This is a genomic window from Streptomyces sp. NPDC087859 (assembly GCF_044742595.1).
GTDB lineage: Bacteria > Actinomycetota > Actinomycetes > Streptomycetales > Streptomycetaceae > Streptomyces > Streptomyces canus_F.
The window spans coordinates 56,760-172,102 of sequence record NZ_JBIUUU010000021.1 but is presented as its reverse complement, the minus strand read 5'-3'; the positions used below and the strand labels follow the sequence as shown (position 1 = coordinate 172,102).

Annotated in this window: 93 protein-coding genes and 1 riboswitch (2 of these 94 cut by a window edge); of the genes, 27 read left to right on the top strand and 66 right to left on the bottom strand. The window is 70.5% G+C overall.

Annotation, left to right across the window (positions count from 1 at the left end):
• From ACIOHP_RS40410 to ACIOHP_RS40395, 4 genes are all read right to left on the bottom strand, one after another.
• A protein-coding gene (locus ACIOHP_RS40410; RefSeq protein WP_401895279.1) for a hypothetical protein crosses the window boundary here: on the bottom strand, positions 1 to 22 show its 5' end (the start). 1,121 nt of this gene lie to the left of the window's left edge; 22 of the gene's 1,143 nt are visible here — the first part of the coding sequence; its start codon is at positions 20 to 22; the stop codon falls past the left edge of the window.
• A gap of 103 nt (positions 23 to 125) precedes the next feature.
• Positions 126 to 1,592 carry a WGR domain-containing protein gene (locus ACIOHP_RS40405; protein ID WP_401895277.1) on the bottom strand — a complete coding sequence of 489 codons (1,467 nt, stop codon included), beginning with the start codon at positions 1,590 to 1,592 and terminating at the stop codon, positions 126 to 128.
• 127 nt (positions 1,593 to 1,719) lie between these two features.
• Positions 1,720 to 3,048, bottom strand: a complete 1,329-nt coding sequence (locus tag ACIOHP_RS40400) for a class I SAM-dependent RNA methyltransferase (protein ID WP_361549176.1) — start codon at positions 3,046 to 3,048, stop codon at positions 1,720 to 1,722.
• A gap of 81 nt (positions 3,049 to 3,129) precedes the next feature.
• Positions 3,130 to 5,178, bottom strand: coding sequence for an APC family permease (locus ACIOHP_RS40395; protein ID WP_361549178.1), 2,049 nt, complete (start codon positions 5,176 to 5,178; stop codon positions 3,130 to 3,132).
• Between the two features lie 404 nt (positions 5,179 to 5,582).
• On the opposite strand from ACIOHP_RS40395, the gene ACIOHP_RS40390 reads away from it, so the two are divergent.
• Both ACIOHP_RS40390 and ACIOHP_RS40385 read left to right on the top strand, forming a co-directional pair.
• Positions 5,583 to 6,254, top strand: coding sequence for a TrkA family potassium uptake protein (locus tag ACIOHP_RS40390; RefSeq protein ID WP_046257105.1), 672 nt, complete (start codon positions 5,583 to 5,585; stop codon positions 6,252 to 6,254).
• Positions 6,254 to 6,931, top strand: a complete 678-nt coding sequence (locus ACIOHP_RS40385; protein WP_401895272.1) for a potassium channel family protein — start codon at positions 6,254 to 6,256, stop codon at positions 6,929 to 6,931. Before ACIOHP_RS40390 ends, ACIOHP_RS40385 begins: the two co-directional genes overlap by 1 nt.
• A gap of 80 nt (positions 6,932 to 7,011) precedes the next feature.
• Here ACIOHP_RS40385 and ACIOHP_RS40380 read toward each other — a convergent pair whose 3' ends face one another.
• The 9 genes from ACIOHP_RS40380 to ACIOHP_RS40340 all read right to left on the bottom strand — a co-directional run bounded on the left by ACIOHP_RS40380 (position 7,012) and on the right by ACIOHP_RS40340 (position 15,687).
• Complete coding sequence (locus ACIOHP_RS40380; protein ID WP_307024903.1) at positions 7,012 to 7,773, bottom strand: DUF3159 domain-containing protein; 762 nt, start codon at positions 7,771 to 7,773, stop codon at positions 7,012 to 7,014.
• Between the two features lie 3 nt (positions 7,774 to 7,776).
• Positions 7,777 to 8,175: an OB-fold nucleic acid binding domain-containing protein gene (locus ACIOHP_RS40375; RefSeq protein WP_046257102.1), complete on the bottom strand. Its 399-nt coding sequence runs from the start codon at positions 8,173 to 8,175 to the stop codon at positions 7,777 to 7,779.
• Between the two features lie 140 nt (positions 8,176 to 8,315).
• Positions 8,316 to 9,002, bottom strand: a complete 687-nt coding sequence (locus ACIOHP_RS40370; RefSeq protein WP_307024906.1) for a response regulator — start codon at positions 9,000 to 9,002, stop codon at positions 8,316 to 8,318.
• The gene (locus tag ACIOHP_RS40365; RefSeq protein WP_401895269.1) at positions 8,999 to 11,542 is read right to left on the bottom strand and encodes an ATP-binding protein; all 2,544 of its coding nucleotides are present in this window, start codon (positions 11,540 to 11,542) and stop codon (positions 8,999 to 9,001) included. The genes ACIOHP_RS40370 and ACIOHP_RS40365 overlap by 4 nt, the downstream gene beginning before the upstream one ends.
• A 153-nt stretch (positions 11,543 to 11,695) precedes the next feature.
• Positions 11,696 to 12,388 carry an ABC transporter ATP-binding protein gene (locus tag ACIOHP_RS40360; protein ID WP_046257099.1) on the bottom strand — a complete coding sequence of 231 codons (693 nt, stop codon included), beginning with the start codon at positions 12,386 to 12,388 and terminating at the stop codon, positions 11,696 to 11,698.
• Positions 12,389 to 12,458: 70 nt separating this feature from the next.
• Positions 12,459 to 13,625: an alginate lyase family protein gene (locus tag ACIOHP_RS40355; protein ID WP_401895266.1), complete on the bottom strand. Its 1,167-nt coding sequence runs from the start codon at positions 13,623 to 13,625 to the stop codon at positions 12,459 to 12,461.
• A gap of 160 nt (positions 13,626 to 13,785) precedes the next feature.
• Positions 13,786 to 14,553 carry a DUF3710 domain-containing protein gene (locus ACIOHP_RS40350; protein ID WP_046257097.1) on the bottom strand — a complete coding sequence of 256 codons (768 nt, stop codon included), beginning with the start codon at positions 14,551 to 14,553 and terminating at the stop codon, positions 13,786 to 13,788.
• Position 14,554: 1 nt separating this feature from the next.
• Complete coding sequence (dut, locus tag ACIOHP_RS40345; protein WP_361549189.1) at positions 14,555 to 15,106, bottom strand: dUTP diphosphatase; 552 nt, start codon at positions 15,104 to 15,106, stop codon at positions 14,555 to 14,557.
• Positions 15,103 to 15,687 (bottom strand): PaaI family thioesterase, encoded by a 585-nt coding sequence (locus ACIOHP_RS40340; RefSeq protein ID WP_401895263.1) that lies wholly within the window; start codon positions 15,685 to 15,687, stop codon positions 15,103 to 15,105. Before ACIOHP_RS40340 ends, dut begins: the two co-directional genes overlap by 4 nt.
• A gap of 58 nt (positions 15,688 to 15,745) precedes the next feature.
• On the opposite strand from ACIOHP_RS40340, the gene ACIOHP_RS40335 reads away from it, so the two are divergent.
• The gene (locus ACIOHP_RS40335; protein ID WP_401895261.1) at positions 15,746 to 16,207 is read left to right on the top strand and encodes a DUF3093 domain-containing protein; all 462 of its coding nucleotides are present in this window, start codon (positions 15,746 to 15,748) and stop codon (positions 16,205 to 16,207) included.
• 68 nt (positions 16,208 to 16,275) lie between these two features.
• Here ACIOHP_RS40335 and ACIOHP_RS40330 read toward each other — a convergent pair whose 3' ends face one another.
• From ACIOHP_RS40330 to ACIOHP_RS40315, 4 genes are all read right to left on the bottom strand, one after another.
• Positions 16,276 to 17,211 (bottom strand): hypothetical protein, encoded by a 936-nt coding sequence (locus tag ACIOHP_RS40330; RefSeq protein ID WP_401895259.1) that lies wholly within the window; start codon positions 17,209 to 17,211, stop codon positions 16,276 to 16,278.
• A 13-nt stretch (positions 17,212 to 17,224) separates the two neighbouring features.
• The gene (locus ACIOHP_RS40325) at positions 17,225 to 17,521 is read right to left on the bottom strand and encodes a DUF4193 domain-containing protein (protein WP_005481602.1); all 297 of its coding nucleotides are present in this window, start codon (positions 17,519 to 17,521) and stop codon (positions 17,225 to 17,227) included.
• A 393-nt stretch (positions 17,522 to 17,914) separates the two neighbouring features.
• Positions 17,915 to 19,153, bottom strand: coding sequence for a HAMP domain-containing sensor histidine kinase (locus ACIOHP_RS40320; RefSeq protein ID WP_361549195.1), 1,239 nt, complete (start codon positions 19,151 to 19,153; stop codon positions 17,915 to 17,917).
• Between the two features lie 6 nt (positions 19,154 to 19,159).
• Entirely contained in the window at positions 19,160 to 19,813 is a 654-nt protein-coding gene (locus ACIOHP_RS40315; protein ID WP_046257092.1) for a response regulator transcription factor, read from the bottom strand.
• Between the two features lie 438 nt (positions 19,814 to 20,251).
• On the opposite strand from ACIOHP_RS40315, the gene ACIOHP_RS40310 reads away from it, so the two are divergent.
• Positions 20,252 to 20,416 (top strand): hypothetical protein, encoded by a 165-nt coding sequence (locus ACIOHP_RS40310; protein WP_199924513.1) that lies wholly within the window; start codon positions 20,252 to 20,254, stop codon positions 20,414 to 20,416.
• Positions 20,417 to 20,498: 82 nt separating this feature from the next.
• Here the strand turns inward: ACIOHP_RS40310 and ACIOHP_RS40305 are convergent, their stop codons facing one another.
• Together ACIOHP_RS40305 and ACIOHP_RS40300 are read right to left on the bottom strand one after the other, a co-directional pair.
• Positions 20,499 to 21,314, bottom strand: coding sequence for an inositol monophosphatase family protein (locus ACIOHP_RS40305; protein WP_361549200.1), 816 nt, complete (start codon positions 21,312 to 21,314; stop codon positions 20,499 to 20,501).
• Between the two features lie 8 nt (positions 21,315 to 21,322).
• The gene (locus ACIOHP_RS40300; protein WP_401895255.1) at positions 21,323 to 22,450 is read right to left on the bottom strand and encodes a ferrochelatase; all 1,128 of its coding nucleotides are present in this window, start codon (positions 22,448 to 22,450) and stop codon (positions 21,323 to 21,325) included.
• A 176-nt stretch (positions 22,451 to 22,626) separates the two neighbouring features.
• Between ACIOHP_RS40300 and ACIOHP_RS40295 the strand changes: the two genes are divergently transcribed.
• From ACIOHP_RS40295 to sepH, 3 genes are all read left to right on the top strand, one after another.
• Positions 22,627 to 23,868, top strand: coding sequence for an MFS transporter (locus ACIOHP_RS40295; RefSeq protein ID WP_401895252.1), 1,242 nt, complete (start codon positions 22,627 to 22,629; stop codon positions 23,866 to 23,868).
• Positions 23,828 to 25,147 carry a D-arabinono-1,4-lactone oxidase gene (locus ACIOHP_RS40290; RefSeq protein ID WP_361549206.1) on the top strand — a complete coding sequence of 440 codons (1,320 nt, stop codon included), beginning with the start codon at positions 23,828 to 23,830 and terminating at the stop codon, positions 25,145 to 25,147. Before ACIOHP_RS40295 ends, ACIOHP_RS40290 begins: the two co-directional genes overlap by 41 nt.
• Positions 25,148 to 25,691: 544 nt before the next feature.
• Complete coding sequence (gene sepH / locus ACIOHP_RS40285) at positions 25,692 to 26,729, top strand: septation protein SepH (protein ID WP_307024931.1); 1,038 nt, start codon at positions 25,692 to 25,694, stop codon at positions 26,727 to 26,729.
• 206 nt (positions 26,730 to 26,935) lie between these two features.
• On the opposite strand, the gene ACIOHP_RS40280 is transcribed toward sepH, so the two are convergent.
• Positions 26,936 to 27,793 carry a sulfurtransferase gene (locus tag ACIOHP_RS40280; protein WP_401895249.1) on the bottom strand — a complete coding sequence of 286 codons (858 nt, stop codon included), beginning with the start codon at positions 27,791 to 27,793 and terminating at the stop codon, positions 26,936 to 26,938.
• Positions 27,794 to 28,089: 296 nt separating this feature from the next.
• On the opposite strand from ACIOHP_RS40280, the gene ACIOHP_RS40275 reads away from it, so the two are divergent.
• Positions 28,090 to 28,857: a VOC family protein gene (locus ACIOHP_RS40275; RefSeq protein ID WP_401895247.1), complete on the top strand. Its 768-nt coding sequence runs from the start codon at positions 28,090 to 28,092 to the stop codon at positions 28,855 to 28,857.
• Positions 28,858 to 28,913: 56 nt separating this feature from the next.
• Here ACIOHP_RS40275 and ACIOHP_RS40270 read toward each other — a convergent pair whose 3' ends face one another.
• The 8 genes from ACIOHP_RS40270 to ACIOHP_RS40235 form a co-directional block, all read right to left on the bottom strand.
• Entirely contained in the window at positions 28,914 to 30,164 is a 1,251-nt protein-coding gene (locus ACIOHP_RS40270) for an MFS transporter (protein ID WP_401895246.1), read from the bottom strand.
• Positions 30,122 to 31,369 carry an aKG-HExxH-type peptide beta-hydroxylase gene (locus tag ACIOHP_RS40265; protein WP_401895244.1) on the bottom strand — a complete coding sequence of 416 codons (1,248 nt, stop codon included), beginning with the start codon at positions 31,367 to 31,369 and terminating at the stop codon, positions 30,122 to 30,124. Before ACIOHP_RS40265 ends, ACIOHP_RS40270 begins: the two co-directional genes overlap by 43 nt.
• Positions 31,366 to 33,453: a M3 family metallopeptidase gene (locus ACIOHP_RS40260; protein ID WP_401895242.1), complete on the bottom strand. Its 2,088-nt coding sequence runs from the start codon at positions 33,451 to 33,453 to the stop codon at positions 31,366 to 31,368. Before ACIOHP_RS40260 ends, ACIOHP_RS40265 begins: the two co-directional genes overlap by 4 nt.
• Complete coding sequence (locus ACIOHP_RS40255) at positions 33,450 to 34,763, bottom strand: tetratricopeptide repeat protein (protein WP_401895240.1); 1,314 nt, start codon at positions 34,761 to 34,763, stop codon at positions 33,450 to 33,452. The genes ACIOHP_RS40260 and ACIOHP_RS40255 overlap by 4 nt, the downstream gene beginning before the upstream one ends.
• 442 nt (positions 34,764 to 35,205) lie before the next feature.
• Entirely contained in the window at positions 35,206 to 35,853 is a 648-nt protein-coding gene (locus ACIOHP_RS40250) for a thymidine kinase (RefSeq protein ID WP_361482970.1), read from the bottom strand.
• Positions 35,854 to 35,899: 46 nt separating this feature from the next.
• Positions 35,900 to 37,093: an alkaline phosphatase family protein gene (locus ACIOHP_RS40245; protein ID WP_401895238.1), complete on the bottom strand. Its 1,194-nt coding sequence runs from the start codon at positions 37,091 to 37,093 to the stop codon at positions 35,900 to 35,902.
• Complete coding sequence (locus ACIOHP_RS40240) at positions 37,093 to 37,680, bottom strand: DUF5998 family protein (protein ID WP_327719804.1); 588 nt, start codon at positions 37,678 to 37,680, stop codon at positions 37,093 to 37,095. The genes ACIOHP_RS40245 and ACIOHP_RS40240 overlap by 1 nt, the downstream gene beginning before the upstream one ends.
• A 52-nt stretch (positions 37,681 to 37,732) precedes the next feature.
• Positions 37,733 to 40,549 carry a GNAT family N-acetyltransferase gene (locus ACIOHP_RS40235; protein ID WP_401895236.1) on the bottom strand — a complete coding sequence of 939 codons (2,817 nt, stop codon included), beginning with the start codon at positions 40,547 to 40,549 and terminating at the stop codon, positions 37,733 to 37,735.
• 197 nt (positions 40,550 to 40,746) lie between these two features.
• Here ACIOHP_RS40235 and ACIOHP_RS40230 point away from each other — a divergent pair, with 197 nt between their 5' ends.
• The gene (locus ACIOHP_RS40230) at positions 40,747 to 41,028 is read left to right on the top strand and encodes an HPr family phosphocarrier protein (RefSeq protein WP_059198592.1); all 282 of its coding nucleotides are present in this window, start codon (positions 40,747 to 40,749) and stop codon (positions 41,026 to 41,028) included.
• Between the two features lie 137 nt (positions 41,029 to 41,165).
• Here the strand turns inward: ACIOHP_RS40230 and ACIOHP_RS40225 are convergent, their stop codons facing one another.
• The 4 genes from ACIOHP_RS40225 to ACIOHP_RS40210 form a co-directional block, all read right to left on the bottom strand.
• Positions 41,166 to 41,861: a GntR family transcriptional regulator gene (locus ACIOHP_RS40225; RefSeq protein WP_401895234.1), complete on the bottom strand. Its 696-nt coding sequence runs from the start codon at positions 41,859 to 41,861 to the stop codon at positions 41,166 to 41,168.
• Between the two features lie 187 nt (positions 41,862 to 42,048).
• Positions 42,049 to 42,825, bottom strand: coding sequence for a M23 family metallopeptidase (locus ACIOHP_RS40220; protein ID WP_361549228.1), 777 nt, complete (start codon positions 42,823 to 42,825; stop codon positions 42,049 to 42,051).
• A 13-nt stretch (positions 42,826 to 42,838) separates the two neighbouring features.
• A riboswitch (cyclic di-AMP (ydaO/yuaA leader) is annotated at positions 42,839 to 43,007 on the bottom strand.
• 191 nt (positions 43,008 to 43,198) lie between these two features.
• A complete protein-coding gene (locus ACIOHP_RS40215; RefSeq protein ID WP_401895232.1) occupies positions 43,199 to 44,587 on the bottom strand; it encodes a M16 family metallopeptidase in 1,389 nt (462 codons plus the stop codon).
• Entirely contained in the window at positions 44,584 to 45,978 is a 1,395-nt protein-coding gene (locus tag ACIOHP_RS40210) for a pitrilysin family protein (protein WP_361549232.1), read from the bottom strand. Before ACIOHP_RS40210 ends, ACIOHP_RS40215 begins: the two co-directional genes overlap by 4 nt.
• A 315-nt stretch (positions 45,979 to 46,293) precedes the next feature.
• On the opposite strand from ACIOHP_RS40210, the gene ACIOHP_RS40205 reads away from it, so the two are divergent.
• Positions 46,294 to 48,753, top strand: a complete 2,460-nt coding sequence (locus ACIOHP_RS40205; RefSeq protein ID WP_401895229.1) for a DNA topoisomerase (ATP-hydrolyzing) subunit A — start codon at positions 46,294 to 46,296, stop codon at positions 48,751 to 48,753.
• Here ACIOHP_RS40205 and ACIOHP_RS40200 read toward each other — a convergent pair.
• Positions 48,750 to 49,820 (bottom strand): CobW family GTP-binding protein, encoded by a 1,071-nt coding sequence (locus ACIOHP_RS40200; protein ID WP_401895227.1) that lies wholly within the window; start codon positions 49,818 to 49,820, stop codon positions 48,750 to 48,752. The genes ACIOHP_RS40205 and ACIOHP_RS40200 overlap by 4 nt on opposite strands.
• 322 nt (positions 49,821 to 50,142) lie before the next feature.
• Between ACIOHP_RS40200 and ACIOHP_RS40195 the strand changes: the two genes are divergently transcribed.
• Entirely contained in the window at positions 50,143 to 50,688 is a 546-nt protein-coding gene (locus ACIOHP_RS40195) for a DUF6082 family protein (RefSeq protein WP_401895226.1), read from the top strand.
• A gap of 143 nt (positions 50,689 to 50,831) precedes the next feature.
• Positions 50,832 to 51,068: a hypothetical protein gene (locus ACIOHP_RS40190; protein WP_307024969.1), complete on the top strand. Its 237-nt coding sequence runs from the start codon at positions 50,832 to 50,834 to the stop codon at positions 51,066 to 51,068.
• Positions 51,069 to 51,339: 271 nt separating this feature from the next.
• Here the strand turns inward: ACIOHP_RS40190 and ACIOHP_RS40185 are convergent, their stop codons facing one another.
• The 4 genes from ACIOHP_RS40185 to ACIOHP_RS40170 form a co-directional block, all read right to left on the bottom strand.
• Positions 51,340 to 51,807, bottom strand: a complete 468-nt coding sequence (locus ACIOHP_RS40185; RefSeq protein WP_361549240.1) for a MarR family winged helix-turn-helix transcriptional regulator — start codon at positions 51,805 to 51,807, stop codon at positions 51,340 to 51,342.
• A 98-nt stretch (positions 51,808 to 51,905) separates the two neighbouring features.
• Positions 51,906 to 53,558 carry an NAD-dependent malic enzyme gene (locus ACIOHP_RS40180; protein WP_401895223.1) on the bottom strand — a complete coding sequence of 551 codons (1,653 nt, stop codon included), beginning with the start codon at positions 53,556 to 53,558 and terminating at the stop codon, positions 51,906 to 51,908.
• A 32-nt stretch (positions 53,559 to 53,590) separates the two neighbouring features.
• Positions 53,591 to 55,330, bottom strand: coding sequence for a pyruvate dehydrogenase (locus tag ACIOHP_RS40175; RefSeq protein WP_401895221.1), 1,740 nt, complete (start codon positions 55,328 to 55,330; stop codon positions 53,591 to 53,593).
• Positions 55,331 to 55,393: 63 nt separating this feature from the next.
• Positions 55,394 to 55,678: a hypothetical protein gene (locus tag ACIOHP_RS40170; RefSeq protein WP_401895219.1), complete on the bottom strand. Its 285-nt coding sequence runs from the start codon at positions 55,676 to 55,678 to the stop codon at positions 55,394 to 55,396.
• 164 nt (positions 55,679 to 55,842) lie between these two features.
• On the opposite strand from ACIOHP_RS40170, the gene ACIOHP_RS40165 reads away from it, so the two are divergent.
• Both ACIOHP_RS40165 and ACIOHP_RS40160 read left to right on the top strand, forming a co-directional pair.
• Positions 55,843 to 56,874, top strand: coding sequence for an LLM class flavin-dependent oxidoreductase (locus tag ACIOHP_RS40165; RefSeq protein ID WP_361549248.1), 1,032 nt, complete (start codon positions 55,843 to 55,845; stop codon positions 56,872 to 56,874).
• A gap of 19 nt (positions 56,875 to 56,893) precedes the next feature.
• Positions 56,894 to 57,610 carry an NADPH-dependent F420 reductase gene (locus tag ACIOHP_RS40160; protein WP_401895218.1) on the top strand — a complete coding sequence of 239 codons (717 nt, stop codon included), beginning with the start codon at positions 56,894 to 56,896 and terminating at the stop codon, positions 57,608 to 57,610.
• A 217-nt stretch (positions 57,611 to 57,827) separates the two neighbouring features.
• Here ACIOHP_RS40160 and ACIOHP_RS40155 read toward each other — a convergent pair whose 3' ends face one another.
• The gene (locus tag ACIOHP_RS40155) at positions 57,828 to 58,817 is read right to left on the bottom strand and encodes a pirin family protein (RefSeq protein WP_401895216.1); all 990 of its coding nucleotides are present in this window, start codon (positions 58,815 to 58,817) and stop codon (positions 57,828 to 57,830) included.
• Between the two features lie 188 nt (positions 58,818 to 59,005).
• Between ACIOHP_RS40155 and ACIOHP_RS40150 the strand changes: the two genes are divergently transcribed.
• The 5 genes from ACIOHP_RS40150 (at position 59,006) to ACIOHP_RS40130 (ending at position 65,082) form a co-directional block, all read left to right on the top strand.
• A complete protein-coding gene (locus ACIOHP_RS40150) occupies positions 59,006 to 60,172 on the top strand; it encodes a citrate synthase (RefSeq protein ID WP_401895214.1) in 1,167 nt (388 codons plus the stop codon).
• A gap of 203 nt (positions 60,173 to 60,375) precedes the next feature.
• Complete coding sequence (locus ACIOHP_RS40145; protein ID WP_401895213.1) at positions 60,376 to 61,629, top strand: citrate synthase; 1,254 nt, start codon at positions 60,376 to 60,378, stop codon at positions 61,627 to 61,629.
• 57 nt (positions 61,630 to 61,686) lie between these two features.
• The gene (locus tag ACIOHP_RS40140; protein WP_401895212.1) at positions 61,687 to 62,628 is read left to right on the top strand and encodes a sucrase ferredoxin; all 942 of its coding nucleotides are present in this window, start codon (positions 61,687 to 61,689) and stop codon (positions 62,626 to 62,628) included.
• 112 nt (positions 62,629 to 62,740) lie between these two features.
• Positions 62,741 to 64,402: an ATP-binding protein gene (locus ACIOHP_RS40135; protein WP_401895211.1), complete on the top strand. Its 1,662-nt coding sequence runs from the start codon at positions 62,741 to 62,743 to the stop codon at positions 64,400 to 64,402.
• Entirely contained in the window at positions 64,402 to 65,082 is a 681-nt protein-coding gene (locus ACIOHP_RS40130; protein WP_046257064.1) for a response regulator, read from the top strand. Before ACIOHP_RS40135 ends, ACIOHP_RS40130 begins: the two co-directional genes overlap by 1 nt.
• Positions 65,083 to 65,161: 79 nt before the next feature.
• On the opposite strand, the gene ACIOHP_RS40125 is transcribed toward ACIOHP_RS40130, so the two are convergent.
• The 6 genes from ACIOHP_RS40125 to ACIOHP_RS40100 all read right to left on the bottom strand — a co-directional run bounded on the left by ACIOHP_RS40125 (position 65,162) and on the right by ACIOHP_RS40100 (position 72,272).
• Positions 65,162 to 66,754, bottom strand: a complete 1,593-nt coding sequence (locus tag ACIOHP_RS40125) for a cation acetate symporter (RefSeq protein ID WP_361549263.1) — start codon at positions 66,752 to 66,754, stop codon at positions 65,162 to 65,164.
• On the bottom strand, positions 66,751 to 67,308 hold the full coding sequence (locus ACIOHP_RS40120; protein ID WP_401895209.1) for a DUF485 domain-containing protein: 558 nt from the start codon (positions 67,306 to 67,308) through the stop codon (positions 66,751 to 66,753). The genes ACIOHP_RS40125 and ACIOHP_RS40120 overlap by 4 nt, the downstream gene beginning before the upstream one ends.
• Before the next feature lie 69 nt (positions 67,309 to 67,377).
• Positions 67,378 to 68,061: a response regulator transcription factor gene (locus ACIOHP_RS40115; RefSeq protein WP_362392359.1), complete on the bottom strand. Its 684-nt coding sequence runs from the start codon at positions 68,059 to 68,061 to the stop codon at positions 67,378 to 67,380.
• Positions 68,058 to 69,209, bottom strand: coding sequence for a histidine kinase (locus ACIOHP_RS40110; RefSeq protein WP_401895207.1), 1,152 nt, complete (start codon positions 69,207 to 69,209; stop codon positions 68,058 to 68,060). The genes ACIOHP_RS40115 and ACIOHP_RS40110 overlap by 4 nt, the downstream gene beginning before the upstream one ends.
• Positions 69,206 to 69,730: a DUF1453 domain-containing protein gene (locus tag ACIOHP_RS40105; protein ID WP_401895206.1), complete on the bottom strand. Its 525-nt coding sequence runs from the start codon at positions 69,728 to 69,730 to the stop codon at positions 69,206 to 69,208. The genes ACIOHP_RS40110 and ACIOHP_RS40105 overlap by 4 nt, the downstream gene beginning before the upstream one ends.
• Positions 69,731 to 70,151: 421 nt before the next feature.
• Positions 70,152 to 72,272, bottom strand: coding sequence for a type IIA DNA topoisomerase subunit B (locus ACIOHP_RS40100; RefSeq protein ID WP_401895204.1), 2,121 nt, complete (start codon positions 72,270 to 72,272; stop codon positions 70,152 to 70,154).
• Between the two features lie 440 nt (positions 72,273 to 72,712).
• Between ACIOHP_RS40100 and ACIOHP_RS40095 the strand changes: the two genes are divergently transcribed.
• A complete protein-coding gene (locus tag ACIOHP_RS40095; protein ID WP_046257057.1) occupies positions 72,713 to 72,943 on the top strand; it encodes a hypothetical protein in 231 nt (76 codons plus the stop codon).
• A 111-nt stretch (positions 72,944 to 73,054) separates the two neighbouring features.
• On the opposite strand, the gene ACIOHP_RS40090 is transcribed toward ACIOHP_RS40095, so the two are convergent.
• The 7 genes from ACIOHP_RS40090 to ACIOHP_RS40060 all read right to left on the bottom strand — a co-directional run bounded on the left by ACIOHP_RS40090 (position 73,055) and on the right by ACIOHP_RS40060 (position 84,915).
• The gene (locus ACIOHP_RS40090) at positions 73,055 to 73,912 is read right to left on the bottom strand and encodes a serine protease (protein WP_401895201.1); all 858 of its coding nucleotides are present in this window, start codon (positions 73,910 to 73,912) and stop codon (positions 73,055 to 73,057) included.
• Between the two features lie 130 nt (positions 73,913 to 74,042).
• Positions 74,043 to 75,578, bottom strand: coding sequence for an RNA polymerase sigma factor (locus ACIOHP_RS40085; protein WP_361549277.1), 1,536 nt, complete (start codon positions 75,576 to 75,578; stop codon positions 74,043 to 74,045).
• A gap of 418 nt (positions 75,579 to 75,996) precedes the next feature.
• On the bottom strand, positions 75,997 to 76,881 hold the full coding sequence (locus ACIOHP_RS40080; protein WP_361549279.1) for a FadR/GntR family transcriptional regulator: 885 nt from the start codon (positions 76,879 to 76,881) through the stop codon (positions 75,997 to 75,999).
• Between the two features lie 162 nt (positions 76,882 to 77,043).
• Positions 77,044 to 79,263: an ATP-binding cassette domain-containing protein gene (locus ACIOHP_RS40075; protein WP_401895198.1), complete on the bottom strand. Its 2,220-nt coding sequence runs from the start codon at positions 79,261 to 79,263 to the stop codon at positions 77,044 to 77,046.
• A gap of 174 nt (positions 79,264 to 79,437) precedes the next feature.
• Positions 79,438 to 80,196: an NUDIX domain-containing protein gene (locus ACIOHP_RS40070; RefSeq protein ID WP_401895197.1), complete on the bottom strand. Its 759-nt coding sequence runs from the start codon at positions 80,194 to 80,196 to the stop codon at positions 79,438 to 79,440.
• A 127-nt stretch (positions 80,197 to 80,323) separates the two neighbouring features.
• A complete protein-coding gene (locus ACIOHP_RS40065) occupies positions 80,324 to 82,240 on the bottom strand; it encodes a glycogen debranching N-terminal domain-containing protein (protein WP_401895329.1) in 1,917 nt (638 codons plus the stop codon).
• Between the two features lie 1,151 nt (positions 82,241 to 83,391).
• Positions 83,392 to 84,915 (bottom strand): DUF4192 domain-containing protein, encoded by a 1,524-nt coding sequence (locus ACIOHP_RS40060; protein WP_401895194.1) that lies wholly within the window; start codon positions 84,913 to 84,915, stop codon positions 83,392 to 83,394.
• A gap of 173 nt (positions 84,916 to 85,088) precedes the next feature.
• Between ACIOHP_RS40060 and ACIOHP_RS40055 the strand changes: the two genes are divergently transcribed.
• Both ACIOHP_RS40055 and ACIOHP_RS40050 read left to right on the top strand, forming a co-directional pair.
• Entirely contained in the window at positions 85,089 to 87,254 is a 2,166-nt protein-coding gene (locus ACIOHP_RS40055; protein WP_401895193.1) for a RecQ family ATP-dependent DNA helicase, read from the top strand.
• A gap of 313 nt (positions 87,255 to 87,567) precedes the next feature.
• A complete protein-coding gene (locus ACIOHP_RS40050; RefSeq protein ID WP_361549289.1) occupies positions 87,568 to 88,203 on the top strand; it encodes a hypothetical protein in 636 nt (211 codons plus the stop codon).
• A gap of 461 nt (positions 88,204 to 88,664) precedes the next feature.
• On the opposite strand, the gene ACIOHP_RS40045 is transcribed toward ACIOHP_RS40050, so the two are convergent.
• The 3 genes from ACIOHP_RS40045 to ACIOHP_RS40035 form a co-directional block, all read right to left on the bottom strand.
• Positions 88,665 to 89,303, bottom strand: coding sequence for a hypothetical protein (locus ACIOHP_RS40045; RefSeq protein ID WP_361549291.1), 639 nt, complete (start codon positions 89,301 to 89,303; stop codon positions 88,665 to 88,667).
• Between the two features lie 67 nt (positions 89,304 to 89,370).
• Positions 89,371 to 90,072, bottom strand: a complete 702-nt coding sequence (locus ACIOHP_RS40040) for a ribonuclease HII (protein ID WP_401895191.1) — start codon at positions 90,070 to 90,072, stop codon at positions 89,371 to 89,373.
• 82 nt (positions 90,073 to 90,154) lie between these two features.
• Positions 90,155 to 90,778, bottom strand: coding sequence for a TetR/AcrR family transcriptional regulator (locus ACIOHP_RS40035; RefSeq protein ID WP_401895189.1), 624 nt, complete (start codon positions 90,776 to 90,778; stop codon positions 90,155 to 90,157).
• Positions 90,779 to 90,964: 186 nt separating this feature from the next.
• On the opposite strand from ACIOHP_RS40035, the gene ACIOHP_RS40030 reads away from it, so the two are divergent.
• Positions 90,965 to 92,512, top strand: a complete 1,548-nt coding sequence (locus tag ACIOHP_RS40030) for an MFS transporter (protein ID WP_361483067.1) — start codon at positions 90,965 to 90,967, stop codon at positions 92,510 to 92,512.
• Positions 92,513 to 92,854: 342 nt separating this feature from the next.
• Here ACIOHP_RS40030 and ACIOHP_RS40025 read toward each other — a convergent pair whose 3' ends face one another.
• From ACIOHP_RS40025 to ACIOHP_RS40015, 3 genes are all read right to left on the bottom strand, one after another.
• Positions 92,855 to 93,760, bottom strand: coding sequence for an ADP-ribosylglycohydrolase family protein (locus ACIOHP_RS40025; RefSeq protein WP_361549297.1), 906 nt, complete (start codon positions 93,758 to 93,760; stop codon positions 92,855 to 92,857).
• Positions 93,761 to 93,772: 12 nt separating this feature from the next.
• Positions 93,773 to 94,432 carry a histidine phosphatase family protein gene (locus tag ACIOHP_RS40020; RefSeq protein WP_361483073.1) on the bottom strand — a complete coding sequence of 220 codons (660 nt, stop codon included), beginning with the start codon at positions 94,430 to 94,432 and terminating at the stop codon, positions 93,773 to 93,775.
• Between the two features lie 118 nt (positions 94,433 to 94,550).
• A complete protein-coding gene (locus ACIOHP_RS40015) occupies positions 94,551 to 95,156 on the bottom strand; it encodes a YdbC family protein (RefSeq protein WP_327719767.1) in 606 nt (201 codons plus the stop codon).
• 146 nt (positions 95,157 to 95,302) lie between these two features.
• Between ACIOHP_RS40015 and ACIOHP_RS40010 the strand changes: the two genes are divergently transcribed.
• Positions 95,303 to 95,836, top strand: a complete 534-nt coding sequence (locus ACIOHP_RS40010) for a TerD family protein (protein WP_327719766.1) — start codon at positions 95,303 to 95,305, stop codon at positions 95,834 to 95,836.
• Between the two features lie 118 nt (positions 95,837 to 95,954).
• Here the strand turns inward: ACIOHP_RS40010 and ACIOHP_RS40005 are convergent, their stop codons facing one another.
• The 3 genes from ACIOHP_RS40005 to nrdR all read right to left on the bottom strand — a co-directional run bounded on the left by ACIOHP_RS40005 (position 95,955) and on the right by nrdR (position 100,592).
• Positions 95,955 to 96,377, bottom strand: coding sequence for a hypothetical protein (locus tag ACIOHP_RS40005; RefSeq protein ID WP_401895187.1), 423 nt, complete (start codon positions 96,375 to 96,377; stop codon positions 95,955 to 95,957).
• Positions 96,378 to 96,974: 597 nt separating this feature from the next.
• Positions 96,975 to 99,869, bottom strand: a complete 2,895-nt coding sequence (locus ACIOHP_RS40000; RefSeq protein WP_361549307.1) for a vitamin B12-dependent ribonucleotide reductase — start codon at positions 99,867 to 99,869, stop codon at positions 96,975 to 96,977.
• Positions 99,870 to 100,031: 162 nt separating this feature from the next.
• On the bottom strand, positions 100,032 to 100,592 hold the full coding sequence (gene nrdR, locus ACIOHP_RS39995; protein ID WP_361549309.1) for a transcriptional regulator NrdR: 561 nt from the start codon (positions 100,590 to 100,592) through the stop codon (positions 100,032 to 100,034).
• A 564-nt stretch (positions 100,593 to 101,156) separates the two neighbouring features.
• On the opposite strand from nrdR, the gene lexA reads away from it, so the two are divergent.
• On the top strand, positions 101,157 to 101,936 hold the full coding sequence (gene lexA / locus ACIOHP_RS39990; protein WP_046257039.1) for a transcriptional repressor LexA: 780 nt from the start codon (positions 101,157 to 101,159) through the stop codon (positions 101,934 to 101,936).
• Positions 101,937 to 102,107: 171 nt separating this feature from the next.
• On the opposite strand, the gene ACIOHP_RS39985 is transcribed toward lexA, so the two are convergent.
• The 4 genes from ACIOHP_RS39985 to ACIOHP_RS39970 all read right to left on the bottom strand — a co-directional run bounded on the left by ACIOHP_RS39985 (position 102,108) and on the right by ACIOHP_RS39970 (position 109,350).
• Positions 102,108 to 104,084: an ATP-dependent DNA helicase gene (locus tag ACIOHP_RS39985; protein ID WP_401895184.1), complete on the bottom strand. Its 1,977-nt coding sequence runs from the start codon at positions 104,082 to 104,084 to the stop codon at positions 102,108 to 102,110.
• A gap of 500 nt (positions 104,085 to 104,584) precedes the next feature.
• Positions 104,585 to 105,460 carry a GNAT family N-acetyltransferase gene (locus tag ACIOHP_RS39980; protein WP_401895181.1) on the bottom strand — a complete coding sequence of 292 codons (876 nt, stop codon included), beginning with the start codon at positions 105,458 to 105,460 and terminating at the stop codon, positions 104,585 to 104,587.
• A 65-nt stretch (positions 105,461 to 105,525) separates the two neighbouring features.
• Positions 105,526 to 107,688, bottom strand: a complete 2,163-nt coding sequence (locus ACIOHP_RS39975; protein WP_401895179.1) for an IucA/IucC family protein — start codon at positions 107,686 to 107,688, stop codon at positions 105,526 to 105,528.
• Between the two features lie 189 nt (positions 107,689 to 107,877).
• The gene (locus ACIOHP_RS39970; protein WP_401895177.1) at positions 107,878 to 109,350 is read right to left on the bottom strand and encodes an aminotransferase class III-fold pyridoxal phosphate-dependent enzyme; all 1,473 of its coding nucleotides are present in this window, start codon (positions 109,348 to 109,350) and stop codon (positions 107,878 to 107,880) included.
• Positions 109,351 to 109,678: 328 nt separating this feature from the next.
• Here ACIOHP_RS39970 and ACIOHP_RS39965 point away from each other — a divergent pair, with 328 nt between their 5' ends.
• Positions 109,679 to 110,899, top strand: a complete 1,221-nt coding sequence (locus ACIOHP_RS39965) for a trypsin-like serine peptidase (protein ID WP_401895175.1) — start codon at positions 109,679 to 109,681, stop codon at positions 110,897 to 110,899.
• A 208-nt stretch (positions 110,900 to 111,107) separates the two neighbouring features.
• Positions 111,108 to 112,310: a trypsin-like serine peptidase gene (locus ACIOHP_RS39960; RefSeq protein WP_401895173.1), complete on the top strand. Its 1,203-nt coding sequence runs from the start codon at positions 111,108 to 111,110 to the stop codon at positions 112,308 to 112,310.
• Positions 112,311 to 112,381: 71 nt separating this feature from the next.
• Here ACIOHP_RS39960 and hflX read toward each other — a convergent pair whose 3' ends face one another.
• Both hflX and ACIOHP_RS39950 read right to left on the bottom strand, forming a co-directional pair.
• The gene (gene hflX / locus ACIOHP_RS39955; RefSeq protein ID WP_327719759.1) at positions 112,382 to 113,881 is read right to left on the bottom strand and encodes a GTPase HflX; all 1,500 of its coding nucleotides are present in this window, start codon (positions 113,879 to 113,881) and stop codon (positions 112,382 to 112,384) included.
• A gap of 136 nt (positions 113,882 to 114,017) precedes the next feature.
• Positions 114,018 to 115,343, bottom strand: partial view of a M1 family metallopeptidase gene (locus tag ACIOHP_RS39950; protein WP_401895170.1) — the 3' portion only. Its footprint extends 168 nt past the window's final position; only the last 1,326 of its 1,494 coding nucleotides appear in the window; the start codon falls outside the window, past its right edge; the stop codon is at positions 114,018 to 114,020.

Sequence of the window (115,343 nt, the reverse complement as noted above, 5' to 3'; positions counted from 1 at the left end):
CCACGGTCACTACGTACGTCACAGGACCGAGCCTTACAGGAAAGAACCGTTCGCGCGACGCATTGGGCCTGTCCGCGAGGCGAACTCGGTCCGCGCGCCCGGCGAGGACCGCGACGCCCCGTCCGTCACACCAGACGCCTGATCTCTCCGCGCACCCGGTAGAAGCCGCCCGAGGAGGAGTGCAGCGCGTCCACCACATAGCGTGCGCCGGGCTGGCGTATCGCACGGGGGAACTGGACGTTCCAACTCGGCTCATAGCCCTCGGAGACCACATGCACCCGCACGCGGCCTCCGTGCTCGACGCACTCCACGACGACTCCGCTTCCCGCCGCGGGCACGGCGCTGACCGTGGCGACGGAGGCGGCGGTGGTCAGCGGCGCGTACGTCGGCAGGGCCGCCGCCAGTTTGACGTCCGCGGCGACCGGGACGGTGCCCGACTGGGCGGCGTTGATCGCGGCCTCGCTCGCGTCGATGCAGGCGAGCGAGCCGTCCGTGGAGACGATGTACAGCCGTTCGTCGTGGTACTGCATGGAGAGCGCCGAGCCACCACCCGTGCCGAGCTTCCACAGCCGGGCGCCGTCGGCGGTGAAGCAGTAGACGGAGGAGGCGGAGTCGCCCGCGAAGACGTACCGCCCGCCGGGGGAGGTGGCGCACGAGTACACCGCGGCATCGCACTGGTAGGTGGCCTCGACCCACCCGGAGGACTTCGCGAGCCGCTGCACGACCCGCCGCCCCGTCCCGGCGTACACCGCGTCCTCCTCCTGCCAGCCGAAGAGCACATTGCCGCTGGTCGCGGTGTGCCAGACCTGACCGGTGCCGTTCGCCGCGTAGGCCGTCACGCCGCCGCTGTGCCCGTGGTACACGGCGCGGTCGTCGGCCCGCACCATCCACCCCTGCTCACCGGAGGAGTTGCGCGACCACTGGAGCTCGTCCTCGTGGTCGATGACCGTCAGACCGCCGTTGCGGTCGGAGACGTTCAGCACGCCCGCGTGGATGTCCAGCCAGAAGATGTCCACCTCGGCCGCGATCTCGTAGGCGGCGAACGGCACCTTCGCCGAGAGGTCGTACACCCGGCCGTCGTCACAGCCCGCGTAGATCCAGAAGTCGTCCGCCACCAGGCACTTCACACCGTCGGGCAGGGAGTAGTGGGCCAGCACCTCGCCGTCATGGCTCAGGTTGTAGACGTCCCCGTGCTGGTTGCCGACCCAGCAGCGGTCCTCGTCCACATGGATTCCGAACGCCGACGCGCCCGTACGGAACCGCCACAGCACCGGGGCGGTCGCCCGCGCCGTGGACGGGGCGGACGTCACCTGACGGCGCGTCACGGGCCGGGCCGCACGCTGCCCTCGCACAGCCGGCGCGTACCCCTTGCGCACCTTCTCGGCGATCTTCTTCGCCGCCGCCGCGTTCGCCTTCTCCACCGTCGGGAACGCGGAGGTCTGACGCTGCCCGTCCACACCGATCCGCCCGTACCGCACGGAGACGGTGGCCCCCTCGACGGTCACCTCGTAGAACTTGTGGGCGCCGCCGCTCTCCTGAGACAGCTCCAGATACGTCGTGCTCCCCGACTGTCGTCCCTGCGCAGCGGACACAGCACACCCCTCCCCAAGACCCCGGTCGACCGCGACGGCCGATCCCCAGTGATTCCAAAGTAGTGGTCACCACTGACAACGCCGTGCGCGACCGGATCCGGGGAGGGGAGGACTTCCAGGGCTCGGTTCAGCGCCCCTTGGAGGCAGGCTCCAGAATCGCCACGCACTCCATGTGATGGGTCATCGGGAACAGATCGAACACCCGCAGCGACCGCACCCGGTATCCCCCGTCCCGGAAGTACCCCAGGTCCCGGGCCAGCGCGGCGGGATCGCACGCGACGTACGCGATCCGCCGCGCCCCCAGCGACGACATGTGCTCGACCGTCTTGCGCCCCGCCCCCGCGCGCGGCGGGTCCAGGACGATCAGGTCGACCTCGGTGATCCCGGTGCGCGGGAGGACGGACTCGACCTTGCCCTGTTCGATGCGGACGCGGTCGAAGGCGGCGAGGTTGTGCCGGGCGTCCTCCACCGCGCGCTTGCCGGACTCGATGCCGAGGACGGCGCCCTTGTCGCCGAGCCGGTCGGCGAGGGCGCCCGCGAACAGGCCGACGCCGCAGTACAGGTCCAGCGCCATGTCGCCCTTGCGCGGCAGCAGGCCCTGCATGACGGCCTTGACCAGCGTGTCGGCGGCCATCGGGTGGACCTGCCAGAAGCCGCCGCTGCCCACCCGGTGGGTCCGGCCGTCGGCCCGCTCCCGCACGAAGGCGCGGCCGTGCACCCGGTGGATGCCGCCGTCGTGCTCCTCGACGCGCATGACGGAGACGGGCTTGTCGAGCTCCACGAGGGGAAGGCGGGCGCCCGGGCGGGGCTCCAGGATCACCATGCGGTCCTGCGACCCCGTCGCGGCGATCGCCTCCACGGATGCCATCCCGGACCAGTCACGGTCCTCGATGCCCAGCTCGCTGACGCCCGGCGCCGCGATCATGCAGTGCTCGACCGGCTCGACCTCGTGCGAGCGGTGGCGGCGGAGACCCGCGTTGCCGTCGGCGTCCACCGCGTACTGCACCCGGGTGCGCCACTGCGGCACCTGGCCGGCCGGGAGCTTGTCGCCCTCGGCGGGCAGCACGGTGCCGTCCCAGCCGGCCTCCTCGGGCGTGAGCCCCGCGAGCCGCTGCAACTGCTCGGCGACGACCTCGCCCTTGAGCCGGCGCTGGGCCCCCGGCTTGGCGTGCTGCCAGTCGCAGCCGCCGCAGCGGCCGGGCCCGGCGTAGGGACAGGGCGCCTCGATACGGTCCTTGGAGGCTTCCAGGACCTCGACGGCGTCCGCCCGCAGGAACCGGGCGCCCTCCTCGCCGTCGGTCACCCGGGCCACGACCCGCTCACCGGGAAGGGTGTGCCGGACGAACAGCACCTGGCCGTCGGACGTACGGGCGATGCAGTGCCCGCCGTGCGCGACGGGGCCCACCTCGACCTCGTAGTCGACCCCCACCAGTGATTTCTTCGGTTCTGCCTGCATGGCGGGGAGACTCCACAACGATCGAGTGAGGGATGGACCACGGGACCGGCCCACGGGATGGGCCGACAACAACCCACCACTCTACTTCGGCGTCGACGCCTCCTTCGCCCGCTCCTCCGCCGGCCCCCGCCGCACCGCACCCGGCGCGTTCCAGTCCTGCCGCCTGCGGGCCCGCTTCTTCGCCGCCTCCGACGACTGCAACTGGTACGGCACCGAGGTCACCATGACCCCCGGCGTGAACAGCAGCCGGCCCTTGAGCCGCAGCGCACTCTGGTTGTGCAGCAGATGCTCGTACCAGTGGCCGACCACGTACTCGGGAATGATCACGGACACCGCGTCGCGCGGCGACTCCTTGCGCAGACTCTTCACGTACTCGATGACCGGCCGCGTGATCTCGCGGTACGGCGAGTCCAGCACCTTCAGCGGTACGTCGATCCCGCGCCGCTCCCACTCCTCGCGCAGCGCCTTGGTCTCCGCCGGGTCGACGTTGACGCTCAGGGCTTCCAGCGTGTCCGAGCGCATCAGCTTGGCGTACGCCAGGGCCCGCAGCGTGGGGCGGTGGATCTTCGAGATGAGGACGACGGAGTGGACGCGGGACGGTCGTACGCTGTCGTCGCTCGGGCCCTCGGGGGCCGCGATCTCCTCGGCCACCCGGTCGTAGTGCTTACGGATCGCGGACATCGTCGCGTAGAAGATCACCATGCCGAGCAGGGCGACCCAGGCGCCGTGGGTGAACTTGGTGACCAGGACGACGATCAGCACCAGACCGGTGAAGAAGGCGCCGAACGTGTTGATGGCCCGGGAACGGACCATGTGGCGGCGCTTGGCCGGGTCCTTCTCGGTGGCCAGATGGCGGTTCCAGTGCCGGACCATGCCGGTCTGGCTCAGCGTGAAGGACACGAACACGCCGACGATGTAGAGCTGGATCAGCCGCGTCGAGTCGGCGCCGTAGATCCACACCAGCAGTCCGGCGGCGCCGGCGAGCAGCACGATGCCGTTGGAGAAGGCGAGCCGGTCGCCGCGGGTGTGCAGCTGGCGCGGGAGGTAGCGGTCCTGGGCGAGGATCGAGCCGAGCAGCGGGAAGCCGTTGTACGCCGTGTTCGCGGCGAGGAACAGCACCAGCGCGGTGGCCGCGGCCAGCACGATGAACAGGAAGCTGCCCTTGCCGAAGACAGCCTCGGCGACCTGGGAGATCACCGGGTTCTGGACGTAGTCGGAGCCGAGGGCGGCGCCGTCCTTCAGCAGGTCCACGGCCGGGTTCTCGGCCATGCGGACCTTGGTCACCATGGCCAGCGCGATGATGCCGCAGAACATGGTGACGGCGAGCAGACCCATCGCCGCGAGCGTGCTGGCGGCGTTCTTCGACTTGGGCTTGCGGAAGGCCGGGACGCCGTTGGAGATGGCCTCGACGCCGGTGAGGGCGGCACACCCGGAGGAGAAGGCGCGCAGCAGGAGGAAGACCAGGGCGAAGCCCGCCAGGCCCTGGTGTTCGGCCTTGATCTCGTACGACGCCGTCGGCGCCCGCATGGTCTGGTCGAGGACCAGTCCGCGGAACGCCCCCCACGCGATCATGATGAAGACGCCCACGACGAAGACGTACGTCGGGATCGCGAACAGCGAGCCGGACTCCTTCACGCCCCGCAGGTTCATCAGCGTGAGCAGCACGATCACGGCCGTCGCGCAGAGCACCTTGTGCTCGACGACGAAGGGCACCGCGGAGCCGAGGTTCTCGATGCCGGAGGAGATCGAGACGGCCACGGTCAGGACGTAGTCGACGAGCAGGGCGCTGGCGACGGTGAGGCCGGCCTTGGGGCCGAGGTTGGTGTTGGCGACCTCGTAGTCACCGCCCCCGCTCGGGTAGGCGTGGACGTTCTGTCGATAGGAGGCGACCACCGTGAACATCAGCACGACGACCGCCACGGCGATCCAGGGGCTGAAGTGGTAGGCCGACACACCCGCGATGGACAGGACCAGCAGCACCTCGCCGGGCGCGTACGCCACGGAGGACAGCGGGTCGGAGGCGAAGACGGGGAGGGCGATGCGCTTCGGCAGGAGCGTTTCCCCCAGCCGGTCACTGCGCAGTGCGCGCCCGATCAGAATCCGTTTGGGCACGTCGGTCAGTTTGGACACGACAGAACATCGTAGGCGTTCGAACGGGTGCCCAACCACCCGCCACCCCGCTTCTGCCCTCCGGGTGAAAACACGAGGCTCCCCGGCTGCGGATTCCGCAGGTGGCCGGATGCGCATGGCTATATGACAAAACCCGTCTGCCGCCCGGGCAGTTCCTGTCTCTCGCCGCCCCCTGGAGGTCCCATGCACGCCACCGCGGAGCTGATCGGTGCCGCCGGCACCCTCGTCGGCCTCGGAATCCTGACTTTGGTGAGTGTCCGCAGCATCAGCCGCCGCTGATCGTCCCGATCCCCGGGACAACCGTGCACAGGGGTGCCGCCGTCCTACCGTGCGTGTGTAGCTTGGGCGACGGTCTGAGACCCTGATGGGGCTGAGCAGTATCTCTTGACACCGGAAGGACGGTCGTGCACATCGTCATCATGGGCTGCGGCAGAGTGGGTTCCGCTCTCGCCCAGACCCTGGAGCAACAGGGGCACACGGTCGCCGTGATCGACCAGGACCCCACCGCCTTCCGACGACTGGGCTCCGGGTTCGGAGGCCGGCGTGTCACCGGAGTCGGCTTCGACCAGGACACCCTGCGCGAGGCCGGCATCGAGGAGGCCGGCGCCTTCGCCGCCGTCTCCAGCGGTGACAACTCCAACATCATCGCCGCCCGGGTGGCCCGCGAGATGTTCGGCATCGAGAACGTCGCGGCCCGGATCTACGACCCCCGCCGCGCGGAGGTCTACCAGCGTCTGGGCATCCCGACGGTGGCCACGGTCCGCTGGACGGCCGACCAGATGCTGCGCCGGCTGCTGCCCTCGGGTGCCGAGCCGCTGTGGCGCGACCCCACCGGTGGCGTCCAGCTGGCCGAGGTGCACACCTCCGCCTCCTGGGTGGGCCAGCGGATCAGCCGGCTCCAGGAGGAGACGGGCGTCCGCGTGGCGTTCCTGACCCGTCTCGGCGAGGCGATCCTGCCGAGCTCGCAGACGGTGTTGCAGGAGGGCGACCTGGTGCACGTGATGATGCGCACCGACGAGGTCGACAAGGTCGAGGCGTCCTTCGCCAAGGGTCCCGAGGAAGAAGGCGGTCACTGATGAGGGTCGCCATTGCCGGTGCCGGTGCGGTGGGCCGCTCGATCGCGGGCGAACTGCTGGAGAACGGCCACGAGGTCCTGCTCGTCGACAAGGCGCCGACCGCCATCTCGGTCGAGCGTGTTCCCCAGGCGGAGTGGCTGCTGGCCGACGCCTGCGAGATCACGTCCCTGGACGAGGCCGCGCTGCAGCGCTGCAACGTGGTGATCGCCGCGACGGGCGACGACAAGGTGAACCTGGTCGTCTCGCTGCTCGCGAAGACGGAGTACGGCGTCCCGCGCGTCGTCGCCCGGGTGAACAACCCGAAGAACGAGTGGCTCTTCAACGAGTCCTGGGGCGTGGACGTCGCCGTCTCCACCCCGCGTCTGATGTCGGCCCTGGTCGAGGAGGCGGTGAGCGTCGGCGATCTGGTCCGGCTGCTCCGCTTCAGTCACGGTGACGCCAACCTCGTCGAGCTGACCCTGCCCGAGGAGTCGGCCCTGGCCGGCACCCAGGTCGGCGACGTCGAGTGGCCGCAGGACACGTCCCTGGTGACGATCATCCGCGGCACCCGTGTCCTCACCCCGACCCGGGAAGACTCCCTGGAGGCCGGCGACGAGCTCCTCTTCGTGGCCGCCCCGGCCCGCGAGGAGCAGCTGGAGGACCTGCTGTCGGTGCGCCGCGAGGACACGACGGGCTGACGCCGTCAGGCGCTACGACGACGGTGGGCGCCCCGGGATTCCCGGGGCGCCCACCGTCGTCGTAGTGGAAGTGCTCGAACCTACGCGTCACGCCGGTGCCGGGCGGCGCCGGTCGTCTCGCCGCGCTCCTCGGCCAGTGCCGCCTTGCGCTCTTCCTCCGCCTTCTCGGCCGCCTCCATCTCCGCGAACACGTCGATGGGCGCCGGGGCCTTCGCCAGGAAGACCCAGGTCAGCCAGACGGCGAGCAGGAAGGGCGGGATCTTCAGCCCGACCAGCACCCAGCCCAGCTGTGCCGTGTCGGCCCACCAGTACAGCGGGAAGAGGATGGCGCACTTGGCGAGCAGGATCGCGCCCCACGCGTAACTGGCCTTGGCGTACGCCTTCTTGCGGCCCGGGTTGCGGGTGCGCCAGGAGAGGTTCTCCTTGAAGACCGGGCCGAGGATCAGACCGATCAGCGGGACCCCGCACAGCGTGGTGATGATGTAGGCCAGGCCCAGGCCCAGGGTGTAGAGCATGCCGGGCAGGTAGAAGTCCTTGGCGTTGCCGGTCATCATCGCGAAGACGACACCGAAGGCGACGCCGAAGACACCGCTGAAGGCGTGCTTGACGGTGTCCTTCGTCACCAGGCGGACCACGACCAGGATCAGCGACACCGCGAGCGCGGCGATCGCGGACATGTGCAGGTCCTTGTTGATCGTGTAGATCGTGACGAAGAGGAGGCCCGGCAGCACCGTCTCCACCATGCCCCGCAGGCCTCCGAAGGCCTCGAACAGTGCGGCCTCGGTCACCGCCCGGGCGTCGTGCTGCTCAGTGTCTTCGGTCGGCTTGTCGAGCGACGTCACCGGCTACTCCCTACCGAGGGGTCTCAGTTCGTATTTCGGGTTGAACAGCACCCGGCGGCCCCGGCTCATCGAGATCCGGCCCGATGCGATCAGCTTGCGCCCGGGTTCGATCCCCACGATGGAGCGCCTGCCGAGCCACACCACGTCCAGTGCGGCGGAGCCGTCGAACAGCTCGGCCTCCAGCGCGGGGACACCGGCTCTGGGACGCAGCGTGACCGTGCGCAAGGTACCAGTAACGGTCACGATCTGTCGGTCGTGGCAGTCACCGATCTTGATGCAGCCTGCGGTCTCGGCGTCCTCCCGCAGCTCCTCCGACTCCAGGTCCTCCTGCGACGAGGAGAGCCTGTCGAGCATGCGCCGGAACCGGCCCACCGGCTTTTCGGAACGCGGAACAGCACTCATATGTGAAGCGTACCGGGGTGCACTGACACGTTCGTACCCGCGGTACTAGCCCTCGAACCGATAGCCCATTCGCGGCTCCGTGATGCTGCATCCCCCGGGGGACAACCCCCGGACCCCCGGACCCCCGGCCGCCCAGCAGCTCAGTTCTCGAACCGATAGCCCATCCCCGGCTCCGTGATGAAGTGCCGGGGATGCGAGGGGTCCGCCTCCAGCTTCCTGCGCAGTTGGGCCATGTAGACCCGCAGGTAGTTCGTCTCGGTTCCGTACGAGGGCCCCCACACCTCCTGGAGCAGCTGTTTCTGGCTGACCAGACGGCCGGTGTTGCGCACCAGCACCTCCAGCAGATGCCACTCCGTGGGGGTCAGGCGTACGTCCTTGCCGGCCCGGTTGACCTTCTTCGCGGCGAGGTCGACGGTGAACTCCTCGGTCTCCACCGTCGTCACGTCGTCCTCGCCCGGCCCGACCGGCTCGGCCCGCCGGACCGCCGCCCGCAGCCGGGCCAGCAGCTCGTCCATGCCGAAGGGCTTGGTGACGTAGTCGTCGGCGCCCGCGTCGAGGGCCTCGACCTTCTCGTCGGAGGAGTGCCGGGCGGACAGCACCAGGATCGGCACCCGGGTCCAGCCGCGCAGGCCCCGGATCACCTCGACGCCGTCCATGTCGGGCAGCCCGAGGTCGAGGACGACCACGTCGGGGTGGCGGGCGGCGGCCAGTTCGAGGGCGGTGGCGCCGTCGTGGGCCGCGTCGACCTCGTACTTGCGGGCCTTGAGGTTGATCACGAGGGCGCGCACGATCTGCGGCTCGTCTTCGATCACGAGCACCCGGGTCATGTGACCTGCCTTTCGGGTTGTACGACCGGTTGTGGCTCAGGCTGCGATCCTGCCGCCCTGAGCGTGAGGACCATCGTCAGGCCGCCGCCCGGCGTGTCCTCGGCGGTCAGCGTGCCGCTCATCGCCTCGGCGAAGCCCCGGGCCACCGCGAGGCCCAGTCCGACCCCGGCGCCGCGCGGGGCGTCGCCGTAGCGCTGGAAGGGCGCGAAGATGCGCTCCTTGGCCTCGTCGGGGACGCCGGGGCCGCGGTCGACCACCCGGACCTCGACCCGGTCGGCGATGGCGCTGGCGGCCACCAGGACGGCCTGGCCGGGCGGGCTGTACTTGACGGCGTTCTCGACGAGGTTGGCCACGGACCGCTCCAGCAGTCCCGGGTCCACGGCGACCATGGGCAGCGTCTCGGGAATGTCCAGCTCCACGCTGTCCTCGGGCACCCCGCCCAGCGCCATGGGGACGACCTCGTCGAGGTCGATCTCGCGGATCAGCGGGGTGACGGTGCCGGTCTGGAGCCGGGACATGTCGAGGAGGTTCCCGACGAGGTGGTCGAGCCGGTCGGCCCCTTCCTCGATGCCCTCCAGCAGCTCCGCCTGGTCCTCCTCGGACCACTCCACGTCGTCGGACCGCAGGGAGGACACCGCCGCCTTGATCCCGGCCAGGGGCGTCCGCAGATCATGGCTCACGGCGGCCAGCAGCGCCGTCCGGATCCGGTTGCCCTCCGCCAGCGCGCGGGCGCGGTCGGCCTCCTCCTGGAGCCGCCGCCGGTCCAGCGCGACGGCCGCCTGCGCGGCGAAGGCGGCCAGCACCCGGCGGTCCTCGGCGGGCAGCACCCGCCCGGTCAGCGCGAGGGCCATGTGGTCGCCGACCGGCACGTCCACGTCCGCGTCCTCCGGCCGCTCCACCGGGCGCCCCAGCCCGGCCCGGCCCGCGCAGGTCCACGGTTCGACATCGCTCACGCGCTCCAGCAGGGCCGCCGACTCCATCGCGAAGGTCTCCCGGACCCGCTCCAGCAGCTCCTCCAGGCCGGTCTCGCCGCGCAGCACGTTGCCCGCGAGGAAGGAGAGGATCTCCGACTCGGCCCGCAGCCGCGCCGCCTGGTGCGTGCGCCGGGCCGCGAGGTCGACCACCGAGGAGACCGAGACGCCGACGCCGACGAAGATCGCGATGGCGACGATGTTCTTGGGGTCGGCGATGGTCCAGTGGTGCAGCGGCGGTGTGTAGAAGTAGTTCAGCAGCAGGGAGCCGACCGCGGCCGAGGCCAGGGCGGGCGCCAGTCCGCCGAGCAGGGCGGCCGCGACCGTCACGGTCAGGAACAGCAGCATGTCGTTGGCCAGGCCGAGGTCGACGGTGCTGAGCAGCACGGCCAGGACCGGCGGGCCGGCCACCCCGACCGCCCAGCCCCAGATGATCCGGGCCCGCCCGAGCCGGGCACCCCGGGCGACGGGCAGTCCGCGCCCCTTGGCGACCTCGTCGTGGGTGACGATGTGGACGTCCAGGTCGGGTCCGGACTCGCGGGCGACCGTGGTGCCGACCCCGGGGCCGAAGACGTACTGCCAGGTCTTGCGGCGGGAGGACCCGAGGACGATCTGGGTGGCGTTGGCACCGCGCGCGAAGTCGAGCAGCGCGGCGGGTATGTCGTCGCCGACGACGTGGTGGAAGGTGCCGCCGAGGTCCTCGACGAGGGTGCGCTGGACGGCGAGTTCCTTGGGCGAGGCGGCGGTGAGTCCGTCGCTGCGGGCTATGTACACGGCCAGCACTTCCCCGCCGGCGCCCTTCTCCGCGAGCCGCGCGGCCCGCCGGATCAGCGTCCGCCCCTCCGGGCCGCCGGTCAGCCCGACCACGATCCGCTCCCGCGAACCCCAGATCTTCGACACCTGGTGCTCGCTGCGGTACTGCGTGAGGTACTCGTCGACCCGGTCCGCCACCCACAGCAGCGCCAGCTCCCGCAGGGCGGTGAGGTTCCCGGGCCGGAAGTAGTTCGACAGTGCCGCGTCGACCTTGTCGGACCGGTAGATGTTGCCGTGCGCCATCCGCCTCCGCAGCGCCTGCGGCGACATGTCGACAAGCTCGATCTGATCGGCCCGCCGCACCACCTCGTCCGGCACGGTCTCGCGCTGCCGTACCCCGGTGATCGACTCGACGACGTCCCCCAGCGACTCCAGATGCTGGATGTTGACGGTGGACACCACGTCGATCCCGGCCGCGAGGAGCTCCTCCACGTCCTGCCACCGCTTGGCGTTGCGGGAGCCGGGGACGTTGGTGTGGGCGAGTTCGTCCACCAGGGCGACGGCTGGGGCGCGGCGCAGTACGGCGTCCACGTCCATCTCGGTGAAGGCGCTCCCCCGGTACGCGAGCTCCCGGCGCGGGATCCGCTCCAGACCGTGCAGCATCACCTCGGTGCGGGGCCGGCCGTGGTGCTCGACGAACGCCACCACGCAGTCGGTGCCCCGCTCGGTCCTGCGGTGCCCTTCGGACAGCATCGCGTACGTCTTGCCGACGCCCGGTGCCGCACCGAGGTAGATCCGAAGCCTGCCGCGTCCCATGGGCCCCATTGTCTTCCGGTCATTACTGCCTGCGCAGCGTCGACCTTACGACCAGCAATCGCGGCAGACGGGACGGAGGGGCGCCGCCGGAGTCGTCTTTGACGCAACCCTGACGGCACACCCGCGACGGCGGCACCTCCACGGTCTCCGCGTCTAGACCTCGACGATCTCCCCGTCGCCCAGCTCCAGCACCCGGTCGGCGAGATCCAGCAGGGTCGCGTCGTGCGTGGCGACCAGCGCGGTGACGTTCTCGCTGCGTACGACGGCCCGCAGCAGCTCCATCACGGCGTGCCCGGTCTCCGCGTCGAGCTGGCCGGTCGGCTCGTCGGCGATCAGGAGCGAGGGGCTGTTGGCGAGGGCGCGGGCGATGGCGACGCGCTGTTGCTGGCCGCCGGAGAGCTCGGTGGGCCGCTGTGCCGCGTGGTCGGCGAGGCCCACCAGGGACAGCAGCAGCTCGACACGCTCCTCACGCGCGCGTGCCTCGGCCCGGCGCAGCCGCATCGGGACGCCGACGTTCTCGGCGGCGGTGAGGATCGGGATGAGTCCGAAGGACTGGAAGACGAAGCCGATGCTGTCGCGGCGCAGGGCGAGCAGCCCGTCCTCGTCGAGCCCGGCGAGGTCGCGGCCGTCGACCTCGACGCGCCCCTCGTCCGGGGTGTCGAGTCCGCCGACGATGTTGAGGAGCGTGGTCTTCCCGGACCCCGACCGTCCCTTCAGGGCGACGAGTTCACCGCGCGGCACCTCCAGGGAGACCCCGCGCAGGGCGTGGACGACGCCGGCTCCGCGCCCGAAGGACTTGTGGACGTTCTCGACCCGCACCATGGTCTCGGTGACCACCTGGCTCATCTGCCGCTCCCCCGTGACGCCTTCGACCGGGCGCCAGTATCCCCACCCGACGCCCGGCCGATCAACGGTTTCAGCTCAGGTTGTCCCCGTGGGTGAGGGTCTCCCATGCCACGAACAGGTTGTTGCTGCCGGCCGGGCGGTTCCGTTCGGTCAGCGTCTGCGTGTTAGTCATGCCCATGCCAAGCCTGTTGTGCAGGGCGTTGTAGCCGACCTCGGTGACCGGCCCGAGGCCCAGATGCAGCGACCCGCCGCACAGCGAGCTGGGCACGGCCGCGCCCAGCTCGTACTTGGCCTGGAACCCGAGCGCCTGCCGCAGCCGCTCGCCCACGTCGGTGCCGTACAGGTCCTGCCCCTGGATGCGGCTGGTCTCGGCGATGTGCGAGATCGCGGAGATGCCGTACCCGGTGTGCGTGAGGTCGCGGCAGGTCTCCTGGGTGAGGCCGGTGACGAAGGTGGACTGCCCCTGCCAGTACCTGACGACCTTGTCCCGGGTGTCGAGGTTCTGGCTCGGCACGGTCTTCGGCAGATCGCCGTCGGAGGCGAGATAGACGTAGGCGGCGGTACGGGTGCGGAACTTCGCCATGGCCTTGTCGTACGACGCCTTGTCCTCCAGGAAGACGGAGATGCCGACGGCGGCCTCCATCATCGACAGCTCCCAATTGCCGTTGGAGTTGGAGCCGTTGATGATCTCCGGGAGGTAGACGTTCCGGAGCATGGTCGCGAAGCGCCCGGAGTTGGCCCAGCCGCCCGTGTACGTGTGCTTGATGATCTCGGCCGCCTTCGGCCAGGAGGAGCCGGCCCAGCCGGTCTGGAGGGGCGCGTTGCTGTTGGTGTGGTCCGTGATCACCGCCGACCAGGCGTCCATCAGCTGGATCGACTTCTTCGCGTAGCGCTCGTCACGGGTGATGTACCAGGCGAGCGCCTGCGTGTACGCGGCGATGGCGTCCTCGCGCTCGTCGGTGCAGCCGTAGTTGGGGTTCGAGTACGAACCGCACTCGACGACCGCGCGGGGCTTGGGCGTGCGGTTCAGATCGGCGTACCTGCTCGCCATCATCTGGTCGTAGGCGCCCTTCCAGGGCTGGGCGCCGGCGTTGACCTTGGATCGGGCGAAGTCCAACTGACCCTTGGAGACGGTGACTCCGGGGTGGGCGAAGGTGGCGGGAGCGGCGTCGGCGGGCCAGGCCAGGGCACCGGCGACGAGCGCGGCGACGGCGGCGAGGAGAGCGGTTCTGCGCATACGTGGGGGGCCTTCCGTTCTCGTATATGAACGCGAAGCGCCTTTATGAACAGACGCGTTGGCCGGAGACGGTAGGTACAGACCAATGCGCCGTCAAGGGCCCACGCACGAGAAAGGGCCGCACCCCCGGTGGGGTGCGGCCCTCGTGGTTCTACGACGCTCAGCGGACCTCGGTGATCTCCGGGCCGCGCTGGAGCTGGCCCATGCCGCCGGAGAAGCGGGAGCCCTCCTGCTCCTGCTGCTGGACGCCCTCGGGGACCATCTGGGCGTCGTTCGGCAGCTTGAGGACGATCGGGTCGCGAGGGGCCATCGGGCCCTCGCCGCGGACCACGACCGTGTCCCGGAAGATCTGCTCGAGAAGACCCGCGGCCTGCGGCTGCACCGCGCCCTGGCCCGAGATCACACCGCGCAGGAACCAGCGCGGACCGTCCACACCGACGAACCGCACGACCTGGAAACCGCCCGTGCCGTCCGGCAGCTGCACCGGCACCTGGGCCCGCAGCTCCCAGCCCAGCGGGCCCTCGACCTCGTCGACGATGCCGCCCTGCTGGGTGATGCCGGTGGCGATCTCCTCGCGCACCTCGCCCCAGATGCCCTCGCGCTTGGGAGCGGCGAAGGCCTGCAGCTGGACGGCGCTGTCGCGCAGCACGACGGTCGCCGCGACGATCGCGTCACCCGCGACCTCGACCCGCAGCTCCATGCCGTCGACGCCGGGCACGAAGAGACCGCCCAGGTCCACGCGGCCCTCGCCGGGCTCGCGCACCTCGGTGTCGTCCCAGGGCCCGTCGGGCCGCGGCTCGGGCTCGAGCCTCACACGCTCACGCGCGCCGTCCTCGTCGTCCGCCTCAGTGTCGACACTGTCGACGACCTGCTCGGCCTCGCCGGCCGCGTCCTCGGCGGCACCCTTCTTGTTGCGACGTCCGAACACGTCACTGTCCTTCCCGGTCGGATACGACCGAAGCGTATCGATTCCCACCCGTTGTGCCGCCGTCGGCGGCCTGACCGCTTGTGCTGCTCGCCCCGGCCACCGCGGCATGGCCTCCGGTGGACCCGAAGCCCCCGTCGGCCCGCGCCGAGTCGGGAAGTTCCGCGACCTCCTGGAAGCGGACCCGTTCGACCTGCTGGACGACCAGTTGGGCGATCCGGTCGAAGCGCTCGAACCGCACCACCTCGCGCGGGTCGAGATTCACCACGATCACCTTGATCTCCCCACGGTACCCGGCATCAACCGTCCCTGGGGCATTCACGAGAGCGACACCGCAGCGGGCGGCGAGGCCGGATCGGGGGTGCACGAAGGCCGCGTACCCCTCCGGGAGCGCCACAGACACCCCGGTGGGCAGCACGGCCCGCTCGCCCGGCTTCAGTTCACAGCTCTCGGTGGTGCGCAGATCGGCCCCCGCGTCACCGGGGTGCGCGTACGACGGAAGCGGTACGTCGGGGTCGACGCGCCGGATCAGCACGCTCAGGGGTTCACGGCTCACGGGTTCACCTCGAAGGCACGGGCACGCCGGACCTGGTCCGGGTCGTCCATGGCGGCCCAGATCTCCTCCGGGCGGCCGTTGTCGATGAAGTGGTCGACCTTCACCTCGATGAAGAGCGCCTCGGCGCGAACGGCGACGGGCCCGTCGGGGCCGCCGATCCGTCCGGTGGCGGTCGAGTAGATCTTCCGTCCCGCGACGGCCGTCACCTCGGCCTCCAGATACAGCACGGTGCCCACCGGGACGGGCCGCGCGAAGTCGGTCTCCAGACGTCCGGTCACCGCGATCGTCCGCAGCAGCCAGTTCAGCGAGCCGAGGGTCTCGTCGAGGGCGGTCGCGAGCACGCCGCCGTGGGCGAGGCCCGGTGCACCCTGGTGGGCGGACCGCACGGTGAACTCGGCGGTGACCGAGACTCCTTCGCCGGCCCGGGCCTCCAGGTGCAGTCCGTGGGCCTGCTCGCCGCCGCAGCCGAAGCACTGGCCGTAGTGCGCGCCGAGGAGCTCGCCGGGTGCGGGCGCGTCGGGGTGACGCACCGGCTGCACGGCGTCGGCGGGAGGCTGAAGAGCTGCGGAACTACCACTCACAGCCGCAGACCTTACCCGCGCGTCGGCCTTCCTCTCACACCGTGCCAAGCTTGGCTTCATGCAGCTTTCCGCCGCCCCCTACGAAGAACGCCTCACCGCCCCCCGCTCGTGGTGGCTCATCTCGTTCCTGGTGGGGGTCTCCTTCGCTCTGATCCTGCTGCCGTTCGGCACGCTGCCGCTGCTCGGCGGCCTGGTCGGCGGCACCGCGGTCGCGGCCGTCGCCGCCAGCTCGTACGGCTCGCTCCGCATCCGCGTGGTGGGCGGCTCGCTGATCGCCGGCGAGGCGAAGATCCCGGTCACGGCGCTGGGTGCGGCGGAGGTACTGGACGCGGAGGAGGCGCGCGCCTGGCGCACGTACAAGGCCGACACCCGCGCCTTCCTGCTGCTGCGCGCCTATATCCCGACGGCGCTGCGCGTGGAGGTCACGGACCCCGAGGACCCGACGCCGTACCTGTATCTGTCGACGCGGGAGCCGGAGCGGCTGGCTGAGGCGATCAAACAGGCGCGGGACGCCACCTAGAACGTTCGCGCGAGGCTTCACTCCGCGCCGCCCCCGCTTTCCGACGGGCCCGTAATCTCACGGAACTCTTACCGGGTCCCGCGGTCCTCGCCGTGTCCCCGCCCGAGCTCCTTCGTGATGTCCCCGATCTCCAGGGGGTGCGCCGGCGCCTCCAGCGGCGGGAGCGCGTCGAGCGTGTCCCAGGGCACCTGGATCTTGCGCAGGTCCGCGCGGATGCGCGCCGCGAGCTTCCTGGTGTCTCTGCGGTTCATGACCGCGCCCACGGCCGCGCCGACCATGAACGGCATCAGGTTCGGCAGGTTCCGGACCGTGCGCTTCATGATCTGCTGCCGCAGCTGCTGCTTCATCTGGCCGCTGAGAGCGGAGTTGATCGTCGACGGCTTGGTCACGTCGATGCCGCGCTCCCCCGACCAGGAGTTCAGATACGCGGTGCTGCGGACCTTGAGCCCGCCCGGCGGCCGCACGCCGTAGACCTCGTGGAGCTCGGCGATCAGCTTCAGCTCGATCGCCGCGACCCCGGTGATCTCCGCGGCCAGCTCCGTCGGCATGGCCGGCGGGACAGGCAGCATCGCCGCCGCTCCGACCCCGGCTCCGACGGTCGAGGAGGCGTTCGCCGCGCCCGCCACGAGCTTGTCGGCGAGTTGCTCGGGCCCGAGCCCGGGGAACTGCCTGCGGAGCGTCTGGAGGTCGCGTACGGGGATCCGCGGGGCGTTGTCGATGATCCGGTCGGCGAGGTACGCCAAGCCCGCCCTGGCGCGGCTGCCGCCTCTGCGGACGCCTTCCCCGACCTTGTCGCGCATCACCGCGACCCGTCGCCTGGCGACGGGCGCGGGATGGTCCGCGGGCGCCGGGAAGTCACCCCGGCCGACCGCGGGTTCGAGCGAGGCTCCCGTGCCTGATGAGCCTCGCTCTTCGTCACGCGCACCGTGAGGGCCGTCGGACGGCCCTTGGTCCGCTCCCGGCAGGGGGGAGCGGCGCTTCCAAGGAGGGGTCGAGCCAGTCACGGCCGACCCGCCCTCAGTCGCAGTCGCGGCAGATCGGCTGACCGTTCTTCTCTCGGGCCAGCTGGCTGCGGTGGTGCACCAGGAAGCAGCTCATGCAAGTGAACTCGTCCTGCTGCTTGGGCAGTACCCGGACGGCCAGCTCTTCGTTCGAGAGGTCCGCGCCGGGCAGTTCGAGGCCTTCGGCGGCTTCGAACTCGTCGACGTCCACTGCGGAGGTCGACTTGTCGTTCCGGCGAGCCTTCAGTTCTTCAAGGCTGTCCGAGTCGACGTCGTCGTCGGTCTTGCGTGGGGTGTCGTAATCCGTTGCCATGTCGCTCTCCCCCTCTGGGTGTCTGCGGTGTCTCCAGCGCACGTAACGCGTGAGAGGCCGGACTTGTGCCCGACCCGAGGCGGAGATTTTGCCTCACATCAAGGTCTGTTACTCAATCGACACCCAACCGGACTCCTCTTGAGTGATCGGCTGGGATGGCGATGGGGACCGTACACGGTCCGAATGCCGCACTTCAAAGGCGTCTCACCGTGTACTTCCCGTGATCAAGCCCCCCGAAAACCCGGACTTTCCCGGCTTTCCGACAGCATTCCTGATCACCGACAGTAGATGGCCGGAAATTCGCCCTTGTGATCGATCACACACGGGACGGCTCGACGAGTGCCCAGAAAATTCCGCGCAAAGCGAACATCCCCGTGTGTCGGCGACATGATCTCAGATCGGCAGGGTGACCCGCATCACGAGGCCTCCCCCCTCGCGCGGCTGTGCGTAGATGTGCCCGCCGTGCGCCCGGGCAACCGAGCGGACGATGGACAGTCCGAGACCGACACCCTTGTCGCTGCCGGTGCGATCTGCACCCCGGAGCCGCTTGAACGGCTCGAAGAGGTTGTCGATCTCGTACGCCGGAACGACCGGGCCCGTGTTCGACACGACCAGAACCGCCTGGCCGTGCAGGACCTCGGTGGTGACCTCGACCCAGCCGTCCTTCTGCACGTTGTACCGCACGGCGTTCTGAACGAGGTTCAGCGCGATCCGCTCCAGCAGCACGCCGTTGCCCTGGACGACCGCGGACTCGCGCTCGCCGCGGATCACGACGCCCTTGCCCTCGGCCTCCGCGTGCACCTGGTCGACGGCCTGCTCGGCGACCTCGGCGAGGTCCACGGGCTTGCGTTCGATGATCTGGTTGTCGCTGCGGGCGAGCAGCAGCAGGCCCTCCACGAGCTGCTCACTGCGCTCGTTGGTGGCCAGCAGCGTCTTGCCGAGCTGCTGGAGCTCCATCGGCGCGCCCGGGTCGGAAAGATGCACCTCGAGCAGCGTGCGGTTGATCGCGAGGGGCGTCCTCAGCTCGTGCGAGGCGTTGCCGACGAACCTCTGCTGGGCCGTGAAGGCCCGCTCCAGGCGCTCCAGCATGTCGTCGAAGGTGTCGGCCAGCTCCTTCAGCTCGTCGTCCGGGCCGTCCAGCTCGATCCGCCGGGCCAGGTCCGAGCCGGCCACCGCGCGTGCGGTCCGGGTGATCCGGCCCAGGGGCGACAGGACGCGGCCCGCCATGGCGTAACCGAACGCGAAGGCGATGATCGCGAGACCGAGAAGGGCGAGGAGAGAGCGGCTGAGAAGGTTGTCGAGGGCGTGCTGACGCTGCTCGTTCACACACTCGTTGAGCGCGTGGTTGAGCTCGGCCGCCGGCAGCTGGGTGGACACGATGCCGCAGTTCTCGCTGGACACCGTGCCGGTGACGACCTTGAAGGGCAGATCGCTGCCGACGTTGAGCGCGTTCGCGGCCAGCAGGTAGATGATCGACAGCAGCAGGATGCCGGCGATCAGGAACATGCCGCCGTACAGCAGCGTGAGCCGTATGCGGATGGTCGGGCGCAGCCAGGGGAACGGCGGTTCGACCCTCCGCGGGTCCCAGGTGGGTTTCGGAGGCGCCCCGGGAGGCGCGGGTGCGGCGGCCACGGCGGATCAGATCCGGTAGCCGGAGCCGGGCACGGTGACGATGACGGGCGGCTCGCCCAGCTTGCGGCGCAGGGTCATGACGGTGACCCGGACGACGTTGGTGAACGGGTCGGTGTTCTCGTCCCAGGCCTTCTCCAGGAGCTGCTCCGCGGAGACGACCGCGCCCTCGGAGCGCATCAGCACCTCCAGGACGGCGAACTCCTTGGGCGCGAGCTGCACCTCCTTGCCGTCCCGGAAGACCTCGCGGCGGTTCGGGTCGAGCTTGATGCCGGCGCGCTCCAGGACGGGCGGCAGCGGCATGCTGGTGCGGCGGCCGAGGGCACGCACGCGTGCCGTCAGCTCGCTGAACGCGAAGGGCTTGGGCAGGTAGTCGTCGGCGCCGATCTCCAGGCCCTCGACACGGTCGCTGACGTCGCCGGACGCCGTGAGCATGAGCACGCGCGTGGGCATGCCGAGCTCGACGATCTTGCGGCAGACGTCGTCGCCGTGCACCAGCGGGAGGTCACGGTCGAGGACGACCACGTCGTAGTCGTTGACGCCGATGCGCTCCAGGGCGGCCGCACCGTCGTACACGACGTCGACGGCCATGGCCTCCCGGCGCAGTCCGGTGGCCACCGCATCGGCGAGCAGTTGCTCGTCCTCGACGACGAGTACGCGCACGTCGCTTGTCCTTCCTGTGTCCACCCGCGTAGCGCTTCTGGCGCACGCGGGCAGGGGCCTTGGTGAGGGTGTTGACCTCCATCCTGCCCTTTTCGGCCATAAGTCGGCTGTAAGGCGGGGAAGGGCCGTCTGAAGGCCAGGTGTGGGCCCGGGTGAAGGTCAGGTGTGAAGCCGGGGAATGCCAGATTTTCTCGCCGGGTTGAGGTTTCCGTGGAAGAGAGCGCGGGGAGGACGGCTTTACACCCCGCGATCACGCTCTGCATGTGCCGCCGCACCATGCGGTACACCGCAATCCGCTTTCCGCAGAGCGGGCGTGGATGTCCGGCGCCGCCGCCGCCCAGCAGGGCAGCGCTGGGGATCTGCTGGAGGCGTGATCGCCCCTTCCGAACGGCACACCCCCGTGCCACCGACCCACGACCCAGGACGAGGGGGCGCAGCATGGACGCATTCACCGCAGGACTTCTGCAGCGCATAAGGGCGACCGAGACCGACCTGACGCGGGCTCGCAACGAGGGCGACGACTTCCTCGTCGAGGTGGAGCAGGGCGAGCTCGAAGACCTGCGCCGCCTCGCCGCCGAGCATGGTGTGGAGGTCAGCGCCTAGCGTCTGATCGGCTTTGAGCACGACCGTGGGCCCCGGTGAATCCAGCACCGGGGCCCACTGGCTTGCGTTGGGTCGGTGCCCGTCAGTCGTGCCAGGCGCCGAAGTCCTCCAGAAGCCGCTGGAGGGGCTCGAAGACTCCCGGGGTGCCGGCGATCGCCAGATCCCGTGCGGGGCGTTCTCCGGGGCGTCCACCGGTCAGGGCGCCCGCCTCCCGGGCGATCAGGTCGCCCGCCGCGAGGTCCCAGGCGTTCAGGCCGCGTTCGTAGTAGCCGTCGAGGCGACCCGCGGCCACGTCGCACAGGTCCACCGCCGCCGACCCGCTGCGGCGGATGTCCCGGAGCAGCGGGATCAGCTTCTGCGCGACCTCGGCCTGATGGGCCCGGACCTCCAGGACGTAGTTGAAGCCCGTCGAGACCAGGGCCTGGTCCAGGGGCGGTGCCGGGCGGCAGGCCAGTCTGCGTTCGCCGTCCCACGCGCCCGTGGCCCAGGCGCCCTCGCCCTTCACCGCGTGGTACGTCTCGCCGCGCATCGGGGCCGCCACCACTCCGACGACCGTCTCGCCGTCCTGCTCGGCCGCGATGGAGACGGCCCAAGTGGGCAGGTCGTACAGGTAGTTGACCGTGCCGTCGAGCGGGTCGATCACCCAGCGGATGCCGCTGGTGCCCTCGCTGGAGGCGCCTTCCTCGCCGAGGAAGCCGTCGTCGGGGCGGTGGGAGGCGATCAGGTCCGTGATCAGTTTCTCCGCCGCGATGTCCATCTCGGTGACCACGTCGATGGGGCTCGACTTGGTGGCGGCCACCGCCAGATCGGCCGGGCGGCCGTCCCTCAGGAGGGCGCCGGCCTTGCGGGCGGCCTCCTGGGCGAGCTGAAGCAGTTCCGTGTGCAGAGGGGCGGTCACGGGGTTCCTCACGCGTAGGGGCTGTCGGCGCCCGCGGCGGCGGGGTGGGGGGCACGGGACGGGCAGCAGCCGACCGGGCAGAGGTTGTGGCTCGCGCCGAGTGCGCCGAGGGCGCAGGGCGTGACCTCCTGGCCGCGCTCGACCGCGGATCGCTCCAGGACCAGGTCGCGGATCGCGGCGGCGAACCGCGGGTCGGCGCCGACCGTGGCCGAGCGGCGCATCGGCAGCCCCAGCTCCTCCGCCTTGGCCTTGGCCTCCGTGTCGAGGTCGTACAGGACCTCCATGTGGTCGGAGACGAAGCCGATGGGGGCGATCACGACCGCGGGGGCGCCGGACGCGTGGCGCTCCTCCAGGTGGTCGCAGATGTCCGGCTCCAGCCACGGGATGTGCGGGGCGCCCGAGCGGGACTGGTAGACGAGCTGCCAGGGGTGGTCCACGCCGGTGCGCTCACGGACCGCCTCGGCGATCAGCCGCGAGACCTCCAGGTGCTGCTCGACGTACGCGCCGCCGTCGCCGTGGCCCTCGACCGGGCCGGAGGTGTCCGCCGACGCGTTCGGGACGGAGTGGGTCGAGAAGGCGAGGTGCGCGCCGTCCCGGACGTCCGCGGGGAGGTCGGCGAGGGACCGCAGGACGCCCTCGATCATGGGCTCCAGGAAGCCCTCGTGGTTGAAGTAGTGCCGCAGCTTGTCGATCCGCGGGAGCTCGACGCCCTCGGCCTCCAGCACCGCCAGCGAGTCGGCGAGGTTCTCCCGGTACTGACGGCAGCCCGAGTACGAGGCGTACGCGCTCGTGGCGAGGACCAGGATGCGGCGGTGGCCGTCGGCGGCCATCTCGCGCAGGGTGTCCGTCAGATACGGGGCCCAGTTGCGGTTGCCCCAGTAGATCGGCAGGCCCAGGCCGTGCTCGGCGAAATCCTTGCGCAGGGCGTCCAGCAGGGCGCGGTTCTGGTCGTTGATGGGGCTGACCCCGCCGAACAGGAAGTAGTGCTGTCCGACTTCCTTCAGGCGTTCCTTGGGGATGCCGCGCCCTCGCGTCACGTTCTCCAGGAACGGGACGACGTCGTCCGGGCCCTCCGGGCCGCCGAACGAGAGCAGGAGCAGGGCGTCGTAGGGGGTGGCATCGAGCGCGTCTCGCATGGGGCGATCCTGTCATCCGGTACTGACAGCCGGAAAACGGCGGGGTGACGGACGGAGTTCCGGATCCCGCCCGCCAGGTGCATTAGGGTCACCTAACTCGTAAGCTGTATCCGCCGCCTTCACGCCTTACTGGACTGTCGGCATCCACAGCCGATCCCGTCCGACCGGAGGCCTTCGTGCCGAGCCCCTACCTCGCCCTGTTCGCCGCCCCCGGCAGCAAGGGGTTCTCCGCCGCGGGGTTCCTCGGCCGGATGCCGTTGTCGATGATGGGCATCGGCGTGGTGACCATGGTCTCCCAGCTCACCGGGCGGTACGGGCTCGCCGGCGCGCTGTCGGCCACCATGGCGCTGGCCGCGGCGGTGGCGGGCCCCCAGGTCTCGCGGCTGGTGGACCAGCACGGGCAGCGGCGGGTGCTGCGACCGGCGACGCTGATCGCACTCGTCTCGGCGGCCGGGCTGCTGTTCGCCGCGCACTACCGGTGGCCCGACTGGACGCTGTACGTGTTCAGCGCGGGCATCGGATGCGTGCCGAGCATCGGTGCGATGATCCGCGCGCGGTGGGCCGCGCTGTACGGCGGGACGCCGCAGCTGCACACCGCGTACTCGTTCGAGTCGGTGATCGACGAGGTGTGCTTCATCTTCGGGCCGATCATCTCGATCGGGCTGTCCACGGCCTGGTTCCCGGAGGCGGGGCCGCTGCTCGCCGCCTGTTTCCTGGCGGTCGGCGTCTTCTGGCTGACCGCCCAGCGCGCCACCGAGCCCGCGCCGCACCCGCGCGCGAAGCACGGCGACGGCGGCAGCGCCCTGCGCTCCGCCGGGCTCCAGGTCCTGGTGGCCACCTTCGTGGCGACCGGTGCCATCTTCGGTGCCGTCGACGTGGTCACCGTGGCCTTCGCCGACGAGCAGGGCCACAAGGGTGCCGCCAGCATCGTGCTCGCCCTGTACGCGGCGGGCTCCTGCGCGGCCGGCCTCGTCTTCGGGCTGCTGCGCTTCAAGGGGGCGCCCGAACCTCGCTGGCTGCTGGGCATATGCGCGATGGCCGTGAGTATGATCCCCCTCCTACTGGTCGGAAACTTGCCGTTTCTGGCCGTGGCGCTGTTCCTGGCGGGCCTGGCCATCGCTCCCACGATGATCACCACGATGTCCCTCATCGAGCAGCACGTACCACGCGCGCAGCTGACCGAGGGCATGACCTGGATCAGCACCGGGCTCGCGGTCGGCGTCGCACTCGGCTCCTCCGCGGCCGGCTGGGTCATCGACGCGGCCGGGGCGCGCGCCGGGTACGGGGTTCCGGCGGTGTCCGGGGCCGTCGCGGTCATGGTCGGTTTTCTGGGGTACCGCCGGCTCAAGGGGCCGGCTCCGGGTCGGGGAGGCACCGTTGAGCAGCACAGCGAGCGGCAGGAACGGCACGTGGCGTAACTGGGGTGGAAACGTCGCCGCCCGTCCCGCGCGGGAGGTCACTCCCGCCTCGGTCGAGGAGCTCGCGGACGCCGTACGGAAAGCGGCCGCGGACGGCCTGAAGGTGAAGGCCGTCGGCACCGGGCACTCCTTCACCTCGATCGCCGCCACCGACGGAGTGTTGATCCGCCCTCAACTGTTGACCGGCATCCGCGACATCGATCGTGAGGCCGGGACGGTCACCGTGGAGGCCGGGACCCCGCTCAAGAGGCTCAACATCGCTCTCGCGCGCGAGGGCCTGTCGCTCACGAACATGGGCGACATCATGGAGCAGACCGTCTCCGGCGCCACCAGTACCGGCACGCACGGCACCGGCCGTGAGTCCGGTTCGATCGCCGCCCAGATCAAGGGCCTGGAGCTGGTCACGGCCGACGGTTCGGTGCTCAGCTGTTCCGAGAAGGAGAACCCCGAGGTCTTCGCGGCCGCCCGGATAGGCCTCGGCGCGCTCGGCATCGTCACCGCGATCACCTTCGCCGTGGAGCCGGTCTTCCTGCTGACGGCCCGCGAGGAGCCGATGCCCTTCGACAGGGTGCTCGCCGAGTTCGACGAACTGTGGGCCGAGAACGAGCACTTCGAGTTCTACTGGTTCCCGCACACCGGCAGCACCAACACCAAGCGCAACAACCGCAGCGCGGGCCCGGAGAAGCCGGTGCCGCAGATCCAGGGCTGGATCGAGGACGAGTTCCTCTCCAACGGCGTCTTCCAGGTCGCCCAGTGGGTCGGCCGCGCGGCGCCCGGGACGATCCCGACGATCGCCCGGATCTCCAGCAAGGCCCTGTCCTCGCGGACCTACACGGACATCCCGTACAAGGTCTTCACATCGCCGCGCCGGGTGCGTTTCGTGGAGATGGAGTACGCCGTCCCGCGCGAGGCCGTCGCCGAGACGCTGCGCGAGCTGAGGACCATGGTCGAGCGCTCCGGCCTCAAGGTCAGCTTCCCGATCGAGGTGCGCACCGCGCCGGCCGACGACATCACCCTGTCCACGGCGTCGGGCCGCGACAGCGCCTACATCGCGGTGCACATGGTCAAGGGCACCCCCTACCAGGCGTACTTCACCGCCGCCGAGCGCATCTTCACCGCGCACGAGGGGCGGCCGCACTGGGGCAAGGTGCACACGCGCGACGCCGAGTACTTCGCCGGGGTCTATCCCCGCTTCGGCGAGTTCACCGCGCTGCGCGATCGACTCGACCCTGATCGCCGGTTCCAGAACGACTACTTGCGGCGGGTGTTGGGCCCGTAGCGCTCGGCGGGCGTGGCGGACGGGGGCTCGGGGACGGGCGAAGTGGGCCTGCCGTCACCGGACTTCGCAGACATTCCCGGATCTCCCCCGCCTTTCCCGCACTTGACCAACCAACTGCACGAGAAAAGGACGTACGCACGAAACCGATAGTTCCGTTTCGGGCGATTGCGTGAGGTGCGCCACGTTCAAGATCCGTGAATTCGCGCGAGAGGCCGCCAAGTCCGGTCTGTTGCCAGAAGTTGGGCGGCGCGCCAATCCACGCACGTGGTCCAAATGGAGTACTGTTGCGAGCCCTGGATCCGGTCTCCCGCCAGGGCGTCCATGGCTCCAAGGACCGCCAGGAGGGGGCTAGTTGCACAGGGTGACGGAGTTGGTCACTTAGCGTTGCGAATAGGTAACCGTGCCATAACGGCGTTCCAGGGCCCGTGCCCGACACGCCGGGCAACTCGGCAAGGTTGTGGCAGGCTGCACCCGGGCAGGCCACACTCGACTAGCGGAAGCAGCGACGCACGTGACGTCGGCAGGCACCACCCGGGAGGTCCCCATGCCCGAACTGCGTGTCGTGGCCGTCTCGAATGACGGCACACGGCTGGTGCTGAAGGCTGCGGACAGCACGGAGTACACGCTTCCGATTGACGAGCGTCTGCGCGCCGCGGTACGCGGCGACCGTCCCCGCCTCGGCCAGATCGAGATCGAGGTGGAGAGCCATCTCCGCCCCCGTGACATTCAGGCACGTATACGCGCCGGTGCGACGGCCGAAGAGGTCGCGCAGATGGCCGGCATCCCCGTGGACCGCGTACGCCGCTTCGAGGGCCCTGTGCTCGCGGAGCGCGCGTTCATGGCCGAGCGGGCACGCAAGACACCCGTCCGCCGCCCCGGCGAGAACGCGGGCCCCCAGCTCGGCGAGGCCGTTCAGGAGCGCCTGCTGCTGCGCGGTGTCGAGAAGGACACCGTCCAGTGGGACTCGTGGCGCCGCGACGACGGCACCTGGGAAGTCCTGCTGGTCTACCGGGTCGCGGGCGAACCGCACTCGGCGAGCTGGACGTACGACCCGCCCCGGCGGCTCGTCCAGGCCGTCGACGAGGAGGCACGCTCGCTGATCGGCGAGTCCGACGACCTCGCCGTGCCGGAGCCCAGCTTTCCGTTCGTCCCGCGGATCGCGCGGCTGCCGCGCGACCGTCCGCTGGACCGCGCCCTCGAACGGGGGCCGAGCCTGCCCGTGCCGTCGACCGATCCGGTCGAGGAGGCCACGGCCGAGCGGGACTCGCTGACCAGCCTGCTGGAGGCGGTGCCGAGCTTCCGGGGCGACCTGGTGGTCCCGGAGCGCCCCCCGGAGCCCGCCCCGCCCATGGAGGAGCCCCCCGCCGAACCCGAGGTGGAGGAACCCCCGGCCCCGGCGGCCTCGGCCGGTTCGGCCTACGCGGACGTCCTCATGCCCCGTTCGGTCGGCAGCCACCGCGACCGCCTCACCGGCTCGACCGACCGCCAGGCCGAGGCCGACGGCGTCCGCCCCGGCCGCCGCGCGGCGGTCCCGAGCTGGGACGAGATCGTGTTCGGCACGCGCCGCAAGAAGCAGGAGTAGCCGGTCGTACGGCGGTGAAGACGGCCGTACGAGAAGGAGGGCCCGCGCCGGTCGGCGGCGGGCCCTCCGGCTTGTGCGACGCGGGTACGGCCGGGCGGCGCGGCCTCGCACGGCCAGGTCTTCAGCCGCCCGGCCTGCGGGCCTTGGTGACGAGGAGGGCGCCGCCCGTCAGCGCCGGGCCGCCCCCGCCCAGCCCCCGCGCCGGGTCACTGAGGGTCCGGACCCACGGCGACCGGCCGGGACGGGTCCGACGACCACTCCGACCAGGACCCCACGTACAGAGCCGCCGGAATCCCCGCGACCGCCAGGGCCAGCACCTCGTGCGCCCCGGAGACGCCCGAACCGCAGTACACCCCGACCTCGGAGCCGTCGCCCGCCCCGAGGGCCTTGAAGCGCGCGCCCAGCTCCTCCGCGGGCAGGAAACGCCCGTCCGGCCCCACGTTCTCGTTCGTCGGCGCGGACACGGCGCCCGGGATGTGCCCGCCGACCCGGTCGATCGGCTCGACCTCACCCCGGTACCGCTCCCCCGCCCGCGCGTCGAACAGCACCCCGGACCGCGCCAGCGCCGCCGCCGCGTCCGCGTCGAGCAGCCCTGCGGGTCCCGGCATCGGCCGGAAGTCGCCCTCGGCGAGAGCGGGACCGGGCACCGACGACTGCAGGGACCCCTTCCACGTCGGCAACCCGCCGTCGAGGACCCGCACGTCCGGGTGACCCGTCCAGCGCAGCAGCCACCACGCGCGGGCGGCCGCCCAGCCCTGTCCCCCGTCGTACACGACCACCGGCGCGGAGGCCGATACACCCGCCCGGCGCATCACCGCGCCGAACTCCGCGACATCGGGCAGGGGATGCCGGCCGCGCGGACCGGCGGCGGAGGCAAGTTCCCTGTCCAGGTCCACGAAGACGGCGCCCGGGATGTGCCCGGCCGCGTACTCGGCCCGGCCGTCGAAGGGGGGTTCCCCGGCCGCCTTGGCCACGCTCAACTGCCAGCGGACGTCGAGCAGTACCGGCGGGTTCTCGCCCGCTAGTTCGCTCACGAGTTCGGATGCGGAGATGATGGCGTTCATGGCCACCATCCTCGCGCACGGGGTGGCCGCATCGCCCATGTCCGGCTACTCTGCTCCGCCGGGCAGGCCCGATCACGAGGCGTACGGAATCGGGCACATGCTGTACAGCCGATCGACACCCGTGGGCAAGCGCGTAGAAACGGACGGGAAACCGCACACCGGGCATTCTGCGAACACGGGCCACGGAGCGGCGGCGCGCCCGGAGCGCGCCGTGCCACGGGTGGTGCGAGCATCGGCACGGGGTCCGGAGAGCGGCGGCGACATGGCCGCCGCGAGGGGTCGAGGAGAGAGTGACGATGACCGGCGAGACGCACACCCCCGGCACGCCCTGCTGGGTGAGCCTGATGGTGCACGGACTGACCACGACCCAGGACTTCTACGGCGAACTGTTCGGCTGGGAATTCCAACCCGGTCCCAAGCAGCTCGGCCCCTACGTCCGGGCCCTGCTGGACGGCGAGGAGGTCGCCGGAATCGGCCAGCTTCCGCCCGACCGCCACCTCCCGGTCGCCTGGACGCCCTACCTCGCCTCGGACGACGTCGACCTGACCGCGGAGACGGTCCGGCTGTGCGGCGGCACGATCGGGGTCGGCCCGCTGGACGCGGAGGACGCGGGCCGGCTGGCCATCGGATCCGACCCCTCCGGCGCGGTCTTCGGCATCTGGCAGGCGGGAGCGCACCGCGGCACGGGCATCTCGGGCGTCCCCGGCACACCGGCCTGGCACGAGCTGCTCACCTTCGAGACGGCGAGCGTCACCAAGTTCTACGAAACGGTCTTCGGCTACGACGAGGAGCCGGTGGTCTCCGCCGACTTCGACTACGTCACCCTCCAGGTCGCCGGCCACCCGGTTGCCGGTATCCACGGCGTCGGCAACTCCCTCCCCCGTGACCGGGGCCCGCACTGGATGACGTACTTCGAGGTGGCCGACACCGACGAGACCCTGTCCCAACTCACCGAGCTCGGCGGCCACATCCTGAAACCGGCCCACGAGAGCTCCCACGGCCGCGTGGCGACGGTGGCGGATCCCGAGGGGGCACGCTTCTCGGTGGTGCAGGGACCTCGCTGAGGTTCGGGTCGCCGTCGGCGCGGGACATGCGGGGTCGATGATCGGGCCGACGACGGTCATCGGCCGTCCAGGCCCAGGGAGCGGGCGCGGAGCACCGGCCAGGCGGCGAAGGACAGTGCCGCCATCACACCGAAGTAGTGCCAGGCGCCGCTGTCGAGCAGGGCGCCGCCGAGGATCGGCCCGGCGAAGAAGCCCAGGTAGCGGAGTTCCAGCGCACCGAAGAACGCCCCCTTCTCCGCGTCGGGCGCGAGGCGGTGGGTGACCAGGTCGGCCATCGGCATCAGGAGCGCCTCCCCGACGGTCCAGGCGAGCACCCCGGCCAGCAGGACCCACAGTCGGCCGTCGGAGGTTCCCCAGCAGAGGAAGGCGACGGCGAAGCCGGTGCAGCCCACCCCGGCCTGTGCCGGGAGCGTGGTGCGCCGGGCGAGCCATGCGGCCGGCCACTGGTAGGCGAAGCCCAGGACGGCGTGCACGGCGAAGACCACCGCGAACAGCGTCGGGGCACGGTCACCGGACTCTCCCTTGAGGTAAAGGGGGATCACCGATTCGAGCTGGGCGAAGACCAGGGTGATCAGGACGGCCGACACCAGCACGAGCCGGAACCGCCCGTCGCGCAGGGAGTGCGTCCAGGTCCAGCGCCCCTGGCGGGCGGCCGGTACGCGGACGTCCAGCATCCGCAGGGAGTCGCGTCGCGCGTGGACCAGCAGCACGCAGCAGGCGAACAGCGCCGCGGAGACGGCGAAGAGCGCCCGGTGGGAGACGCTGTAGGCCGCGGCACCCGCGAGCGGGCCGAGCGCGGCGCCGGCCGACACGGTCATGAACCGTATGCGGAAGACCAGTTCGCCGCCCTCGCCCGCGGCGAGGCTCATCAGCTTCTTCAAGGACGGCCCGACCAGCATCAGCGCGCCGCCCAGGCACACGATCAGGGGCAGCACCAGCGCCGGCGCGGTGACCGTGGCGAGGGCCGCGGCCAGCAGCGTGTAGAGGACGAGACCGGCGCGCAGCAGACTCCCGGCCCCGGCGCGGTCGGTGATGGCTCCGCCCGCCAGCGCCCCCACCGCACCGACCAGGGCGATGGAGCCGGTGAAGGCGCCGATCGCGGCCGGCGGCAGCGAGGTGATGTCGGCGAGGTAGAGCGCCAGGAAGGGCATCATGCCGAAGAAGGCACAGGAGTTGATCAGCGAGCAGAGTGCCAGGACGCGAACCGTCCGGTCCCCGATGAGGTCCGCGAAGCCCGCCTGGCGCACCTGGGTGGTCGTCGTGGTCATCGCGGGGCCGCTTCCGTCTCCGCGCGCATCTGCGCCCACAGCACCTTGCCGGCCTCGGTGAACTCCGCGGTGGGCTCGCCCTCGATCTCGTCCAGGCCCTTGGCGAGCAGATCCGCGTTCTGCCGCGTCAGTTCGCGGTGGATCTCCCGGCCGGTGCGGTCGTGGGCGCGGCGGTGGAAGGCGGTGATGCGGGCGAACGCGTGGACGGCCATGAGCATGCCCCACAGGGGGCGCGGGTCCTTGCGCACCGGGGAGTTGAAGGTCGCGCCTTCCGCGACGGTCACCAGCGGGTCGAGTTCCAGGAGCAGCATCAGCCGAAGGTGTGAACTCTCGTGCAACAGGTGCTCGGCGGTGTAGTGGGTGGCGCTGAACGGCTGAGCCGCCTCCGACAGGAACACCGCGCCCATCAGGATCGCCTCGGTGAACGAGGAGTGGAACTCGGAGGCGTAGGGGACAACCACCCGGGTGTAGGCGCGGATCTCGGTGGCGAGTTCGGGCCACACGTCCTCGATGAGGGCGAAGGCCCGGGAGATGTCGGTGATGTCGTCCTCGCCGATCTCCCGTACGGCGAGGTCGGAGCGGGGGTAACCGGGCTGCGGCTCATGGGAGTTCATGGACGTGAAGTGGCGGGTGATCGAGGGGCCGGCGTTGTCGATCTCGATGTCGGTTCCGGCGATCACCGGTCGCCGCACGCGCCGGGCGTCGCCCAGCCGGGGATCGCCCGCACCGTGGATGTAGGAGGCGGGCACGGCGGCGGAGCCGTCGCGGACGGTGCCGTCGCCGTCCTCGCGGATCACCAGCCGGTGCACGGGGGTGTCGAAGACCAGGTGATGGCGCTCCTGGGGGAACCGCACCTCGGTGACGGGCGCGGCCGTCCGCACTTCGGTGCCCTCAGGGTCCGCGGCGGGGCCGGTGGCGTGGGGCAGGGCGACGAACCGCGCGAAGTGCGTGGACCAGGCGCGGATGAAGTCGGCGTCCTTGCGCTGGGCCGCGAGCATCAACTGCCGCCACAGGTAGGGGAAGACCGGATGGGACAGGAGCCGGTGCGCGGAGTCGTCGTCCAGCGCCGCGAACCGCTGCCCCCACAGGGTCAGTTCGGCTTCGGTCCCCTCGCCCGCGAGCTGCCCCAGCCGCTTGGTCACCCGCGGGACGGAGGCACGGAGCTTGGCCACGTAGGCGGGCAGGACGGGGTCGTCGTCCCCGGCGAGGGCCAGATGGCCGCCGAGGAAGTCGGTGGTGGTCATGGTGAGGTCCTGTTCGGAGAGAGTGGCGAAGGGGCGATGTCCGGCAGGCCGCGGCGGCGGAGGAAGGGCTCGATGCGCGGCTGGTCCAGGCCGGTGAGCTCGTGGAACAGGGTCATCGCGGCCCGGGATCCGCCGGCGGAGAGCATCGTGCGGAGCCCCTCGCCGCTCGCGCGGGTCAGGCCGCCGCGCTGCTCCAGCGCCTCGACCAGGTTCGCGGCGATGATCTCGGACCAGAGATAGGCGTAGAAGCCCGCGCCGTAGGGGCCGTGGAAGACGTGGTCGAAGTAGCCGGAGCGGTAACGCGGCGGAATCTCGGGCACTGTGTCCAGCCCCCAGCGAGCGGCGCCCCGCGCTTCGATCCGCGCGGCGTCCCATTCCGCGTTCCCGCCCTGGTCGTCGGGTCCGTCGGGCAGCGTGTGCCAGGACCAGTCCACCGCGGCCGCGCCCAGGATCTCCACCAGCAGGTGCACTCCGCCGGTGCTGTGGCGCTCGCTGACCTGTTTGATCCACTCCGGGGGCAGGGGCTTTCCGGTGAAGTGGTGCCGGGCGTAGTGCTCGAGGAGTCGCTCGTCGAACGCCCAGGTCTCGTGGACCTGGGCGGGAGCCTCGGAGAAGTCACGGGGGACGCCGGGGGCCGAGTGCGCCGGATAGCGGACGTCGGAGAGCAGGGCGTGCAGGGCGTGTCCGAACTCGTGGAAGAGGGTGACGACTTCGGGCGTGTCGAGGAGGCAGGGGCGCCCGGTGCCGGGCGGGGTGAGGTTGAAGGTGTTCACCACGACGGGCCGGGTCGCGGTGGTGTGTGCCTGGGGACGCAGGATCCCCGTCCACGCACCGCCTCGTTTGCCGGGCCGCGAGAAGGCGTCGATCAGGAAGAGGCCCACCGTGGCGGCGTGTTCGTCGGTGACCTGGAAGACGCGGGCCTCGGGATGGTGGGCGGTGAGGTCATGGCGTTCGGTGAACTCGAGGCCGTACAGGAGGCGGGCGCTGTGGAAGAGGCCGCGGGTGATGACGGCGTCCAGTTCGAAGTGGGCGCGGAGCTCGTCCGCGGTGGGCCCTTCGGCGCCGCTCCGCCCTCCGTCGGCCGCGGGTCCCGCTGCCGCGTGGTGGGTCCAGTCCCAGGCCCGGATCCGGTGACCGGCCCTGGCCCGCAGGGCGCGGCGTTCGGTGTGTGCCGCGTGCAGGAGCGGCTCCGCCAGCCGCCGGAACATCGCCTCCACGGCCTCCGGGGTGCCCGTCGTCTGATCCTCGGTCGCCCATGCGGCGTACGACGGGTAGCCCAGGATGCGGGCCTGGCGGGCGCGTAACCGGGCGATCCGGGCGGCCCGTTCCTCGTTGTCCGCCCCTCTCCCGAGCGAGCGTTCGAAGAGTGTTCTGCGAGTGTCCCGGTCATGGAGCTGCACGAGCGCCGGCTGGCTGGTGGACGAGGCGAGCGGCAGGACGTGCCAGGGTTCCGCCCTGCCCCGGCGCGCGGCCTCCTCGGCCATGGCCGCGAGCCGGTCGGCGGGCAGACCGCGCAGGGCGTCGGGTCCGGGTACCGCCAGGGCCTGGCGGTGGGTGTCCTCGATCAGGGTCTGCCGGTAGGCGGCGCACTCCCGGGAGAGCTCGCGGTTGACCTCGCCGAGTTCCCGGGCGGCAGCGGCGGGCAGCATCGCGCCCACCCGCCGCATGCGGCGCCACCAGTGCACGGTGAGGGCCCGGGACTGGGGATCGGTGATCCGGTCGCGCCCGGCGTGCACCGCTTCGATACGGGCGACCAGGCGCCGGTTGCGGACGATGCGCCCCTCATGGCGGGAGAGCAGGACGGCGATGTCCTGTTCCAGGTCGGTCAGCGCCGCCTCGCCGCCCGCGGTCACCTGGTGGGTGAACGCGTCGTGGATGTACTGCACCCGGGTGCCGGAGAACTCGAGCGCCTCGACGGTGTTGGCGAAGTCCGGCGGCGCCGGGTCGGCGGCGATGGCGTCGACCCGGGCCTCGCGCTCGGCGATGGCCTGCTCCAGCGCGGGCCGGTAGTGCCCCGGACGGATGTCGGCGAACGGCTGCATCCCGTGGGAGGCGGGAGGCTCCAGAAGCGGGTTCGGACTCATCGGGCCGCCCGCATCCGCACGGCCAGTTCGTCCACGGCCCACTGGCGCAGCGGGGCGGTCCCGCCGTCGGTGCAGATGTCGCGCAGCAGGATCAGCGGGGACAGCGCCTGCCGGTCGAGGGAGGCCGACGCCACCAGGGCGCCGTGGGCCTGGTCCGGCTGCTCCAGCCGCAGGGAGCAGCGGGCGGCCTGGCAGTGGGCGTAGGAGGCGTACGGGGCACCCAGCCCGGCGGCGGTGCGGTACGCCTCGCGCGCCTCGGCGACCCGGTTCTCCCCCGTCAGGAAGTCGGCCAGCCGTACGTGCGCCTTGGGATCGAGCGGGTCCCACTCGGTCATCCGCCGGTAGAACCGCTCCGCGCCCTCGATGTCCCCGCGGGCCTTGGCCGAACGCCCTGAGGTCTCGAGGACCGGGTGGACGTTCTCCAGCGCCAGGAGCCGGGTGTCGCCGTCCGCGAGCGCCACGGCCTCCAGGGCGTATTTCTCCGCCAGTCGCAGCTGCCGGTCGACCTCCGCGTGGTCGCCCTCGAAGAACGGGATGAAGGCCACTCCGCGCCAGTAGATGGAGGTGTGCAGCGGCTCCATCTCCACGCCGGCCCGGTCGGCCACCTCGTCGGCGGCGGCCAGCCAGTACCGCATGTCGGCCAGTGCCTTCTGCTTCTCGCCCTTGGCGCACAGCACGATCATGTGGGCGGCGGCCCCGTACCGTACGGCCGGGTCGAACGCGTCGGTGCGGGCGATGGTCTCCATGACGCCGCGGGCCCGCACGAACGCGGCGGCCGCGCTCCGGGCGTCTCCGGCGAGCTGTGCGTCGGCGTTGTGCCGGAAGTAGGCCAGCCGCAGGGCGTCCAGATCGCGGCCGCCCGGGTCGGCGGGAACGAGGGCCTCGATGGTCTTCCAGAAGCCGAGCTTGGCCAGCGCGGTCACCAGGCGGGACCGGTCGCCGGTGGACAGCCCGGACCAGTTCTCGGTCAGGGCGCACAGGTGCTGCCAGCGGGCCGACCTCAGGGATACGGGCAGGTCGCGGGGGTCGTCCGGATGGGGCCGGCCGGGCTCCTCGGTCTTCAGCGCCTGCCTCAGCAGTCCGAGCGAGGCGATCTGGTAGACGGGAACGGGCAGGTCCTGTGCGAGGCGGCGGCCGACGTCGGTGGTGCACTGGGCGTGCAGCGGGCCGCCGGGGCTCTCCAGGTCGAAGTACGAGGCAAGGAGTTCGCGTGACCGAGGGGCCGGCTCCGGTGCGAAGGTTCCCCTCGGCGGCTCCTGCATCGGGGGCAGGTCGCCGACGTTTCCCTTGGTCCGCAGAAACTTCTCCACCGCCGGCTCCTCCGTCGTGGTCCTCTGTCGTCGATCGGCTGTCGTTGATCAGCTGTCGTGATCCGCTGGGTGCGCGCCACGAAGCGTGATGGCCGCAAAGGGAGTTCGCCCTTTGCGGCCATCGCGAGCCCGCCTGGTCGCCAGGAGGGCAGGTCGCCTGATGTCGGAGATCAGACGGCCGGGGCGTAGTAGGCCACGCCCGAGACCGTGAGACCGAACTCCTCGGCCAGCTCGTCCGTCTCGACCTCGACCTCGGTGATCTGCTCGGCGTCCATGTCTGAACCTCCTGTTGTCGACTGCGGCCCCTGGGGTTTTCGGGGACAGGTCAAACGTAGGAGGGGCTTCTCGAAGATCCGCCGAGCATTGCTGGAGATCGACTCGAGAGACGGTCAGGGCATGCGTGCGCCGGGACGGACCAGCAGGTGAGCGCCGTGCCGGGTCCTCAGCCGGTGGTGACGGGCAGCACGTCGGGGGACAACGCCGCCGCCCGTGCCGTGGCCGCGGTCATCCGGCGGCGGTGATGGCGACGGCACAGGACCTCGTACCCGATCGCTTCCGCCTGGTTGACGTCCCCCACGACCACCTGAGCGCCTTCCACGACCATCTCGCCCCCTATCGTGCGGGCGTTGTGCGTGGCGCGGGCACCGCACCAGCAGAGGGCCTCGACCTGCAACACCTCTACGCGGTCGGCCAGTTCCACCAGGCGCTGGGAGCCCGGGAACAGTTTGGAGCGGAAGTCCGTCGTGATGCCGAAGGCATAGACGTCGAGGCCCAGGTCGTCGACGACGCGGGCGAGCTGGTCGATCTGCCCGGGGGCCAGGAACTGGGCCTCGTCGGCGATGACGTAGTCCGCGCGGCCGCCCTGGGAGAGGTGGTCGACCAGGTAGGCGTACAGGTCCTGGCCGTCCTCGACCTCCACGGCGTCCGTGACCAGGCCGAGGCGGGAGGAGAGTTTGCCCTCGCCCGCGCGGTCGTCCCGGGTGAAGATCATGCCCTGCAGGCCGCGCGCGGAGCGGTTGTGCTCGATCTGGAGAGCCAGGGTCGACTTCCCGCAGTCCATGGTTCCGGAGAAGAACACCAGCTCGGGCATGGGGAGTTGAGCACCTTTCGGCAACGGAGGACGGCAGAGGGAGGCTTCAGGAGCGTACTTCGAGCAGGGGGACCAACTGCTCCGCGGGGGTCATCGAACCGTGGTTGCCGACCATCGCCGATTCCTTGGGCTCCCGCTCGGACGCGATGATCAGGACGTCGTCCCGCGCGGCCGCGATCACGTCGCCGAGGCGCGCGTACACCCGGTCGTCGACGTGGGGTCCGAACCAGCCCGCCGCGATCGCCTCGTCCCGCGAGGCCACCCAGAACTGCTCGCCGAGCACCTCGCGCCAGCAGGTCACGACGTCGTTCTCGGCGCCCGGCACCGCGTAGACATGGCGGGCCCGGCCCTCGCCGCCCAGCAGGGCGACCCCGGCGCGCAGCTCCCAGTCCTCGTCGAAGTCGATGCGGTGCTGCTCGTCGAAGGGGATGTCGACCATGCCGTGGTCGGCGGTGACGTAGAGCGCGCTGCGCGGCGGGAGCTGCTCCGCGAGGCGCTGCACCAGACGGTCCACGTGCATGAGCTGGCCGCGCCAGGTGTCGGAGTCGACGCCGAAGCGGTGCCCCGCGCCGTCGAGTTCGGCGTAGTACGTGTAGACGAGCGCGCGGTCGGCGGCGGCCAGCTGCTCGGCCGCGAGGTCCATGCGGTCCTCGCCCGCCAGCCGGCCGACGAACTTTCCGCCGCTCAGCGCGACCTTGGTCAGCGGGGTGTTCTCGAAGGTCGGTGAGGACACCTGCGCCGCGTGCACGCCCGCGTCGTGGGCGAGCTGGAAGACCGTGGGGTACGGCTGCCACACACGCGGCGAGGTCCACGGCTGCCAGCGCAGCTGGTTCATCAGCTCGCCGGTGTCGGGGTTGCGCACGGTGTAGCCGGGCAGTCCGTGTGCGCCCGGCGGCAGTCCGGTGCCGACGGAGGCGAGGGAGGTCGCGGTGGTCGCCGGGTAGCCGGCGGTGATCGGCCGGCCGGTGCCGCCGCGCGAGCTCGAGAGCAGCGAGGCCAGGAAGGGGGCCTCGTCCGGGTGCGCCAGCAGCTGTTCCCAGCCGAGGCCGTCGATCAGGAACACGCAGTTCCGGTCGGCGGGGGTCAGCTCGGTGATCGTGGCGGTCGTGCCGGGTACGCCCATGCCGGCGGCGAGCGTGGGCAGGAGGTCGGCGAGGGAGCCGCTGCCGTACTCGGGCAGCGGTGCGGAGTCGACGGCCAGTGGTTCCGGGTAGGGCTCCCAGGCGGTGGGCTGCGCCATCAGTGTGCGGTGTCCGCGGTCGCCTCGGAGAGGGACTGGGCGAAGGCGAGGGTCTGGCGGACCGTGTCGGGGCCGTCGCCGGCCTCGCTGACCCGCAGGCTGAGGTCGTCGGCGGTCGAGTTGCCCGTGTAGCCGTGGTCGGCCTCGCAGTTGGGGTCGCCGCAGGCGGCCGGCTCCAGGTCGATCCGGGAGACGGCGCCCCAGCCGATGGTCAGCACGACCTCGCGGGGCAGGGTGCCCGGCTGGTACTGCTCCGGGTTGGCGACCACGCGGCTGAGCACGACCGAGGAGATCCGGCCAAGCTTCACGGACTCCGTGGACGTCGTGGCGTACGGCGTCGGGGAGGTGGTGTCGGCGGCCTGCTCGTCGGTGTGGCTGACGATGAAGCGGTTGCCGGTGAGGACGAGCACGGTCACATGCCGCCGCACCTCGTTCTGGTCGAACGTCGTCTCCTGGTGGACCAGGTACGACCGGATGGGCTCGCCGCCCACAGCGGCCTCCACCGCCTCGGCCACGAGGGCCGGGTAGTAGCCGCTGCGCTCGATCGCCGCTCGCAGCCCCTGGGTCGTCGTACTGGTCTTGGCCATGACCCCCATCCTACGGGGGGCGACTGACTGCGAGGCACCGCTCAGGGGTGTCTCAGTACGCGGGCAGGGTCCGCGGGCCGAGGTCGTCGCGGGCGGGCGGGGGTGCCAGGCGTACGGACGCGCCGAGGACGCTCAGGCCGTGCGGGGCGACGACGACGGGTTCCAGGGTCACCGCGACGACCTCGGGGTGGTCGTCGACGAGGCGGGACACCCTCAGCAGCAGCTCCTCCAGGGCCGCCGTGTCGACCGGCGCCGAGCCTCTCCAGCCGAACAGGAGCGGTGCCGTCCGGATGGAGCGGACCAGAGAGGTCGCCTCACGGTCGGTGACCGGAATCAGCCGGTGCGCGACGTCCCCGAGCAGCTGCGAGGCGGCTCCGGCGAGCCCGAAGGAGAGCACGGCTCCGGCCGCGGGGTCGATGACGGCCCGTACGACGGTGTCCACGCCACGTGGCGCCATCCGCTGGACGACCGGACGCAGTTCCTCGGGCGTCCCGAACAGCTCGGCCAACTCGGCGTACGCCCGCCGCAGTTGTTCCTCGTCCGCGAGATCGAGCCGTACGCCGCCCAGATCGGCGCGGTGCCTGAGGTGCGGGGCGGTGGCCTTGAGGGCGACGGGGTAGCCGAGGGTGCGGGCGGCCACGGCGGCCTCGTCGGGGGTGGGTGCGGGCAGGGCCCGGTGCACCTGGACGCCGTACGTGCCGAGGAGTTCGCAGGTCTCTTCGGTGCCGAGGGTCAGGCCCTGTCCGCGCGCGAGGAGGCCGTCGATGAGTTCGGCGGCGCCCTTCTCGTCGATGGCCGCGTCGATGTACTCGGGCACCTTGCCGGGCTCGGCGGCGTCGCGTCGCCATTGCGCGTACTTCACGGCTTCGCCGAGGGCGCGGACGGCGCGCTCCGCGGCGGGGTAGGCGGGGATGAGGCGGGAGCAGTTCTCGGGTGCCTCTTCGGGGGCCTTGGCGGCGAGGCGGTCCAGGGCGCGGAAGGGGTGGGAGGCGCTCGGCGTGGCGGCCTGCGGTGCCGTGCTGGCCGCGGCGGACAGTGCCTCCGCGAGTCCGCCCAGCTCGACGTGGACCACCAGCACCGGCTTGCCCGGCACCCGCTCGGCCGCCGACCTGAGCGCCTCGGCGAGCGCCGCGTCCCCGGCGGAGCCCTCCCCCACGGCGGGTATCGCGGTCACGACCACCGCGTCGCAGGTGTCGTCCGCCAGCGCGCGCGACAGGGCGGTGTGGAAGTCCGCGGGCGAGGCGGCCGTCGTCAGGTCCAGCGGCGTCAGCGGCCTGAGCCCCTCGGAGAGGCAGGCGTCGTAGGTCAGCAGGCCCAGGGACTCGGAGTTGCCGAGGATCGCCACGCGCGGGCCGCCCGGGAGGGGCTGCCGGGCGAGCAGCAGGCCGGTGTCGACGAGCTCGGTGATCGTGTCCACGCGGATCACACCGGCCTGCGCGAGCAGGGCGGACACCGTCGAGTGCGGCAGCCGGGTGGCGCGTACGGCGTGCCCCTGGGGGGCGGCGCCGGCGCTCTGGACGACGACCAGCGGCTTGGCGGCCGCGGTGCGGCGGGCGAGGCGGGTGAACTTGCGCGGATTGCCGATGGACTCCAGGTACATGAGGACCACGTCGGTGTCCGGGTCGTCGTACCAGTACTGCAGGACATCATTGCCGGACACGTCCGCGCGGTTGCCGGAGGAGACGAAGGTGGACACGCCCGTGGTCCCCGTGACCCCGCCGCCGCGCCGGTGCAGCCGGGACAGCAGGGCGATGCCGATGGCGCCGGACTGGGCGAACAGACCGATACGGCCGGGGCGGGGCTTCTCGTTGGCCAGGGACGCGTTCAGCCGCACGTCCGGGTGGGTGTTGATGATGCCGAAGGCGTTGGGCCCGATGATCCGCATGCCGTACGCGCGCGCGTGCCGTACGAGTTCGCGCTGCCGTTCGCGTCCCTCGGGGCCGCTCTCGGCGTACCCGGCGGAGATCACCACGAGCCCCTGCACGCCGTGCTCGCCGCACTCGGTGACGACCTGGGGGACGTGCTCGGCGGGCACGGCGACGACCGCGAGGTCGACGGGCCCCTCGATGTCGCGCACCGAGCGGTAGGCGGGAACGCCGTCGAGCTCCTTGTCGGGGAAGGCCTTGTTCACGGCGTACAGCCGGCCCGTGAAGCCGGCGTCGCGGATGTTGTCGAAGATGCCGCGGCCCACGCCGCCACGGGTGCGGCCGACACCGATCACGGCGACCGAGCCGGGCGTCAGCAGCCGCTGCACCGACCTCGCCTCGGCGCGCTGCTCGCGCGCGTACTGCACGGCGAGGGAGCGGTCGGTGGGTTCGAGGTCGAACTCCAGGCGGACGACGCCGTCCTCGAAGCTGCGCTTCTGGGTGTACCCGGCGTCCCTGAACACCTTGATCATCTTGTTGTTGGCGGGCAGCACCTCGGCGGCGAAGCGGCGGATGCCGCGCTCGCGGGCCACGGCCCCGATGTGTTCGAGGAGGGCGGAGGCGACGCCCCGGCCCTGGTGGGCGTCCTGCACGAGGAAAGCGACCTCGGCCTCGTCGGCTGGTGCGGACGCGGGCATCCCATCGGCGCCGATGCGGTCGTAGCGTACGGTGGCGATGAACTCACCGCCGACCGTGGCGGCGAGTCCCACCCGGTCCACAAAGTCGTGGTGCGTGAAGCGGTGGACGTCCTTGGCGGACAGGCGAGGGTAGGGCGCGAAGAAGCGGTAGTACTTCGACTCGTCCGACACCTGCTCGTAGAAGCTGACCAGGCGCTCGGCGTCATCAACGGTGATGGGGCGGATGCGCGCGGTGCCGCCGTCGCGCAGCACCACGTCGGCTTCCCAGTGCGCGGGGTACTCGTGCCGGTCCGGCGAGGTCTGCATGGGCCCCAGATTACGGCTCGCGTACGACAACGGCGCGAGGCAGTCTGTGGAGAACGCAAGAGGATCGCAAGGACGGAAGCCGGACCGAGGCCGCGGTCCGGCGACTCACCCCGGACGGGACGCACGTCCGCTCCGGAGAAGCTTCACGTTGTGGGAAACTGGTCTAGACAACCCTGAACACCGAAGGGCAGCATCACATGGCTGAGCGCCGCGTCAACGTCGGCTGGGCCGAGGGTCTTCACGCCCGCCCCGCTTCCATCTTCGTCCGGGCCACCACGGCCTCCGGTATCCCCGTGACGATCGCCAAGGCCGACGGCAACCCCGTCAACGCGGCCTCCATGCTGGCGGTTCTGGGCCTCGGCGCCCAGGGCGGCGAGGAGATCGTCCTCGCCTCCGACGCCGAGGGCGCGGACGCCGCCCTCGACCGACTGGCGAAGCTGGTCTCCGAGGGTCTCGAGGAGCTTCCCGAGACCGTCTGATTTACCGGGGCCGGCTGATTCACGGCACCACAGAAGGGCTCGTCCGAATTTATCGGGCGAGCCCTTTGCATTTCTCGCTCACAGGCAGCGGAAATAATCCCCCGCGAATTACTGCCTCTTTGTATACGGCTCTTGTGTTAATGCCGCAGGCTCGGCATGTTTACGGGATGTTGCGAGTTCCTCACACGCTCCGGCCGATCTCCCGTGCCGGTGAATCGGAGCCGGTGCACGGCTGTCGAGCGCTCCGTGTGCAGAGCCGTGACCGCCCGCGCGCGCTCTCCGTCGCCGCGCGCCACGGCGTCGACGATGGCACCGTGCTCCGCCCAGGACTCGACGGGGTTGACCGGGGCGTCCACGGCGTACATCCAGGAGATCTTGTGCCGTAGCTGGGTCAGCATCGAGGTCAGCGCGGGGCTGCCGGAGGCCTGGGCGAGCGTCTCGTGGAACCAGCCTCCCAGGGACCGCAGGTCATCGCTGTTGCCCCTCCTGGCCCGCTCCTGGCCCAGCCTGACCAGACCGCGCAGGACCTTCAGATGCGCCTCGGTGCGCCGCTGGGCGGCCCGTGAGGCACCCAGGGGCTCCAGGAGCATCCGCATCTCCAGCAGGTCGGCGGCCTCCTGCTCGGTCGGTTCGGCCACGCACGCGCCCGCGTGGCGCCGCGTCACCACGAAGCCCTCGGCCTCCAGAGTGCGCAGCGCCTCCCGGACGGGGACACGGGAGACCCCGTAGCGACGGGCGAGGAGTTCCTCGGTGAGGCGGCTGCCGCGCTCGTAGACACCGGCGACGATGTCGTCCCTGATCGCGGTGCATACCGAGTGCGCCGGAATACGCATGACCGACCTCCGCCTTAATCCCCGTGAAACGTCGATGATTGACGTGTGTTCAGTGACTCTATTGCAAAGAACAGGAATTTCCGATGGCGGGCCGGAATCCATGCATATTTTTTGGACAACAGGGCGACAGAAACGGCAAAACCCCGGCTCGGTGAGCCGGGGTTTCAGAAGATCTCGCGGTCCGTCGTCAGACGTTCACGCCATGCGAACGCAGGTAGGAGACGGGGTCGATGTCCGAGCCGTACTCCGCGGTCGTGCGGGCCTCGAAGTGCAGGTGCGGCCCGGTGACGTTGCCGGTCGCGCCGGAGAGGCCGATCTGCTGGCCCGGGGTGACCGTCTGGCCCACCGAAACACCGATGGACGACAGGTGCCCGTACTGGGTGTACGTGCCGTCGTTCATCTTGATCACGATGTTGTTGCCGTACGACCCGCCCCAGCCGGCCTCGACGACCGTGCCGGAGCCGACCGCGTGGACGGAGGTGCCGGTGGCGGCGTGGAAGTCGACGCCGGTGTGGCTGCCGGAGGACCAGACGCCGCCGCCGGCCTTGTAGCCGGTGGAGATGTACGAGCCCGATATCGGGGCTACATAGCTGTTGAGGCGCTTGCGCTCGGCGGCGGCGCGGGCGGCGCGCTCCTTGGCCTCGCGCTCCTTCTCGGCCTTGGCGGCGGCCTTCTTGAGCGCCGCCTGCTCGGCCTTCTGCCGGGCCTTCTGCTCGGCGGCCTCGATGGCCGCCTGCTGCTGGGCCTCGGCCTGGGCGTCGATCTGGGCGGCGACCGAGTCGCCGATGGTGACGACCGGGGTGAGGCCGGTCTGCTCGGCCGCGGGCTCCGCCGCGAGGGCCGGGGCGGCGAGGGTGCCGATGACGCCGGTGGTGGTGAGGGCCGCGACCCCCGCCACGTGGGCGGTGGTGCGCTTCATCCTGCTGGGACGGCGGTGCTTCCCGGTGGCGCGCGTGAACGCCATGTGGTGGCTGGTCCTTTCCTTCCTTCTCGCCTACCGGGTTAGCTGACGGGTTCGGAGCAGGAAGGTCTCCTACGGACCCCCTCGCTGCGCGCGCGGGCGTCCGATTCACCCCAGGGACTACATGAATGTGGGTCCCCGGCTCCCCTGGCTCGCGCCGTACGGGGACTCGGCGATGGCTGTCCGGTGCCGCGGGCGCGGCGCACTGCCTGACGAACAGCCCGGATGACGCTAAGCGGGGCGACTTTCAATCCCCAAACGGATCAGGGGTTTTGTAGCGCATGCCACAGGGCAGACAGGCAACCTCTCCCCTAATTCGGACATTAAGGGGCCCTGGTGACACGTCAGTCACCAGGGCCCCTTCACGCGCGTGCCGCTACTCGGCGGACACGACGCTCACTTCACCGATCCCGAGGGCCTCGACGGGCGCCTTGATGGCGGACGCGTCGCCGACCAGGATCGTCACCAGCCGGTCCACCGGGAAGGCGTTGACGGCCGCTGCGGTGGCCTCCACGGTGCCGGTCGCGGCGAGCTGCCGGTACAGCGTGGCCTGGTAGTCGTCGGGCAGGTGCTGCTCGACCTGGTCGGCCAGCGTGCTCGCGACGGCCGCCGCGGTCTCGTACTTCAGCGGGGCCACGCCGACCAGGTTCTGCACGGCGACGTCCCGCTCGGCGTCGGTCAGCCCCTCCGCGGCAAGGGTGCGCAGGACCGTCCACAGGTCGTCCAGGGCCGGACCGGTGTTCGGGGTGTCGACGGAGCCGCTGATGGCGAGCATCGCGGCACCCGTTCCGTCGGGGGCGGACCTGAGGACCTGCCCGAACGAGCGCACCCCGTAGGTGTAGCCCTTCTCCTCACGCAGGACGCGGTCCAGGCGGGAGGTGAGGGTGCCGCCGAGGCAGTACGTGCCGAGCACCTGCGCGGCCCACACGCGGTCGTGCCGGTCGGCGCCGATACGGCCGATCAGCAGCTGCGTCTGGACGGCGCCGGGGCGGTCCACGATGACGACACGGCCCGTGTCGTCGGCGGTGATCGGCGGCACCGGACGCGGCTCGGCCTGGGAGCCGGTCCACGAGCCGAGGGTGTCGGCGAGCAGCGCGTCCAGGTCGATGCCGGTGAGGTCACCGACGACCACGACGGTGCCGGTGGCCGGGCGGACGTGCTTCTCGTAGAAGGCGCGTACGGCCGCGGAGTCGATGTTCTGGACGGTCTCCTCGGTGCCCTGGCGCGGGCGGGACATGCGCAGGTCCGCCGGGAACAGGGTCCTGGAGAGCTCCTTGGCGGCCCGGCGGGAGGGGTTGGCCAGCTCGTGCGGGATCTCGTCGAGGCGGTTGGTGACGAGGCGCTCGACCTCGCTGTCCGCGAACGCGGGCGCCCTGAGGGCGTCGGCCAGCAGACCGAGCGCCTTGGGCAGACGCGACGCCGGGACCTCGAGGCTCAGCCGTACGCCGGGGTGGTCGGCGTGGGCGTCGAGCGTGGCACCGGCCCGCTCCAGCTCGGCGGCGAACTCCTCGGCGGTGTGCTTGTCGGTGCCCTCCGAGAAGGCCCGCGCCATGATCGTGGCGACGCCGTCCAGGCCGGCCGGCTCGGCGTCCAGCGGGGCGTCGAGGAGGACCTCGACGGCGACGACCTGCTGGCCGGGGCGGTGGCAGCGCAGGACCGTCAGGCCGTTGTCGAGCGTGCCGCGCTCGGGGGCCGGGAAGGCCCACGGCCGGGCCTCGCCCGCCTGCGGCCGGGGGTGGAACTCCATCGTGGCGAGCTCGGTCACTTGGCCGCCTCCTCGTTCTTGTCGCCGGCCTCGACGGTGGCCTCGGCCTCGGGGTCCTCCGGCGGATCCGCGTCCTCGGCGGTCTCCGCGGAGACGGGCTCGTAGACGAGCACCGCGCGGTTGTCGGGGCGCAGGCGGGCCTTGGCGACCGCCTGGACTTCCTCGGCGCTCACTTCGAGCACCCGGTTGACGGCGGTGAGGGCGAGCTGCGGGTCGCCGAACAGGACGGCGTAGCGGCACAGTTCGTCGGCGCGGCCCGCGACGGTGCCGAGCCGGTCCAGCCACTCGCGCTCCAACTGGGCCTGGGCGCGCTCCATTTCCTCGGCCGTGGGGCCCTCCGCGGCGAACCGGGCGAGCTCCTCGTCGATCGCCGCCTCGATGACCGGCACCTCGACGTCACCGGACGTCTTCACGTCCAGCCACCCCAGGGAGGGCGCCCCGGCGAGCCGCAGCAGGCCGAAGCCGGCGGCCACGGCCGTACGGTCGCGGCGTACCAGCCGGTTGTAGAGGCGGGAGGACTCGCCGCCACCGAGGACGGTGAGTGCCAGGTCGGCCGCGTCGGCCTCGCGCGTGCCGTCGTGCGGCAGCCGGTAGGCCGCCATCAACGCGCGCGCGGGGACCTCTTCCTCGACGACCTCGCGCAGCTGCTCGCCGATGATCTCGGGCAGCGAGCCGTCGCGCGGGGCGGGCTTGCCGTCGTGGGACGCGATCGAGCCGAAGTACTTCTCGATCCAGGCGAGCGTCTGCTCGGGGTCGATGTCGCCGACGACGGACAGCACCGCGTTACCCGGGGCGTAGTACGTCCGGAAGAACGCGCGCGCGTCCTCCAGCGTGGCCGCGTCCAGGTCGGCCATCGAACCGATCGGCGTGTGGTGGTACGGGTGGCCCTCGGGGTAGGCGAGGGCGGTCAGCTTCTCGAACGCCGTGCCGTAGGGGACGTTGTCGTAGCGCTGCCGGCGCTCGTTCTTGACGACGTCCCGCTGGTTCTCCATCGACTCGTCGTCGAGGGCGGCGAGCAGCGAGCCCATGCGGTCGGCCTCCAGCCAGAGGGCGAGCTCCAGCTGGTGGGTGGGCATGGTCTCGAAGTAGTTGGTGCGCTCGAAGCTCGTGGTGCCGTTGAGCGAGCCGCCCGCGCCCTGGACGAGCTCGAAGTGGCCGTTGCCCTTGACCTGTCCGGAGCCCTGGAACATCAGGTGCTCGAAGAGGTGAGCCAGGCCGGTACGGCCCTTGACCTCGTGACGCGAGCCGACGTCGTACCAGAGGCACACCGCCGCGACCGGGGTCAGATGGTCCTCGGAGAGCACCACGCGCAGCCCGTTGGCCAGGCGGTGCTCCGTTGCTGTCAGGCCTCCGGTGCCTGCCTGGTCTGTGGCCGTGTGACCCATGGGCATGTACGTCCCTTCGATCGCGGTGCGGTTGATCTGAACCGCGTTTTTCTGCCGGTCCTGCCACTGTATGCAAGCGTGCGGAGCGCCGGTGAAGTTCCCGGTGGTCGTACGCCGACAGCGAGATCCCGTAGCCTGCGGGCGGGTGCCGCGCGCCGTACGGGTGAACACACGGCGGGACGGCTGACGCCGGGTCGTCGTCCGCGTTGTCAGTGCCACGGTCCACAATGGTCCGCGTCAGAACCCGTTCACGCTTCAGCAAGAGTGAGCCGAAGGGGCGCGACCCGAAGGCGAGCGACCAGAAAAGAGGAGCCGGCAGCGATGGCCCGCCGAAGCACGAAGACCCCGCCGCCCGACGACTCGTTCGAGGAGAAGATCCTCGACATCGACGTCGTCGACGAGATGCAGGGCTCCTTCCTCGAGTACGCGTACTCGGTCATCTACTCCCGCGCCCTGCCGGACGCCCGTGACGGCCTCAAGCCGGTGCACCGCCGCATCGTCTACCAGATGAACGAGATGGGCCTGCGCCCCGACCGCGGCTATGTGAAGTGCGCCCGTGTCGTCGGCGAGGTCATGGGCAAGCTGCACCCGCACGGCGACGCGTCGATCTACGACGCCCTGGTGCGCATGGCCCAGCCCTTCTCCATGCGTGTGCCCCTGGTCGACGGCCACGGCAACTTCGGTTCGCTGGGCAACGACGACCCGCCGGCCGCCATGCGGTACACCGAGTGCCGCCAGGCCGAGGCGACGAGCCTGATGACCGAGTCGATCGACGAGGACACGGTCGACTTCGCCCCCAACTACGACGGCCAGGAGCAGGAGCCGGTGGCGCTGCCCGCCGCGTTCCCGAACCTGCTGGTGAACGGCGCGTCGGGCATCGCGGTCGGCATGGCCACGAACATGCCCCCGCACAACCTCTCCGAGGTCATCGCGGCCGCCCGCCATCTGATCCGCCACCCCAACGCGGATCTCGAGACCCTGATGAAGTACGTCCCGGGCCCCGACCTGCCCACCGGCGGCCGGATCGTCGGTCTGGCCGGCATCCGGGACGCCTACGAGACGGGCCGCGGCACCTTCAAGATCCGCGCCACGGTGTCGGTGGACACCGTCACGGCCCGCCGCAAGGGCCTGGTCATCACCGAGCTGCCCTTCGCGGTCGGCCCGGAGAAGGTCATCGCCAAGATCAAGGACCTGGTCGGCTCGAAGAAGATCCAGGGCATCGCCGATGTCAAGGACCTCACCGACCGTGCGCACGGCCTGCGCCTGGTCATCGAGATCAAGAACGGCTTCGTGCCGGAGGCGGTCCTGGAGCAGCTGTACAAGCTGACGCCGATGGAGGAGTCCTTCGGCATCAACAACGTCGCGCTGGTCGACGGCCAGCCGCTGACGCTGGGCCTCAAGGAGCTCCTGGAGGTCTACCTCGACCACCGCTTCGAGGTCGTGCGGCGGCGCAGCGAGTTCCGCCGCACCAAGCGCCGTGACCGTCTGCACCTGGTGGAGGGCCTGCTCACGGCGCTCGTCGACATCGACGAGGTCATCCGCCTCATCCGCTCCAGCGACAACTCCGCGCAGGCCAAGCAGCGCCTGATGGAGCGTTTCTCGCTGAGCGAGATCCAGACGCAGTACATCCTGGACACGCCGCTGCGCCGGCTCACCAAGTTCGACCGCATCGAGCTGGAGTCCGAGAAGGACCGGCTCAACGCGGAGATCGAGGAGCTGACCCGGATCCTCGACTCGGACACCGAGCTGCGCAAGCTGGTCTCCACCGAACTGGCCGCGGTGGCCAAGAAGTTCGGCACCGACCGGCGTACGGTCCTGCTGGAGGCGGGAGCGGTCGCCCCCGCGGCCGGCGTTCCGCTTCAGGTGGCGGACGACCCGTGCCGGGTGCTGCTGTCCTCGACGGGTCTGCTGGCCCGTACGGCGAACGGTGAGCCCTTCCCGGAGGACGCGGACAGCCGGCGCGTGAAGCACGACGTGATCGTCTCGGCGGTCCCGGCGACCGCGCGCGGTGAGGTGGGCGCGGTGACGTCGAGCGGCCGGCTGCTGCGGATCAGCGTCATCGACCTGCCGCAACTGCCGGATACGGCGTCGGCGCCGAACCTCGCCGGAGGGGCTCCGCTGACGGAGTTCGTCTCCCTGGAGGACGGCGAGACGCTGGTCTGCCTGATGACCCTCGACGAGTCGTCGCCGGGTCTGGCGCTCGGCACCGAGCAGGGTGTCGTCAAGCGTGTGGTGCCCGACTATCCGTCCAACAAGGAGGAGTTGGAGGTCATCACGCTGAAGGACGGTGACCGGATCGTCGGCGCGGTCGAGCTGCGCACCGGTGAGGAGGACCTGGTCTTCATCACGGACGACGCGCAGTTGCTGCGCTACCAGGCCTCGCAGGTCCGCCCGCAGGGCCGGCCCGCGGGAGGCATGGCGGGCGTCAAGCTCACGGACGGCGCGAAGGTCATCTCCTTCACCGCGGTGGACCCGGCCGCGGACGCGGTCGTCTTCACGGTCGCGGGCTCGCGCGGCACGCTGGACGACTCCGTCCAGACGACGGCCAAGCTGACCCCGTTCGACCAGTACCCGCGCAAGGGCCGCGCCACCGGCGGCGTCCGCTGCCAGCGGTTCCTGAAGGGCGAGGACTGCCTGTCCCTGGCCTGGGCGGGCCCCGTACCGGCCCGCGCCGCGCAGAAGAACGGCACACCGGCGGACCTGCCGGAGATCGACCCGCGCCGCGACGGTTCGGGGGTGTCGCTGGCGAAGACGGTGTCGGTGGTGGCGGGGCCGGTCTAGAGCGCGGGGTCCTGAAGGTCTTCTTCGGGATCCTGTACGTAGCGCAGGACGCCCCACATTCCGTGCTCGTCGGCGGTGTGCGGGGCGTCGCTCCCGCACCCCTCCAGTTCCTTGCCGAGCGCGGGCACGTCGATGCCGGAGCCGATGAGAACCAGCTGGCTGAGGCGCTCGGCGTCCGCGGGCCAGGGTTCCGGGTAGAAGCGCAGGAACCGCCCGACGGCATGGACGGCGTAACGGTTCCGGGTGTCGTACGCCCCGAAGTCGACGTACCCCTTGATCCGGTACAGCCCCTCGGGCCGACTGTCGAGGAACCGCATCAGCCGGCGCGGATCGAGCGGCGTCCCGGAGGCGAAGGAGAGGCTCTCGTACGCGGCGTGCAGATGCCCGTCGTGCAGGTCGTCCCCGTGCCCGTGGTGGTGCAGGTCGTCGAAGGAGAGCTGCCCGATCCGTTCCTCGCCGGGCCGGCAGTCGAAGAGGAACTCGGGGTCGACGCGGCCGTAGGCGGCGGGCACCACGGCGGCACGGTCGACGAGGGACCGTACGAGTCCGAGGACACGCTCGCCGTCGGCCGCGCGGTCGAGCTTGTTGACCACGACGAGGTCCGCGAGGGCGAGATGCCGGTCGATCTCGGGGTGCCTGGCGCGGGTGTCGTCGAACTCGGCGGCGTCGACGACCTCGACGAGTCCGCCGTAGACGATCCCCGGATGCTCGCTCGCGAGCACCATGCGCACGAGTTCCTGGGGTTCGGCGAGCCCGCTGGCCTCGATGACGATCACATCGATGCCGGTGTCCGGACGGGCCAGCCGTTCGAGGTACCCGTCCAGCTCGCCGACGTCGACGGCGCAGCACAGGCAGCCGTTGCCGAGGGAGACGGTGGAGTCGCCCAGGGCGCCCGCGACGGCCATGGCGTCGATCTCGATGGCCCCGAAGTCGTTGACGATCGCGCCGATACGACTGCCTCCGCTGCGGTGCAGGAGATGGTTGAGGAGGGTGGTCTTGCCGGAACCGAGGAATCCGGCGAGTACGACGACCGGGATCTGCCGAAGGGTGTGACTCGGCTGACTCAACGTGCGACCTCTCTGACACCGATGCGTGCACCGGATCGTGGGCCCGGCGCACGTACGAGGATTGAATGCCGGACCAGGATACGAGCCGGAAGAATCACCGCGAAGTGAACGATTGTTAGCAGCACTTGCGGGGCAGACGTTGGGCAAGGCGCCGGTTCGTGCGACCCTCGCTTCCTTCCGTGCGCCTCCTCTCCGCCTCCCCCGCCGATCAGAGCCGCTCGGCACTCTGGGAGACGGCAAGCGCCGCCCATCGCTCGCCGGTCCCCTTCCGTCGACCCGCACCCCGACGACCGGCGGACGGCCGCCTGATTCGGGGGTTGACATGGCCACACTTAGGCACTTCGCGGGGAGGCTGAGCTCCGCCACGTTCGCGCTCCTGGCTGCCACGGTGACGATGGCAGCACGCCAACGGCACCTCGACGCGACCCGACTGCACGAGAGGCGACTGGAACTCCAAGCGCTGGCGGTTCGGCGCAAGGGGTATGCGCATCAGCAGCGCATGCACTGGGAGCTGCTGTCCAGGGCGATCGACGACCCCACCCTCTTCGCGGTGATCGACACCTACGACAAGAGCATCCCGGCGGCGAAGCGTCGCCAGTTCCTCTACGCCAACGCGTGGTACGCCTACCTGTTCCATCTGTTCCGAGCCGAGGTGCTGGACCAGGAGGAGCTCTACATAGCCATGCGCGAGTTGCTGCAGAATCCGCTGTTCCGCGAGTACTGGGACGCGTCGAAGGCCCAGCGGGCGAACTTGAAGCAGTCGTCCGACGAGGCACGCGTCGGGCGCATGATCGACGGTCTCGTACGGGACCTGGACGAGGCGGACACCGACGAGTGGTGGGTGGTGGGCAACCCTCCGTCCGAGTGATCCCGCCCGCCCTGCCGCACCATGTCGCTCAGTCACCCCGACAACACGAGTCTGCGACTTTTGGCGGCATGAACGCGTAGCACTCATCAACCCCAGTACGGTTCTGCCAGCACTGTGCCAACACAGCGAAGGACCGATACCCCTTGAAAATCGTGCGCCGCATCGGTGTGCCTCCAAGCGCCCGAGGCTCCAACACGGGCGCCAGCTGCCCGGACGTGTTCGAGCTGAGCGATGGCAACTTCGCCGTCATCGGAACCGAAGCCACCGAGGCGCTTGAGCGTGAGCTCCCCGCCGATGCCTCCCGTGCCGACTACGAACGCATCGTCATCGTGAGCCGGGAGACCCTGATCCGCGCCAAAGCGGACATCCCCGACGCCTGAACCACGGGCACGCGTCCGCACCGGACTCGTCACGTGAAAGAGCCCCGCCCGGCCGCACCCCACCACCAAGCGTCCCGGGCGCCCACCGGCGAGCAGCCCGTCACCCCGTCCCTGCTCGATCTCCATCGATGAGGCCTGGCGCCAGAACGGCACCAGGCCACACGCACGTCACGTCATGCCGCGAAGGCCCTGTGGAGCATGGAGGACCGCTCGACTCCTTCTCGGCCCTCGGCTCAATGGATCATCCAGCGTTCCTGACGCGATCGGTCGGTCAGGCGGGGTCCTCGTCCAGCTTCGCCACCACCCGGTCGGAGATGTCGGCCAGCGTCCGCAGCTCCGCCGGGGTGACATGGTCCAGGAACAGTTCTCGCACCGCCTCCACATGCAGCGGGGCCGCCGCGGCGATCGCCGCCCGCCCGGCGTCCGTGATCACCACGAACGCCCCCCGCGCGTCCTCGGGGCACTCCTCGCGGATCACCAGCCCTCGTCCGGCCATCCGGGCGATGTGGTGGGACATCCGGCTCTTCTCCCACTCGAGCGCCCGGGACAGATCCTGGTAACGCTGCCGGCCTTCCGGCACATCCGTGAGGTGGACCAGCACGCCGAAGTCCGCGGCCGAGAGCTTCGACTCGGTCTGCAGCAAGCGTGACAGACGGCCCACCAGCCGCTCGTGCAGCCGGACAAAGCTCCGCCAGGCGTGCTGCTCCTCCGCAGTCAACCACCGCACCTCGTCATCCATACAAGCGAGTGTAAAGGAGTTGACAAGTCATCCAGCTTGATGACGGGCGACCCACCGAACAGCAGCACGAGCACAGCACCATGTCCGAGATCTCGTGGTCAGGACGCGTATCGCGGTGTCCACTGCGTCGCCGAGATCGCGTCGCGCAGCTCGGCCTCCGTGGCCCGGGGGGCCACCCCGTCCTCCACCGCGGCCTCGGCCACGGCCACGGCGATCTCCCGGGCCGCCTCCCGCATGCCCGCCAGCGGGGGCAGCAGCGGGGTGGCCCCGTCCGTGCCCGCCCGTACCGCGCACTCCCCCACGGCCCGCGCGGCGGCCACCATCATGCGGTCGGTCACCCGCGAGGCGCGGCAGGCGGCCACGGCCAGCCCGACGGCGGGGAAGACGTAGACGTTGTTGGCCTGAGCGACCGGCACCTCTCGCCCGTCCAGCTTCAGCGGAGGGAAGGGCGAACCGGCGGCGACCAGCGCCCTGCCGTCGGTCCAGCGGGCGAGGTCGGCGGGCTCGGCCTCGGCGTTCGAGGTCGGGTTGGACAGCGGCAGGATCACCGGCCGGTCACAGGCGTCGGCCATCGTCCGCACGATCTCCTCGGTGAACGCGCCGTGCGCGGTGGACAGCCCGATCAGCACCGTCGGCTTCACCTCGCCCACGACCCCTGCCAGATCGCGCGCACCCCACTGTCGTACCTCCGCGTCATCGCGCGCGTAGAGCCGCTGCTCGGGAGAGAGGTCGGTGCGGGAGCTCACCAGGAGACCGTCGATGTCGACGAACCAGAAGCGGTCGGCCGCCTGCTGCTCGGAGAGGCCTTCCTCGACGAGCGCGGTGCGGATCATGTCGGCGACCCCGATCGCCGCCGACCCGGCGCCGAGGACCACGACGCGGTGGTCGGTCAACCGCGTCCCGGCGACCTTCGTGGCGGTGCTCAGCGCGCCGAGTGCCACGGCCGCGGTCCCCTGGATGTCGTCGTTGAAGGTCAGCAGCCGGTCCTGGTAGCGGCCGAGGATCGGGCGGGCGTGCGCGGTCGCGAAGTCCTCCCACTGAAGGAGGGTTCCTGGGAGCTCGGCCTCCACCGCGGACACGAACGCCTCGATCATCTCGTCGTAGGCGTCTCCGGTGACGCGGTGCTGCCTGCGGCCGAGATAGTGATCGCCGGCCAGCAGTTCCTCGTTGTCGGTGCCGGCGTCGAGCAGGATCGGCAGGGTGCGCGCGGGGTGGATGCCGCCGATGGCGGTGTAGAGGCTGAGCTTGCCGATAGGGATGCCCATGCCTCCGACGCCCTGGTCGCCCAGGCCCAGGATGCGCTGGCCGTCGGTGACGACGATGACGTCGACCTCCGGGTTGGGCCGGTTGCGCAGGATCTCCCGGAAGCGGTGGCGGTCCTCGTAGGTCAGGAACAGACCGCGCGGCCTGCGGTAGATCTGGCTGAAGCGCCGGCACGCCTCGCCGACCGTCGGGGTGTAGACGACCGGCAGCATCTCCTCCAGGTGGCGGGTGAGCAGGTCGTAGAAGAGCACCTCGTTGGTGTCCTGGAGCTGGCGCAGGTAGATGTGCCGGTTGAGCGGCTTGTCGTACGCGAGGAACGCCGCGTACGCCCGGTCCGCCTGCTCCTCAAGGCTCTCCGTCGCGGGCGGCAGCAGCCCGTCCAGGCCGAGTTCGGCGCGTTCTTGCGGGCTGAAGGCGGTGCCCTTGTTGAGCAGCGGGTCGGCGAGCAGGGCCGCCCCGCGGGCGGAAGCCGGGCTGGTCGAAGTCATGACGCTTCCTCACAGGTCCACGTGGGCGGGCTTCAGGGGCGGGGGATGTTGCGCAGGTTGGCACGCGCCAGGTCCAGCATCTTGCCGACCCCTCCGTCGAGCACGGTGCGACCTGCCGCGAACGCGAAACCCTTCACCTGGCCGGCCGAGATGTGCGGCGGGATCGACAGCGCGTTGGGATCGGTCACCAGGTCGACCAGGAAGGGTCCGTCGTGGGCGAAGGCCTGCTTGAGGCCGGCGGTGACGTCCTCGGGCCGCTCGACGCGGATCGCCTCGATGCCGGCGCCGCGGGCGATCGCCGCGAAGTCCACCGGCTCGTGGTCGGTCTCGTAGTCGGGCAGGCCGTCGACCAGCATCTCCAACTTCACCATCCCGAGAGAGGAGTTGTTGAACACGATCGTCTTCACCGGCAGGTCGTGCAACTTCGCGGTGAGCAGTTCGCCCATCAGCATGCCGAGCCCGCCGTCGCCCGACATCGAGATCACCTGGCGGTCGCGGTCGGCGAACTGCGCGCCGATGGCGTGCGGCAGCGCGTTGGCCATGGTGCCGTGCAGGAAGGAACCGATCACCCGGCGCCGCCCGTTGGGGGTCAGATAGCGGGCCGCCCAGACGTTGGACATGCCGGTGTCGACAGTGAACACGGCATCGTCGGCGGCGAGTTCGTCCAGGACGGAGGCCGCGTACTCGGGGTGGATCGGGGTGTGCCGCTCGACGTCGCGCGTATAGGCGCCGACCACCGTCTCCAGGGATTTGGCGTGCTTGCGCAGGCTGCGGTCCAGATAGGAACGGTCCCGCTTCGTCTCGAGCAGCGGCAGCACCGCGCGCAGCGTCTCCCGTACGTCGCCGTGGACACCGAGCTCCAGCACCGTACGGCGGCCCAGGCGCCCCGCGTCATGATCGATCTGTACGGTCCGCGCCTGCGGCAGGAAGTCGTTGTACGGGAAGTCCGTACCCAGCAGGACGACCAGGTCGGCCTCGTGCATCGCGTCGAAGCACGCCCCGTAGCCCAGCAGTCCGCTCATGCCGACGTCATAGGGGTTGTCGAACTGGATCCACTCCTTGCCGCGCAGCGTGTGCCCGATGGGGGCGGCGGCCTTCTCGGCGAGTGCCATGACCTCGGCGTGCGCGTCCCGGACCCCGGCGCCGGCGAACAGCATCACCTTCCGCGCCGCGTTCAGTTTCTCGGCCAGGGCCCGCACCTGCGTGTCCGGCGGGACCATCCGGCCGCGCTCGGCGACCAGGTCACTGCTCCCGGTCGGATGGGCCGCCTGGGCGTGGGTGACATCGCCCGGGACGACGAGCACCGAGACCGCGCCGTGGCCGAGGGCTCGCTGCAGGGCGATCCGCAGTACGCGGGGCATCTGCTCGGGGGTGCTGATCATCTCGCAGTAGTCGCTGCAGTCGGTGAACACGCGCTCGGGGTGCGTCTCCTGGAAGAAGCCGGTGCCGATCTGGTGCGAGGGGATGTGCGAGGCGATCGCCAGCACGGGCGCGCCGGAGCGGTGCGCGTCGTACAACCCCTGGATCAGGTGGGTGTTGCCGGGGCCGCAGCTTCCCGCGCACACCGCGAGCCTGCCGGTCAGCTGTGCCTCCGCCGACGCGGCGAACGCGGCGGCTTCCTCGTTGCGTACGTGCACCCACTCGATGCCGTCGGTGCGCCGCACCGCGTCGACCACGGGGTTCAGACTGTCGCCCACCACTCCGTAGATCCGCTCCACGCCCGCCTGGCGCAGGATGTCCACCATCTGCTGGGCTACGGTCACGTTTCGCATCGCCGGGCTTCTCCTCGTGAGCTGTACGCCGTGTCGTGCGGCTCGTACCCACTCCGAGGGCGGTCAGGCGCCCCGCGACGACTCCAGCCCCGTCCGCAGCGTCGTCGCGAGTTGTTCGACCGCGGCCGGCTGATCCCGCGTGAGAGGGCTGGCGAACAGTTCACGGACGGCGCGCAGATGGGGAAGGGACGCGCGCTTGAACGCTTCAGCACCCTCGGTCGTCAGCATCACCTCGGCACCCCGACTGTCGGCGGCGCACTCCGCACGCCGTACGAGCCCTCGCCGCTCCCTACGCCGGAGATGGTGCGAGAGGCGGCTGCGCTGCCAGCCGATGCGCGAGGCCAGCACGGAGGGACGCAGCCGTCGCCCCTCCGCCTCCCGAAGGGTGAGTCCATCGCCCCACCCTTCTTTAGTTGACACATCAATTAGGTCGCGACATTATTGACACGTCAACCGTTGGTGTTACGCAGTCACCCCGGACGGGCAACGCCTCTTCACGAAGGAACCCAGCCATGTCTGATCTCGTCTTCGGCCTGGACACGTTCGGCGACGTACCGGAGGACGACTCCGGCACTCCGGTCTCCGACGCGCGGGCCATCCGGCAGGTCGTCGACGAGGCCGTTCTCGCGGAGGCGGTCGGCGTCGACGTCATCGCCCTGGGCGAGCACCACCGCCCCGAGTACGCGATCTCGACCCCGGAGACCGTTCTCGCCGGCATCGCCACGCGCACCGAGCGGATCCGTCTGTCGTCCGGCGTGACGGTGCTGAGCTCCGACGATCCGGTCCGGGTCTTCCAGCGGTTCTCGACCGTGGACGCGCTCTCGAACGGCCGGGCCGAGGTCATCCTGGGGCGCGGCTCCTTCACCGAGTCGTTCCCCCTCTTCGGATACGACCTGAGCGATTACGACGTGCTGTTCGAGGAGAAGATCGAACTCTTCGCCAAGCTGCTCGAGGAGAAGCCCGTCACCTGGAGCGGCACCAAGCGGGCCGCGCTCGACAACGCCGACGTCTTCCCCAGGACCGAGTCCGGGCGGCTGACCACCTGGGTCGGTGTCGGCGGCTCGCCCCAGTCCGTCATCCGCACCGCGCAGTACGGCTTCCCGCTCATGATCGCCATCATCGGCGGCAGCCCGGAGCGCTTCGCGCCCTACATCGACCTCTATCAGCGCGCCACCGACAAGTTCGGCACCACCGCCCACCCGGTCGGCATGCACTCGCCCGGCTTCATCGCCGACACCGACGCAGAGGCCCGCGAACTGCACTGGCCGCACTACAAGGTCATCCGTGACCGTATCGGCGCGCTGCGCGGCTGGCCGCCGGTCAGCAAGGAGGAGTACGCGAACGAGATCGAGCACGGCTCCCTCTACATCGGCTCCCCCGAGACGGTGGCCCACAAGATGGCGGGCGCCATCAAGGCACTCGGCGTCGGCCGGTTCGACCTCATCTACACCACCGGGGCACAGCCGATCAGCGCCCGGCTGCGCGCCGTCGAGCTGTACGGCACGAAGGTCCTCCCGATGGTCCGTGACCTCCTCGCCGCCTGACCCCCCGAACGGAACAGACATGACCAGCACAGCCATTGCGACCGTCGGCATCCTGGGCGCGGGAAAGGTCGGCACCGTGCTCGCACGGCTGGCCCGTGCGGCCGGCTACCGCGTGCTCATCGCCGGCTCGGGCGACCCCGACAGGATCGCCCTCACCGTCGAAGTCCTCACCCCCGGTGCGGTCCCGGTGACCGCGGCCCAGGCGGCGGCGAAGGCGGACATAGTCGTCCTGGCCCTCCCCCTCGGCAAGTACCGGAGCATCCCGGCCAAGGCCCTGGAGGGCAAGGTCGTCATCGACGCGATGAACTACTGGTGGGAGATCGACGGCATCCGCGCGGACCTCACCGACCCGCGCACCTCGTCGAGCGAGATCGTGCAGGAGTTCCTGTCCGGCGCGCGCGTGGTCAAGGCCTTCAACCACATGGGCTACCACGACCTCGAGGAAGGATCCCGGCCCGCCGGAACCCGTGGCCGCAAAGCCATCGCCATCGCCGGTGACGACCCCGAGGACCTCATCACCGTCTCGCGCCTGGTCGACGACTTCGGCTTCGACCCCGTCGTCGCGGGCCCACTGGCCTCGGGGGTACGGCTGGAGCCGGGCACCGAGCCGTTCGGCGCCAACGTCGACGCCGAGGAGCTGCGCGCGATGCTGAGCCGCTTCCCCGAGTCGGAACGCGGACGGGCGGTCGCCGCCGCGCGGGCCACCCTCGCGGAACCGGTGCGCGAGCCGTCGTAGGCATCGGAACGTCTCAGCTGCGCCGACCTCGCCCTACCTGGTTGATGCGGCACCTACCCCTCGGCTCGGGTGTCGCGCCGTGCCGCGCCACCAGCGTTTGCCCGCCGATGGGCCGACGTCCTGCGGGCCATGATCCGCGACGAAGCGTGCTCCCAGGTCACACCGCCTCTTACGACTGCGGCTCGACATCAGGATCGGGAAGCCCTTCTGGGCGAAGTCAGCGACGGGACGGGTTGCGGCGCGGCCTGATCGTGGCGTTGGGGAGGGCGGGCGCGGGAAGCCGGCCTCCCGGAAAGCCGTCGATCGTGCCGTAGCGGTCGGAGGAGGTCTCCCAGTCCTCGCGGGCCTTGACGATGTCCTCGTGCGTACGGCCGACGAAGTTCCACCACATGACGATCTCCTCCTCGAACGGCGTGCCGCCGAGCAGAATCGCCCGCGCCGGACCGTCCGACTCGTTCGTCAGGGTCAACGCGTCGGCACCCGGCGGTACATAGCCCAGCTCCGCCCGGTGCAGCAGGGTGTCGGCCACACGGACGTCCCCGCTGTCCACCAGGACGCCGTGCTCGAAGTCGGCGTCCACGGAGAGGGTGATCGTCCTACCCGGTTCGAGGACGATCTCGGCGCCGAGCAACGGCGAGAACGTCCGCACCGGTGAGACCTCACCGGCGAGCGAGCCGAGAAACACCCTGATCCCGGCTCCCTGGATTCGCACGGGCTCGGGCGCGTAGTGCTGGAAGTCCCGGTCGGCGTTCCGGTGCTCCTCCGGCAGCGCCACCCACAGCTGCACGCCGTGGACGACGGTCGTGCGCGGGGTGGAGACCTCCGAGTGGGCGATGCCGTACCCGCCCGTCATGAGGTTGATCTCGCCGGGGCGCACCACGGCGTGGGTGCCGAGTGTGTCGCGGTGCTCGACCTCCCCGCCGAACAGCCAGGTCACTGTCTGCAGCCCGGTGTGCGGGTGCGGGGGCAGCGCCATGCCACCCCTGTCGGCGACCGGGTCGGGACCGTAGTGGTCGGCGAAGCACCAGGCTCCGATCAGTGTCCGGTCCCGCTGCGGCAACGTCCGCCGCACCGTCATCGACCGCGGTCCCCCCAGGGGCACGTCCCGTGCGGAGAGCACGTCGACCCGTGGCGTCCCGGCCGGCCGCACCTCGTCGACCGGCGCCCCGCATCTCATCACTGCCGACTCGGCTTCCCCATTGCTCACCGAGACCACCTCTCACGAATCTAGTTGCTACATCAACTATCATGCCATGATCGCTCGGCCGTCGACCGGCCAGAGCCGTGTCACAGACCCCTCACAGACCTCGCGGCGCCTGCCCATATATTGATTCAGTCAATATTGACAGAGGATTAGTCAAGCATGGACAGTCGAATCAAGCTCAAGGAGGGAACATGCCGATCAACCAGACCGCGTCCACCACCGTCGACGTGCCACGAGGCCTCGCGGGTGTCGTCGTCACCGACACCGCACTCGGTGACGTCAGAGGGCTGGAAGGCTTCTATCACTACCGCCAGTACTCGGCTGTCGACCTCGCGCGGACCCGCGGCTTCGAGGACGTCTGGTACTTGATGGTCCACGGCGACCTGCCGGACGCCGCGCAACTGTCCGCGTTCGCGGCGCAGACAGCGGAACTCCGTCACCTGCCCGAGGACGTGCGCGCCGTACTGCCCGCCCTCGCCGCGGCGAGCGGCGCTTCCGGCCCGCTTGCCGGCCTACGGACGGCACTGTCCCTGCTCGGGGCCTCGAAGGGGTTCCGGCCGGTGTACGACATCGACGCCGACCAGCGGCGCGCGGACACGGTCGCGGCCGCGGCGGCCGTACCCACGCTGCTGACGGCGCTGTACCGGCTCGGGCAGGGCCTCGAACCGGTGGAACCGCGGACGGATCTGCCGTACGCCGCGAACTACCTCTACATGCTGACCGGTTCGGAACCGGACGCGGACCGGACGAGGGCGATCGAGCAGTACTTGATCTCGACCATTGACCATGGATTCAACGCGTCAACGTTCACGGCGAGAGTGATCGCATCGACCGGGGCGGACGTGGCGGCCGCGCTGGCCGGTGCGGTGGGGGCGCTCTCCGGCCCCCTCCACGGAGGCGCTCCGAGCCGGGCGCTGGACACGCTGGACGAGATCGGCAGCCGGGACCGTATCGACCCGTGGATCCGGCAACACGTCCTTGCCGGGGACCGCATCATGGGCTTCGGCCACCCCGTCTACCGCACCGAGGATCCCCGCTCCCGCATGCTCCGTGGCATCGCGGAACAGTTCGGCGGCCCGCTGGTCGACTTCGCGACCGAGGTCGAGCAGCGCGTGGAGGCAATCCTGGCGGAGCTCAAGCCCGGCCGTGAACTCCACACCAACGTCGAGTTCTACGCGGGCGTGGTCATGGAACTGTGCGGCCTGCCTCGGCAGATGTTCACCCCGACGTTCGCGGCGGCGCGAGTGGTCGGCTGGGGAGCGAACATCCTCGAGCAGGCAGAGGACTCGAAGATCATCCGGCCCGCGGCGCGGTATGTGGGGCCGGAACCGCCGGTGGCGGTGCCGACGTTGGCCTGAGGCAGTCGGCGGCCTGGTTCGAGGGGGCGGGTCGATGACCACGAGCTTCTTCAGGTTGCCAGCGAGAAACCCTGGCCCCGGCATCACCGATCTCTGTGCTTGACGGACTTACCCCCCGGAATTGATTCGGCCGTCCATAGGTGACTCTGACGCCATCAATCTTGATTGAATCAACATTCACTCAACGCCGATACGGTGACCTCATGAGCGATCACGAACCCGTTCCCGACCTCGAGGGACGGCGGCTGACCACCAAGGAGGCCGCCGAGCTGCTCGGGGTGAAGCCCGAGACCGTCTACGCCTATGTGAGCCGCGGTCAGCTCGGCAGCCGACGGGTGCCCGGCGGCCGCGGCAGCACCTTCGACGCCAAGGAGGTACAGGCGCTCGCCCGGCGCAACAGGCGTGACAACGGCGGGAGTTCGGGATCCGGCGGCGAGCTGTCCGTGCGGACCCGCATCACGCTCATCGACACGGACCGGTACTACTTCCGGGGCGTCGACGCGACCGAACTGGCCGCGCGCCATTCCTACGAGGAGATCGCCGAGTGGCTGTGGACGGGCCGGATGCTTCCCGGCACGACGTTCACGGCCCCCGACACCTCCGTCTCCGTCGCCCGACGCGCCGTCGACGCACTGCCCGAACACACCTCGCCCACCGACCGGTTGCGGGTCGCGGCGATCGCCGCCGCGACCGCGGACCCGCTGCGCTTCGACCTGTCCGAGAGCGCCGTGCTGGGCACCGCGCGCATCCTCATCCCCACCCTCGTCGCCGCCCTGCCCCCGGTGCGGATCGGCCACCGCGACGAGGGCTCGCTGGCCGAGCGCCTGTGGGCGCGGCTCAGCGCGCGCAAGCCCGACGAGGCGTCCCTGCGCGCCCTGGACACCGCTCTGGGGCTGCTCGTCGACCACGACCTGGCCGCCTCCACCCTCGCCGTGCGGGTCGCCGCTTCGGCCCGCGCGCACGCCTACGCGGCCGTCTCCGCCGGCCTCGGCGTGCTCGAGGGCCCGCTGCACGGCGCGGCCAGCGGGCTCGCCCACCGACTGCTGCTGGACGTGCTCGACCGCGGCGACGCGGGCCCCGTGATCGCGGACGAGCTGCGGGCCGGGCGCCGCATCCCGGGACTGGGTCACCGGCTCTACCCGGGCGAGGACCCACGCGCGCGTGCCCTGTTCGGCCTCCTGGAGGAGATCCCCCGCGCCGCCCCCGCCCTCGCCGCGGCCCGCGACGTCGTGGCCACCACCGCCCGCCACACCCCGCTGCACGCCAACGTGGACCTGGCCCTCGCCGTGCTCACCGCCTCGTCCGGGATGCTCGCGACGGCTGGCGAGACGATCTTCGCCGTCGCCCGTACGGCGGGCTGGATCGCCCACACCCTGGAGGAGTACGGGGAGCGCCCGCTGCGCATGCGACCGAGCGGTCTCTACGTAGGCGCCAAGCCGCCTCAAGCCCTGCCGTAGCGGGACACCAGCACCGTCGGAAGTCGCCCCGAGCCAAGTCAGGTTAGGCTCACCTCTGTGAGTACGTGTGCATCCGTCTCCCGCGACCTCGACGAGCCCATTTCCGGGACCGCGGCGACCGCGAGGACCTGGCTGCTCCTCGAGCAGCCCGGTCCGTGGGGCGCGCATGCGCTCACCTCGAGCCATCTGGACCCCGCGCTGGGCCGCGCCCTGGAGCGGGCGGCGAAGGACACGGGCGTACGGATCGCGCTCATCCGCCGTCCCGGGCGCCACGCGGACTGCGGCACACCGTCCGTGCGCCGGGTGTACGCGTCCCACACGGCTCCCGGGAACGTGTGGCTGCACAGCGCCGAGGTCCGCGACCCGCGGCGCCTGCTCGATCTCGACTTCGCCGCGCTGGGCGCCGGTGACCACGACAGCTTCGGCTCGGCGCTCGCCGGACGCCCCCACACAGGTGACCCGCTCGCGCTCGTCTGCACCAACGGCAAGCGCGACCGCTGCTGCGCGCTCCTGGGCCGGCCCCTGGCGGCCGAGCTGTCCGCCTCCGGGGTCGAGGGGGTCTGGGAGGTCACCCATCTGGGTGGACATCGCTTCTCGCCGACGCTGCTCGTCCTGCCCTACGGCTACGCGTACGGCCGGGTCGGGGCCCACGCCGTCAAGGAGATCCTGCACAGCGTCCAGGACGGAAGGATCGTCGTGGAGGGCTGCCGCGGAGGCTCGGCCTGGGATCGGCCCGGCCAGGCGGCGGAGCTGGCGGTGCGCGCGGCGGCGACCGAGTACGCGGCGGACGCGCTGAGCGTCGTACGGATGGACGGCGCGGTTCCGCGCTGGGAGGTGACCGTCGCGCATGTCGACGGGCGCCACTGGCGGGTCGCCGTGGCCCAGAGCGCGTCCCTGCCGCCCCGCGCGGAGAGCTGCGGGACGTCGGTGCTGGGCTCGCCGGCGCGGATGGACGTGGTGGCGGTGCGCGAGCTGACACCGACAGCGCTGGCGAGCTGACCTGGGCGTACGACTTCCGCGCGATGAGGGTCGTACGGCCTCCATGTGTTGATCAAGAGATCCACGCCACACCCCTACAGCAGCTCGTACCCGTCCGCGTACCGTCATGGGTATGAGCCCCACTCCCCCCGCCCGACGCCTCCGCCTCGGTCTGCCGCGGCGGATGTTCTCGCAGCTGCTGCTGATGCAGCTCGCGATCGCCGCCGGGGTCACGGTGCTCGCGACCGGGCTCTTCCTCGCGCCGCTGAGCGACCAGCTGGACGACCAGGCGATGCGCCGGGCCCTCGCGATCGCGCAGACGACCGCCGAGCAGCCGCAGATCGCGAGGGACCTGCAGAGCACCTCCCCGTCGGTGAACGGACCGGTACAGGTGGAGGCCGAGCGGATCCGGAGGGCCACCCAGGCCGAGTACGTCGTGATCATGAACACGAAGGGCGTTCGCTGGTCGCACACCGACCCGCGGCAGATCGGCGGGATCGTCTCCACCGACCCCGCGCGGGCGCTGGCCGGCGAGCAGGTCATGGAGATCGACGACGGCACCCTGGGCCGCTCGGCCCGCGGCAAGGTGCCGTTGCGCGACGGCGACGGCGACATCATCGGAGCGGTCTCGGTGGGCATCGCGTACGACAGCGTGCGGGCCCGGCTGATCCACGCGATCCCGGGACTGCTCGCCTACGCGGGCGGTGCCCTGGCCGTCGGCGCGCTCGCCGCCTGGCTCATCTCCCGGCGGGTCCAGCGGCAGACCCGTGACCTGGCGTTCTCCGACATCTCGGCGCTGCTCGCGGAGCGCGAGGCGATGCTGCACGGCATCAGGGAGGGCGTCGTCGCGCTGGATCGCAGCGGCCGTATCCGCCTCCTCAACGACGAGGCGCGGCGCCTGCTGGGCATCGGCGACGAGGCCGTCGGCCGCTCCCTGGACGAGGCGCTCGGCGAGGGCCGTACGACCGACGTACTGGCGGGCCGGGTGACCGGCACCGACCTGCTCACCGTGCGCGGCCAGCGGGTCCTGATCGCCAACCTCATGCCCACCGACGACGGCGGCGCCGTCGCCACCCTGCGCGACCGCACCGAGCTGGAACAGCTGGGCCGGGAGCTCGACTCGACGCGCGGGCTGATCGACGCCCTGCGCGCCCAGGACCACGAACACGCCAATCGGATGCACACGGTCCTCGGGCTGCTCGAACTGGAGATGTACGACGACGCCGTGGAGTTCGTCGGAGAGGTGGTCGGCGATCATCGCGCCACCGCGGAGCAGGTCACCGAGAAGATCAGGGACCCGCTGCTCGCGGCCCTGCTCGTCGGCAAGGCGACCGTCGCGGCGGAGCGCGCGGTCGCGCTGTGGATCTCGGACCGGACCTGGCTTCCCGATCAGCTGATCGATCCCCGGGGCATCGTCACCGTCGTCGGCAACCTGGTGGACAACGCGCTGGACGCCGTCGCGGGCACACCGCACGCGCGCGTGGAGGTCGAGTTGCGCGCCGAGGGACGTACGGCCGTGCTCAGGGTGCGTGACACGGGGCCCGGGATCCCCGCGGAACAGCGTGAACTGGTCTTCACCGAGGGCTGGTCCACGAAGAAGCCGCCGGCACACGGCAAGCGCGGCATCGGGCTCTCCCTGGTGCGCAGGCTGGCCGAGCGCCAGGGCGGCAGCGCGACCGTGACCGAGGCCGACGGCGGGGGCGCTGAGTTCACCGTCGTCCTGCCGGAGGCCCTGGCGGGCCCCGACCTGGAACCGGCGCTCACCGTACCCGCAGTCGTCGAGGAGGAGTCGTGATGATCGAGGTCCTTGTCGTGGACGACGACACGCGTGTCGCGCGGGTCAACGCCGCCTATGTCGAGAAGGTGCCGGGCTTCCATGTGGCGGGCGAGGCGCACAGCGCGGCGGAGGCGCTGCGCCAGGTGGAGCTGCTGCCCCGGCTCGACCTGGTCCTCATGGACCACTACCTGCCCGACGAGACGGGTCTGTCGGTCGTCCAGGAGATGCGCCGCCGCGGCCACCAGACCGACGTGATCATGGTGACGGCGGCCCGGGACATCACCACCGTGCAGGCGGCGATGCGGCAGGGCGCGCTGCAGTACCTGGTCAAGCCGTTCGCCTTCGCGGGCCTGCGCGCCAAGCTGGAGGCGTACGCGGAGCTGCGCCGCACCCTCGATGGCGGCGGCGAGGCGGAACAGGCCGAGGTGGACCGCATCTTCGGCGCCCTGTCCGCACCCTCGGAACCGGACCTGCCCAAAGGCCACTCCCCCACGACCGCGGAGCTCGTACGGCAGTCCCTGATGAACGCCGAAGGCCCCCTGTCGGCCCAGGAGATCGCCGAACGCACCGGAGTGAGCCGCCAGACCGCTCAGCGCTATCTGAAGCTCCTGGAACGCACGGGACGTGCCCGCCTCACCCTGAAGTACGGCGACGCGGGCCGCCCGGAACACCGTTACGTGTGGGCGACCCGCGCCTGAGGGCACGGCCCGTGGGGGCGGGGGAAGGGAACCGTGCCCTTCCCTCTTACGGATGGCACCCCGTGGTCGTCTCGACGGCCTAGGCGGCTCCCGCCCCCGTGAGCGACCGCACCTCGGTCTCCGCGTGCTTGGCCTCGTCCGCCACCTCCGCCGAGGTGACCGTGCCGAGCCAGCCGGCGAGGAAGCCCAGCGGGATCGAGACGAGGCCGGGGTTCTGCAACGGGAAGAACTGGAAGTCGACACCCGGGAACAGGGACGCGGGACTTCCCGACACCACGGGCGACAGCACCACGAGCACGACGGCCGGGATCAGCCCGCCGTACACCGCCCACACCGCGCCCCGGGTGGTGAAGCCGGGCCAGAACAGCGAGTAGAGCAGCACCGGCAGATTGGCCGACGCGGCGACCGCGAAGGCGAGACCCACCAGGAAGGCGACGTTGAGGTCGCGGGCCAGGAGGCCGAGCCCGATCGCCACCACGCCGATACCGACGGCGGCGAGGCGCGCCACGGCGACCTCGCTGCGGGGCTTCGCGTTCCGTCGCCGCAGCGACGCGTACAGGTCGTGAGCCACGGACGCGGAGGAGGCGAGGGTGATCCCGGCGACGACCGCGAGGATCGTGGCGAAGGCGATGGCGGCGACGATCGCGAACAGAACCGTTCCGCCTGTGGAGTCCGCGCCGCCGCCCAGGTCGAGGGCCAACAGGGGCACGGCCGTGTTCCCGGCCGCGTTGGACCCGCGCACGGCTTCCGGCCCCACGATCGCGGCCGCCCCGAAACCGAGGACGATCGTCATCAGATAGAAGCCGCCGATGAGCCCGATCGACCACACCACCGAACGGCGTGCGGCCCGTGCCGTGGGCACGGTGTAGAAGCGCGAGAGGATGTGCGGCAGCCCCGCCGTACCCAGGACCAGCGCGAGTCCGAGGCTCATGAAGTCGAAGCGCGCGGTCCAGTCCTCACCGTACTTGAGCCCGGGGGCCAGGAACTTCTCGCCGTGCCCGCTGCGTTCGGCCGCGGTGAGCAGCAGCTGGTCGACATTGCCGTGGAACCGCACCAGAACGAGCACGGTCAAGACGATCGTGCCGCTGAGGAGCAGGACCGCCTTCACGATCTGGATCCATGTGGTGGCCCGCATCCCTCCCATCGACACATAGATCACCATGAGCGCGCCCACCCCGATGACCGTCCAGGTCTGCGCCGCCTCGCTGGTACCACCGAGCAGCAGGGCGACCAGGCTCCCCGCGCCCACCATCTGCGCCACCAGATACAGAACGGACACCGTGACCGAGGAGGTTCCCGCCGCGATCCGCACCGGCCGCTCACGCATCCGCGCCGCCACCACGTCGGCCAGCGTGAACCGCCCGCAGTTGCGCACCAGTTCGGCGACCAGGAACAGCACCACCAGCCACGCCACGAGAAAGCCCACCGAGTACAGCATCCCGTCGTACCCGAAGAGCGCGATGAGCCCGGAGATGCCCAGGAAGGATGCCGCCGACATGTAGTCGCCCGCGATGGCAAAACCATTCTCCATCGGTGAGAAGAGGCGACCCCCCGCGTAGAACTCCTCCGCCGAACCGTGCCGGTTGCGGCTCACCCACGTCGTGATCGCCAACGTGACCGCGACGAACGCGCTGAACAGCAGGAGCGCCAGCGTCTGATGATTGCCCGTCACGAAGCACCGCCCCGGATACCCCGCGTCAGCTCCTGCGTGTCCCACCGCAGCTCCAGCGCCGCCCGATCCCTGCGCAGCCGCGCGTGCCGGGCGTACGCCCACGTCAGCAGGAAGGTGGTGAGGAACTGCCCCAGCCCCGCGACCATCGCCACGTTCACCGCACCCGCCACCGGCCGTGCCATCAAGCCGGGCGCGGTCGTCGCGGTCACGACGTACGCCACGTACCAGCCGAAGAACACGACGCACGCCGGCACGACGAACCTCCGGTACCGGCCGCGCACCTCCTGGAAGGCCGCACTGCGCTGCACCTGGAGGTACACGTCCGCAGCCGCCGCATCCCGCCGCGCGCGCCCGGCCTGAGCAACCGGCAACGGCACAGGCGCGCCCGCACCACCCAACTCACCCCAGCCGGAGGCGAGCGCGTCGTACCAGGGGTCCTCGTACCTCACGGCGTCGGGCACCTCGGCGAGTGCCGGGTCGTGACCGTCACGGTGTTCGGCCGCACTTTCGGGACCACCCCCGCCGCCGCGGGGACGACCGTTGCTTGACTGCATGCCCAAGGATGGACAGAACGGGAAGATCCCCGACTCTTCTTCCCCTCGCGCTTCACCCCATCAGGTGACTCAACCCGCCGGAGGCCGCACAAGTCCCTTCGCATACGCGTAACGCACCGCCTGCGCCCGGTCCTTGAGCCCCGTCTTGGCGAACAGGTTGTTGATGTGCGTCTTCACGGTCGCGGTGGAGACATGCAGTCTTCTGGCGATCTCCTGGTTGCTGAGCCCATCGGCGATGAGCACCAGCACCTCGGTCTCCCGCCCCGTGAGCCCATCCGGCGCCTCCACCGGCTCGGCCGGCTGCGGCTCGGGGTCCGACAACCGCTCCAGCAACCGCCGCTGGATGCTCGGCGACAGCCCGGCGTCCCCGGACAGCACACTGTGCACCGCCCTGACGATCTCGTCCCCTCCCGCGTCCTTCGTCAGATAGCCGCGCGCACCGGCTCGCAGCGCCGGGAACAGCGACTCGTCGTCCGCGTACGTGGTGAGCACCACCACCTGGGTGCCGGGGTGCTCGGTCCGGATCCGCCGGGTCGCCTCCACGCCGTCGCAGCGGGGCATACGCAGGTCCATCAGCACCACGTCCGGGGCGAGTTCGGCCACGAGCCGCACCGCCTCGTCCCCGTCTCCTGCCGCGCCGACGACCTCGACACCGGGAAGCAACCCGAGCAGCATCACGATGCCCTCCCGGACCACGGTCTGGTCGTCGGCGACCACCACCCGCGCCGTCCTGCCCTGGACCTCCTCCGTCATACGGGCACCTTCAACGTCACCACGAACCCCTCCTCGTCCGGCCCGGCCTCCAGCGAACCGCCGAGCAGTTCGGCACGCTCCCGCATGCCCAGCAGACCGTACCCGGCCCCCGCGGCGGTGAGTTCGCCCGGCGATCCCCCCGAGTCCCGTACGCCCAAGGTCACTTGATGTTCGCCGTAGTCCAGCCTCAGCCGCACCTTGGCGCCCGGAGCGTGCTTGCGGACATTGGTCAGCGCCTCCTGGGCCACCCTGCGGACAGCCTGCGAGGCTTCGGCGGACAGGCCCCTGCGCTCACCCGTAATGGTGACCTCCGCATCGGCGGTCGTCTCCACGAGCTGGGTCAGGAAGTCCTCCAGCGGTGTGAGATCACCTCGCAGCGCCGAGAGAGCCTGCCGGGTCTCGGCGAGCCCGTCCCGCGCCATCCCCCGCGCCGCCACGACCCGCTCGAGGATCTGCTCCCGCTCGGCGCCCCGCTCGATCAAAAGCCGGGCGGCCTCCAGGTGCACGAGTTGCGCCGAGAGGCTGTGCGCCAGCACGTCGTGGATCTCCCGTGCGATGCGGGCCCGTTCCGCGAGGGCCGCCGACTCCGCCTCCGCCGCCCGCGCGGCCCGCTCCTGGGCCAGCAGCCGCTGGGTGCTGCCACGGGCTTCGGCGTCGAGGCGCAGGGTGTAGCCGGCGAGCGCCAGTCCGGCCGCCGTCACCGCCGTCGTCAGCCACGCGTCGTTGTTCATCGCGGCGAAGGCCGCGAGGGAGACCGCCGTCACGGGCAGCGCGGCGGCGAGGGGGAGCCGCTCCAGGGCACTGACGGCACAACCGCACCAGATGACGAGAGCCACGGTTGTGAAGTCGGCGGCCCGTGCCACGACCGCGATCCCCACGAGCACGGCGATGAGCGCGATCGACGGCAGGAGCCGGTGTGCGAGCGTGGCGCGCCAGAACGCCCAGGCGACGAAGGCGGTCAGCAGCACTCCCGCAACGGCCCCGGCCACGCCCCATCCATGGACGTGCGTGCTGTCGTACGCACCCCACAGCAGCATGCCGATCACCAACAGCCGCACGACCCAGCCGATCAGCCGCCGGGATCGCTCAGCGCCGGCACGGCCCAGTGCTTCCCGCGAAGGCCAGCGTGTCCAGGCGTTCTCCGTCACACACGCTCCTTCCACGCGGGCCGGGGAATGCCGTCACCGTACGCCGCGCCCCGTGCCGGAGCCGTGTGCGGGGACCGGGCCCGCAGGGCGAGGATCCCGGAGCGGACGAGCAGTGTGGCTGCCAGGGCGAGGAGCAGGGCGGACGACTCCTGGTGGACGCCCAGGGCGGCACCGAGGGCGTAGAGGCCGACGCGGAGGGCTATGCCGACGAACCAGACCATGCCGCTCGCCTTGGTGCTCTTGCTCCACACAACTCCGTCCGGCTCCGTCCATATGCGGGTGGTCCAGGCCCAGGCGGCTCCGGTGGCCAGACCGACGAGCAGCTCGGCGGTGAGCAGGACGACCGACGCCGTGTGGTGATGGGCATCGACGATGCCGGGCTCGCGCAGCGCCACGACACCCAGGACGACGGGCAGCAGCCACCAGCGCCGTCCCGCGTCGATCTGCTGCGCACGGAACTGTCGCGCGATCACCAGGGCGACCACGGCCACGATCAGAAACGCGTCGACCAGCCCGGACATCAGAGCCTCCGTGAGCGAAGAAGGGCCGTGCCGACAGCGAGCACTGCCGACGCCTTCGAAGCTACGGAAATCCGCAGGTCAGGAGATCGGAGCAGGGGTGGATCGCGGGTGGATCCGCGAGTGCGGCGGCGTCCACCCACGGGTGGAGAGACGCTGCCGCCAGTCGGTCGTGGGCGGGTGACCCTCCGCCGGCCGACACCGCCCGTTCTCACCGCGTCGCGCCCCGCCGGAAGCGCTCGTGCGCCTCGCGGTGAACCGGAGGCACGTCTCGGACTCACCTCGGACCGAGCCCGGCGACTTCACCAACTCGCGGCGGCCACTCCCGGCGCAGCCGCGCCCACCGGCCCGGCCCCGCCAAGCCCGGCCGGGGCCCCACTCCGGCATCGCCGGTCCGGGTTCCCGGTCCAAGCCGGCGCGGGCGTTACGCGTCGATGCGCGACCGGTCCAGCGTCGCCGCCGAGTTGGAGATGAACTCCTTGCGCGGCGCCACATCGTTGCCCATCAGGAGGTCGAAGACCTGCTCGGCGGCCTCCAGGTCGGAGAAGGTGATGCGTCGCAGAGTGCGGTGGCGGGGGTCCATGGTCGTCTCGGCCAGCTGGTCGGCGTCCATCTCACCGAGGCCCTTGTACCGCTGGATGGAGTCCTTGTACCGGACGCCCTTCGTCTGGAACTCCATGAGCTTGTCGCGCAGCTCTCGGTCCGAGTACGTGTAGACGTACTTGTCCTGCCCCTTCTTGGGCTGGACGAGCTCGACGCGATGCAGCGGCGGCACCGCCGCGAACACCCGGCCCGCCTCGATCATCGGCCGCATGTAACGCTGGAACAGCGTCAGCAGCAGGGTCCGGATGTGGGAGCCGTCCACATCGGCGTCAGTCATCATGATGATCTTGCCGTAGCGGGCCGCGTCGATGTCGAAGGTCCGGCCCGACCCCGCTCCTATGACCTGGATGATCGCGCCGCACTCGGCGTTCTTGAGCATGTCGGTCACGGACGACTTCTGGACGTTGAGGATCTTGCCGCGGATCGGCAGCAGCGCCTGGAACTCCGAGTTCCGGGCCAGCTTCGCCGTACCGAGCGCGGAGTCTCCCTCGACGATGAACAGCTCGCTGCGGTCGACGTCGTCGCTGCGGCAGTCGGCGAGCTTGGCGGGCAGCGACGAGGACTCCAGGGCCGTCTTCCGGCGCTGCGCGTCCTTGTGCTGGCGGGCGGCGATACGCGTGCGTGCGGCAGCGACCGCCTTCTCCATGACGACCCGGGCCTGCGCCGCCGCGTCCCGCTTCGTGGACGTCAGGAACGCCTTGAGCTCCTTGGCGATCACGGTGTTCACGATGCGGCGGGCCGCCGAGGTGCCGAGGACCTCCTTCGTCTGACCCTCGAACTGCGGTTCGGCCAGTCGCACCGTCACCACCGCCGTGAGGCCCTCCAGGGCGTCGTCCTTGACGATGTCGTCCTCGGCGACGCGGAGCAGCTTCTTGGCGCGCAGCACCTCATTCATGGTGCCGGCCACGGCGGTCTCGAAGCCCGCGACGTGGGTGCCGCCCTTGGGGGTCGCGATGATGTTCACGAACGACTTCAGGGTGGTGTCGTAGCCCGTGCCCCAGCGCATGGCGACATCGACGTCGAGCTCCCGGGTGACCTGGGTGGGCGTCATCTGTCCGTGCTCGTCCAGGACCGGCACCGTCTCCTTGAAGGTGCCCTGGCCGGAGAAGCGGAGGACGTCGCAGACCGCCTTGTCGGTGGCGAGGTACTCGCAGAACTCGCTGATGCCGCCGTCGAAGCGGAAGGACTCCTCTCCCTTGCTGCCGCCCTCGCCGAGACCGAACTCGTCACGGACGACGATGGTCAGTCCTGGCACCAGGAACGCGGTCTGCCGGGCGCGCTGGTGGAGGTTCTCCAAGGACAGCTTGGCGTCCTTGAGGAAGATCTGCCGGTCGGCCCAGTAGCGCACGCGCGTACCGGTCCGGGTCTTGGGGACCCGCTTGGTCTTGCGCAGGCCGCCCGGCTCGAACTTGGCGTCGGGACCGACTGCGGCGAAGGAGCCGGGGACGCCGCGCCGGAAGCTGATCGCGTGCGTGTTCCCGGCACGGTCCACCTCGACGTCCAGCCGGGCGGACAGAGCGTTGACCACGGAGGCACCGACACCGTGCAGGCCGCCGGAGGCCGCATACGACCCTCCGCCGAACTTGCCGCCGGCGTGCAGCTTGGTCATGACGACCTCGACGCCGGACAGGCCGGTCTTGGGCTCGACATCGACCGGGATGCCCCGGCCGTTGTCCCGGACCTCCACCGAGGCGTCATCGTGCAGGATGACCTCGATGTGGTCGCAGTAGCCCCCGAGGGCCTCGTCCACGGAGTTGTCGATGATCTCCCAGAGGCAGTGCATCAGGCCTCGACTGTCAGTCGAGCCGATATACATACCCGGGCGCTTGCGCACGGCCTCGAGCCCCTCGAGGACGAGCAGGTGCCGCGCGGTGTAGTTGGAACCGTCCCGGTCTGCTCCTGCCAGCAGCGCTGTGGACGGCACGGACGTCTCGGCGGTCACGCGGTTCGCTCCTCGCTGAATTTCAGATGTGGCCCTTGTGGGTAAGGGCGCGGCTTCGGTCGCCGCCAAGAGGGTACCGAGGCCTGGTAGAGCCGTTGTAACGCCACCCTCGTCCAAACTCACGATAGTCCAGGGTCGCATGCGTGTTCGATCCCTCGATTGAGTGAAGTACATATCACGTTCCCTTCGAGGCATGAACCATTTAGGCTCCGGGCACGTCCTCATGAACAACCGGCAACCCAGCCGGGAGGATGGACCTTGACAGCAAGAGCGAACCCGTAAGACACATAGACACGCAATACGGCACATTCGCCGCCAACCGGCAGCAGACAGCCGGACTCGAAGATTTTTTTCGAGGAGAGACCCTGAGCGGGAACGTTTTGGGGCTGGTTGGATGTTGACCCTGGTACGACAGCTCGTCGAGCTAGAGAAGAGGCGACGTGACTACTGTTCTGACCCCCGCGAGCCCGTTGACGGCCGCCGATCGCTGCGACCGCTGCGGCGCCCAGGCATACCTGCGCGTCGTCCTGCTCAGTGGCGGTGAACTGCTCTTCTGCGCCCACCATGGCCGCAAGTTCGAGCCGGAACTCAAGAAGATCGCCGCTGAGATACAGGACGAGACGGAGCGGCTGACGACCGTTCCGGCATCCTCCAACGAAGAAGAGCGCTGACACCTCGCGTCCACGACGAGCCAGCGTCGGCACAGGCCGGCACACGGGCGGCCGCCCCTGGAAGCAGGGGCGGCCGCCCGCGCCGCATCCGGCAACGGCCCTCAGGCTCCCTCAGGGGACCGCGTGCGGCCCTCGCAGCCCTCTGCCCCACCCCAGCGCCCGTACGACGTCAGACACGCGCGTATAGACGCCTGGGCTGCCAGGGCGACCGCAGCCGCTCCCCCAGGACACGAGCCCGACCAACTTCCCCTGGGCGACCAGCGGCCCGCCACTGTCCCCCTGACAGGCGTCGACACCACCCTCCGCCTCCCCGGCGCACAGCATCGCGTCGGAGGCATAGGTGCCGTCGGCGCCGCCCGGGTAGGCCCGCTCGCAGAGGGCGTCGGCCAGCACATGCACGCGTGCCGCCCGCAGACTGTGTGCGTAGTCACCACCCCCCGTGGCGTCACCCCAGCCGTAGACGACGGCAGCCGTCCCCGGCTCGTAGGCTGCGTCACCGGCGGGCGCCATCGTGACGACGGAGCTGCCCGCCAGGGGCTCGGCGAGTCTGAGGACCGCGAAGTCTCCGGCGTTGGTGCTCGTGTCGTATCCGGGGTTCACCCAGGTGTCGCGGACGGGGATCTCCTGCCCCTGGTCCGAGAGCAGGTCCGTGCGGCCCGCGATGACCTTGAGATCGCGCACCCGGTCCGGCGGCGCCCCCAGCACGTTCGCACCCATACAGTGCGCCGCGGTGAGCACGACGGTCCGGCTGACGGCCACACCGCCGCAGAACTGTCCCGCGCGAGTACCTCCGAAGCGGTCACGGCTGGACAGGGCCACGGTCCACGGCCCTTCGGAGATGTCGACGGGAAACCCGCCGACGACGACGCTGTCGGCGGCCACGGGGGCGGCGGACACCAGCGGTATGGCACCCGCCACGGCCGCCAGCACCAGCGACCCGTTCAGTGTCCGGGCAAAGGGACGGCGCATGCACGCTCCTCACTCTGGGGTGGTCATGGGACACCCAGAGTGATCCACGTCGGCACGGCGCGCACCCGCTCAGCACGAAGGCCCGGCTCCCACCAGGAGAACCGGGCCTTCGACGCCGTACGACCGCGACCTAGTCGAGGTAGTCGCGCAGCACCTGCGAACGCGACGGGTGGCGCAGCTTCGACATGGTCTTGGACTCGATCTGGCGGATACGCTCGCGCGTCACGCCGTACACCTTGCCGATCTCGTCGAGGGTCTTCGGCTGACCGTCGGTGAGACCGAAGCGCATCGAGACCACACCGGCCTCGCGCTCGGACAGGGTGTCCAGCACGGAGTGCAGCTGCTCCTGCAGCAGCGTGAAGCTGACCGCGTCGGCCGGGACGACAGCCTCGGAGTCCTCGATGAGGTCACCGAACTCGCTGTCGCCGTCCTCGCCGAGCGGGGTGTGCAGCGAGATGGGCTCGCGGCCGTACTTCTGGACCTCGATGACCTTCTCGGGGGTCATGTCGAGTTCCTTGGCCAGCTCCTCCGGGGTGGGCTCGCGGCCCAGGTCCTGGAGCATCTGACGCTGCACGCGCGCGAGCTTGTTGATGACCTCGACCATGTGCACCGGGATACGGATGGTGCGGGCCTGGTCGGCCATGGCGCGGGTGATCGCCTGACGGATCCACCAGGTGGCGTACGTGGAGAACTTGTAGCCCTTGGTGTAGTCGAACTTCTCGACCGCGCGGATCAGACCGAGGTTGCCCTCCTGGATCAGGTCCAGGAAGAGCATGCCGCGACCGGTGTAGCGCTTGGCCAGGGAGACCACCAGACGGAGGTTGGCCTCCAGGAGGTGGTTCTTGGCGCGACGGCCGTCCTCGGCGATGATCTCCAGCTCACGCTTGAGCTTCGGAGCCAGCTTGTCGGCGTTGGACAGCTTGTCCTCGGCGAACAGACCGGCCTCGATGCGCTTGGCGAGCTCGACCTCCTGCTCCGCGTTGAGCAGCGGGACCTTGCCGATCTGCTTGAGGTAGTCCTTGACGGGGTCGGCGGTGGCACCGGCCACGGCGACCTGCTGGGCAGGCGCGTCGTCCTCGTCGTCGTCGGAGAGGACGAAGCCCTTGGCCTCGCCGCCCTCCTCTTCCTCTTCGCCGGGCTTGATCTCCTCGAGGACCTCGTCCTCGGCGCCCTCGGCGTCGTCCTTGCCGGCGGTCGTCTTCTTCGCCGCCGTCTTCTTGGCGACGGTCTTCTTCGCGACCGCCTTCTTGGCGGTCGTCGTCTTCTTGGCGGCAGCCTTCTTCACGGGCGCCTCGTCCTCGACGGAGGCCTCGGCGGCGGGCGCCGCCGGGGTGGCGGTGGCGGTGGCCTTCTTCGTGGTCACCGTCTTCGCAGCAACCGTCTTGGTGGCGGTGCGCTTGGCCGGACTCTTCGCTGCGACGCTCTTTCGGGTGCGCTTGGGCTCCGCGGCACTGACCATCAGCGTCACACCCTCTTCCTCGAGGATCTGGTTGAGGCTGCGCAGTACGTTCTTCCACTGAGTGGCCGGAATCTGGTCAGCTTCGAAGGCCCGACGCACGTCATCGCCGGCGATCTGCCCCTCAGCCTTTCCCCGCTCAATGAGAGCCATGACAGAGACGGACTCGGCGATCTCCGGCGGGAGCGTACGGGATGTGCTGGCCGACACGAACAACCTCTCGGAACGTTGGAAAACGGCTTCCGGCCCCGTCCGGGATGGACAGGAACCGACCACCGGCCGTGGGGATGGGCCGACGGTGCGGGCGGGGGCCGGGAAGATGCACAGCGCCTTTTACGGCGTCCGTATTCCCTCCGCGGCTGTCACCTCTTAGGTCATCGCGTTGTTTCCACAAGCGTTACGCCCAATCTGCGTGGCCCGAGTCACACCCCGTAAGCGTTCAAAAACGGTCAGAAGCGGACAGAGGCGGTCATCGGTGAGCCCTTCGAGGAGAAAACTGCCCTGTCACACCGTCGGACCCCGCAGGATTCCGAAGGATCCTGCGGGGTCCGACGGAGGGACGGTTCACCGGCCGAACGATGCCCAGGAGGGGGAGGCACCCTCCGGCCGTACCGCCCGCGGTGCGCGGTCAGTGCTCGCGCGGCGCCGGCACCACGCGCTCGACCTCAGGATGAATGGTGAGCAGTTGTCGTACGGCCGCCTCGGCCGCCGTCCCGTCGCCCGTGGCGAGGGCGTCGACGATCCTGCCGTGCTGCACCAGCGACGCCTCGTTCGGCCGCTCACACCCCGTGACCGGACCGCCGGAGACCTGAAGGGCCGCCGAGACGATTCCCGAAAGATGTTCCAGCATGCGGTTGCCCGCGAGCTGGATGAGCAAGGAGTGGAACTCGGCGTCCGCGCGGGAGAAGGTGAGCGCGTCACCCTGCCCCATGGCATGCCCCATGATCTCGACCATGTCGGAGAGCCGCTGCTGGACATCGTCGCGTCCGTGCCCGGCGGCGAGGCGAGCGGCGAGCGGTTCGATCGTCCAGCGCAGCTCGCCCAGCTCGCGGCGCTGATCGTCGCGCTGCGGCCCGAAGGCCCGCCACTCGATGATGTCCGGGTCGAGCAGGTTCCAGTCGCTGACGGGGCGCACGCGCGTGCCGACGTTCGGACGGGCACTGACCAGGCCCTTGGCCTCCAGGACACGGAGGGACTCACGGACGACGGTGCGGGAGACCTCGAAACGCTGGCCGATCTCCTCGGGCACCAGCGGGCGGTCGGCGCCCAGGTCGCCCGAAACGATCATCTGGCCCAGCTGCTGGACGAGTTGGCCGTGCAGCCCGCGTCCACGGCTGCCCGCGGAGCGTCGGCCCACGCGCCCCAGCTCGGGGTCCGCGGCGTCCCAGGCGGACATCCCGCGGTCGGCGGCGGGCGCCTCGGCAAAGGGGTAGCGGTCGAGCCCGCCCGGGCCGGCGAGGCCGGAGTCTGCGGAGCGGGCGGCGGTCATCATGGTGTGCGCAAGGGTACTCACGGATCATTTGTCGGCGCTGGCCTCAACTGCCTTGAGGTCTTTGGTGAAAAGCACACGAAAGGGTGATCGCTCACCCCGTCGCAATTGACGCCTTATCGGAAAGAAATGGGCTTTCCACGGGGAGTTGTGCGCAGAGCAGGACCGGACGGGCACGGGCGGTCGTCATCGGACCCTGCTGCGCAGGGTCGTGAGCACATATGCGCAGAGCAGGGCCATCAGCGACAACGTCAGCGCACCACCCACGGGTTGGACGATCATGCGCGCCGCAGCGGAGAGATAGCGCTCGCCACCGAAGGGCCACTGCAGCAGGAGCCCTTCGCGCAGCCGCAGCGGAAACCCGGCCGCCGTCCGCACAGCCGGTCCTTCCAAGGCCTTTTGTACGAGGGGTACGACCACGACGGGTACCGCGACCACCGCCGCCAGCCCGGCCGTGGTGGAGCGGAAGATTCCGGCGGCCAGCACGCCGGCCCAGGCGCACCCGATCACGAGCCCGAACCAACTCGCGCTCAGCGGCAGCCAGTCAGCGGGAACTTGCGCGAGCTCCCGTCCGTAGAGGAGATAGAGCACTTCGGCGTCGCAGCCCACCGTGAGAAAGGCCAGTAGCAGCGCGGTGGCCGCGGAGACGACGAGTTTGGCCGCGAGCAGCCCCAGCCGACGGGGCACGGTGCCGCGGTCCGCCGCCAGGGCGGGGTGGCGGAACTCGTCACCGAAGGCGAACGCCCCTAGCAGCCCCGCGCCCAGAGCCGCGGGTGGCAACGGCAGCTCCTGCGGCCACGCGGCCAGCAGGCGGTGCTGCGGGGTATGGCCGACACGGGCGAGGAGTGCGGCGGTCAGGGCGGAGACGACGAGTACGGCGGCCCCGGTGAGGAACCCGGTCCCGACACCAGCGGCCCGGCGCAACTCGTACCGCAGCGGGCGGAGCGGGCTGGGAGCGGGGCGGACGGAGATGGGGGGCGGGAGTTCGGAGAGGGCGTTGCGGGTGGTGACTCCGGCAGCGGGTCGGAGCCTCGTCGGACCCTGAGGCGAGGCACCCTTGGCCGGGTGCAGTGCGACACCGGCGGAGGGTTGCCCGGTGGTCGCGCCGTCGGCCGAGGTATGCGCGGAGGTCGCTGGTCGGTCACTGACGTCGGCTGCCCCCGCACTGTCGGGTTCGAGGGCTCCTGAGTGATCGGCCTCGGCGACGAGCCGCGTCTCGCCAACCTCCCCCTGGTCGGCCTGACCGTCCTGTGCGAGCGGCGACGGCACCTCACACGCCCCACCCGGATCGAGGTGGCCTTCGTGGGCGACAGTCGACGGCGACCGGTCGGTTCCGTCCGAGGCTTCGGGACGGAAGGCGGCCACGTCCGATGGTGGCTCGTCGACAGGCGGCTTCGGCTGGGCTTTCGCCGCTCCGGGCGCAGTGGCTGAGGCCGGACCGTGTGCAGCGGTGCAGGGCTCCCGGATCGTGTCGAGCCGGTGCCCGCCCTCGGTGGCCTGCGGCGCGTCGGGGCAGGCCTCTCCCGCCCCGGGGCCCATGTCGCCGATCTCGTCCGCGAGTTGGTGTACGAGGATGCCGTGGCGGAACGCGGTCTCGCCGACGTCGGCGCAGGTACTGCCGTACACGGAGAGGCGGCTGCCGCCCTCGCGTACGACCTCGACGGAGCGTTGTGCCGTGCGGGCCTCCTTGGTGAGCAGGGTCGCGAGGCGGGCGGCGTGCGGGGTCCGGACGGCGACTCGGGGGCGCAGTCGGGTGCGGGAGAAGTCGGCGGCCTCCTGGTCGGCGACGAGTCGGCCCTCCTCGAGCGTGACGATCCGGTCGGCGGTGCGGGCGGTCTCCTTGGGGTCGGTCGCGGTGATCAGGACCGTGCCGCCCTGGTGCGCGTGGGCGCGCAGCATGCCGTACAGCCAGCGGCTCTCACGGGAGGAGAGCCCGCCGACGGGATCGTCGAGGACGAGTGTGTGCGGGTCGGACAGCAGGGCGCAGGCCAGACCGAGGCGACGGTCCATTCCGCGCGAGAGGGTGCCGAGGCGTTCCTCGCGCAGGCTGACGAGACCGACGACCTCGAGCACTTCGTCGGCGCGACGCACCGGGACGCCCGCGGCGGCGCACAGCATGCGCAGATGGCTGCGGACCGTGCGGGCGGGGTGCCCCGGCACATCGCCGAGGAGCACGCCGACCTCGCGTGACGGATGGGCGATCCGACGCAGGGGGCGCCCTCTGAAGTAGGTGACCCCGCGGCCTTGTTGGAGTTCGAGCATGAGTCTGAGTGCTGTCGTCTTGCCCGCCCCCGGAGCGCCGAGCAGCGCGGTGACGCGGCCCGCGCGTGCCTCGAAGGAAACGTCGTCGACGGCGGGCGGAAGCTCCTTGCGGGGGTTGCTGGTCAGTCCGAAGGCCTGGATCACCCGTAGCAAGATAGCGCGCTATGTCCGATTTTGCGGGCATCGCGAGGCTCGGTCCGCGAGCGGAGAGTGAGCCCGGTCGGACTTGTGTTCGGCGGCTGCGGGCGAGGCCGACCCGGTCCGAACCCCGATGGCTCAGTCACATCTCGCGGCGTCGGCAAGGAGATTGAGTGATCGTCACACTTCGGGGCGCAGCATCGGCGGGTTGAGCAATGTGGCGCCACCGGCCCGGAAGAGCTGGGCGGGGCGTCCGCCCTGACGGGTGGTGGTGCCGCCGGTGGGGACGAGGAAGCCCGGTGTACCCGTCACCTTGCGGTGGAAGTTGCGCGGGTCCAGCGCCACTCCCCACACCGCTTCGTAGACGCGGCGCAGCTCGCCGACGGTGAACTCGGTGGGGCAGAACGCCGTCGCCAGCGACGAGTACTCGATCTTGGAACGGGCGCGCTCCACGCCGTCGGACAGGATCTGGGCATGATCGAAGGCGAGCGGCGCGACCGGTTCGCCGTCCCGCCCGTAACCGCTCTGTTGCAGCAACTCCTCGACCGGCGCCCAGCGGGCGTTGCTGGCGTCGCCGCCCGCGCGGGGCGCGGGGAGGTCGGGGGCGAGCGCGAGGTGGGCGACGCTGACCACCCGCATCCGGGGGTCCCGCTTGGGGTCGCCGTACGTCGCGAGCTGCTCCAGGTGGGCTCCGTTGTCCTGCACGGGAACGGCCGGCTCGTGGGCGCGCAGCCCGGTCTCCTCGGCCAGCTCGCGGGCCGCGGCCTGCGACAGATCCTCGTCGGCCCGTACGAAACCGCCCGGCAGCGCCCAGCGTCCCTGAAACGGCGGCTCGCCCCTGCGCACCGCCAGCGCGCACAGAGCATGGCGGCGCACGGTCAGCACGACCAGGTCCACGGTGACGGCGAAGGGCGGAAAGGCTGACGGGTCGTAGGGCATGCGGCGATCATAGTCGTCTGCCTGACGATAAACACTCCCTTCGTGGCCGCATCGGTGACTGGTCCACCGCGGCTCGAGCGGGTCCCACCGTCCTCCCTGCCGTCGTGCGGCGATACGTTGTACGAGGTCACACTCCCAGTTGCAACCCGTCAGCCGCCTCCTCGACCATCGCGAGGCCCAGACGCCCGACCCGTACGGCGAACGGGGCACCCGCGATCCGCAGTCCGGTCAGAACGATCTCGCCCAGGGGTGCGCTGCGCACCGGGCGCAGGGTGACGGTCTTAGCGGGGGCGTCGGGACGGATGCCCGCGAGCGTGGTCAGCAGCAGCACGCCCGCTGCCGCTGCCGTGGCCGCGGGCCGGCACGCCGCCGGATGCGGGACGGGGGCGCTCCCGTCGGTGCGCTGCTCCCCCGCGTACATCTCGGGCAGCCGGTGGCCGAAGGCTTCGGCCGCCGCCAGTGTGCCCCGCAGCAGGGAGGCCGCCTCCTTCTCGTAGCCGGCGGTGGCCAGGCCGGCGACGGCTACGGCCGTCTCGTGGGTGCGCACGGCTCCCCCGCGGTGGCCGAACGGGTTGTACCCCGCCTCTTTGGCACCCAGACCGCGCAACCCCCAGCCCGAGTCCATGGCGGGGCCGCCCAGCAGCCGGGCCAGCTGTTCGGTCTGCACGTTGTCGAGCAGTCCGGACGCCCGTTCACCCCCGCCCAGCAGACCTGTGTCGAGAAGGTGGACAGTTGCCGCGCCCAGGTGTGGCACGAGTCGGCCGTCCGGAGCGCGGGCGGCCGCGGGCCGGCCACCCCCCAGGTCGTCGATCCAGAACTCCTCCCGGAACGCGGTCCGCAGTTCCTGGGCCCATTGCCGCAGCCCGGCGCCGCCCGGTCTGCCGCAGGCGTCCAGCAGATCGGCGCCGAGCAGTGCGGCGCGATGGGCATGAGCCTGTGTCTCGCAGCGGGCCGGACCGGCGGGCTGGGGATCGCGCAGGTAGGGGGCGTCACCCACGGTGGTTCGCAGCCAGGTCAGGCAGCGTTCGGCCGTGGGCAGCAGTTCTTCCGTGTCGGGATCGGGAAGTCCCCAGCGGCGGGCCTCCGCGAGGAGCACCGGAAAGAGCAGCGTGGCTTCCGTACCGGTGCAGCCCGGCGGGAGTTGGGTGCCCGCGTCGCGTCTGGGCCCGGGGATCATGCCGGACTGCTCTCCCGGGCCCCGGAGTTGGGTGCGGGCAAGGGTGCGCAGGGTGCCCGCGGCCAGCCGGGTACCGAGTGGCAGGAGCATGCGGGCGGCGGCAAGCGCCTCGGCCGGGGCCAGGCCACAGCGCCAAGGGGCTCCGGCGGCCAGGTGTGTGTCGGTGGGATGCGCGGGGTCCCGCAGGAGCAGCGCCTGGAGGTCCTCGATGCTCGTCCGGAGCAGTTCCCGGACTCGGGGATCGTCGCCCGCTGCCCGTGCGGGAGCGAGGGGACTCGTGGCCGCCCGGCCCACGGCCCGCACGGGCCCCGCACCGTCCGGACGGACCCGCAGCTCCACGCTCGCACTGCCTCCCGGGGGCAGGACGAACTCCCAGCGCAGCAACCCGGCCGAAGCCAGCGCGTCGGCGGGCTGCGGGGCCGCCGTGATCGACGAGTTGGCGACGGGAGAGGACCAGCGCAGACCGGAGTCGTGGACGCTCGCGGGCAGTTCGGGTCCGGGGGTGCCGCTCGCGATCGCTCCCAGGTCGGCCAGGTCCGTCCCGAGGGCCACCTCTACCGGTAGGCGCAGCGGGCGTGGGGCCGCGCTGTACAGGGTGATCCGCTCCGTGCCGTCCGCGTGCCGGACGCGCTCGACGACGACGTCCGGGTCCGGGCCCGTGTGCGCGGAGGTCCGAACGGTTCCCAGGAAACGGGCGCTGTCGGCCGTGGTCATGCGCGACTGGACCGCGACGGGTTCACGTCCGGCCACCCGGACCTGGCAGCGGGACAGCACGCGTCGACCGGCCCGGTAGAACCCGTCCAGCCCCCGCCCGGTCAACTGCCCCTGCTCCGTGGAGATCGCGAGGCCCGGGAGAGCGACGCAGATGAGGGCGGTATGGGTGGACGGCAGGTCGACGGGGGGCCGGGGTGGCGGAAGGGGGCTGCCACGACCAGGTGAAGTGGGCGGACGAGCTGTCAGGACGGTGGGCTGGGGTGGTGCCGAAGGGTGGCCTGCGGAAGGCGGAGAGGCGGGCCTTTCACCGGCCGACGGACCTGAGTGGTGTCGCCGACCTGCCGATCGGGCAGGGGGCGATCCGGACAGAACGGCCGGGTCCTGCTCGCCCCGGCCTGGCGGGCCCAGCCCCCTCGCCCGGCTGGCGCGATCGGCCGGCTCGGCCTCCCACGAGGGGCGGGAGACCGAGGGCGTCGCAGGAACGGGACGGCCATCAGGGGTCGCCTCCCACGAAGGCACCGCCGCCGGAGGCATCGCAGAACCAGGGTGACCATCGGGGTGCGCCTCCGATGAGTGGAGGGGACCTGAAGCCGTCACCGGACCAGGGCGTGCGATCCGGCCCGTCGGCCGGGTGGAATACGCCCCCTCCTCGGGCGACGTGGGCGCGTATCGGACCTGGCCGGGGGAGGCAGTGGGGCCACTCGGACTCTCCGGCGCGTGGCGGTCGGCGCCGTCCGCGTGCCGTGGCAGGCCGGTCTGCGGCCCTGGTCCGCTTTCGGCGGAGCGGTCGTCGTCGGCGGCGGCGGGCGGAGTCGGCTGATACATGGGCGGCTTCTTCTGCGCTCTGTGCGCCTCGGGCGTGGTCGGCGTCGGCATGGAGGTTCCTGAACGGCCTGAGCGGCAGGCACACCGGCAAGGCCCGCCCAGGCGTTCCGCCACTCAGGTGAACGGAACAGGGCTCCTCGGGGTCACGCCTGTGACGGCCGAGCCGACCGATTGGCGGCGGGTGTCAGGGCGGCCGTAACGTCCAGGCGCCGACGTGGGCCGCCGTTCCGCAGGCCGGTCCGGTCGTCTGAAATCCCTCGGACAGGAGGTGGGCCGATACACCTGAGGTCGGTGTTCGGCTGGCCGAGGCCTCTGGACGCCGATGCCGATGCGGGCTGACATTCCGAACGGTGGCGTCCGGGTCCGCCGAGGCCCCTGGCCGGCTACGTGTGTGGGCGTGCGGACATACCGAGGACTCAGGTCGGGTCAGCCCAGGATCCTTGGGCACCGGCATGGGCCTGCCTACCAGTTGCTCCCGCTCACACGTCCCCGTCGGTGTCACCGCCCCGACTCCGCACCGCCCTCTTCCGCGTGCGGTTCACCCGCGCGGCCAGCGGCCTCGTGCCTCCCGCCGACGTACGAGGGCGGGAACCGTTGGCCCCCTGTCCCTGCCTCTGCCCCTGCGCCCTGGCGTCCGCGGCGTCACCGGGTCGCGTCCTGCGTCGGCGTCCGGCAGCCGGTGCGGCGCAGGGCGCAGGTCCGTCCACGTCGCCCGCCTCCTGGCCCTCGGCGCCTTCGGGACTTCCGGATTCCGGCTGCTCCCTGTCCCCTCGTTCCGCGCGCAGACAGCGGCGGATCGACTCCGGGTCCAGTCCCTCGTTGCAGGCCTGGTGCAGCAGCCGCGCGAAGAGGTAATCAGGGTCCGCGCCAAGTGCCATGGCCAGGGCTTCCCTGGCCTCCAGGTCGTCGCCGGTGGACCAGGCGACCCAGCCGGCGAGGGTGAGCGGCGCGGCGGCGTGCTCGCCGTACGGGCCGACACAGCGCCGGGCCAGGGCCCGCCACAGCCGGAGTGCGAGGACGGCCTCGTCGCCCTCCATCCACTCGGCCGCGCGATCGCGAGTGGTGCGGTCCTGCAGTCCGAGAATGAGCGTGGCGGCCTCGTCGTGGTCGAGCAATTGATCGTCGCGGAGATCCTCCGTGAGCGTGCCGGACACGGCAGGAGCCAGTGCGTAGCGCTGCATGATCTGCCGCGCCAGCTGCAGCGTCTCCTCTGCCACGCCCGTACGGCTCGCGCCGTCGAGGATCCTCGGGACGATCGCCATACTGCCCGTGTCCAGGGCGATTTCCTGAGCCAGGGCGGAAGCGTTCTCCCAGGGCAGCAGCCTGCCCCGCAACTCCCTGAGCGTGCCGCGCACCTGAAGCCCGGCGTAGGTGGCGGCTGCCGCCAGGACGGACGTGCCGGGCAGTCCCATCGCCTCCCCTTCGGGCGGGCAGCATTCCTCGCTTCCGCAGCAGTAGGACCAGAAGCGGCCGTCCGAAATGCACAGCGCCTCGATCACCGGTACGTCGAGGAGACCGCACTCGACGCGCAGCTTCTGGGCGAGCCCCCTCAGTCGCTCCATCACCTGCCTGCCGGACTCGCCCTTCCCGGGCTCCTGACAGAGATAGGCGACCATCTGCTCGGGGCGGGCTCCCCTGCGTTCGCTGCCGGTGACCAGCCCGTGGGCCAGCTGTCGCGCCACGGCGGGCCAGTCGTCGGCGCTGCCGGGGATGCCGAGCCGGGCCCGGCCCCCGAAGCGGCCCCGTCCGCCCCGGTCATGGAGGGCGACCAGGACGATGCTGTCCTCGGGACGGTATCCGAGCAGATACGGCAGGGCGTCGGCCAGTTCGGCCGGGGTGCGCAGCGTCACCTGATGCTCGGCGCCGTGGCCGTCGTAGGTGGTGCAGTCGAGGTGGCCCATGGGCGTCGCATGCCCGCCGTGCGCACCGTGGGGTGCGCGCGGCTCCTGTCCCGCCGCGTCGCCGTTTTCGGGGGATCCAGTCGTTTCGCTGTGGTTCGTCATGCGCAGACGATCTCGCGGATCATGAAGTTCCGCTTTGCCCTGTGGATAACCCCGACCAGGAACACGTCAATTCACATCTTGACCGCGAGACCTCGTCCACCGGCGCCTCCGCCCAGCGCCCGCCCCGAGCAGTCCGGGCCCGGATTGTCAGTGGCGTCCTGTTGTATGGACGCATGGAGCACACGAGCAACGCCGATCTCCGAGTGGCCGCCGACGCGGTTCTCGCCCGTCTCGTCGGGGACCCCACGGGCACGGCCCGGCTGCGGGAGGACCAGTGGCGGGCGATCGAGGCGCTGGTGGCCGACAAACGGCGGGCCCTCGTCGTACAGCGCACGGGATGGGGCAAGTCCGCGGTGTACTTCGTGGCGACGTCGCTGCTGCGCTCCCGGGGCAGCGGCCCCACCGTGATCGTCTCGCCGCTTCTCGCGCTGATGCGCAACCAGGTCGACGCCGCGGCCCGGGCCGGCATCCACGCACGGACCATCAACTCCTCCAACACGGAGGAGTGGGACACGGTCCAGGCCGAGATCGCGGCCGGCGAGGTCGACGTCCTGCTCGTCAGCCCCGAGCGGCTGAACAACCCTGACTTCCGCGACCAGGTGCTGCCCAAGCTGGCCGCCGCGACCGGGCTCCTCGTGGTGGACGAGGCCCACTGCATCTCCGACTGGGGCCACGACTTCCGCCCGGACTACCGGCGGCTGCGCACCATGCTCGCCGACCTCCCGCCCGGCGTCCCGGTGCTGGCGACGACCGCCACCGCCAACGCGCGCGTGACCGCCGACGTGGCCGAGCAGCTCGGCACGGGGGCCACCTCGGACGCCCTGGTCCTGCGCGGCCCGCTGGACCGGGAGAGCCTGAGCCTGGCCGTCCTGCCGCTGCCGGACGCCGCGCACCGGATGGCCTGGCTGGCCGACCGCCTGGACCAGCTGCCGGGCTCCGGCATCATCTACACCCTCACCGTGGCGGCCGCGGAGGAAGTCACCGCCTTCCTCCGGCAGCGGGGCCACACCGTCACCTCGTACACGGGCAAGACGGAGAACGCCGACCGTCAGCAGGCCGAGGACGACCTGCTGGCCAACCGGGTCAAGGCCCTGGTCGCCACCTCCGCCCTGGGCATGGGCTTCGACAAGCCCGACCTCGGCTTCGTGGTCCACCTGGGCTCGCCCTCCTCCCCGATCGCCTACTACCAGCAGGTGGGTCGTGCCGGACGCGGCGTCGAGCACGCCGAGGTGCTCCTCCTGCCGGGCAAGGAGGACGAGGCGATCTGGGAGTACTTCGCCTCTCTCGCCTTCCCCTCCGAGGACCTCGTGCGACGCACGCTCGACGTCCTCACCCGCGCGACCGGACCGATGTCGCTGCCCGCGCTGGAGCCGCTGGTGGAGCTGCGCCGTTCCCGGCTGGAGACCATGCTCAAGGTCTTGGACGTGGACGGGGCCGTCCACCGGGTCAAGGGCGGCTGGGTCGCGACCGGGGAGCCGTGGGCCTACGACGCGGGGCGCTACGAATGGGTTGCCCGGCAGCGCAAGGCCGAACAGCAGGCGATGCGCGAGTACGCGTCCACGACGGGCTGCCGGATGGAATTCCTGCAGCGCCAACTGGACGACGAGGGTGCCAAGCCCTGCGGACGCTGCGACAACTGCGCGGGGACGCGCTTCACCGCGGATACGTCGACGGCCGCACTGGACGCCGCTCGCGTCGACCTGGGCCGGGCGGGCGTCGAGGTCGAGCCGCGCCGCATGTGGCCCACCGGGCTGCCGGCTATCGGCGTCGAGCTGAAGGGCCGCATCCCGGCAGGCGAACAGACCGCACCCGGACGGGCGTTGGGCCGCCTGTCGGACATCGGATGGGGAAACCGGCTACGCCCGATGTTCGCCGCCCAGGCCCCGGACGGCCCGGTACCCGACGACGTCGCGAAGGCGGTCGTGGGCGTGCTGACCGACTGGGCCAGGGGCCCGGGCGGCTGGGCTTCAGGGGCGCCGGACGCCCCGCCACGGCCCGTCGGCGTCGTCACCGTCCCCTCGCGCACCCGGCCTCAGCTGATCAACTCCCTGGGTGCGCGCATCGCCGAGGTCGGGCGACTGCCGCTGCTGGGGTCGGTGGAGTACGCGGGCGAGGCGGCCCCGCTGTCCCGGAGCAACAGCGCCCAGCGCCTCAAGGCACTCGCCGGAGCCCTCGTTGTGCCGCCCACCCTCTCCGCCGCGCTGGCCGAAGCAGGGGGCCCCGTCCTCCTCGTGGACGACTTCACTGAGACGGGCTGGACCCTCGCGGTGGTCGCCCGGATGCTCCGACGAGCCGGTGCGCAGGGGGTGTTGCCGCTGGTGCTGGCCGTACAGGGTTGATGACGCCGCGTCGCGGTACCCGGTCTCCGACGGCACGCACCGACTGTCTGGCACCTCGGGAGTCCGCGCCTCTCTGAGGTGCGCGGATGTCCCGGGCGTCACATGGCACCTCGCCGGGTAGGGATATAAACCACACACCGCCAGATTCCGGTCAGTGACCCCAATTGCTCGTTGCCGCAACCAAGTTCGACAGGAAGAATTGAAGTCCGCTCCCCGCACGGCTCGCCCGTGGTCCGGTAGGGCTCTGCTGCGGCGTGCGTTCCCCCGAATCCGACCCCGCCCGCAGTGTGGGCGCGTAGCCGAAGGGAGGACCGTGACCTTCGGATTCGCTCCGTCCTCCGCGGCATCCACGTCGACGTCTGCCGACCTGTCCGCCGCATCCAACAACCCGCTGACCCGCATGCTCGAACCCGCGGAGTGGGCCGCAGCCGGAATACCCCTGCTGCGCAACCCCCGGGAGGTCGTCAGCGGACTGCACTCCCGGCATCGCCCGAAGCCGGCGACCGCGATCGTGGCCGTGCTCGATCCGGACGAGCGGCTGTGCGCGAGTGCGTCGTTCATCCGGCGCCCGGCCCCGGCCGATGGCTGGATGTTCCGCAACACGCTGCTCGCCCAGCTGCGCCGGGTCATCCCGCACGATCTGCGGCGCCGCACTCCGGTGCGTACCGCCGTGCTGCTCTACTGCCGGGACGGCGACGCGCGTTGGACGGAAGAGGACGGCGCATGGATGTGGGGCCTGCGGGACGCCTGCACGCTGCACGGGCTGCGCTGCGGTGCGTACATCACGCTGACCCGTGACGGCTGGCAGGTTCTCGGCGAGGGCCGCGGCGGCCGCCGCCCCAACTCCGACTCGTCACCGGAGCCCTTCGCCCTCTCCGAGGCGCCGCCCCCGCTGCCCCGCACCGGCGGTGCCGCCTCGGAAGTCCTGCGCCGCGCGGCAGCCCGCTGAAGAAGCACTGCAGAACCCCGACCGACCCTTGCGGATCAGAGGTCGGGGGAACGCTCCGGACCCAAGCCGATGGAGCGGTCCGGCTGAGCACGCCTACGGATCGCTCCGGTTCGCGTCGCGATCAGCCGCGTATGGCATACGGCATACGGCTTCCAACGGGTCCACGAGCCCGACGATGTCCCCTTGTCCGCCGGCACACGCCTTGGCGCGTCTCAGCGCGGCGTACGACGGACGGACGCGAGGAGCATCGGGCGGCCGCCCGGTGATCGCAGACGACACCTCGATGCCGCGCTGCCGGCCTGCGGCGCAACTCCCCACGGTTTCAGGGCGCACTCGGGCGAGGGCGGACGCGCACGGACCATCCCCACGATCGTCCGCGCACGACAAACCCCCCGCTGTGCAGGTGCCGCCGAAGCGACGCCTTCGTCACCCCCGGGCCCCCCGGACGCGCCGGAACGGGCTCAGACGCCCGCGCCCAGCACCGAGTTGATCTGCTGCGGGTCGCCGCAGACGATCAGCAGGGCACCGGCCCGGCCGTGCGCCAGAGGCAGAACGGTCGCGGCAGAGGAGGCGGACCCGCCGTTGACGGCGACCACGACCACGGGGCGCGTGGCGGCACGGCCCACTGCGGCGGCGTCGGCGTAGAAGACGTCGTCGCCCGCGTCGTGCTGGGCCCAGTAGGAGGCTTCGCCGAAGGTCAGCTCGTGGGTGGCCCACGGGTGCTGCTCGCCGGTGGTGATCACCAGCACCTCGCCGGGGGCACGACCCGAATCCAGCAGCAGGTCCACGGCTTCCTCGGCGGCGTCGAGCGCGCCTTCGGCGGAGGCCGGGATCAGCTGGATCTGCGGGGCTGCCGGAGCCGGAGCGGCGGCGGTGCGGACGGCCGGGCCCGACGGTCCGGGCGTGGCGGCCACGTCATGCGGCGTGCGTTGCACCGGAGGCGTGGGCCGGAGGGGGCCGGGACGGCCGGGACGCGGATGCGCCGCGGGCCGGGGGCCGGGTACGGGACGGGGGGTCGGCGCGGTACGGCCACTGGCCGAAGTGGCGCGGGGACCCTGGGCACTCTCGTGAATCTGAGGCTCCTCGGGAAGGAGAGGCATGGCTGACTTCTATCAAACGTTGGTGCGACTCGCGTCGGCGGGTGGCACATGAGTGCGAGCGGAATGGTCAGAAATCGAATCCGAGTTGGCCCTCGATCTCCGGAACGCCGCCATCCGCCCAACTGCGGGCCTTCTTGAGGTGCCGCCACTGGGGCAGCGCATCAAGATACGCCCACGACATCCGGTGGTACGGGGTGGGTCCCCGCTCCTCCAGCGCGGCCTTGTGCACGGGCGACGGATACCCGGCATTGTCCGCAAAACCGAAGTCTGCATGGTCGATACCCAGTTCGGCCATCATTTTGTCGCGCTGAACCTTGGCGATCACCGAAGCCGCCGCGACGGCCACGCACGACTGGTCACCCTTGATCACCGTGCGGACCTTCCAGGGGACCCCGAGATAGTCGTGCTTGCCGTCGAGGATCACCGCGTCCGGCCGGACGGGCAGGACCTCCAGGGCACGGACTGCGGCCAGCCGCAAGGCGGCCGTCATGCCCATGGCGTCGATCTCCTCCGCGGAGGCATGCCCGAGGGCGTAGGACGTCACCCATTTCCGGAGCTCCTCGTCGAGCGCGGTGCGCCGTTTGACGGTGAGCAGCTTGGAGTCGGTGAGACCTTCGGGGGGCCGACGCAGTCCGGTGATGGCCGCGCAGACGGTGACGGGGCCGGCCCAGGCGCCGCGCCCCACCTCGTCGACACCGGCAATGACCTTCGCTCCGGTCGTGGCACGGAGGGAGCGCTCGACAGTGTGTGTAGGTGGTTCGTACGGCATGGCGCCCTTAGCGTACGCCGCCGGGATCACCCGGCGACACCCCGGTTTCCCCGAGCCCTGCCGCCCCCGGCCTCAGCCACGTTCAGCCGGCACTCGTCCGCAGCAGGGGAACCATCAACTGGTCGATCATCTCCTCAAGATCCCGATCATTCCATTCGCTACCGCACATCTTCGATCGGTACATCATCATCGCCGGTATGGCATCGAAGACGTAGCTGTTCGCCGCATCGGATCTGACCTCATGTCGCTTGATTCCGCGAGTGATGACCTCACGGAGCAACCTGATGGTCGGCTCGACGACCCCGTTGAAGATCACGCCATGGAAACGCTCCGCCTGGATGGGATCGCATTCGTGAATCACGGCACGGAGTGCGAATCCGGGACGCGAGTACATCGCCTCACGCGCCTGTCGACACAGTTCGAGGAGGTCCTCGCGCACGCTGCCCAGATCGGGAGCCGCCTCGATGATCGGCAGCCCGGACTGCAGGGCATCGGCGACGAGGTCCTCCTTGGACGGCCAGCGCCGGTAGACCGCGGCCTTACCGGTCTGGGCGCCGGCGGCGACGCCCTCCATCGTGAGGCCCTTCCAGCCGACCGTACTGAGCTGTTCCAGCGCGGCATCGAGGATCGCGCGTTCGAGCACGGCGCCGCGCCGACGGAGGGAGGCCGCCTGAGCGGGGGCGGCCGTCCAGCGCGAGGTAACCATCTGACTGACTCCAACAAGCAGAGGAAGCGGGGATTCCGGGGATACGGGGACGGTGCGTCGCGACGACGGGGGAATACGCCGCACGACGAGACCTAAGTGAACGCTTGCGTTCACTATGAGGGACTCACTACGGTTGGCGCGACAGTGAACGCGAGCGTTCACTAACGCACTTGTGGGGGACCCATAGTGACAACCTCTCAGTTGATCAAGGAACAGAAGCCAGGTGCGGCTCGTCGGGAAGGACATCCCGGCATCGCGCTCGCCGTCATCGCGGCCTGCCAACTCATGGTGGTCCTGGACGCGACGATTGTGAACATCGCCCTCCCGCACATTCAAGACGCTCTCAAGTTCAGCACCACCGACCTCACCTGGGTCGTCAGCGCGTACACACTCACCTTCGGCGGGCTGCTGCTCCTGGGCGGCCGGGCCGGCGACATCCTCGGCCGGCGCCGGGTCTTCACGACCGGCATCCTGCTGTTCACCTTCGCCTCGCTGCTCGGCGGATTCGCCCAGGAGCCCTGGCAGTTGCTGGCCGCACGCGTCCTGCAGGGTGTCGGTGGCGCGATCGCGTCGCCGACCTCGCTGGCCCTCATCACCACCACGTTCCCCGAAGGCCCGGAACGGAACAGGGCGTTCGGAGTGTTCGCCGCGGTCTCCGCGGGCGGCGGCGCGATCGGCCTGCTCGCGGGCGGCATGCTCACCGAGTGGCTCGACTGGCGCTGGGTGCTCTTCGTCAATGTGCCGATCGGTGTCCTGATCGCCGTCCTCACGCCGCTGTACATCAGCGAGTCCGAACGTCACACCGGCCGCTTCGACATCGCCGGCGCACTGACCTCGACGGCGGGCATGGCGTCCCTCGTCTACGGCTTCATCCGCGCGGCGGACCAGGGCTGGCGGGACAGTCTCACCATCGGTTCGTTCGGCGCGGCGATCGTGCTGCTGGTCGCCTTCTTCTTCATCGAGACCCGGGCGAAGGAGCCGATCACACCGCTGAGGATGTTCGCCGACCGCAATCGCTCGGGCACGTACGTGATCATGCTGAGCCTGGCCGCGGCGATGTTCGGCATGTTCTTCTACATCGTGCTCTTCGTGCAGAACGTGCTGGGGTACACCCCGATCGAGGCGGGTCTCGCCTTCCTGCCAGTGACGGTTGTGATCGCCCTCGGCGCGGGCCTGTCCCAGCGGTTCCTGCCGGTGCTCGGACCCAAGCCGTTCATGATCGCCGGTTCGGCGCTCACGATGATCGGACTGTTCTGGCAGACCCTCATCAGCTCCGACAGCTCGTACGCCGGCGGAGTACTCGGTCCGATGCTGGTCTTCGGTTTCGGCATGGGCCTCAACTTCGTCACGTTGACGATCACCGCCGTCTCCGGGGTCGCCCCGCACGAGGCGGGCGCGGCATCCGGGCTGCTCAACACCACGCAGCAGGTGGGCGGGGCGCTCGGTCTGTCCATCCTGACGACGGTGTTCGGCACGGCCAGCAAGGACGAGGCGGAGAAACAGCTGCCGCAGTTCATGGCCGACGCTTCGCCTGAGCAGAAAGCGGAGTTCGCCAAGACCCACGAGCTGCCCGCTCCGTGGGGTCATGAAGTGCTCACCCAGGGCATCTCGACGGGATTCATCGCCGCGGCCTCGATGGCCGTACTCGCCCTGGCCACCGCCTGGTTCGTCATCCGGGTCCGCAAGAGCGACCTGGAGGCGCTCGCGGGCACGGCGGGCCCCGGAGTCGGCTGACTCCAACTCCACCGGGCCCGCACAGGGTCGCGGATGACCGGGCCTCGTCCAGTGAGTCGACGGCGAGGACGACGCTCCGGTCATCCGCACTCCGCGAACGGGTCGCGACGAGACGCAGGCGGCCCGTCGACGTACGGCCCACGCTCCGGTCACCATGGCCACCGCGGCCGACAGGACCGTGAACAGCGACATGAACCGCATGACCACCCCCTGCGCCCCTCGTGTGTCACCTGCCTGTGCGCCCCCCTGGCTCACACAGCGGATGCCACGACAACGAGCACGCGGTCACGCAGAGTTCCCGACATACACAGAGAGTTTCATGCAGGTGGATACAGCGAAGCCTCAGACCGCGGCCGGCACCCACTCCGGCAGCGCCTCGGTGCGCTCCACCCACGCGGCAGGCGGCGTCCCCGCCTTGCCCCCGGCGATCACCCCGCCGACGATGGCGCAGGTCGTGTCCACGTCTCCGCCCACCTGAGCGGTCGACCAGAACGCCTCCTCGTAGTCCCCGAGGGACCGGGCTGCCGACCAGAGGGCGAAAGGCACCGTGTCATGTGCCGTCGTGCGCCGTCCGCAGCCCAGCACGGCCGCGACCGTCCCCGCGTCGCCGTAGTCGAGCATGTCGCGGGCGCGTCGCAGGCCCGCTCCGACGGCGCTCTTCGGGACGAGCGCGATGACTCCGTCGAGGAGAGTCTCGGGGCTGGGCGGCCCTCCGGGGGCGGCGGCCAACGAGGCCGCCGCGGCGACGGCCATGGCGCCCACCACGGCCTCGCGGTGCTGATGCGTGGGATAGGCGGAGATCTCGGCCTGGTGCACCGCCTGCTCCGGGTCGTCTGCGTACCAGGCTCCGAGGGGGGCAATCCGCATCGCGGCGCCGTTGCCCCAGGACCCCTGCCCGTTGAAGAGCGCGGCGGCGAGCTCCCGCCAGTCGCCGCCCTCCCGGACCAGTCGCAGCAGCCGGTTGACGGCCGGGCCGTAGCCACGGTCGAAGTCGTGGTGGTGGGCGAAGGAGTGGGCCAGCGCGTCCTGGTCGATCCGGCGGTGGGCGCCCAGGACGGCCACCACGGAGCAGGCCATCTCGGTGTCGTCCGTCCACTGCCAGGGTTCGGACGGCAGCTCGCGGCGCTTCAGCAGCGGATAGTTCACCGGCACGAAGAACTGTGAGCCCAGCGCGTCCCCGACAGCGAGTCCGCGCAGGCTGGACAGGGCGCGGTCCAGGCGCCCGTCGGGAGAGGAGTCAGCGGTCATCGCTCTGCCACCCTATCCGGTGATCCCGTAGGGCTCCGGGTCACGCCAACGTTCAAAAGGCCGGTCGATCGCGTACTTGCCGTCGTCCCCGAGAACGAGCATCCGCATCTCCGCGTTCCCCGGATTCGACAGGGACTCGAATTCCGCGACGGTCCAGTGGAACCAGCGCATGCAGAACAGGCGCATCGCGAGGCCGTGGGTCACCAGCAGGACGTTCGGCGGATGGTCGGGGGCCTCGAAGCTGCGGAAGAGGCTCTCGAGGAAGCCACCGACCCGGTCGTAGACGTCGGCCCCGGACTCTCCCTGGGCGAAGCGGTAGAAGAAGTGGCCGTAGGCGTCCCGGTAGGCCTTCTGCAGGCGCACGTCGTCACCGTCCTGCCAGTTTCCCCAGTCCTGCTCACGCAGCCGGGGCTCCTCACGCACGCGTACGAGCTCGGGGTCGAGGTGGAAGGCGCGGAACGTCTCGTGGGTGCGGCGGTAGGGGGAGACGTACACGCTGATCCGCTCGCGGCCGAACACCTCACGCAGCCGTTTGCCGGTCTCCTCGGCCTGCTGCCAGCCCCGCTCGGTCAGGGCCAGAGCGTGGTCTGGCTCGCGTTCGTACACGGTGTCATCAACATTGCCCGTTGACTCGCCGTGCCGGACAAGGACGATGCGCCGTGGTCGTGCCATGCCATGACCCTAGATCGAGTGAGGGCCGATCGAGCACCCGTACGGCCTCCATACGGCGTAGGTCACACATTTCCTGCACCAGGGGCCACACCAGTGCGCACGGTAAACAGTCCGGTTTTCAAACCGTCCAGCTCGGCTCCAGCTGCACGATGTCGCCCGTCAAGGACGCCACGTCCGCCTCGGTCTGGGCGCGCAGCGCGAGGCGCTCGATGCGCTCCGTGCGGTACTTGCCGTGCTCGGCGGCCGACTGCCACATCGACAGCACCAGGAACTCATGGCCCGGCGCCTCACCGAACAGTCCGCGGATCATGCCGGGCGAACCGGCCATCGCGGGATTCCAGACCTTCTCCTGCATCAGCGTGAAGTGCTCGGCGCGCTCCCCGTGGACCCGGCAGTGGGCGACCCGAACCAGGTCGGTGTCCGTGAAGCGCGGTTCGAATCCGGTCTTCACGTCGAAGCGGTAGTCGAAAAGCTTGACCTGCGCGTCCTTGAACGTGCCCGACTGCGTGGACGCGAGCCGGTCGTGGGAACGGGCCATGAAGGAGTCGTAGAAGGAACGGCTCTCCCAGAAGGAGAAGATGTGCGCCACTCCAGGCCGCCCCCGGCTCCAGCCTCCGCCCTGTCCCCGAAACCCCGGCTCCCCCAGAAGCCCCGCCCATTTCCGCTGCCCGCGCTCGAAGCCGCGGCGGTCCACCACGGTGCAGCGAATCCACTTGACCAGCACCGCGCCATCGTAAGGCCACGCAGCGTGGCCCAGGTCACGCTCCGACGGAGATCTCTCACGTGAGCGGTACGCGCGCGTGGCAGGATGGACAACCGGCCCCGGCTGCCTGGCAGTTCGGACCGTGGACACGGAGAAGGGGAATCCTGGTGAACGCCCTCAACAAGGGGATCCGCAAGGTCGAGGTCTCGCTGAAGTGGGATCCGAGTCCGGTGGGGAGCGCTGCCACCGACCTGGACATCGTCGCCGCGACGTATCTGGAGGCGGATCCGTACGGCGATCCCGCCTATGTGGTGCACTTCGACAGCCGCTCCCCCGACGGCACCATCACCCTCAATCGGGACAGCAAGGACGGCAAGGGCTTCGGCTGGGACGAGGTCATGACCCTGGAGCTCAACCGGCTCGACAGTCGGTACGCGCGCGTGGTCGTCGGTGTCGTCATCCAACAGCGCTCCGAGGACCGGACGTTCGTCGGGGTGCTCAACCCCGCGTTGCGGATCCGCGAGGGATACACCGTGCTCACCGAGGACGACTTCGGCAGCGTCCTCGGGGCGACCGCGGCGACGGTCGCGGAGTTCGTACGGGACGGCTCCGGAACGTGGGAGCTGCACCCCGGCATCCACGGCTTCGAGGACGACCCCGCCGGGTACACGCGAGCCATGGGGCAGGCACACCGGCCCTGATCAAGGGGTGCCGGTGCCCAGGCCTCCGAGCTCCAGGCCCTTGAGCTCCAAGTCCGCCGCGACTCTCGCGAGCCACATCAACCGCCCGTTGCCGGCCACGAGTCCGGCTCGGGCGGTCTCAGCACCAGTCCTCACGGTCGAGCAGCGCGAGATAGGCGCCACGCAAGGTCGCCCACCGCTCGGCGGGGCCGACGGAGTCTCTCAGTGCCTCCGAAACGAGGCTCCTGGCCAGCACCCCGGCGATGCACCGTTCGACCGACGGCCCGAGTCGAGCGACCTGACGCACGTGGGCCGCCATGACGGCGTCGGCGTGCGGATACAGGGCCAGTGTCGTGCCCATGCCCGCGCAGTGGCAGATGACGTGGAGCAACCGCCCCGCGTGGTCCACCACGTCGGCGTCGGGTGCCTCCCGTGTCATGACGTCCCGCAGACCTACCGCCTCCGCGACCCTGCCCGCGAAGTAGCCGTTGAGATAGTCCCGTCGGCTGCTGCGCGCAACAGCCAGGGCCGTACGACCGGACGTTCGTCGGCAAGGTCGCACAGCGCCTCCACCACGTGGCCCCTGCCCCAGCCCGTGACCCGCTCAGCCAGCCAGCCAGCCAGCCAGCCAGCGTCTCCGGACTCCCCGGCAGCCGCGCGAGCGCCGGCCGATACGGCGAGGGGGCCGAAAGCGCGTGAAAGGATCCTGAGCGTCTGAAGGCGCGGGATGTCGGCGGCGGTTCCGCCGGCACCGAGCAGGGCGAGCCCGACGAGCTCGTCCGCGTCCGTGGCGTGGCGTGGCGTGGCGTACGAGCCAACGGCCGGTCGTACGAGCTCGATCGCCCCCTCTCACCGCCGCAGCGGTGATCTGCTCATTGGGGCGGTTCGGTACGTAGATGTTGTCGAACCGGCCGACCAGATCCCCGGGATCGGCGTCCGGACGGGCAAAGCGCGCGTCGAGGACGCGGGCGCCGTCGACTCCGACGAGTTCATCGACCGGCCGTGACCCACGTGTCCGACGTCGACGACGGTCACGGTCCGGGAATCCATGAGCGTGACAGACCCGCCGCCACGGGGCTGCTGACAGCCGAACGGGGAGCCGGCACTTCGCCGACTCCCCGCCCATGACAGTCACTTCACGCCTGAACGGCGCTCACCTTCAGCTGCAGCCGCTGGTCGAGCCGCAGCCCTCGCAGATGTAGCAGGAACCGGCCCGCTGCATCTTCGTACCGCAGGAGAAGCAGAGCGGGGCGTCGGCCTGGATGCCCAGCTGCATCTCCACCAGCTCGGCGCTGGTGTGGGCCTGCTTCGGGGCGGGCTTGGCCGCCTCGACCTCGGCCTTGGGGGTGACGACGGCCTTCAGCTCCTGGGCGCGCGGCGCCGACTGGGCCAGCCCCTCGACGTCCATCTCGTCGTCGGACGGCTCGTACGAACCGGTCTCCAGGTGGCGCTGACGCTCCTCGGCGGAGTGGATGCCGAGCGCGGAGCGCGTCTCGAAGGGCAGGAAGTCGAGCGCCAGGCGGCGGAAGATGTAGTCGACGATCGACTGCGCCATCCGCACGTCCGGGTCGTCCGTCATACCGGCCGGCTCGAAGCGCATGTTGGTGAACTTGGAGACGTACGTCTCCAGCGGCACGCCGTACTGGAGGCCGACGGACACCGCGATGGAGAAGGCGTCCATCATGCCCGCGAGGGTGGAGCCCTGCTTGGACATCTTCAGGAAGACCTCGCCGAGACCGTCGTCCGGGTAGGAGTTGGCGGTCATGTAGCCCTCGGCGCCGCCGACCGTGAAGGACGTCGTGATGCCGGGACGGCCCTTGGGGAGGCGCTTGCGGACCGGCCGGTACTCGACGACCTTCTCGACCGTCTCGCGGATGGTCGCCTCGGCCTTCGCCGTGACCTCGGTCTTCTCCTTCTCCTTGGTCTTGGCGGAGAGGGGCTGGCCGACCTTGCAGTTGTCGCGGTAGATGGCGAGCGCCTTGACGCCCATCTTCCAGGCCTCGAAGTAGACCTCTTCGACGTCCTCGACGGTCGCCGTCTCCGGCAGGTTGACCGTCTTGGAGAGCGCGCCGGAGATCCAGGGCTGGATCGCGGCCATCATCCGGACGTGGCCCATCGCGGAGATGGAGCGCTCGCCCATCGCACAGTCGAAGACCTCGTAGTGCTCGTGCTTGAGGCCAGGAGCGTCGACGACATTGCCGTTCTCGGCGATGTGGGCGACGATCGCCTCGATCTGCTCCTCCTGATAACCCAGGCGGCGCAGGGCCTGCGGGACGGTGCCGTTGACGATCTGCATCGAACCGCCGCCGACCAGCTTCTTGAACTTGACCAGGGCGAGGTCGGGCTCGAGACCGGTGGTGTCGCAGGACATCGCGAGACCGATGGTGCCGGTCGGGGCGATGACGGACGCCTGGGCGTTACGGAAACCGTTCTTCTCACCGACACGCAGCACGTCCTGCCAGGACTCCGTGGCGGCGGCCCAGATCGGCGTGTCCAGGTCGTCCACGCGGACGGCCTTGGTGTTCTCGTCCGCGTGCTGCTTCATGACCCGCAGGTGCGGCTGCGCGTTGCGGGCGTAGCCGTCGTACGGGCCGACGACCGCGGCGAGCTCGGCGGAACGCTTGTACGACGTGCCGGTCATCAGGGAGGTGATGGCACCGGCGAGGGCGCGGCCGCCGTCCGAGTCGTACGCGTGGCCGGTCGCCATCAGCAGGGCGCCGAGGTTGGCGTAGCCGATGCCGAGCTGGCGGAACGCGCGCGTGTTCTCACCGATCTTCTGCGTCGGGAAGTCCGCGAAGCAGATGGAGATGTCCATCGCGGTGATGACGAGCTCGACGACCTTGGCGAAGCGCTCGACCTCGAAGGACTGGTGGCCCTTGCCGTCGTCCTTGAGGAACTTCATCAGGTTCAGCGAGGCGAGGTTGCAGGACGTGTTGTCCAGGTGCATGTACTCGCTGCAGGGGTTCGAACCGTTGATACGGCCGGACTCCGGGCAGGTGTGCCAGTGGTTGATGGTGTCGTCGTACTGGATGCCCGGGTCGGCGCAGGCCCAGGCCGCCTCGGCCATCTTGCGGAACAGGGTCTTGGCGTCGACCTCTTCGATGACCTCGCCGGTCATACGGGACGTCAGGCCGAACTTGCCGCCCGTCTCGACGGCCTTCATGAACGTGTCGTTCACACGGACCGAGTTGTTGGCGTTCTGGTACTGGACCGACGTGATGTCGTCGCCGCCCAGGTCCATGTCGAAGCCCGCGTCACGCAGGGCGCGGATCTTCTCCTCTTCCTTCACCTTGGTCTCGATGAAGTCCTCGATGTCGGGGTGGTCGACGTCGAGGATGACCATCTTGGCGGCGCGACGGGTGGCACCACCGGACTTGATCGTTCCCGCGGAGGCGTCGGCACCGCGCATGAAGGAGACGGGACCCGAGGCGTTGCCGCCGGAGGACAGCAGCTCCTTGGAGGAGCGGATCCGGGAGAGGTTCAGGCCGGCACCGGAGCCGCCCTTGAAGATCATGCCCTCTTCCTTGTACCAGTCGAGGATCGACTCCATGGAGTCGTCGACGGCCAGGATGAAGCACGCGGAGACCTGCTGCGGCTGCGGGGTTCCGACGTTGAACCAGACGGGGCTGTTGAAGCTGAAGATCTGGTGCAGGAGGGCGTACGCCAGCTCGTGCTCGAAGATCTCGGCGTCGGCGGGCGAGGCGAAGTACTTGTAGTCCTCGCCGGCCTTCCGATACGTCTTCACGATGCGGTCGATCAGCTGCCTGAGGCCGGTCTCGCGCTGCGGGGTGCCGACGGCACCGCGGAAGTACTTGCTGGTGACGATGTTGACCGCGTTCACCGACCAGAAGTCGGGGAACTCGACGCCACGCTGCTCGAAGTTGACCGAGCCGTCGCGCCAGTTGGTCATGACGACGTCACGGCGCTCCCAGGCCACCTCGTCGTACGGGTGCACGCCGGGGGTGGTGTGGATGCGCTCGATACGCAGTCCCTTGGTCGCCTTGGTGCCCTTGGCGCGGGAACTCCGTGCCGGACCGCTCGCCGTCTCTGTCATGCCGCCTCCCTCTACGGGCAAAACGCCCTGAAGTGCCACGATGTTCCCGTGACACGGTGTTCTGTCTGGTGTTGCGGGCACCCTCTCGCTGCCGCCCGCAACAGGTCTTCGTTCGCCGCCGTCCGGCCGGCTCCGGTGTCCACGACCGGGCCGGCCCGGTGATCAGTCGGCGGCGCCTGCGGGCTCGGGGACCTGAACGGCCTCTCCCGACCCGCGGTCGTCTTCCTGGCTCCCCGTGACAGCACCTTCGCGGTCCTCGTCGTCCGCGACGGGGTGTCCCGCCGATTGCCTGAGCTCCACGATCGCGGCCTCGAAGTCCTCGAGCGTGTCGAACGCCCGGTAGACGGAGGCGAATCGCAGATAGGCGACCAGGTCGAGCTCCTGCAACGGGCCGAGTATGGCCAGCCCCACGTCATGGGTGGTCAGCTCGGCGCTTCCGGTGGCCCGCACCGCCTCCTCGACCCGTTGGCCGAGTTGGGCGAGCGCGTCCTCGGTGACAGGTCGTCCCTGGCATGCCTTGCGCACGCCATTGATGACCTTGGTACGGCTGAAAGGCTCGGTGACCCCGGACCGCTTGACCACCATGAGCGAGCACGTCTCCACGGTCGTGAAACGACGGGAGCAGTCCGGACACTGGCGGCGCCTGCGGATCGACGTGCCGTCGTCGGTCGTACGACTGTCGACGACGCGGCTGTCGGGGTGCCTGCAGAAGGGGCAGTGCATGAAGTCCCAACCCTCCTCACAGCAGAATCAATAGCCTCGCTGGGCCTCTTGGGCCCCTCGAAGCAGCCCCCAGCATAGGCGATCGCCGAGGGTCCGGAGACCCGGGGGACCACAACTTCTGGGCTGCTGTAGCAATCCAAGCACTAGATGTAGGGATCGGCTCCATAAACACGCCGTACGCGCGTGTCGCACCCGTATTGGCATGTGCCGCACGACAACGCCGCCACGTCAGGGACGCTCATGCACAGGCGTACCGCTGCGGCGCATGCGGAGATACCGTGGGCACCGCACGGAGGGGACGTGGGGCTCCCGCGCAGATGAGGACCGGGGCCGTGTCGCCGGAACACCGGATGGCAGACTGGGGCACCAACCCACGAGGTCCCCACCTCGGCGGTGAAGAGTACAACAAAGGGCCCTTTTGTCCGTCGGACATCACGTTAGCCATACACCCAGGCACATGATCGCGGCAGGCAATCCGCGATTTTTCACTCGAACGTGTGTTTGGCGCAACCTTTCGAAAGCAACTACCGTTGTCCAGCAGGGAGACCATCGAGAGGGGCCGACGTGACCACCACCGCAGACAGTGCCACCATCACTGCCCAGGACCGCTCCCAGGGCCGACTCGAGCCGGTGCATGCGATGAACGAAGCCACGAATCCCGAGGGGCACAAGCGCTCCCTGCCCGGCCGACCGCCAGGCATCCGGGCGGACAGCTCGGGGCTCACCGACAGGCAGCGCCGGGTGATCGAGGTCATCAGGGACTCCGTGCAGCGGCGCGGCTACCCGCCGTCGATGAGGGAGATCGGACAGGCCGTCGGCCTCTCCAGCACCTCTTCGGTCGCACACCAGCTCATGGCACTGGAGCGCAAGGGCTTCCTGCGGCGCGACCCGCACCGCCCGCGCGCATACGAGGTGCGCGGCTCCGACCAGGCCGCGTCCGCCCAGCCTACCGACACCGCCGGCAAGCCCGCCGCGTCCTACGTCCCGCTGGTGGGCCGTATCGCCGCCGGCGGCCCGATCCTCGCCGAGGAGTCCGTCGAGGACGTGTTCCCGCTTCCCCGACAGCTCGTCGGTGACGGCGAGTTGTTCGTCCTGAAGGTCGTCGGCGACTCCATGATCGAGGCCGCCATCTGCGACGGCGACTGGGTCACGGTCCGCCGTCAGCCCGTCGCCGAGAACGGCGACATCGTGGCCGCGATGCTCGACGGTGAGGCCACCGTCAAGCGCTTCAAGCGCGAGGACGGCCACGTCTGGCTGCTCCCGCACAACGCGGCGTACGAGCCGATCCCCGGCGACGACGCGACCATCCTCGGCAAGGTGGTGGCAGTGCTGCGCCGCGTGTGACGGCCGCGGCGGGCGGACCCCTTCGAGGTCCGCCTTCTGACCGGGCCCCGGGACCTCTGCGCCGGTTCCGGGGCCCAGTGCTGTGCGGGCGCCTTACGGCGGTCCAGGCGACCGGGGCCTTCTCAGGGAGTGGGGTGACCTGACCTCCGCCGGTCAGGCCACCTCGCGCCCTTACTCCGCTTCCGCCGACTTCGCCGCCGCGTCGATCGTGGCCAGCGACTTCCGGACCTGGTTACGGTCCGTCGTGTACCAGAAGTCGGGCAGCGACGCCTTGAGATAGCTCCCGTATCGCGCGGTGGCGAGCCGCTGATCCAGTACGGCGACCACGCCTCGGTCCCCCGACGCCCGCACGAGACGGCCGGCGCCCTGCGCCATGAGCAGCGCCGCGTGCGTGGCGGCGACCGCCATGAATCCGTTGCCGCCCGCGTCCTCCACCGCTTTCTGGCGGGCGCTCATGAGCGGGTCGTCGGGGCGCGGGAAGGGGATCTTGTCCATGACGACCAGTTGGCAGCTGGGACCCGGGACGTCGACACCCTGCCAGAGCGACAGCGTGCCGAACAGACATGTCTTCGGGTCTGCCGCGAAGTTCTTGATCAGCTCTCCGAGGGTCTCCTCGCCCTGGAGAAGGATCGGGAACTCGGGGATACGGGAGCGCAGTTCCTCGGCGGCGAGCTGGGCGGCCCGCATCGAGGAGAACAGACCCAGGGTGCGGCCACCGGCCGCCTGGATCAGTTCCGTGAGCTCGTCGAGCATGTCCGCGCGGTCGCCGTCCCGCGCGGGACGCGAGAGGTGCTTGGCGACATAGAGGATGCCCTGCTTCGGGTAGTCGAAGGGCGAGCCGACGTCGACGCCCTTCCACTGCGGGAGGTCATCTCCTTCGGTGCCCTCGGGGGACAGTCCCAGGGAGGCGCCGACGCCGTTGAAGTCGCCGCCCAGCTTCAGGGTCGCCGAGGTCAGGACGACGGAGCGGTCCGCGAAGAGCTTCTCCCTCAGCAGGCCCGACACGGACATGGGAGCCACACGCAGGGAGGCGCCGAAGCGGTCGTGCCGTTCGTACCAGACGACGTCCCACTCGGAGCCGTTGGTGATCCGCTCCGCCACGTCGTGCACGCTCTCGACAGAAGCCAGAGCCTGCTTGCGGACGGAGTCCTCGTCCTGGACGGACTTGTCGCGGGTGGCGCCGATGGCGGAGATGACTGTACGGGCGGCGTCGCGCAGCGCCATGAGGGCATAGCCGAGGTCTTCCGGGATCTCCTCCAGGCGGCCCGGCAGCGCAAGTTCCATCAGCCGCTCGAAGCCTTCGGCGGCGGTCTGGAGCTGGTCGGCGGCCTTCTCGTTGACGAGCCTCGCCGCCCGGCGCACCGCGCGGTTGACCTGCCCGGGGGTGAGCTCGCCGGTGGCGACTCCGGTGACCCGGGAGACCAGTTCGTGCGCCTCGTCGACGATCAGCACCTCGTGCTGCGGCAGTACCGGGGCGCCCTCGATGGCGTCGATGGCGAGGAGCGCGTGGTTGGTGACGACGACGTCGGCGAGCTTGGCTCGCTCACGGGCCATCTCCGCGAAGCACTCCGCGCCGTACGCGCACTTCGTGGCGCCCAGGCACTCCCGGGACGACACCGACACCTGGGCCCAGGCCCGGTCGGAGACGCCCGGGGTGAGGCCGTCGCGGTCGCCGTTCTCCGTCTCGTCCGACCACTCGCGAAGCCGCAGCAGGTCCTGGCCCAGCTTGCTGGTGGGCGCGGCCGCCTCGAACTGGTCGAAGAGGCCTTCTTCCTCTTCCTGCGGCACGCCCTCGTGGAGGCGGTGCAGACACAGGTAGTTCGACCTGCCCTTGAGCATCGCGAACTCCGGGCGGCGGCGGAGCTGAGGGTGCAGCGCGTCGACCGTGCGCGGGAGGTCCCGCTCCACGAGCTGGCGCTGCAGGGCCAGGGTGGCGGTGGCCACGACGACTCTCTCCCCGTGCGCGAGCGCGGGCACGAGATAGCCCAGCGACTTTCCGGTGCCGGTGCCGGCCTGGACCAGCAGATGGGAGCCGTCGTCGATCGCCTCCGCGACGGCTTCGGCCATGGTCACCTGACCTGGGCGCTCCGTGCCGCCGACGGCAGCGACGGCGGCATGCAGGAGTTCGGGGAGTGAGGGCTTCGTCATAGCGCGACAACCCTACGGCCCACCACTGACAAACGAGAGGCCAAGGGGGGACGAGAGGCGGGATCAAGGCCGGGTGCGGGAGGGGCTGGAGATCGGATGGGTTCGCTTGAGGTCGGGATTGGGCGATTCAGAGTCGGTTTCAGTCTGTGCGGATCCAAGATCGGTTCGGGTGCGAGAGAAGCACGCCGGGATCGGTCCGGATCGGTCAATTGCGGACGGGATCGGTCGGCTGCGCACGGGCCCGCCGGACACTCAGGCGCGGACCGGGTCTGGCGCGGACCGGCTGAGCAGGGACGTGGCGGGTGCCGACCGGTCGAGCCAAGTCGGTCGAAGGAACACAGACGGTCAGTACTGCCCAGGAGCGTCCGATCGGGGTCCTGCAGAGGCCCTGCACCGACCCTGCACGGCGAATGTCGCTCCGGCTTGAAAAAGGTGCGGCGCGAGTGGGAACCGAGCCGGGACGAGCGGTGTACCAAAAGTGACACTGTCGCGACGTTGTGTCACATCAGATCGCGCAGGCATCGGTCTCGGATCATGAGGGCGGCCCGTTTGTCGGGCAGGTCGACCTCGGCGGAGAACCGGAATCCGGCGCTCAGGAAGGCGGAGACAGAAGGGGTGTTTCGCATGGCGGGTTCGGCGATGACACGGGCGCAGGCAGGACGCTTGTCGAGCGCGAGGTCGGCGACGGCTCGGAGCAGTGCGCTGCCGAGACCTCGTCCGCGGTCCGTGACCGCGCCGATGAGGAGGTGGATACCCGTGTCGTGAGGTCGGGCGGGATAGTGGCGGGCCAAGGGATCGAGGTCTGCCCGGTAGATCTCCCAGTAGCTCATCGGCCTGCCGTCCAGGACGCCGAGGCAGGGGACGCTTCGGCCATCTCCGGCGAGTTGGGCGCGCACATGGTCCGCGGCCAAGTTCTGGGGGCCGGACAGTTGCCAGAACTCCGCGACGGTGGGGTCGTCCATCCAGCGGCTGATGAGCGCGAGGTCTTGTTCGCCCTGGACAGGGACGAGGTGGAACACCCCCACGGGCGTGTCCACAGATCCCCAGTCGGCAATGCGGTCGAGGAGGTCGGCACATGCCCGGGTGGCCGATCCGGGTCCCGTCTCACCGTGCTCGCCGCGTCGATCCTCACCGCTGTCGGAGGCTTCGTTCGCGATGAGCGCGAGGAATTCGTCGGGCAGGCGCAGCTCGAGGGTGTCCTCGCTATCGGATCCCCGAGCTGGATCGGCATCGATCCCCCGGACGGGATCGGCATCGGCGACGCCCGGGCCGGCCCCGATGGCGGTGCCGCGGTCGGCCGGGCCGGGGTTGGTGCAGGTTGCGGCATCGGTGCCGGGGGCAGTACCGGCGTCGGCACTCGCGTCGGTGGAAGGCACGGCGACGCTCCTCTCAGGAGACGGGTCGGGGCATGTTCCTCAGGAATGGAGGGGGTTGACGGTGATCACGAGTGCAGGGGGTTGGCGATGGTGACGTACACGGACTGGGTGTCGACCGGGCCGACGAGTTCGTCGAGGCCATGCAGTCGGGTCAGAAGGTTGGCCTTGCAACGAAGAACGGGTGAGTCGAGCAGGCGGGCAGGCAGCGCGGTGCGCAACCGGGATGGTCCGGAGGCGGCCTCGCTCAGGAAACGGCGGAAGGCGGCGAGCAGCAGCCGTTCGTCGGCGAGGCCCTGGGAGCCGAACGCACCGATGAGACCGAGGACGTTGTTGATGCCGAGGTAGTACGCGAAGCGCTCGTCGGTGACCTCGTCGGAGACGAATGTGTCGCTGTGCTCGCCGGTTCCGGGGAGCCTGGCGTCGAGTTCCGCACGTCGGGAGGCTCGGAAGTAGTAGCCCTGGTTGTCCCGGTAACGGCCTCCCACGGGCCAACCGTCGCCGTCCAGGTGGACCAGCGTGTTCTGCTGATGCGCCTCCAGGGCGATGCCCGCCTCCGCGTCGAACCACAGCACCGGACGGACGACCTGCTCCAGATAGCGCAGGAACCACTCGGCGGCGACGGCACCCAGCGGTCGACCGGTCCGGCCCGCGAGGCGCGTGACGACGTCGGCGAGACGGGACCGCGTAGCCGGCGGGTCGGCCGTGCCACCGCCCGTGGTGTTGTCCGGCCAGGGGGAGGGCCGGGGCGAGACGAGCCCGGCGACGCAGGAGACATCGTCCGTGGGGCGGAACGGGTTGTGCCGGATCATCACATCGAGTCCCGGCACGGGTTGGCCGTCCGGCCCGTCCACGGCCAGCCAGGCCGGGTCGCGAACGATGTCGAAGCCAGGATGAACGGCCTGCCAGTGCTCGACGAGCCCGCTGCGCAGAAGACGGTGGACCTCGACGCCTCGGTGGAGTTCCTTACGGAGATTTTCACGGCGGGAGTTGGTGATGCGCAGTCCCAGCGAGAGCTTGAGCATGGCGGGGGCACCGGAGCGATACACGGTCCGGACGGAGGAGGTGGGGTGCCACGCGGAGCCGTGTGCTCCGAGATCCCTGAGCAGTCCGGCGTCGAGCAAGGCCGCGGTCGCGGGATGGTGCCGGACTTCCCGCAACTGCCAGGGGTGGAGCGGCAGGGCCGCGTGACCGTCGGGCAAAGGCAGTGCGGTTTCGGCGAGGCGTGCGGTGAGTTGTGCCGCCGGGATGGGACGTCCGCGCTCGGTCCAGGCCGAGTCGGTGGCGAGTACGGAGGGAGCGACAGCGATCCAGTGGAGGGGGAAGGAACCGCGCAACTCGGGTGAGTAGAGAGACGCTTCAGCCTCGGAGAGACCCTCACGGCTCTTCGGAGCGGGGTGCAGGGGGTGTCCGAGCACCAGGGCCTGTTCTGCGGCGAGGAAGAGGTCGGACTCGTCGGAGGGGTGCTTTCTGCGCTCGTCGATGAAGGCGACGGTGCGGCGCACGGAGTCGGCTACGCGTGCGACGAGGTCGGTGCCGGCGGTGGCCTCCAGGGGTGTGGAGGTGGTGGCTTGGCCTGCCGGGGCGCGGACGGCGGCCGGCTCGGCGTCGGTGGGCGGGCCGGAGGCCGCGGTCAGGGCTCGGGCGTCGGGGCTTCCGTTCGACCTCTCCCTGGTGAGCAGTGCCGTGACCGTGACGGCGTCGACGGGCGGGGCCTGTGGGGGAACGCCAGCCAGCCGGGGAGGGCCGAAGCGGTGCCAGCCGGTCGGGGACCAGTAGTGGACGGGGGCCAGCAGAGCGGTGCCGCTGGCGGGCAGGGGGATGCGGAGGGTGCCGTCGGCGGGGGCGGGGAGGTCGGCCTCGCGCACCCAGCAGCGGAGGAGGTTCTCCACGGCTGCGGCCTGGGCCGCGGTGTGCGGGTCGGGATGGTCCAGGGGTTCTTGCGTGGGGGTGCCCCGCAGTCGGTCGGCGCTCTGACGGTCTCCCGGCGCGGGGGTCCTGCCCTGGCGGCCGGGAACCTGTCCCGGAACCCGCTCCTGACCTGGTCCCTCGCCCCGGCTGGAGGTCTTGGCTTCCTGAGGACCCCGTCGTCCCTGTTCCGGTACCCGTTCCTGCGGGTGAGGGGCCGCGATGGTCGTCGGTCCGGGCTCGGGCTGCCGGGAAGTCTCCGTGACGGAGGGGCCACGGGTGGGTGTGTGGACCGGGCCATCGGGTGCGGAGGTGCTGTTCAAGGCTGTTCCTCGTGAGCGGGTTCTGGGTCGTGAGAGCGGGCCGGGTCATGTCGGGGGCGGGAGTGCGTCGGTCTGTGGCGTCTTGGTCGGTGGTGAGTCGAGGGGGGTGCGATGTCTTTCCGAAGTCGGAGCGGTGGGTCGGGGTCGGTTCGAGTCGCGATGCGCGTGGGGGCGTTCGCCCGATCCGTGTCATCGGCCGGCGGGCTCTCCCACGCGCGCGGAGCGATCTCCGTGACGGTGGTGTGCGTGACCCGATGGGCACGTCGGGCCGTGAGAGGTGTGGCCGCGGGCCACCGCCTCCACCGCGTCGGACAGCCGGTCGAGCACCGCGTCCGCCTGTTCGTCGCTGATGGTCAGGGGTGGGAGGAGGCGCACGACGCTCGCGTGGCGGCCACCGAGTTCGACGATGAGGCCGCGCCGCAGACACTCCCGCTGGACCGCGGCGGCCAGTTCAGGAGCGGCAGGGCAGGAATCGGCGGCCGCACTCTCGGCAGCCCCGCTCCGGCCGGCTTCAGCCCCAGCCTCAGCCTGCCAAAGCCTCACCTCGGGATCCACCAGCTCGACCCCGAGCATCAACCCCCTTCCCCGCACGTCCCCCACACACGAAAGCCGCTGGCTCAGATCCCGAAGTCGGCGCAGCATCCGCGCCCCCAGTACCGACGCGCGCTCGGCGAGGCCGTGCTCGCGGACGTACCTGAGCGTCGCGGTGCCCGCGGCCAGGGCAAGTTGGTTGCCGCGGAAGGTGTCCGCGGGGGCGCCGCGTTCGCAGGGGCCGAGATCGTCCCGGTAGACCAGGACGGCCAGCGGCAGGCTGCCCCCGATGGCCTTGGAGAGGATCATCACGTCCGGGGTGATGCCACTGTGCTCCACCGCCCAGAAGGCGCCCGTGCGACCGACTCCCGTGTGGACCTCGTCGGCGATCAGGGGGATGGATCGGGCCGTCGTGATCTGCCGCATGCGCCGCATCCAGGTATCCGGCGCGGGGATGGCCGCGCCCTCGCTCTGTACGGCTTCGACGATCACCCCGGCAGGTCTCGCGGCATCCGACGCGGGGTCGTCGCGAAGGGACTCGGTCCAGCGGGCGGCGAGTTCGGCGCCGCGAGTGCCGTCGACGCCGAACGGGCAACGGTGGTCCTGCGGATAGGGCAACCGCGTGACGAGGGCGTCGGCCGCCTCCTCGGACGTGTCGAATGCCGAGGCGGTCATGGCGTCGCGGGCGCCGGCGAAGGCCAGCATGCCGGTGCGCCCGGTTGCCGCCCGCACGAGCTTGCAGGCGGCCGCCACTGCGTCCGTGTCGCCCGGCCCGCAGAACTGCACGCGCGCGTGGTCGGCGAGACCGGCCGGCAGAGTGCGGAGCAGCTCGGCGACGAAGGCGTCCTCGACGGGGGTCGCCAGGTCGAGAGCGTGCAGGGGCGCGCCCGAGTCGAGGACCTTGCGGATGGCCTCCAGCACCACGGGATGGTTGTGCCCGAGCGCGAGGGCCCCCGCGCCGGAGAGACAGTCCAGATAGCGGCGGCCGTCCGCGCCCTCGATGGTGAGTCCGCGCGCCCGCACGGGCACGATCGGAAGGGCACGCGCATAGGTGCGCGCCGCCGACTCGCGTGCCGACTGTCGGCGCGGGATCCCCTCGGACACGCACCCGCCGTGCGAAGACTCGGCCACGTCTCGCTGTCCTCCCGCCGTCGTCCCACGCCCACGGGCGAGCCGAAGTCGCACCACGGGCACAGGGGACCGCACAAAAACAGCAGGCCCCCACGGCTACCAACCCCGGACGGTTCACCCGGTTACGGGTTGCCTCAAGATCCTTGCCGTGACGGAACCGTTGCCGTTCCGTGGGGAGTCCCCCACAGCGAGCGCATAGTGTGTGTTGCCGTTCCAAGAGGCCGTGCGCCCACAGGAGAACGGCACCGGACGGACCAGAGCCGCCGGAGTGCCGCTGTGGGGTCGCGGCCGCAGCGCCTAACTCGTTCACCTCAGGGGGAGTCAGATCATGCGATCCATACGGCCGTTGTCCACCGTCCGCCGGGAAAGGGGGGCGCGCCGCAGAACCTCCCCCGTGCTGGCCGCCGTTGCTCTCGCCTCGGCGCTCGCGCTCACGGCGACCGCCTGCGACTCGGGTGACGCCGAGGCAGGCGGCGAGTCCTCCGCCTCCGCCACGTCCGGCGACGGGAAGATCACCATCCCGGACGACATCAAGGACCGGCTCAAGGAGCACGGTATCGACGTCGACCAGTGGAAGGACGGCGCCTGGAAGGACTGGAGCAAGGACGACTGGCTGCGCGAGGCCGAGGACTACATCAACCCGATCATCGAGGGCCTGTGGGACCCGGACCGGATGCGGGAGGCCGAGGAGCCGGACCAGGAGGTCGACGACAGCGACCTCGACGGTGACCAGGGAGTGACCGACCCGGAGCCCGCGCCGGTGGACGCGAAGGCCGTGTCGCCTACGTATCACGACAGTGTCCCCGAGGCGGGCAAGGTGTTCTTCGACTCCCCCGAAGGACAGATGGTCTGCTCGGCAACGGTCGTGCAGGACCCGGCCAACCCCGGCAAGTCCAACATGGTGTGGACGGCGGGCCACTGTGTCCACGCGGGCAAGAGCGGCGGCTGGTACCGCAACCTCGCGTTCGTGCCGTCGTACAACGACAAGGGCCTGGCCACCGCCGAGTTGGAGAGTGCCGCTCGGGAGCAGGTCGCTCCGTACGGCGTCTGGTGGGCCGACTGGGCGCAGACCTCGGACCAGTGGATCGAGCAGGGCGGTACGACGGGCGGCGACGGAGCCTCGTACGACTTCGCGGTCATTCATGTGACCCCGGAGGAGGGCGGCACGGGCAAGTCGCTGGAGGAGACGGTCGGTTCGGCTCTGCCGGTGGACTTCAAGGCTCCGGCCGCGACGAAGATCCAGAACATGACGGCGACCGGATACCCGGCGGCGGAGCCGTTCGACGGCCAGACGCTGTACCAGTGCCAGGACAAGCCGGGCCGGCTGTCGATCAGTGCCTCGGACCCGACGATGTACCGCATCGGCTGCACCATGACCGGCGGTTCGTCCGGCGGCGGCTGGGTCGCGACCGGTTCCAACGGCAAGCCGGCGCTGGTGTCCAACACCTCGATCGGCCCAGTGACCGCGGGCTGGCTGGCCGGGCCGCGGCTGGGTGAGGTGGCCAAGGGCGTGTACGACTCGGTCAGCGACAAGTTCTCCGGTCAGTGACGACGACGGCGACGGGGCGGTTCACCGGGCCCACCGGCTCACGAAAACCTTCACCGCCCCGTCGCCGTTCGCCCTCAACTCCACGGGCATAGTGGGTTGTCGCGTGACGAGGGGGGGTTCGCGCAGAGCACGGACCCCCCTTGAATGACGCGCCCATGACACCAACGCACTGTGAAACACCAATCGCTCCAACGGGGGTTACCGCACCATGCGTTCCACACGTACGTCCGCGACGCCGAGTCGCAGGCGGCGCACTGCTCTTGCCGTCACCGGTCTCGCCGCCGCCCTGGCGCTGACCGCGACCGCCTGCGAAGGCTCGGACACGGCGAGCGACAAGCCGGGCGCCACGACGTCCCAGGCCGCCGACAGCGGCAACGACAAGGTCCAGATCCCTGCCGACCTCGCCGACAAGCTCAAGAAGCACGGCATCGACGTCGACCAGTGGAAGGACGGCGCCTGGAAGGACTGGGACAAGGACAAGTGGCTCAGTGAGGCCAAGGACTTCGTCAACCCGGTGATCGAGGGCCTCTGGAAGCCGGAGCGGATGAAGTCCGCGAAGGAGGCCAACAAGACGTACTCGACGAAGGACGCGGCGGCCGACCAGGGCGTCAGCGACCCGGACCCGGCGCCCGTCGAGGCCTCGGCCGAGAAGACGCCGTACCACGAGAACGCGGCCCCCGTCGGCAAGATCTTCTTCGACACTCCCGAGGGCTCGGCCGTCTGCTCGGGCACGGTCGTCAAGGACGTGAACCACCCGGGGAAGTCGAACCTGGTGTGGACGGCCGGTCACTGCGTGCACGCGGGCGACGGCGGCGGCTGGTACCGCAACATCATGTTCGTCCCCGCCTACAACGACTACGGCAAGTCCGAGGCGCAGCTGACGAATTCCAACCCCTCCGAGATCTCGCCGTACGGCCAGTGGTGGGCGGACTGGGCGTCGACCTCGAACGAGTGGATCGCGGGCGGCTCGGAGACCGGCGGTGCCGGTGCCGCGTACGACTACTCGGTGCTGCACGTGAAGCCGGAGTCCGGCGCCAAGTCGCTGGAGGAGACGGTCGGAGCCGCGCTGGACGTGGACTTCTCCGCCCCGTCCGCGACCGAGGTCGCCAAGATGGGTGCCTGGGGCTACCCGCAGGCGGCGCCGTACAACGGTCTGAAGATGTTCAAGTGCATCGACCAGCCGGGCCGTCTCTCGCTCAGCACGACGCTGCCGACGATGTACCGCATCGGCTGCACGATGACCGGCGGTTCGTCCGGCGGCGGCTGGTTCCGCGTGGTGGACGGCGAGACCAAGCTGGTCTCGAACACGTCGATCGGCCCGGCCGACAACACCTGGCTGGCCGGTCCGCAGCTGGGCCAGGGGGCCGAGGCGATCTACCAGAGCATGAGCAAGACGTACGGCGGTCAGTGACCGGAACATGCTGAAGGCCCGCCCCCGCGGAGGGGGCGGGCCTTCACGGCGTTCCTGAAGGGCTACGGCCGTCAGGCGACCGGCACCGCGACCGGCACATACGGTGCGAGATCCGCCGCCAGCTCCTCGTGCACCCGGACCTTGAGCAGGGTGCCCTCCGGGGTGTGCTCCTCGGAGATCACCTCGCCCTCGGTGTGGGCGCGGGCGACGAGCTTGCCGAGCGTGTACGGCACGAGCGCCTCGACCTCGACCGACGGCCGCGGCAGCTCGTTGTCGATGAGTGCGAGCAGTTCCTCGATGCCCTGGCCGGTACGGGCCGAGACCGCGATGGAGCGCTTCTCGATCCGCATCAGCCGCTGGAGCGTCAGCGGGTCCGCCGCGTCGGCCTTGTTGATCACGACGATCTCGGGCACGCGGGTGGCGCCCACGTCCGTGATCACCTCGCGCACGGCGGCCAGCTGCTCCTCCGGGTTCGGGTGCGAGCCGTCCACCACGTGCAGGATCAGATCGGACTCGCCGACCTCCTCCATGGTGGAGCGGAACGCCTCGACCAGGTGGTGCGGCAGATGGCGTACGAAGCCGACGGTGTCCGCCAGTGTGTACAGCCGCCCGCTCGGGGTCTCGGCCCGGCGCACGGTCGGGTCGAGGGTCGCGAACAGGGAGTTCTCGACCAGCACGCCCGCGCCCGTGAGGCGGTTGAGCAGCGAGGACTTGCCGGCGTTGGTGTAGCCCGCGATGGCCACGGACGGCACCTTGTTGCGCTTGCGTTCCTGGCGCTTGATCTCGCGGCCGGTCTTCATGTCCGCGATCTCCCGGCGCATCTTCGCCATCTTCTCGCGGATCCGCCGCCGGTCCGTCTCGATCTTGGTCTCACCGGGACCACGGGTGGCGAGGCCGCCGCCCTTGCCGCCGCCCATCTGACGGGACAGCGACTGACCCCAGCCGCGCAGTCGCGGCAGCATGTACTGCATCTGCGCGAGCGCGACCTGCGCCTTGCCCTCTCGGGACTTAGCGTGCTGGGCGAAGATGTCGAGGATCAGGGCCGTACGGTCGATGACCTTGACCTTGACGACGTCTTCGAGGTGGATGAGCTGGCCCGGACTGAGCTCACCGTCGCAGATGACGGTGTCGGCGCCGGTCTCCAGGACGATGTCCCTGAGCTCGGTGGCCTTGCCGGATCCGATGTAGGTGGCCGCGTCGGGCTTGTCTCGGCGCTGGATCACGCCGTCGAGCACGAGTGCGCCCGCGGTCTCCGCGAGGGCGGCGAGCTCCGCGAGGGAGTTCTCCGAGTCCTGTGCGGTCCCCGAGGTCCAGACGCCGACGAGTACGACCCGCTCCAGGCGGAGCTGGCGGTACTCGACCTCGGTGACGTCCTCGAGCTCGGTGGAGAGGCCTGCCACGCGGCGCAGGGCCGCGCGCTCGGAGCGGTCGAACTGGTCGCCGTCCCGCTCTCCGTCGATCTCGTGGCTCCAGGCGACGTCCTCTTCCATCAGGGCATCGGCCCGAAGACCTTCGGGGTGTGAGTGCGCGAAGCGCTGCGAGTCCTGGGAAGGGGATGAAGAGGAGGTCATTGGGTCCTTACGTCGTTGGGGTGCCGGTTCGGCGACCGTCACTGGTGACAACGCACGAGTACCCCGGGAGATTCCCGTGTCCCGTGCCGCGCCGACCTGAAGATGGTCGCACGGCACGGCCCGTCTCGTCATCGCCTTATTTCGCGGCCTTCCCCTTGGCCGCCTTCGGGATCGCCACCGACTTCCAGTCCGGGTGGCCCGGCATCGGCGGGGTCTTCTCGCCGTAGAGCCAGTCCTGGAAGAAGCCCCCCAGGTCGCGGCGCGAGATCTCCTCTGCGAGCGCGACGAAGTCGGCGGTCGTGGCGACGCCGTCCTCGTGACGGCTCACCCAGGCCCGCTCCAGACCCTGGAAGGCCGGCCGGCCGATCTCCTCGCGCAGGGCGTAGAGCACCAGCGCGGCGCCGTCGTAGACGTTGGGACGGAAGATGCTGATCTTCTGACCGGGATTCGGCGCCTTGGGCGCGGCCGGTGGTCCGCCCGCGGCGCGCCAGCGGTCGGAGGCGCCGTACGCGGCCTTCATCCGCGTCTCCATGGGCTTGTCGGCCTTCTCCTCGGCGTACAGGGCCTCGTACCAGGTGGCGTGTCCCTCGTTGAGCCACAGGTCGGACCAGTTTCGGGGGCTGACGCTGTCGCCGAACCACTGGTGGGCGAGCTCGTGCACCATGATCGACTCGACGTACCACTTCGGGTAGGCGGGCTCGGTGAACAGGTCTCTCTCGAAGAGAGAGAGGGTCTGCGTCTCGAGTTCGAAGCCGGTGTCGGCGTCGGCCATGAGCAGGCCGTACGTCTCGAAGGGGTAGCGGCCGACCTTGCTCTCCATCCAGGAGATCTGGTCGGGGGTCTTCTCCAGCCAGGGTTCGAGCGCCTCGCGGTGCTTGGTGGGCACGACGTCACGGACCGGCAGTCCGTGCGGGCCGGTGCGGTGCAGCACGGTGGAGCGGCCGATGGACACCTGGGTGAGCTCGGTGGCCATGGGGTGCTGGGTGCGGTACGTCCACGTGGTCTCCCCGGCGACCCGGTCCACGCCGGCCGGCAGGCCGTTCGCGACGGCGGTGTAGCCGTCGGGCGCGGTGACTCGGATGGTGAACATCGCCTTGTCGGAGGGGTGGTCGTTGCACGGAAACACCAGATGGGCGGCGTCGGCCTGGTTGGCCATGGCGAGGCCGTCCGTGGTCCGCACCCAGCCGCCGTCGCGGCCCTCGGCGGACACGGGATCGCTGGTGTGCCGCACGGTGATCCGCATCCAACTGCCGCCGGGCAGCGGTTCCCCGGGCGTGACCACCAGGTCCTCGCCGGCGCCGGTGAACGCGGCGGGCTCGCCGTCCACCTCGACCGAATCGACCTTGCCGTGGGCGAAGTCGAGGTTAATGCGGTCCAGTTCGGTGGTCGTCCAGGCGTCGATCGTGGTGACGGCCTTCAGCGGCTTGCTGTTGGAGCCGGGATAGGTGAAGGAGAGGTCGTA

Bases quoted from the DNA above. Each gene is read 5' to 3' on its own strand.
- ACIOHP_RS40400 (WP_361549176.1), bottom strand. From the start codon at position 3,048: ATGCAGGCAGAACCGAAGAAATCACTGGTGGGGGTCGACTACGAGGTC.
- ACIOHP_RS40385 (WP_401895272.1), top strand. From the start codon at position 6,254: ATGAGGGTCGCCATTGCCGGTGCCGGTGCGGTGGGCCGCTCGATCGCG.
- ACIOHP_RS40375 (WP_046257102.1), bottom strand. From the start codon at position 8,175: ATGAGTGCTGTTCCGCGTTCCGAAAAGCCGGTGGGCCGGTTCCGGCGC.
- ACIOHP_RS40370 (WP_307024906.1), bottom strand. From the start codon at position 9,002: ATGACCCGGGTGCTCGTGATCGAAGACGAGCCGCAGATCGTGCGCGCC.
- ACIOHP_RS40365 (WP_401895269.1), bottom strand. From the start codon at position 11,542: ATGGGACGCGGCAGGCTTCGGATCTACCTCGGTGCGGCACCGGGCGTC.
- ACIOHP_RS40360 (WP_046257099.1), bottom strand. From the start codon at position 12,388: ATGAGCCAGGTGGTCACCGAGACCATGGTGCGGGTCGAGAACGTCCAC.
- ACIOHP_RS40355 (WP_401895266.1), bottom strand. From the start codon at position 13,625: ATGCGCAGAACCGCTCTCCTCGCCGCCGTCGCCGCGCTCGTCGCCGGT.
- ACIOHP_RS40335 (WP_401895261.1), top strand. From the start codon at position 15,746: ATGCAGCTTTCCGCCGCCCCCTACGAAGAACGCCTCACCGCCCCCCGC.
- ACIOHP_RS40325 (WP_005481602.1), bottom strand. From the start codon at position 17,521: ATGGCAACGGATTACGACACCCCACGCAAGACCGACGACGACGTCGAC.
- ACIOHP_RS40310 (WP_199924513.1), top strand. From the start codon at position 20,252: ATGGACGCATTCACCGCAGGACTTCTGCAGCGCATAAGGGCGACCGAG.
- ACIOHP_RS40300 (WP_401895255.1), bottom strand. From the start codon at position 22,450: ATGCGAGACGCGCTCGATGCCACCCCCTACGACGCCCTGCTCCTGCTC.
- sepH (WP_307024931.1), top strand. From the start codon at position 25,692: ATGCCCGAACTGCGTGTCGTGGCCGTCTCGAATGACGGCACACGGCTG.
- ACIOHP_RS40280 (WP_401895249.1), bottom strand. From the start codon at position 27,793: ATGAACGCCATCATCTCCGCATCCGAACTCGTGAGCGAACTAGCGGGC.
- ACIOHP_RS40275 (WP_401895247.1), top strand. From the start codon at position 28,090: ATGACCGGCGAGACGCACACCCCCGGCACGCCCTGCTGGGTGAGCCTG.
- ACIOHP_RS40265 (WP_401895244.1), bottom strand. From the start codon at position 31,369: ATGACCACCACCGACTTCCTCGGCGGCCATCTGGCCCTCGCCGGGGAC.
- ACIOHP_RS40260 (WP_401895242.1), bottom strand. From the start codon at position 33,453: ATGAGTCCGAACCCGCTTCTGGAGCCTCCCGCCTCCCACGGGATGCAG.
- ACIOHP_RS40250 (WP_361482970.1), bottom strand. From the start codon at position 35,853: ATGCCCGAGCTGGTGTTCTTCTCCGGAACCATGGACTGCGGGAAGTCG.
- ACIOHP_RS40245 (WP_401895238.1), bottom strand. From the start codon at position 37,093: ATGGCGCAGCCCACCGCCTGGGAGCCCTACCCGGAACCACTGGCCGTC.
- ACIOHP_RS40240 (WP_327719804.1), bottom strand. From the start codon at position 37,680: ATGGCCAAGACCAGTACGACGACCCAGGGGCTGCGAGCGGCGATCGAG.
- ACIOHP_RS40235 (WP_401895236.1), bottom strand. From the start codon at position 40,549: ATGCAGACCTCGCCGGACCGGCACGAGTACCCCGCGCACTGGGAAGCC.
- ACIOHP_RS40230 (WP_059198592.1), top strand. From the start codon at position 40,747: ATGGCTGAGCGCCGCGTCAACGTCGGCTGGGCCGAGGGTCTTCACGCC.
- ACIOHP_RS40225 (WP_401895234.1), bottom strand. From the start codon at position 41,861: ATGCGTATTCCGGCGCACTCGGTATGCACCGCGATCAGGGACGACATC.
- ACIOHP_RS40220 (WP_361549228.1), bottom strand. From the start codon at position 42,825: ATGGCGTTCACGCGCGCCACCGGGAAGCACCGCCGTCCCAGCAGGATG.
- ACIOHP_RS40210 (WP_361549232.1), bottom strand. From the start codon at position 45,978: ATGCCCATGGGTCACACGGCCACAGACCAGGCAGGCACCGGAGGCCTG.
- ACIOHP_RS40205 (WP_401895229.1), top strand. From the start codon at position 46,294: ATGGCCCGCCGAAGCACGAAGACCCCGCCGCCCGACGACTCGTTCGAG.
- ACIOHP_RS40195 (WP_401895226.1), top strand. From the start codon at position 50,143: ATGGCCACACTTAGGCACTTCGCGGGGAGGCTGAGCTCCGCCACGTTC.
- ACIOHP_RS40185 (WP_361549240.1), bottom strand. From the start codon at position 51,807: ATGGATGACGAGGTGCGGTGGTTGACTGCGGAGGAGCAGCACGCCTGG.
- ACIOHP_RS40180 (WP_401895223.1), bottom strand. From the start codon at position 53,558: ATGACTTCGACCAGCCCGGCTTCCGCCCGCGGGGCGGCCCTGCTCGCC.
- ACIOHP_RS40175 (WP_401895221.1), bottom strand. From the start codon at position 55,330: ATGCGAAACGTGACCGTAGCCCAGCAGATGGTGGACATCCTGCGCCAG.
- ACIOHP_RS40165 (WP_361549248.1), top strand. From the start codon at position 55,843: ATGTCTGATCTCGTCTTCGGCCTGGACACGTTCGGCGACGTACCGGAG.
- ACIOHP_RS40160 (WP_401895218.1), top strand. From the start codon at position 56,894: ATGACCAGCACAGCCATTGCGACCGTCGGCATCCTGGGCGCGGGAAAG.
- ACIOHP_RS40150 (WP_401895214.1), top strand. From the start codon at position 59,006: ATGCCGATCAACCAGACCGCGTCCACCACCGTCGACGTGCCACGAGGC.
- ACIOHP_RS40145 (WP_401895213.1), top strand. From the start codon at position 60,376: ATGAGCGATCACGAACCCGTTCCCGACCTCGAGGGACGGCGGCTGACC.
- ACIOHP_RS40135 (WP_401895211.1), top strand. From the start codon at position 62,741: ATGAGCCCCACTCCCCCCGCCCGACGCCTCCGCCTCGGTCTGCCGCGG.
- ACIOHP_RS40130 (WP_046257064.1), top strand. From the start codon at position 64,402: ATGATCGAGGTCCTTGTCGTGGACGACGACACGCGTGTCGCGCGGGTC.
- ACIOHP_RS40120 (WP_401895209.1), bottom strand. From the start codon at position 67,308: ATGCAGTCAAGCAACGGTCGTCCCCGCGGCGGCGGGGGTGGTCCCGAA.
- ACIOHP_RS40115 (WP_362392359.1), bottom strand. From the start codon at position 68,061: ATGACGGAGGAGGTCCAGGGCAGGACGGCGCGGGTGGTGGTCGCCGAC.
- ACIOHP_RS40105 (WP_401895206.1), bottom strand. From the start codon at position 69,730: ATGTCCGGGCTGGTCGACGCGTTTCTGATCGTGGCCGTGGTCGCCCTG.
- ACIOHP_RS40090 (WP_401895201.1), bottom strand. From the start codon at position 73,912: ATGCGCCGTCCCTTTGCCCGGACACTGAACGGGTCGCTGGTGCTGGCG.
- ACIOHP_RS40070 (WP_401895197.1), bottom strand. From the start codon at position 80,196: ATGCCCTACGACCCGTCAGCCTTTCCGCCCTTCGCCGTCACCGTGGAC.
- ACIOHP_RS40060 (WP_401895194.1), bottom strand. From the start codon at position 84,915: ATGACGAACCACAGCGAAACGACTGGATCCCCCGAAAACGGCGACGCG.
- ACIOHP_RS40055 (WP_401895193.1), top strand. From the start codon at position 85,089: ATGGAGCACACGAGCAACGCCGATCTCCGAGTGGCCGCCGACGCGGTT.
- ACIOHP_RS40045 (WP_361549291.1), bottom strand. From the start codon at position 89,303: ATGCCTCTCCTTCCCGAGGAGCCTCAGATTCACGAGAGTGCCCAGGGT.
- ACIOHP_RS40040 (WP_401895191.1), bottom strand. From the start codon at position 90,072: ATGCCGTACGAACCACCTACACACACTGTCGAGCGCTCCCTCCGTGCC.
- ACIOHP_RS40035 (WP_401895189.1), bottom strand. From the start codon at position 90,778: ATGGTTACCTCGCGCTGGACGGCCGCCCCCGCTCAGGCGGCCTCCCTC.
- ACIOHP_RS40025 (WP_361549297.1), bottom strand. From the start codon at position 93,760: ATGACCGCTGACTCCTCTCCCGACGGGCGCCTGGACCGCGCCCTGTCC.
- ACIOHP_RS40020 (WP_361483073.1), bottom strand. From the start codon at position 94,432: ATGGCACGACCACGGCGCATCGTCCTTGTCCGGCACGGCGAGTCAACG.
- ACIOHP_RS40000 (WP_361549307.1), bottom strand. From the start codon at position 99,869: ATGACAGAGACGGCGAGCGGTCCGGCACGGAGTTCCCGCGCCAAGGGC.
- nrdR (WP_361549309.1), bottom strand. From the start codon at position 100,592: ATGCACTGCCCCTTCTGCAGGCACCCCGACAGCCGCGTCGTCGACAGT.
- ACIOHP_RS39985 (WP_401895184.1), bottom strand. From the start codon at position 104,084: ATGACGAAGCCCTCACTCCCCGAACTCCTGCATGCCGCCGTCGCTGCC.
- ACIOHP_RS39965 (WP_401895175.1), top strand. From the start codon at position 109,679: ATGCGATCCATACGGCCGTTGTCCACCGTCCGCCGGGAAAGGGGGGCG.
- ACIOHP_RS39960 (WP_401895173.1), top strand. From the start codon at position 111,108: ATGCGTTCCACACGTACGTCCGCGACGCCGAGTCGCAGGCGGCGCACT.
- hflX (WP_327719759.1), bottom strand. From the start codon at position 113,881: ATGACCTCCTCTTCATCCCCTTCCCAGGACTCGCAGCGCTTCGCGCAC.